This is a genomic window from Insolitispirillum peregrinum, from assembly GCF_900156605.1.
In the GTDB taxonomy this organism is placed as follows: domain Bacteria; phylum Pseudomonadota; class Alphaproteobacteria; order Rhodospirillales; family Rhodospirillaceae; genus Insolitispirillum; species Insolitispirillum peregrinum.
In genome coordinates, this window is the sequence record NZ_FTOA01000001.1 from 173,015 (window position 1) to 288,357 (window position 115,343).

Sequence of the window (115,343 nt, forward strand, 5' to 3'; positions counted from 1 at the left end):
ACTGCGCAGCCCCAGCACATAGACCCGCCGGACCCGTGACAGGGTTTCGGCGGCGGCCAGAATGGTCGTGCGCTGTTTGTCGTTTTCACAACAGGCCATTTCCAGCGCGTTGAGATCGGCGTCGGCCATGTCCTTCAGCAGCGCCTCGAGTCCTTCACCGTTCTGGCGGGCGTGCAGGGCACGGGCGCGGGCTTCATAGGTGCCTTCGCCGCCGCGCAGCCAGTTGCGGTATGGTTCGCGTAGTTCCTCAAAGCCTTCAAAGCCAAGGGCGCGCGCCAGCCGGACCATCGTTGACGGCTTGACCCCGGCATGGGCCGCAAGACGGCGCATCGAGGTCAGGGCGACTTCTTCGGGGTGGGCGAGGAGGTAGCGGGCGCCCTGGCGCAGTTGTGGGCTGAGGCTGTCATAGGCTTGTTGCAACTGGGTAGTGATGACGTCAACGGTCACGATAGCCCTCGGAACGGACAGAACGGCCCTTGATGCTGCTCCGGGTCTTTTCCGCGCGGACAGACGGCATCAAGGAGATCCAGAGCCGGTCAGAATCCGCCAGCCTCTGGAAGCGAAACACACTATTGCTGCAGGTAAGCGTTTGCAACGACTGTTTCAATATGAAACATAGAGGCGTTGCTTATGCCGCAGGCCGTTTTTAGTCTTAACATCTGTGGTCAGAACGCCTAAGAGGTAGGAAACCGGCCTGCCCGATGAAAGCGGGCTGCTTCCTTTGGCTCTTGCGACGATCAGGGTTGCCTTTCATGGACATCAAAGACCATATCCGCAGCATTCCGGACTTTCCCAAGCCGGGCATCAACTTTTACGACATCTCCACCTTGCTGCGGCACCCTGATGCCTGGCAGGTGACCATGGGGCGGATGGCCAAGGCGATCAGCGTCTGGCAGCCCGACGTGCTGGCCGGGATCGAATCGCGCGGCTTCCTGACCGCGGCACCGCTGGCGCTGAAGCTGGGCTGTGGCTTTGTGATGGTGCGCAAGCGCGGCAAGCTGCCGGGCGAGACCATCAGTTACAGCTATGATCTGGAATATGGCAGCGACACCATCGAAATTCAGGCCGACGCGGTGAAGCCCGGCCAGCGGGTGGTGATCATGGACGATCTGCTGGCCACCGGTGGCACCGCTCAGGCAGCGGTCGAGCTGTTCCGCAAGGTCGGGGCCGAAGTGGTCGGCGTGTCGGCGATCATCGAACTGACCTTTCTGAACGGTCGCAGCCGTCTGGATGTGCCGGTCGAGGCGCTGGTGCAGTACGACGAATAACCTGTTGTTTTCCCATCCCCTGCCGCATCGCCACAGGGGATGGGTGACTCACGCATCCTGCGGACAGACCACCACCGCCGTCGGCAGGGGGCGTTGCAGGGCATGACAGACCGGCAGAATGGCATCATCCTGCGGGTTGTGCAGGGCGCGCTGCCACGGGCCAATCTTGTTGGCCCCAAACACCAGCACCACCAGATGGCCGACCTTGTGCAGGGCGTCGGCGCTCAGGCTGATCCGCCGCGCTGGCGGGCGGGGGGCGTCGGCAACGATGATCCAGTCCTGATCCTGCCGACGGTGCAGCCGCTGCGGGAACAGCGAGGCAATATGGCCATCATCGGCCATGCTGACCACTGCCACCGATGACGCCCAGTCAATCTGTCGGCTTTCGGCGGTCGCGGCCTGCTGCGCTTCATCCCACAGCGGCGTGATGGTCAGGCTGGCGGATACCATCTGGCGCAGGGCGGTATCATTGCGTTCCGGGTGATGGTCCGGCAGACAGCGTTCATCGCATGGCATGATCAGCGGGGCCTGCGCCAGTGCGGCAAGCGGTGTGATCAGTCGGGTCAGTACCCCGGCAATCGAGGCTCCGCCACAGACCAGCAACGCCTGTTGCTTGCCCGCCGCCACCGGATGACGGCCCAGAGCGTTCAGGACGGTGCGGGCAGCCCGGCTGTTGGCGGCACTGCGGACGGGATAGGGGCTGAGCGTCACGGGGGGCATGGATCACCCTGTACAAAAAGACAAAAGCGGCCCACGAAGTGTAGGCCGCTCTGTCGCGAGTGCAATATGTCTTCCGCGTTGTCTGTTTTATTGCGCGGCGTCTGCCAGCATCGGGGCCTGCCGGTAGGAGGCTCCGGCTTTCAGCGCGCCGCTGGCATCCTGCGGCGCATAGACCTTGCCAAAACGGTTGGACAGGAACAGGTCGAGCGGGATGTCTTCCTGTCGCACCAGCCCCTGATCGGGCAACGCTCCGGTGGCCAGCAGGTCAACCACCGCACAGATCGCCGAAGCGGTGGTCAACTGGATGGCGGTCAGGAAGCGGCCATGGACTTCGGCACCGTGGATGGTGGTGGTATAGGTCTGCTGCTGCAACTGACCATCGCGTTCACCGATGGCATTGCAGAACAGGATCACCATGTCCTGCTGGGTGCTGGGAATGGCATGGCGGAAGATTTCAGCCAGCAGGTCCGGTCGTTCGGACAGGCGCAGGTCCTGCAACAGCAGGCGAACGGCGTCGCGGTGGCCGGGGTAGCGGATCGAGCGATAGTTCAGGCTCTGCACCCGCCCGCTGAGGGTATCGGCCAGCGTCCCCAGCCCGCCCGAAGTGTTGAAGGCTTCGTAGTGAATGCCATCGACCGAGAACTCTTCCCGCTCGGCCAGCGCCGGAACCGAAGTCTTGTGGCCGTTGACCACCGCTTCGCACGGCTGGATGTACTCGTTGATCAGGCCTTCCGGGCTCCAGGTCAGGGCATAGTTCAGGCCGTTGGTCGGATAGCGCGGCAGGGCACCAACGCGCAGGTGCAGGCTCTTCAGGTGGTCAAAGCGGCGGGCCAGATCGCCCCCGATCACCGACACCGCCCCTGGAGCCAGACCACACTGCGGGATCAGGGCGCCGGGCTGGTTTTTGGTCGCCAGCGCCGAGACGATTTTGGTGCTGGCGACATCTTCGGTCAGGTCGAAATAATGCGCCCCCACCGCATGGGCCGCCTGCGCCACCAGCGCCGTCAGGCTGTACGGCAGGGCGTTGATCACCCCCCAATGCCCCTGACAGGCGGCACGCACCGCCGCCGGGTCGTGGGCATCAACCACCTCGCCGTCAATCGGCTGGCGGCTGGCAGCCGACAGCCCGGCCAGCGTTTCCAGTGACTCTGCCTTGCTGTCAACCAGCCGCACCCGATAGTCACCGGTTCCGGCCAGCAACAGCGCAATGGTCTGACCGATCCGGCCTGCTCCGAAAATCACCACCGACAGCTTTGACATGGGAATGCCTCCAAGGGGTTATGAGGTGTTGCTCTCCCTATGATATGACCGGAACGGGCTGTCGAAGTGAACCCTGCAGACCGTTGAAAAGCGGTGTTTGTTGCGACAGAATGACGATAGTTCCGACGAAATGACGGATGGCTTGGGGGGAAGACAGGATGAGCACATCGCCAACGGCCATCGGCTGGTCGAGCCTGGATGCGGTGGACCGCCGCCTGCTGGAATTGCTGGCCGTCGACAGTCGTCGCCCGACCGCCGAGCTGGCCCGTGATCTGGGGCTGGCGCGCAGTACGGTGCAAAGCCGACTGGACCGGCTGCGCGATATCGGGGTGATCCGGGCCTTTACCATCCGCCTGTCCGAACGGCTGGAGGCCGACACCATCAAGGCGCACATCATGCTGGCGGTCGGGCCGAAACAGTCGGCGGACGTGGTGCAGGCCCTGAAGCGCCTGCCCGAGGTCAAGGCCCTGCACGCCATCAGCGGTATCTTTGACCTGATCGCGGTGGTTCATGCACCGTCGGTGGTCGAGATGGATGCGCTGGTGGACCGGATCGGCCTGTTGCCGGGGGTGGAGCGGACGCAGACGGCGATTGTGCTGTCAACCCGCTTTGAGAGGTAGATAATAAATTTACATCTTATAAGTGTCATGTATCATCTTCCCGTCACGGTTGTTGTGGGGGATGGTGATGGGTGAAAAAATTGCGATTCTGAAAGTTTTGATCGTTGGGTTGATTGTGATGGGGGGATTGTTCTATCGCAAGAAGACGTGGCGGACGCGGGGCTTTTACGCCTCGGTGACGATGAATTCCGTGCTGTTCACCGCATTGGCGGTGGGGATCATTGTTGGCTATCTTTCTGATCTTGATGTTCTGTCGTCTTTGGGGACCAAGGAAATCCACCTGTCCGATTATATGGTGCTTGCGTCGCTGCCGGTCGGATTCGTGTTGTATGAACTGGTTTACAAGCACCAGTTCGGCTGGGGGCGAACGATTGCCGTCACGCTGGCCTGGACCTTCCTGTTTTCCGTGCTGGTTGGCAGTGGTGATCCGTCCTTGCAAAAGGCGGCCCTTGCGCTGGTGGTGGTCAGTGGCTGTTTTGCCTTGGGGATGATCAACGGTATTCTGGGGCCTGTCCTGCCTGCTCTGGCACTGGCGAAGGTTGCTGCCGCCCTGTTCTGGGGACCAGACCCGCAAGTCTGGTCAATGGCTGGTATCGTTGATACGGTGCAGAATGCCGCTGATCTGGGGCTGGATGCTCTCAAAATCCTGCCTGCCGGGGTGAAGTTTGCCGGGGCGGTGCTGTTGGTGGTGCTGGGGATGGGCGAGGCATTCCAGTTTTACGGGCTGAAGCCTGTGTTTGACCGTCTGTTTGACCACAGTTGATCAGCGGGAGTCTTCGCGCACGTCCTGACGGCAGGCGAAAAACTCCCGCAACGCCTGATCCGCCGTTGCCAGATGGCGGATCAGCACTGCTTCGGCAGTGGTGATGTCCCGTGCGGCACAGGCATCCAGCAGGGCATGGTGATCGTCCTGTTTCAGATGATCCCACCCCAGCGCCGATAACTCAAAACGCAGATAACGATCAAAGACCGCCATGTGCTGTTCGACCAGCGCCAGCAGGCGCGGGCTGTTGGCCTGCGCGTACAGGGTCATGTGAAAGCGGCGGTTGAGGTCGCCCATGCGGGCGAGATCGCGTTCCTGATCCATGTCGTGGATGGCGTCGGTGGCCCGCAGCAGGTCGGCTTGCGTCAGGTGGGGCAGGGACAGGCGCAGGGCGGCTGGTTCCAGTGCCATGCGGACGGCGAACAGGTCGCTGGCGTCGGCGGCAGAAATCGAGGTCACCACCGCCCCCTTGTGCGGGGTGAAGTCGATCAGCGCCTGCGATTCCAGTTGGCGCAGGGCTTCGCGCACCGGCATCCGGCTGACTCCGAACTGCTGGGCCAGTTCTTCCTGCCGCAACGGGGTGCCGCCGGGGATGGCTCCGCTCAGGATGCCGTCCCGCAAGGTGAATTCAACAAATTCGGTGGCGGTCCGAAAGCGCGGCTTGCTGCGAGCAATCAGCGCATCGAGGGACGGGACGGCGGGGTTTTCCGGTGAAGGGCTTGTCATGCTGGCTCGGATGTGGTGAATTGGATCCAATCTTACAAAGGCTAGTCTGGAGCAGTGAGCGCAAAAGTGGGAACCGGTTTTGCGCATCGTCACTGCGGCACATCAAAAGGCTAGACCAGTGTGCGTCAGGGTTAACGCACACTGGTCTAGCGTATCTGCGCCCGGCTGTCCTGCCTCATTCTCCTGCTGTGGATGTCGTCCCATGTCGTCTTCTACTTCTGTGCCGTTCGGGCAGGCGTTGTCTGTCCAGACCCTCACCACCGGCCTGATCGCCGGTATGGTCGGCTTTGGCAGCTCGTTTGCGGTGGTGGTGCAAGGGTTGCTGGCTGTCGGAGCCTCGCCGGAGCAGGCAGCCTCTGGCCTGACCGCCACCTGTTTGCTGATGGGGCTGGCCGGGATCGTGTTCAGCCTGAAGCTGCGCCAGCCGATCAGCGTCGCCTGGACCACGCCGGGGGCGGCGCTGCTGGCGGCCACCGGGGCGGTGGATGGTGGCTTTGCCGCTGCCGTCGGGGCGTTCATGCTGGTGGGGGTGTTGATCGTCATCTGCGGGCTGTGGCGTCCGCTGGGAACGTTGATCCAGAAAATACCGACCTCGATTGCCAGCGCGATGCTGGCCGGGGTGCTGTTGCCGCTGTGTCTGGCCCCGTTTGCCGCCTTGAAGGCCATTCCGCATCTGGCGGTGCCGGTGCTGGCGGTGTGGGTGGTGACCAGCGTCTTTTCCCGCCTGTATGCCGTGCCGCTGGCGGTGGTGGTGGCGGTGCTGCTGATGGCCTTTCCCGAACTGGTCGGCGGGACGGCTCCGGCGGCGGTGTCGCTGGCTCCGGCCTTGGCGCCGGTGCTGCCGACCCTGACCAGCGGGGCGGTGATCGGCATTGCCATTCCGCTGTTTCTGGTCACCATGGCCTCGCAGAACGTGCCGGGGCTGGCGATTCTGGCCGCCAACGGCTATCGCCCCAACGCCGGGCCGCTGTTTGTCGGCACCGGAGCCGGGTCGGTGCTGTCGGCAATCGGTGGCGGGGTGTCGATCAATCTGGCCGCCATCACCGCTGCCCTCTGTGCCGGGCCGGAGGCATCGCCGGAGCCGCGCCATCGCTATGTGGCGGCAGTGGTGACCGGGGCGGCCTATGTGGTGCTGGCAGTGGTGTCGGCGGCAGCGGCGGCGCTGGTGTCGCAATCACCGCCGCTGCTGATTCAGGCGGTGGCCGGGCTGGCGTTGATGAATGCCTTTGCCGGGGCGGCGGTGGCCGGGTTTCAGGAGGCCAACGACCGCTTGCCCGCCGCCGTTACCTTTTTGATCACCGCGTCCGGGCTGTCGTTCGCCGGCATTGGTCCGGCGTTCTGGGGCTTGCTGGCCGGGCTGGTGTTCCGCGCCCTGCTGATGATCCGAACGGCTCCGGCGGGGAAATAGAGCATTGTGCGAAAAGTGGGTACCGGTTTTCGCAAAAACAATGCGACACAACAAACGAGCATTGTGCGAAAAGTGGGTACCGGTTTTCGCATCAACAATGCGGCATGAAAGACCTGGCATTGTGCGAAAAGTGGGTACCGGTTTTCGCAACAGCAATGCGGCATGAAAGACCTGGCATTGTGCGAAAAGTGGGAACCGGTTTTCGCATCAACAATGCGACAGAACAAAAGGTTAGACCAGCGTGCATCAGGCTTGACCACAGTACATGACAATAAGGAAACAAGGACGTGGAGCGCTGCTCCACACCTCGCTGGGGCCTTGAGGCCCCAGACCCCATTAGTTTGATATTGAAAGAAAAAATGGGGGTCCGGGGGCATCGTCCCCCGGGCAGGTGCGGGCGGCAGTCCGCTATTCTCCACCAACGGTCGTGTACTGTGAGCCTTGACGCACGCTGGTCTAGCCGGGGCTTGATTGCGGCGCGGGGGGTCGGTATGGTGCGGCTCAAATTCAGTGGGCGGCGGTGGTGCTGCCCGGTTTGCGCCGCCCCGGCTGGCGGGCCAACCTTCAAGCCAAGGTAGGATAACATGGAAGCTATGGATACAGCGGCGGCCGAGCAGCTCCGCTCGTTCGTTGAACGCATTGAACGTCTGGAAGAAGAAAAGGCGAACCTCGCCAGCGATATCAAGGACGTTTACTCCGAAGCCAAGTCGATGGGCTATGATGTCAAGAGCATCCGCAAGCTGGTCTCCTTGCGCAAAAAGAAGCCCCACGAGCTGGAAGAAGAAGAGCAGATCCTGACCCTGTACCGCATGGCGGTCGGCGTCTGATCCAATAAAAAACCCTCCGAATCGCTTCGGAGGGTTTTTTTAGAGCAGCGTGCGTTAAACCGGATGCCACAGTACACGACAGTAAGGAAACAAGAGCGGGCTACCGTCCGAGCCCGTTTGGGGCCTAAGGCCCCAAACCCCCACTTTTTCTTTTATGATCAAAGGAATGGGGCCCGGGGCCTAAAGGCCCCGGCGAGGTTTGGAGCAGCGCTCCATGATCTTTTTGTTTTGTGTCGTGTACTGTGACCGGATGCAGGCCCGCTGCTCTAACCTTTTATTTCGCCGCATTGTTTTTGCAAAAACCGGTTTCCACTTTTCGCACAATGCTCTATTCCGCCGCTTCCCGCCACGGCGTCGGCAAGGGTGTCGGAGCCGGGTGGTCGAACTGTTCCAGCAGGCCGTGCTTGCGCTGGTCGGCCTTGGCTTTGGCCTGTTCCAGCACCGGACCATAGCCCCGGATTGACAGCGGCAGTTCGGCCAGGTCGACGGCGGCGGCGTGGTTGTCGCGCCCCAGCCCTGCCAGCAGATGCTCGACCAGCGCCAGATACTCGGTGCGCAGGCTCCGCTGCAACACCCGCTCGGCGGAATGGCCGAAGGGGTCGAACCAGTGGCCGCGCAGGCCCTTGCCCTTGGCCAGCAAGCGGAACAGCGGGCCGATCCACGGGCCGAAGGTGCGCTTGCGGGCCCGTCCGCTTACCGGGTCGATGCGGCTGACCAGCGGCGGGGCCAGATGATAGGACAGCGTGACCGGCCCGTCGAACTGGGCGGCCAGTGCCTTGGCAAAGCTGCCATCGCTGTACAGGCGGGCGACCTCGTATTCATCCTTGTAGGCCATCACCTTGAATGCCGCCCGGGCTACTGCATGGGTCAGGGTGGTGCTGCCGGGGATGACCATGTTTTCCCGCTGTTGCACGCGGGCAACCAGCGCCCGGTACTGTTCGGCATAGCGGGCATCCTGATAGGCGGTCAGGATATCGACCCGGCGGGCAATGGCTTCGTCCAGCGAGGCGGACAGCCGCCGGTGGGGCAGGGTCTCATCGCTGCGCGGAGCACAGAGGGCGGTGACCGCCGCCAGATCCTGCGCTGCCCGCCGTCCCCACCAGAAGGCGCTTTTGTTGAAATCAACAGCCGCGCCGTTCAGCTCGATGGCCCGCAGCAGGGCGTCTTCGCCCAGCGGCAACAATCCTTGCTGCCAGACATAGCCGACCAGAAACAGGTTGGTGGCCAGACTGTCGCCCAGCAGGGTGGTGGCCAGCGTGCTGGCATCGACATAGCTGACCGCCTGCGCGCCGATGGCGTCGGCAATCACCCGGCGCACATCGTCGGCGGGGAATGGCATGTCCGGGTTGCGGGTGAAGTCGGCGGTCATCACCTGATGGCTGTTGATCACCGCCCGCGTATAGCCCTGGCGCATCTTGCGCACGGCGTCATAGCCGCCAGCGGTCAGCATGTCGGCCCCCAGAATCAGGCGGGCATTGCCAGCGGCAATCCGCACCGCATGCAGGCGGTCGGGGTGAGCGGCAATGCGGACGTGGCTGACCACTGCGCCGTTCTTTTGCGCCAGCCCGATCTGGTCGAGCACCGACACGCCTTTGCCTTCCAGATGGGCCGCCATCCCCAGCAGGGCCGAGATGGTCACCACTCCGGTTCCGCCGATGCCGGTGATGACAATGCCATAGGGCTCATCATCGCACGACGGCAAGGTGGGGGTGGGCAGGCTGACTTGGGCCTGTGCCTTGCCGTCGGCGGCGGTGCGGGTACGGATGGTGCCGCCGGTGACGGTAACAAACGACGGGCAAAAGCCTTTCAGGCAGCTATAGTCCTTGTTGCAGGCCGACTGGTCGATGGTCCGCTTGCGGCCCAGTTCGGTTTCCATCGGGGCGACGGCGACGCAATTGGACTCGGTGCCGCAATCGCCACAGCCTTCACAGACCTGTTCGTTGATGAACACCCGCTGCGGCGGGTCGGGCATCTTGCCGCGTTTCCGCCGCCGCCGTTTTTCCGCTGCGCAGGTCTGGTCATAGACCATGATGGTGACGCCGGGGGTGGTGCGCAGTTCCTTTTGTACCGCGTCCAGGTCGTCGCGGTGGCGGATGGTGGTGCCACTGGCGAATCCGGCGTTGGCCGGGTACTTGTCCGGCTCGTCGGTGACCACCACGATTTTGCTGCATCCTTCGGCGGCCACCTGTTGGGTGATCAGCGGCACCGACAGCGGGCCGTCGAACGGCTGGCCGCCGGTCATCGCCACCGCGTCATTGAACAGGATTTTATAGGTGATGTTGACCTTTGCCGCCACCGCCTGCCGGATTGCCATCAGCCCGGAATGGTAATAGGTGCCGTCGCCCAGATTGGCAAAGATATGGGTTTCATCGGTGAACGGAGCCTGCCCGACCCACGGCACGCCTTCGCCGCCCATGTGGGTGTAGGTGGCGGTGCTGCGGTCCATCCAGGTGACCATGTAATGGCAACCGATGCCGCCGACCGCGCGCGAGCCTTCGGGGACTTTGGTCGAGGTATTGTGCGGGCATCCGGCGCAGAAATAGGGAATGCGGCGGGTGGTGACGATCGGGTTGGATTGCGACTGCTCTTTTTCCTCAAGGAACTGCAGGCGCTGGCGGATCGACGGCGCGGTAACGAACTGCTCGATGCGGCTGGCCAGCACCCGCGCCACATGGGCCGGGCCGAGTTCCCCGGCAGAGGGCTGAATCCACTCGCCTTTTTCATCGAATTTGCCAACGACGCGCGGGCGAACGTCTTCGCGCCAGTTGTAAAGCTGTTCCTTCAACTGGTTTTCGATCATCGCCCGCTTTTCTTCGACGACAATGATTTCTTCCAGACCTTCGGCAAAGGCGCGCACGTCGTCGCGGTTCAGCGGCCACGGCATGCCGACCTTCAGCACGCGCAGGCCGATCTGCGCCGCCAGCTGTGGCGTCACCCCCAGATCATCCAGCGCCTGCCGCACATCGAGATAGCTTTTGCCGGTGGTGACGATGCCAAGCCGGGGATTGGGGCTGTCGATCACCACCCGGTTCAGGCCGTTGGCGCGGGCAAAGGCCAGTGCGGCATACAGCTTGTAGCGCATCAGGCGGTATTCCTGCGCCAGCGCGGTATCCGGCCAGCGGATATGCAGGCCATCGGCAGGCATGTCGAATGGCGGTATGACCAGCTTCAGGCGGTCGGGATCGACATCGACCGAGGCCGAGCTGTCCATCACCTGTGTCAGACATTTCAGCGCCACCCAGCAGCCGGAATAGCGGCTCATCGCCAGCCCGATCAGGCCGTAATCAATCACTTCCTGCACGTTGGCCGGATGCAGCACCGGGATTTGCAGGTCGGCAAAGGCATATTCGGTCTGAAAGGCGACGGTGGAGGATTTGGCGGCGTGGTCGTCCCCGGCCAGCAGCAGAACGCCGCCATGGGGCGAGGTTCCGGCCATGTTGGCATGGCGGAACACGTCGCACGAGCGATCCACGCCGGGGCCTTTGCCGTACCACATGCCAAACACGCCATCGTAGCGGGCCCCCTGGAACAGGTTGACCTGCTGGCTGCCCCAGACGGCGGTGGCGGCGAGGTCTTCGTTGACGCCCGGCTGGAAGTGGATGTTGCGCTCTTTCAGGTGTTGGCTGGCCTTGACCAGCGTGCTGTCAATCCCGCTGAGCGGCGAGCCGCGATAGCCGGAAATGAAGCCTGCGGTATTCAGTCCCTGCGCCTGATCACGGTCTCGCTGCATCATCGGGATTCGGGCCAGCGCCTGAATGCCGCTGAGGTACACCCGGCCTTTGCCGACGGTGTATTTGTCATCGAGGGTAATGTTGACATTGATCGTCATGGGCCGATGCTCCCTGTTCACGGGCCGGTGGTGACGAAAGTCAGGACGGGATGGCTGGGCCATTCTGTTTTTTATGCCGTCCTGTCTGGTAATTTATGCTGTGTTTTCAGACTGTTCAATCGGGCTTGGCGGAACTGTGAAATAACGCAATAATCTGCTGAGGTATTCCGGATGGCGGATATATTGTTTCTTTGGAAACCATCTGTCGGGTGAGAAAGTTTCGTTTGAAATTTATTGTGCGGCACGGAAACTGCTGAGTGCGGTGCGCAAGATCGGATAGGATTCCGCAGGCCAACTTTATTGCAGGGGGATGCAATGGCGTTTCTGCCAACCGATGTGCTGCTGATCATTGATGTGCAAAACGACTTTTGTCCGGGGGGCGCTTTGGCGGTGCCGGAGGGTGATGCAGTGGTGCCGGTGATCAACGGCCTGATTGCCGAGGCGATGCAGGCCGGGGCGGCTGTTGTGCTGACGCAGGACTGGCACCCGGTCGGGCATGGCTCGTTTGCCTCGTCACATGCGGGCCGTCAGCCGTTCGAAACCATCACCATGCCCTATGGTGAGCAAGTGTTGTGGCCGAATCATTGTGTGCAGGACAGTCTGGGAGCGGCGTTCCATCCCGATCTGCGCAGCGGGGCGGCGCAGGCGATCATCCGCAAAGGCGGAACGCCGACGGTCGATTCCTACTCGGCCTTCTTTGAAAACGACCATCAGACCGCCACCGGCCTGCAAGGGTATTTGCAGGCGCGGGGCGTGACGCGGGTGATCGGCTGTGGCCTCGCCACCGACTATTGCGTCAGTTACTCGCTGCTGGATGCTCGCGCCATCGGGTTGCAGGCGGTGCTGATCGAAGATGCCAGCCGGGGGATCAACCTTGACGGCTCGGTCGGGCGGGCGCTGGCGGCGTTGGCGCAGGCGGGGGTGACGATCACCACCGCGCAGCGTTTTTGCCCGTAAGTCAGTACGTGGCTTGGGCGCTAGAGCAAATCCCGAGCAGATGGCTCCATCTGCGACGACGTATTTGCTGAAAATACAAGATATTAGAGCATTTGAAGTGATCCAGAGAGAACGGAAAATGCTCTAAGGGACAGGCGGGTCTGTGACTGGCGAGACCGTTGTTCTTCGCGCCGCAGCCAGCGCGGTGGGCGTTGGCGCAGGCGGCTGACCAGATCTTCCAGCGCCTCGGAAATCGGGCGGTTGGCGTAGGACCGCACCGCCTGAATGTGCAGACTGTTCAGGCGGGCCGAGGCTTCGAGGCCGATATCCTGCACAAACACCAGCGAACAGCCGCGCAGGGTGCGGATTTTGGCCGCCAGCTTGGCCGGGTCGCCGTCGGCCTGCAACGGCCCGCGAAAGCGGTGGGTGCGGACCAGATGATAGCCCTCGGCGCTGATGTCAAAGAACATCATGTGCTTGGCCCAGCCGAAATGGGCATCAATCCGCGTCAGATCCTGAGTGGCAACCGCAACCCGCATGGCTCGCCTCCTTTTTATATCCCAATGAATATAACGAATGGCAAAAACAAAGCCAGAGGAAAAGTGCGGTTGTCCTCTGGCTCAGGCGAGAGTCAGTTCCAGATTGTCGCGGGCCACCAGCGCGCCAGACCACAGGGTGCGGGCTTCTTCTTCCAGACGTTCCATGAACTGGTCGTCGTGGTCGGGGTCATGGTGGAAAATGGCCAGCCGCTTGGCATCGGCCTGACGGCACAGGCGGACGCCTTCCTGCCATGTCGAATGGCCCCAGCCGACTTTGGCCGGGAATTCGCTGTCGGTATAGGTGCTGTCATAGATCACCAGATCGGCACCGGCGATCAGGTCCAGAATGGTCTGGTCCGGCTGGCCGGGGATGTGCTCGGTGTCGGTGACATAGCAGACCGAGGCCCCTTTGTAATCAATCCGGTAGCCGGTGGCGCCATTGGGGTGGCGCAGGGGGGCGGTGCGGACCAGCACCCCCGGTTCGGGTTCAAGGGTTTCGCCCTGCGTGAAGTCGATGAATTCCAGAGTGGCCTGCAACGCATCGAGCGGAACCGGGAAGGTCGGGTTGGCCATCTGGTTGGCCAGCACATGATAAATGCCGCCCATCTCTTGCAGGTGACCGGCATAGATGCGGAAGTGGCGGTTGGCCTGAAACGCCGGAGCAAAGAACGGAAAGCCGTTGATGTGGTCCCAATGGGTGTGGGTCAGCATCAGGCTGCTGCGGCGGATGTCGCGGCGCAGGATTTCATGGCCCAGCCCGCGAATGCCGGTGCCTGCATCAAAAATGATGGTGTGGTCGTCAAGGGTGACCTGCACGCAACTGGTGTTGCCACCATAGACGACATGGTTCGGGCTTGGGCAGGCGATGCTGCCCCGGACTCCCCAGAACTTTACGTGCAAGCTCATTGTTGGACCACCGTTGCTGCGCCCGTCAGGCCGTTCATACCAATGACTGTGATGATGTCCCCAGAATGGGGCAGAATCCGTTTAAATTTACCTAAAGTTTTAGGAAAGGTCGCTTTGTGTCTCAAGGGAAAGGATTTTTTGGTTATCAGAGGCAGGGAGTCAGAACGAGACATGATCGCCAATCCCCCCGTGCCAGTGAGTCGCCACGCTGCCGCCATTGAGGGCAATCTCAATCAGGCCGTTACTGTTGACGTACCAGAAACCGCTCTGCGGTGGGACCGCGCCAAAGGTTGTCGCCGCACGGACGCGGTGATCCCGGCAGGACAGAACGGCATCAGCAGCAAGAACCGACGGGCGCAGGCCGGTGATGGCGTTGCCGTAATGGTCGAGATAGACGATTTCGGCCAGATCGTCGGGCCAGTGTGGGCGGTCAAGCTCGGTCGGGGGAAGGGGGGCTGCGTACAGGCACCCCGCCGTCGGCTCTGCTGCCGGGCGTTCGCCACGCGCAAGGGCCGCCGCCACCGGGGCAAACAGGTCGCGGCCATGAAAGCTGGCGCTGAGGGTTTCCGGACGCCAGAGGATTTCCCACGCCTCGACGGTTTTTGCCCGGCGGACGATCTGCGCAAACAGGCCGTTATCGGGGCCGACGAACCAGCCCTGCGCTGTGCGAACGATAACCGCTTTGCGGTCGGTGCCGACGCCGGGGTCCACCACGCACAGAAACACGCTGTCAGCAGGAAAGGGCGTCCGGCAATAGGCCGGAAGCAGGTATGATGCCCGATAGGGATCAAACACCGGAAGATCGGCGAACAGGTCAATCCGTGGCACAGAGGGGGCATTGAGGGCGAGGACCGCATGCATCTGGCCCATGTACGGGCCTGCAAGGCCGAAGTCTGTCGCCAAAATCAGCATGGTTGCCCGGTCACTCCCCTGCGCGAATGGTGATAACGTATTGTCCTGATTGAAGTTTTTTGAAAGGCTTCCGCCCGAAAGAACGGCGATTGTGGCCGATGGATCAGGGCCAACCTGTGACGGTCGTCACGCAACCAGAAATTTATTTCACTTGGGTATTAAGGACCATGGGTTTGTTTTTATTGTTTTTTTGCCCGATGGTGAAGAAATGTCTTGCCAGATGTCTGGCCGATGCGTATAAACCGCCCACGCCTCGACGTCCCCATCGTCTAGAGGCCTAGGACACCGCCCTTTCACGGCGGCGACCGGGGTTCGAATCCCCGTGGGGACGCCAACTTTCGAGGACATCAACGCTTCTTGCAGCCCTGAGGGGACAGCAAGAGGCGATTTTTGTTTTTGGGCCTGAAGGCACCTGACCTCCATTCTTTTCACGATTTGCGCATCACGAGATAGATGCCTGCAATGGCCAGCAGCATCCCCGGAATGGCGGTCAGGGCGAAGGGTTCGCCCAGCACCACAAAGGCGATGATAGCCGTTAATGGTGGGACGAGGAAGAACAGCGCTGAAACCCGCGATGCTTCGCCATGACGGACCATCGCGAGCAGGAGCGAAATGGCGAGCAAGGAATTTCCGAAGACTAGATAGCTCAGGGAACCGATGAGCGGCCATGACCATGTGACGGTCATTGGTTCAAGGCAATAGGCCAGCGGGGCGGCAATAGCCAGGCCTATTGAATACTGCACAAGGTTTGCGGCAAGCGGATGCGTTGGAACGGAGAACCGCTTTTCCGTCAGGGTACTGGCCGCCATGGAAAACAGCGCCAAAACACCGAACAGGATGCCGACAGGGGATGTTGCCGTCGTGGTTGCATTGGCGAGAATGACGATTGCCGCGCCGCTCACCCCGAGGATCAGGCCAAGCCAGCGTGTCCGTGACACCCGTTCCCCGGCGAGGGTGGGGGCCAGCAGGCCCATCAGGATGGGCTGTTGGCTGGTGATCAGGGCGACCGCCCCAGCCGTGAGGCCGTAGCGCAGGCTGAGGTAGGTAAAGGCAAAATACCCGGCTTGCAGAAACAGGCCGACGCCGATCAGGGCTCCCCATCCTCGTTTTGTTGATGGAAACACGGGCCTGATCAGAAGTATCGGAATGAGCAGCGCGCCGACAACAAGGACATATCTCAGTGCCAGAAATGTCAGGGGATCAGCATAGGCAAGCCCCATTTTGAGAAAAACAAAGCCGCTTGCCCAGAGAATCAGGAAAACAGCGGGGAAAAATGCCCTGTATTTCTGAATTTGAGGTGCCTCATGTATCAAGAGCGCAAGCTATGATCATGCGGAAGGCAATCGCTAAATTCTATCTGAAAAAGTACCGGGGCCTGGGGCCTCAAGGCCCCAGCGGGGTGTGGGGCGGAGCCACACGACTTTTTCCTCTTCCCCTTCCCCGCAGGCATAAAAAAACAGGGTGCTTTCCATGTCCAACGGACGACGAAAAGCACCCTGCTTTTGTTTCAGGCTGGAAGAGCCTTACCGGCTCCACCACCCACGGCGCGGCTTGGCGTCGGCAGCCGGGGCGGCTGCGGCGACTTCGACCGGCTTGCTGGTGGCGACTTCGGCCACGGCTTCAGCGACCGGCTCGACCGCTGCCACCGGGGCAGGGGCCTCAATCACCGGAGCTTCCACCACCGGAGCGACAACCGGAGCCTCAACAACCATCGGCGCCGGGGCGCTTTCGGGCTGGGCGTCGATGGTCACCGCCGGAGTGCTGGTGTCGCGGGTGCCAGCGGCACGGCGAACACGGCGGCGGCGCGGGCGCTCGCTGCTTTGCGAGGCGTCGTCGTCTTCGGCCTGCTCCACCACAGCGTCAACAACGACAGCGACCGGAGCCTCAGCCGGGGCGTCTTCGAGCGGGGCGGCAACCTTGGTGGCACCGTCGGCACCGATGTCTTCGGCATCAATGGCGCGGTCTTCTTCGCCGTTGGCCTGTTCATCGTTGCCATCGCCACGACGACGGCGGCGACCACCACGACGGGAACGGCGGCGGCGGCGGTTTTCACGCTCTTCCTCGGTGGTCGCTTCGCTGGCGTCGTCTTCGGCGCCATCGTCCTGACCATCTTCGTCCTGCCCGTCTTCGTCCTGGGCGTCGCTGTCGCTGCCCGTAGCCTGAGCGTCATCGCCGTCTTCGTAGCGCCGACGACGCTTGCGACGCTTGCGGCGCTTGCGGTCCCCGTTGCCGGTGTCACCGGTTTCGCTGGTGTCTTCGTCGCTGTCAGCGCCGAGGGTGATGGCGTCTTCGGCATCTTCCGGCTCGATGGCTGCCGAGGCCGACACCACCGCCTGCGCGGGCAGATCTTCGACCGGGCGGTCGTCGCCAGCGCGCAGCGGCAGGGCTTCGGCCTTGACTTTTTCCATCCGGTAATCGGGGCTGATCAGGGTATCGTCGCCCCGCAGATAGACATTGAAGTCATAGCGGGATTCGATTTCAGCCAGTGCCGAACGCTTGTTGTTGAGGATGTAGAGGGCGACCGGGGTCGCCACCGAGACGACGATTTCGGCCGAGCGGCGGCGGACGCCTTCTTCCTCGATCACGCGCAGGATGTGGACAGCGGCACTTTCGACCGACCGCACCACGCCCGAGCCCTTGCAGTGCGGGCAGACTTCGAAGCTGGTTTCCTGCAACGACGGGCGCAGGCGCTGACGCGACAGTTCCAGCAGGCCGAAGTGGCTGATGCGGCCCATCTGGATGCGGGCGCGATCCTGCTTCAAGGCTTCCTTCAGCTTGCGTTCGACGGCGGCGTTGTTGCGGCTCTCCTCCATGTCGATGAAGTCGATCACAATCAGGCCGGCCAGATCGCGCAGACGCAACTGACGGGAAATTTCCTCGGCGGCTTCGAGGTTGGTCTTCAGCGCCGTTTCCTCGATGTGCCGTTCCTTGGTGGCGCGGCCCGAGTTGACGTCGATGGCAACCAGCGCTTCGGTCTGGTTGATGACGATATAGCCGCCCGACTTCAGATGGACGGTCGGGCTGTGCATGGCGTCAAGCTGGCTGTCCACCTGATAGCGGTGATACAGCGGCATGGTGTCGTCGCGATAGGGCTGGACTTTTTTGGCGTGGCTGGGGGTCAGCAGCTTCATGAAGTCCTTGGCCAGACGATAGCCTTCTTCGCCATCGACCAGCACCTCTTCGATGTCCGACGAGTAAACGTCACGGATGGCGCGCTTGATCAGGCTGCCTTCTTCGTGGATCAGGGCCGGGGCGCGCGATTGCATGGTGGTTTCGCGGATCTGGTTCCAGGTCCGCATCAGGTATTCATAGTCGCGCTTGATTTCGGCCTTGGAGCGTTCCTGTCCGGCGGTGCGCAGGATGACGGCCATCGAGGTCGGGCTGTGCAGCTCGCCCATGATCTGTTTCAGGCGCTTGCGGTCGGCCAGACTGGTGATCTTGCGCGACACGCCACCCCCGCGCGAGGTGTTGGGCATCAGCACGCAATAACGACCGGCGAGGCTGAGGTAGGTGGTCAGCGCTGCGCCCTTGTTGCCGCGTTCTTCCTTGACCACCTGCACCAGCATGATCTGGCGGCGCTTGATGACTTCCTGGATTTTGTAGTCACGCAGCGAACGGGAACGCGAGCGCGGGGCTTCGTCGTCCTGATCGTCGCCGCCGAGGTTGTCAACGTCGTCGTCTTCGTCGTCATCGCGTGCGGCTTCGGCGGCCTGGGCTTCCATCAGGGCCTGACGGTCGGCCTGCGGGATCTGATAATAGTCGGGGTGGATTTCGCTGAAGGCGAGGAAACCGTGGCGGTTTCCGCCATAGTCCACAAAGGCCGCCTGAAGTGACGGCTCCACGCGGATCACCTTGGCGAGATAGATGTTGCCCTTCAGCTGCTTTTTGGTTGACGTCTCGACGTCAAGCTGTTCCAGCCGGGTTCCATTGACGACAACAACGCGCGTTTCTTCGGCGTGCGTTGCATCGATAAGCATACGCTTGACCATTAACCGTGTAACTCCGTGTCACCGCGTCATCCCCCTGCAGGAGGGCATGGATGCGCGGGAAATCGTGCCAAGGGGGCTTTCAGCGCCCGACAGGCCACCGTCAACGACCATGCAGCGGCGACCCAGCATCAGGCTGGTGCCGTTGTCAGTTTTGTCGTTACGGGGAAGGGGCAGCACAAAAGACCTCGAAAATAGGATGGTGAGGTGAACTGATCACTGGTGTTTCCTCCCTGACAGCCTGCGGTCCCTGTTGACGGGATCACCAGACCGGAGCGGCAGGACAGACTGCGCTGTGGGGCGCCCGGGGCATGGTCCCCGGATTGCGGGGCTTTCTACCCGGATGCACCCCCTGTATGGCAGGGAACGTTCCTGCCGCATCACCCCTTTTGCGAGTGGTCAGAGCGCCTTTGTTTCGGCGGCTACAGCTCCAGAGCGCGGGAGGGATGCGGAGTGAAAATGGACCAGCGACGGCCATTCACTGGTTCACAATACCTGTTGGCAGAAACTTCTACAACGCTTCTTTCGCGTCTGTTGCACCTTCTTTGTCCAGTGGGTGGAAAATGGTCAGGGAAAACGGGTGCTTGCAGGCTTTTTACGCAAATTCAACCGTCTGGGGCTGGCTCCGTCGGACCATGGGGCGGTTTGCGGGGTGGTTTGGGGTTGCATGAACGGGGGCTTTCGGACAAACTCGCCGCGACAGTCCCAGAGAATGCCTCTTGAACGCAGGGATGGTGGTTTGTGATCCGTCCTCCCCCTGCATCACTGTGTCAGTACGGCGGCACCCGGCAGGAGCGTGCCAGAGCAACGGTTAGGTTTAAAAGGGCCCGCACAAAGGCATGAGATACCGCAAAGGAACCTCCTCCGCAGACGATCAGGCCGTGACAGCGCAGGCTTTGACACGACGATCGGCGCGAATGGCCAGAGATGGTCTGGAAGGCCCGGTTCTGCCCCGGCGTGCTGTGTTGGCGGGCTTTTGCGGGCTGGCCGGTGTGCTGGTCTGCCCCGATGCCGTTCTGGCTGCCGTGCGGGCGACCAGTGTCCGGCTGGGGTCGCATGACGGCTTTACCCGCGTGGTGATCGACTTTGCCAGTCAGGTGAATTTCAGCCTGTTCACCCTGCCGGACCCGGCGCGGGTGGTGGTTGATATGCCCGAAGTGGCCTGGCAGTTTCAGGGGAACGGGGTGTTTGGCGGTGGCGGGCTGGTCAGTTCGTTGCGCTATGGCCTGTTCCAGCCGGGAAATTCGCGGCTGGTGTTTGACCTCTCCCGCCCGGCGACGGTAAAGCAGGCGTTCGTCATTCCTCCCACCGATGGTGGTCCGTGGCGCTTTGTGATGGACCTCGAGGTGACTTCCATCGAGGCGTTCCTCAAGGCGTCGGGGCCGAACAACCGCATGGGGACGTTCCAGCCGGCGGCCCCGCCGCCTGAACAGCCGGAAGTGGCGGTCAAGCCGCCGGAAACGCCCAAACAGGTGGCATCGTCCGGGCGCAAGCCGGTGATCGTGCTCGATCCCGGTCACGGCGGGGTTGATCCCGGTGCCATCGGTGTGACCGGCATCTATGAAAAAAATATCACCCTGGCTGCGGGCAAGGAATTCAAGGCGATGCTCGATCGCAGTGGGCGCTATACCGTCCACATGACCCGCAGCACCGACATGTTCATCCCCTTGCGTGAGCGGATTGCCATTGCCCGTCGCCATGGTGCCGACCTGTTTATCAGCCTGCATGCTGACTCCAATCCCAGCACGGCGGTCAAGGGGCTGTCGGTCTATACCCTGTCTGAAAAGGCTTCTGACTCCGAAGCCGCCGCGCTGGCGGATTCTGAAAACAAGGTCGATATCATCGCCGGGATGGACCTCAGCCACCAAAGTCAGGATGTGACCAACATCCTGATCGATCTGGCCCAGCGGGAAACGATGAACCTGTCGTCGCAGATGGCCGAAGGGATGGTGGTGCAGTTGCGGCGTGAAGTGACGCTGTTGCGGCAAACGCACCGCTTTGCCGGTTTCGCGGTGCTGAAGGCCCCGGATGTGCCGTCGGTGCTGATCGAAATGGGCTATCTGTCGAATCCGGACGAAGCACGACAACTGCAAACCAGAGAGTATCGTGCCAAGCTGGGAGACTCGCTGACACGATCGGTTGATGCCTACTTCAACAAGGTTCGCAAGAGCGGGCGGTAATTACCGAATGGTGACTGTGGTGGGAGCTGCCTTCTCCGGGGTCGCGCTGCGGCTTGGGGGATGCCTTTTTTCTGTCTGCAAGGCCGTATTGTTCCAGATCGTTGATGACACCGTGGCACGGAAACCCCATAACAAGGCCATCGTGCAGACCGTCGGTTTGCCCGTGAGTATCAGGCCGTCCCACGCATAAAGGCGCCGGGATGGTTGACCCGTGTCGGGTTAGGGCATCGTACGCAACAGTGGATCCGGTTTTGCGCACACACGATGCGACACTTCAAAAGGCGGGATCGTCGTGCCTGATCCAGATGTAACGCGCGACGGTTTAGAGGATTGGTGACTGTCCATGGTCCGGTTTATCGTTTTCACTCTCAGCACCATTCTGCTGCTCGTCTTTTTGGCGGTCCTGGCTGTTGGTGGTGTGTTCTGGCACTATGGGCAACAGCTGCCGGACTATACCCAGCTGGCCAATTATCAGCCGCCCGTCACCACTCGCCTGTATGCCGGTGACGGGCACCTGATGAACGAATACGCAGTGGAAAAGCGCGTCTTTGTGCCGGTCAATGCCATTCCCCAGCAGATCGTGAACGCCTTTTTGTCCGCCGAAGACAAAACGTTCTATACCCATCAGGGGATTGACCCGATGGGCCTGCTGCGTGCGGTGGTGGTGAACGCACGGAACATGGGTTCGGACCGCCGCCCGGTGGGGGCATCGACCATCACCCAGCAGGTGGCCAAGAACTTTCTGCTGACCAACGAAGTCTCCATTGCCCGCAAGGTCAAGGAAGCGATCCTCGCCACCCGGCTGGAACAGATGTACAGCAAGGAAAAAATCCTCGAGCTGTACCTGAATGAAATCTACCTCGGCATGGGGTCCTATGGGGTGGCGGCGGCGGCGTTGAATTACTTCAACAAGTCGCTGGATCAGCTGGATGTGGCCGAAGTCGCCTATCTGGCCGCTTTGCCCAAGGCTCCCAACAATTACCATCCTTTCCGTCACCATGATGCCGCTGTCGAGCGCCGCAACTGGGTGATTGGCCGCATGCAGGAAGACGGCCACATCACCGCCGAGGAAGCCCGGCAGGCGATGCAGGAACCGTTGACCATCCGGTCGCGTGACGAAACCGACTATGTGCGCGGTGGCGAGTACTTTGCCGAAGAAGTCCGCCGCCAACTGGTGCAGCAGTACGGCGAAGACCAGCTGTACAAGGGCGGGCTGGCTGTCCGCACCACCCTTGATCCGGCCTATCAGGAGCTGGCCACCCGTTCGCTGCGCAAGGGATTGCAGGAATACGATCGTCGCCATGGCTGGCGCGGGGTGGCCGATCATGTTGACCTGCCCAACGCCGCCAGCGATGCCGTGTGGCAAAAGCTGTTGTCGGCGGCCCAGCCGCCGAAGGGGATGCTTGATGAATGGCGTCTGGCGATGGTGCTGGATGCCGGGGCCAAAGAGGCAAAAATCGGCCTGCCGGACGGAACGACCGGGATCATCCCGCTGGAAGACATGCGCTGGGCCCGGCGGGTTCTGCCCGGCAAACAGGGCATGGGCCCGGCGGTTGGCAAGACCGGTGATGTCATGCGGCGCGGCGACCTGATCATGGTCGAACTGGCTCCGAAAAAGGACAGCAAGCCCGCCAAAGCGGGCAAGGATGACGCAAAGAAAGACGATACAAGGAAAGATGAGGCCAAAGGTCCGGCGATCTATTCGTTGCGCCAGATCCCCGATGTGAACGGGGCGATGGTGGCGCTGGACCCGCATACCGGGCGCGTGCTGGCGATGTCCGGCGGCTGGTCCAGCAAGGCATCGGAATTCAACCGCGCCACCCAGGCCCTGCGCCAGCCCGGCTCGTCGTTCAAGCCGTTCGTCTATCTGGCGGCGCTGGAGGCTGGCTATACCCCGTCAACGCTGGTGCTGGATGCTCCGTTCATTTATGATCAGGGACCGGGGTTGCCGAAATGGCAGCCCAAAAATTATTCCGGCGAATATTATGGTCCCTCGACCTTGCGTGTCGGGATTGAAAAGTCCCGTAACCTGATGACCGTGCGTCTGGCGCAGGCTGTCGGGATGGACAAGGTTGCCCATGAAGCTGAAGTCTTTGGAGTTGACGAAAAATTCCCGCGTTTGCTGGCAGCGTCGCTGGGGGCGGGGGAAACCACTGTCCTGCGTCTGGCAACGGCCTATGGTATGCTGGCCAATGGTGGAAAACGGTTGCAGCCTACCCTGATCGACCGCATTCAGGACCGCAACGGCAAGACCATTTACAAGCATGACAGTCGCCCCTGTGATGGCTGTGAGGCGATGAACTGGGTCGGGCAGGATGTCCCATCGGTCCCCGATACCCGCGAGCAGATCGCTGATCCCCGGTCGGTCTATCAGATCGTTCACATCATGGAAGGCGTGATCCAGTACGGCACGGCGCGCCGTCTGGCCGAACTGGGGGTGCCAATGGCGGGCAAGACCGGCACCACCAACGACAGCATCGATACCTGGTTCATGGGCTTTACCCCTGATCTGGTGGTTGGGGTCTTTGTCGGCTTTGACGAGCCACGGACGCTGGGGCGGCAGGAAACCGGGACCTCGACGGCGCTGCCGATCTTCAAGAGCTTTATGGAAGAGGCCCTGAAGGGCAAATCCGTCCGCCCGTTCCCGGTGCCGCCGGGGATCGCCTTTGTGCGTGTGAACCATGCGACCGGTCGTCTGGCCGAATATGGTGACAGCGACATCATCCGCGAAGCCTTCAAGGATGGCACGCCGTCGCTGCTGGGGACCGATCAGGTGCTGGACGGCTCGGCACCGTTTGATCCGATGGCGGCCCCGGCGCAGGGCGACATGCTGGGGGATGAACTGGGCGGTGCGCCTGTGGATGAAAATGGTCCGTCGGCGCTGCCGGGTGGGAACAGCCCCTATGGTGCGGCGGTGCCCGGCGTGACCGCTCCGGCACTGCTGGGGGGGGCGCCTCCGGTGCAGGTCAACCCGGATGGGCTGCCCGAACAGGCGGTTCCGTCTCAGCCTGTTCCGCAGGCAACACCGGCTTCGCCTGTGTATCAGTCACCAGTGTATCAGCCACAGGTGCCGTCCGCCCAGTCACAGCAACAGCCAGTGGCGCCGGCCCCCAATGCGCAGCAACCAACGCTGGCTCCGCCGCCGATGACCACCACCGGTCCGGCGACTGCAACGCCGGTGGCGCAGCCGCAGGCCGGTGGGCTGTATTGATCCCGCTTGCATCGCACGAAAACCTGTTCTCCCTTTTCGTGCGATGCGGGGATGATGATCTGCCGCATCGCTGGTACGAAAACCGGTTCCCACTTTTCGTGCGATGCGGGGATGATGATCTGTCGCATCGCTGATACGAAAACCGGTTCCCACTTTTCGTGCGATGCTCTAAATAAAAATACCACCCGTTCCCGATACGATTAGCAAACGGATACCCAAACAATGCGCGCAGAAGCCCAGTCTCTGGTCGATGAAATCAAGCAGTCGATGTCCTTGCTCCGGAGGCATCTTTGACTGGGATGTGTCTGTTCTCCGTCTGGAGGAGTTGAACGCCCATGCCGAAGACCCCAACCTGTGGAACAATGCCGAGGCCGCGCAAAAGCTGATGCGTGAGCGGACCCAGCTCGATAACGCCATCAACGGCTTCCGTCGTCTGGAGCGTGAGCTGGATGATGCGATCACTCTGGTCGAGCTGGGGGAAGTCGAAGGCGACGAGGACACCATCAACGAGGGCCTTGCATCCCTGCGTGCCCTGCGCGAAGAGGTGGCCAAGCGCGAGCTGGAAAGTCTGCTGTCCGGCGAAGCCGATGGCAACGATTGCTATGTGGAAATCAATGCCGGGGCCGGTGGGACCGAGGCGCAGGATTGGGCCAACATCCTGCGCCGCATGTACCTGCGCTGGTGCGATGCCCACGACTACAAGACGGAAATTCTCGAAGAGTCCGATGGTGAAGAAGCCGGCATCAAGTCGGTCACCATCAAGGTGACCGGCCACAATGCCTATGGCTGGCTGAAGACGGAAAGCGGCGTCCATCGTCTGGTGCGTATTTCACCCTATGACAGCTCGGCGCGTCGCCATACCTCGTTCTCGTCGGTGTGGGTCTACCCGGTGGTCGATGACAACATCGAAATCGAAGTCAATGAAGGCGATTGCCGTATTGATACCTATCGTGCGTCGGGCGCGGGTGGTCAGCACGTTAACCGGACGGAATCGGCGGTGCGTATCACCCATATGCCGACCGGTATCGTCGTGCAGTGCCAGAGCGAACGGTCACAGCACCAGAACCGCGCACACTGCTGGAACATGCTGCGGGCGCGCCTGTACGAGCGTGAATTGCAGATCCGCGAGGCCGCATCGCAGGCCGAGCAGGATGCCAAGACTGAAAACGGTTGGGGCCATCAGATCCGCTCCTATGTCCTGCAGCCCTACCAGATGGTGAAGGACCTGCGGACCAACGTGGAAACCTCGGATACAGGCGGGGTTCTGGACGGCGATCTGGACCAGTTCATGGCAGCATCGCTGGCCTCCAAGATTCAGGGCTACGCCGACACCTTGAATTCCTGATCATCCTTAAGGTGAAAAAAAGCGGAGATGCCCTTCAGTATCTTCGCTTTTTTTTATTCTGAAATTGACGGCTTTTTTACGGACTGATCGTAAAACTAAAGTCCTCGGTCAAAGAGGGTGATTCTGTATCACTGGTGATGCGGGTGTATAGGAAACCATCGCGATCCGCGTGGGGGCATGGTACAACAAAGCATGGCGTCGGAAGCATTGAAGGATGCGGTGTCAGTGACACCCTTGGAAGGACACGATCTGCGTCTGGTGACAGAGCGCCTGGATGCGCTGGCTGATCCGATTGCCATTGTGTCCGAGGATGGGGCTGTCCTGGCCCGTAACGCTGCTTTTGCTGCTGCTGCCGGAACCATGATCCAGCATCATCTGAGTCCGGCGATGAAGGCGATGGTGCTGAGCCTGATCCTGCGAGGGGGTGGGTCCCAGCGTCTGGTGCTGGAAAGCCCGGAGGGCGAGCGGGTCTATGATGTGACCCTGCTGCCTGCCGCCCTGACCGGTACTGTTGGCCTGATCGGTGGTGGGCGCGAGTTTGGCGGCATGATCCTGCTGCGCGATCAAACGCTGGATGCCGGTTTGCGCAATGCCCTGACGATCTCGCGGGCGCGCTACAAGGAGATGGTTGAAATCTCCAGCGACTTTGCGTGGGAAGTCGACCGGAACGGCTGTTTTGCCTTTGTGGCACCGCAAGGATTGATTGGTTACAAGGCACGCGATTTGATTGGTCGCTCTGCCGGTGAATTGATGGACCCTGATCATCAGGTCGGCCCGATTATCCCGTTTTTGTCTCCGACCCCGCTGCATCGTGCCGAGGCCTGGTTGATTGACGCCAATGGCAGCCCGGCCTGTCTGGAGTTTTCCCAGGTCCCCCTGATGAACCGCGAGGGCGAGTTTGTCGGAGCACGCGGTGTTTGCCGCGATATCACCAATCTGCGTTTCCATGAGGCCGAGGCGTCGGAATCCCGTGCCCGCGAGCGGACGCTGAGCCGGATTGTCCGCCTGTTCCGCCGCGAAGCGGCCCCCGAGGCAATGATTCAGGCGGCGGCCAGCGCCGTCACGCATGGATTGTCTGGAACCGGGTGTCAGATTTTTTCCAGTACGACCCCCCAGTTGCGTGGGGTCTCCCGCCCCAATTTCGTGCAGGAAGCCGTTTTTGGCCGGGCGGGGACCGATCAGGAAATTGCCCGCGTGACCCTGTTGTTGCAGGAAGCCGAAGACGACGACGGCGTTGTCTGTGACGAGATCAACGGACGGCGTTTCATGGCTGCCTTTGCCGAGTACGGGGATCGCCTGAACGGAGTCATTCTGGTCTGGCGGGATTACGGCCGCCCGGATTTTACGCTGGCCGAACAGCGTTTGCTGGTCAGCATCGGCGGCCAGATTGGTGTCGCCCTGGAGCAGTTGCACAATCACCGGATTCTGGTGGCGGTGTCCCGCACGGACAGCCTGAGCGGGTTGCTGAACCGGCGGGCTTTTTATGAAGACATGCAACGACGGATTCGTCGCCTGGCGCGCAGCCGGGAAACCGGAGCCCTGATGTATGTTGACCTCGACAATTTCAAGATGGTCAATGATACCCGTGGGCATGAGGTGGGGGACGAGGTGTTGCGTCGGGTGGCTGAAATCCTGAAAGGCAATACCCGGGGCACGGATATCGTGGCCCGTCTGGGCGGTGACGAATTTGCCGTCTGGCTGGATGCCGCTGACGATACCGTGGCCATCAAGCGGGCCGATGTCTTTCTGGCGGCCTCTGCTGTCTTGCGAAAATATTCCGGGTCGCCTCAGGCACCGCTGATGTTCTCGATCGGCATTGCGGTCTATGATCCGGTCTATGGCGAAGACATGAACCAGTTTATCAGTCGGGCCGACGCGGCCATGTACAGCGTCAAACAGCGCGGCAAGGGAAGCTATAGCGTTGCGCCAGCTCCCCAGGGAGGGCGTTCATCATGACGATCGGCTCCATTCTGGTTGCGCTGCGCTGGCAGTTGATGCGTGCCCCGGTCGACGACCGTGGGGTGATGGCCGAGGTTGATCCGTTGCTGATTCCCAGCCAGGATGGCGAACTGAGCTATGAACAGGCGCGGGTGCTGGCGGCGGCTGATGTCACCATCCGGCGGCAACTGGCCGCCCGCCTCGATGTTCCGGCTGAAATTCTTTACTATCTGGCCGGTGATCAGGACCGGGATGTGCGGTTGGCTGTCGCTGGCAATCCGTCTGCGCCGGTGCGGGCCAACCTGCTGCTGACCGATGACAGTGATGCCGACGTGCGTGCCCAACTGGCCGACAAGGTGGCGTTGGGGGAAACCAGCCCCGAGCACCACAACCAGCAGAGCAAGCGGGCCCGTTCGATCACGCTTGAAGTCCTTGACCGCTTGTCGCGTGACCGGGTGGCGCTGGTCCGGGCGGCGATTGCCGAGGGCCTGAAGGAATTGCCGAACATTGATCCAGCGTTGATCAATCGTCTGGCGCGTGATCTGGAAATTATCGTTGCCGCCCCGATTCTGGAGTTTTCTCCGATCCTTGGGGAACAGGATTTGTTGGACATCATCCGTTCCAGTCCTATCGAGGGGGCCTTGTCGGCCATTTCCCGCCGTGCCTATGTCGATGCCTCGGTGACCGATGCCATCGTGGCCAGCGGAGACACCAAGGCCATCACCCATCTGTTGTATAACTCCAATGCCCAATTGCAGGAACATACTCTGGATGCGCTGATTGCGCGCTCCGAAGAGCGGCCTGAATGGCAGCAACCGCTGGTGCACCGTCCCGAACTGGTGGATTATGGCGTCAAGCGGCTGGCTGAAATTCTGGCCGACCACCTGTTGCAGAGGCTGCTGGAACGGGCAGATTTGCCAGCACAGGCGATGAAGGAAATCGGTTCGGTGGTCAATGCCCGCCTGCATGCGAAATTGCAGGAAGGTGGCGGGGCGTTGCCGAATGTTTATAGTCAGCAGGCGGAAAACCGCTTCAAGCCGTTTATTGCGCAGGCACGGGCGCTGTACGAGATTGGTCGGCTGAATGAAACAACCCTGATGGTGTCATTGCTGACCGACCATGTGGATGAACTGGTGGCCGGGCTGGCAGTGTGTTCGGGGCAGTCGGTGCGGGTGGTGCTGGAAATCATCGCCTCGCAGTCGGCGCGGGCCATTACTGCACTGGTCTGGGCTGCTGGACTGTCAGCCCGCTTTGCCCACGAAGTTCAGATCAAGCTGGGGCGCGTTCCGGCCAATTCCTCATTGCCTCCGCGTCCAGATGGCAGCTATGCGATGCCCGAGGTTGAACTGCGCTGGCAACTGGAAATGTTTGCCGAGCATTAGAGCAAATCCCGAGCATATGGGTCCATCTGCGATGACGTATTTGCTGAAAATACAAGACATTAGAGCATTTAAAGTGATCCAGAGAGAACGGAAAATGCTCTAGAGCAGCGTGCGTTAAACCTGACGCCACAGTATACGACAGTCGGGAAGCAAGAGCGGGCCACCGCCTGGACCCGTTTGGGGCCTGAGGCCCCAATCCCCCATTTTTTCTTTGAATTCAAAGGAATGGGGTCTGGGGCCGATTGGCCCCAGCGAGGTTTGGAGCAGCGCTCCATGATCTTGTTTTCTGTTTGTCGTGTACTGTGATGTGACGCAGGTACAATGCCCTAGAGCAAATCCCGAGCAGATGGACACATCTGCGACGACGTATTTGCTTAGATAACAAGTCATTAGAGCATTTATCGTGATCCTTGGAGACCGAGAAATGCTCTAATGACCGGGTTCACGGCTTGGCGCCCAGCGCCTTTAGCCGGTCCAGCACGTCCTGTGCCGTTTTGCCTTCAACGCGCTGTTGGCGACCATCAGGGGTGGTCCACAGGCCGCGGAATTTTCCGCACCGCTGAAAGGCTTCGTCTTTCCACGCATTCAGAAACCGCCGCCCCAATTCGGTCAGGCTCTGGGCTTCGGCCTGATATTGCACGGTGTGCGGGACCGAACTGGGTTTCATGCTGAGGCTGACGCTGCCACTGGGATCGGTTGATACGGCCTGACAGGACAAGGCGACGGCGGGATGGGACGGCAGCAGGCCGGGTGTGGAGGAGGGGGGAGTCTCGGTGGGGGGGGCAGTGGCATGGCAAGGGTCTGCCAGGGTCAGGCCAGCAAGGATGGCTCCGGTAAATGTTGCACGGCAAAAAGAACGGGACATGTGGCTCATGATTGCACCCACCAAGGAACAGATCTCATTGACTGATCTGTCTTTAGAGAGTTTGTCTTCTTTGAATGCGTTGCAAGAAGTCTTTTGGATAAACCTTCGGGACACAGCAAAAAAAGGGATGGGACAACCCTCTCTTTGGGGAGAGGGGGGCCTGTGAGCATCTTGAGCGTTGAGGGAAATGGGAAAAGCAGGCGGTCGTTTACCACTCCGTAATTTTTGCTCCGTATTATGCAGGTCAATGATGTGTTGCTGATCTGCCTGTGTATCAGCGTGCTGCCTCTGCCGATTGGGGGGATGCCTGTCTCACGAGCATCTTTCCGAACGCGGGGATTTGCCTCATACTGTTGGCATACCCGTCGGGTTTGCCAGGCACATGAAAGTGCATGTATGGGGCCGCGCCGAAAACGTGCGGTGAAACGATGGGTGAAGGTCGGCCTGTTTTATGGGCCGGTATCTAGTGGGAAAAGGGCCGCTGCAGCGGCCGGACAGGATATGCAATGCCCCTCAAACTAACGCTTCGCCCCAATGAAAAAGTGCTGGTTGGAACAGCCGTGATTGCCAACGGCCCCGCAAAGGCCGAGATTGTCGTGCTGAACCGGGTTCCGGTGTTGCGGCAAAAGGATATCATTGCTGAGGATGAGGCTGATACGCCCGCAAAGCAGCTGTATGTCGCGATCTTGCACATGTACGTTGAACCGGCAGAAGAGCGGCGGTACCACAAGCTCTACTTCCATCTTCTCCGCCAGTTGATTGAAATGACGGTGGACGTCAAGATTATCGACCTGATGGTCGATGTCTCGCGTCGGATTGTCGAAGGCGACCACTACCGCGCCTTGAAACTTTGTCGGAAGCTCATCCAGTACGAATCGGAGGTTAGTTCCAATGGCGAAAGAGCAGATCAGCGCCTACCAGCAGATGCAGAAATCGAGTCTGACCCCGCGTGAGGTCGAAGCGATGGCCTTTACCAAGGCCGCTGTGATGCTGGAAGATGCCAAGCAGAAGGTGAAAAATATCGAAGGGTACGCCCAGGCCCTGCGTTTTAACCACCTGCTGTGGACCATCGTTCAGGCTGACATCACCGAACCGGAAAACCAGTTGCCGGCGGACATCAAGGCCAACATCCTCAGCCTGTCGATCTTTGTCGACAAGCAGACGATGAAGGCGATGCGCAGCAGCGAGCCGACAGACCTGGACGTGTTGATCAACATCAACCGCAATCTGGCTGCTGGCCTGCGCAACAGCGAATCCGCCGAAGCTCCTGCTCAGGCTGCGTCGGCGTAGGGCATTTTCCGTGCCAGAGTATTGTGCGAAAAGCGGGAACCGGTTTTCGCAACAACAATGCGGCACCATAAAGGGTTGGACCAGCCTGCGTCAGGTTCAACGCACACGGGTCTGGAACGGTCACGGCAAATGCCTTGTGCTGTTGTGTGTTAAGCAAATCAGCCGGTCGCACTGCTGAAATAATGGGTGAGCATAAAGGCGTGGCGCAATCTTGTGTCACGCCTTTATGCGTTCCGAGAGATACTGCCTCCTGCTCCGGCATCAAGAAATGATGCTTCCATCCCTCCTGAGAACCAGTTGGTCGAGGACACCATGCCCCCTAAAACTTCGCGTGCTGCCGTGACGGACAAAAACGGATTGCCTTCTTTGAGGCTTCCACTGTTCCTGCAGGGGTATGACTATGCCCTGCGCGGAGACCGGAATGGGGCGCGGATGTATCTGGGGATGCTGGAAACGTCCAGCCCGGGAAGTGCGGCTGTTGCGTTGCTGCAAGGGATTCTGGCGCGGGCGGAGGGTGACGAGACGGCGGCTTTGCCGCTGTTACAGGTTGCCAATGCGCTGGCCCCCCGGCAGCCGGTGATCCTGTTGCCGCTGGCGCTGTGCCTGCAGGGGCTGGGGGATCTGGCCGGGTCGGAGCAAATCCTGTTTCAGGCGACTGCCGCCGCTCCCGCCGAAGCCGAACTCTATGAACAGCTCGCTCGTCTGGCGTTGCGGCAGGGCAAGGATGGATTGGCGGTCGAGGCCGCAACTCAGGCGGTAACGTTGTCTCCCCGCACCAGCGGATACTTGAATACCTTTGGGGTTGCCCTGCGACGGGGAAACCGCCTGGATGATGCGATCATTGCGTGGCGTCAGGCTTTGGCCTTTGCGCCGGACAGTGTGGCGGTGTTGAACAATCTGGCTGAAAGCGTCAGGTCACGGGGGGAACTGGCCGAGGCCGAAACGTACTATTGCCATGCCTTGTCATTGCTCAAGGCTGCCGGAAAACCGATCTGGGTACCGTGCGAAGGATTGGCGCTGATTTACCTCGAACACTCCCGCTGGGATGACGCGCGGGCGGTGCTGGAGGACGGGTTGGCAGCCACCCCGATTGACAACATCGCCGGGCGGCGGATGCTGCTGGTGGCTCAGGCGTCGCTGCTGCGTCAGACGCTGCAACTGGATGCGGCGCTGGAGGCTCTGCGTGAACTGGACGGGAACGAGGACGCGCAGGTGTGGAACGCCCGCGCCCTGACCTACATCCAGCAAGGCGAAAAGGGCAAGGCCATCGAAGCCTTGCAGCAGGCGTTGATCCTGGAGGAGGGGAACCCGGACGTTCTGGCCAACATGTGCCTGATGTGCCTGAACCTTGGGGACATCGCCGGTGCCGAGCAGATTCTCGGCCGCCTGACCGACGAAGAGAAAACGCTGCCTGCCGTGAAAAGGGCGCAGGCCCTGTTGCTGTTGCGGCAGAAAGAGTATCTGGCATCCCTGTTGCTGTACGAAGAGATCCTGCAGCGGGAGCCTGACAACACTCAGGCGTTGGGCAATGCCGCCTACATTCATTTCCATAGCCAGAATTATGATCTGGCCTTGCGGCTGTGCGAGCGGGCCTTGCAGTGTGGTAGCCGGGAGCCCGAACTCCTGAATATCCATGCCAGTATCCTGCTCGATCTGCGGCGCTTTGACGAAGCCTATCAGGTGTGGATCACCGGTATCCGCAACGCCATGCAGCACACCAGCTGGAATGAGTCGTGGTCGATGCTGTTTTCCAATCTGTGCATGGCGTTGCACTATGATGATCAGGTCACTCTGGAAGATCATCAGGATATCCTGCAACGTTTTGCGGCGTTCATGCATGATTTGCCGGATGACCTGCAGGCACCACATCTACAGTCGCGCGACCCTGACCGGCGCTTGCGCGTCGGCTATCTGTCGGCGGATTTCCGCTATCACTCGGTGGCCTGTTTTTTCAAGCCGCTGCTGGAGTCCTTTGACCGCTCGGCGGTTGAAATCACCCTCTATTCGTCGGTCGAAGATCCTGATGCGATGACCGACACCTTGCGCGGGCTGGCCGATCATTACGTTGATATCACCTATCTGTCCGAAGAAAAGGCCGCCGGTCGCATCCGGCAGGATCAGATCGACGTGCTGATTGACCTGTCGGGGCATACCGGGCGGAACCGTCTGGTGGCGATGGAATACCGCCCGGCGCCGGTGCAGTTGACCTGGCTGGGCTATCCGGGGTCAACTGGCTTGCGCATGCTGGACGGGCGTATTGTTGATCACCAGACTGATCCCGACGGGATGCAGGAATGGTACAGCGAGCCCCGGATCCGGCTGCCGCGTTGTTTTCTGGCCTATCAGGCCCCCGGGAACGACCCGCTGCCGGTTGCCGAACCGCCGTGCGTGCAGGCCGGGTATGTGACGTTCGGCTCGTTCAACAACAGTTTCAAGATTAGTACAGCAGTGGTCCGGGCATGGTCGGCAATTCTGCGGGCGGTGCCGTCGTCGCGGCTGTTCCTCAAGGCGCGGCAGTATCAGGATGCCCATAACGCCGCCGCCCTGCTGGCCGAGTTCGCCGCCGAAGGCATTGCCGCCGGACGGATCGAGCTGTCAGGGCGCAAGGATGACTTTCTCGAGCATCTGGCGACCTATCACCGCATTGATCTGGCGCTGGATACCTTCCCCTATCACGGGACCACCACCACCTGCGAGGCGATGTGGATGGGGGTCCCCACCCTGACGCTGGCCGGGGACCGGCATGCAACGCGGGTCGGGGTCAGCCTGCTTTCGGCGGTGGGACTGGAAAAACAGCTTGTCGCTAAGGATATTGACGATTACATAACACGGGCAGTGTCTTTTGCCTCGTCGCTGGAAGACTTGCGCGAGGTTCGGCACAATTTACGGGACAGGATGTCCGCTTCGCCGTTGTGTGATGCCGAGGGATTGGCGCGTGCAATGGAGCAGGCAATCCGTACAGAATGGCGCCGCTGGTGTGCAAGCCCCGGCCCATCCTATGGAAAGCGATGGAATTATAACGGCCAGACCTCGTTTGCGGCCGAGGATTGAGTAAAGGCGTTACAGCATGGATTTGAACCTTGCCCGGGCCTTTCAGGTCTATCAGCAGGGCCGCTATGCCGAAGCGCGCGACTGGTGCGCCAAGGCAATCAAGCAGGCTCGGGCTGGAGCCAAGACGGGGCAGGGGCAACCGTCGCCATTGCTGTGGTCGATTGATGGCATGGCCGCGCTGGCGCTGGGCGATGCCGGGGCTGCCGTTGCCAGTTTGCAGCGGGCGGTGGCGCTGGCACCGCATGACGGAACAATCCTGAACGACTGTGGGCTGGCCCTGCTGAGCAGCGGCCAGCCGGAAGAGGCGGTGGTGATGCTGAAGCAGGCAGTTGCCCGCCTGCCTAACGTCGCTCACCCGCTGTGTAATCTGGGCAATGCCCTGCGGCAGTGTGGCCAGTCTGCGGCGGCTATCGAACCGTTGCGGCAGGCCACCCGGCTGGCTCCCGAGCACATGGCCGCCTGGCATAACCTGGGGCTGGCCCTGCTGGAGCAGGGGCAATGGGGCGAAGCCGAACAGGCTCTGGGGCAGGCGGTGGAGCTGTCGGACGGGGATAACCAGATTCTGGTCCGCCAGCATTGGGTCGAAGCACTCCGCCAGTTGGGAGAATGGGAACGGGCCTTTGAGCAGGCTCGTTTTGCTTATCATCTGTCCCCTGACAACCCGCAACTGATCAATGAACTGGGGCTGGTCCTGAAGGGCCTGAGCCGCCCCGATCAAGCCGAGGCTGCCTTTGCCGAGGCCTGCCGTCTACAGCCGGAAAATGTCCAGTATCTGGCCAACCGCGCCACCGCCCTGTTTGATTGCGGGCAGTACGATGATGCTGCGGACGTATGTCGCCAGGCGCTGGAGCTTGATCCCTGCAATTTGACTGCCCTTAGCTGTCATGGCGAACTGCTGCTGATCAACGGCAATTACCAGCAAGGATTGCCCTATTGGGAAATCCGCTGGGCGGCACTGGAAAGTGCCGGGCGGTTCAGACAGGCGCTGGCACCGACATGGGATGGCAGCAGCAGTCCGGGAGCCACCCTGTTGATCCGCAACGAACAGGGCTTTGGGGATACCTTGATGATGGCCCGCCTGCTGACGCCTGCGGTACGCCGTCTGGGGCCAAAAGGCCGGTTGGTTCTCGAATGCCCGGAACCGTTGATGTCGCTGATGGAAAATGTCGCCGGGGTTCATACGACCCTCCGGCGCGGACGCGACTGGCCTGCGCATGATTTGCAGATCAATCTGATGAGCTTGCCGCGGGTGCTGGGGTTGATTCCGGAAACGGTTCCGCATGCGCCCTATTTGCCGGTTCCGTCGTCGCAACAGGCCTGGAGTATTCCGGCAGGCGATGGCCCGCTGATCGGGATTTGCTGGGCCGGGGCTGCGGTGCCACGTGATCGGTCGGTTCCGCTCTCCGAACTGTGGACTGCCCTGCAACAGGGGGCCGCCGGGCGGTCGGTGCGCTGGGTGTGCCTGCAGGCCGATGACCGCCGGGACAATGCTGCCAATTTGGCGGGGCTGCACATGCCCCCTGCGCCACGAACGTTTGTCGATACGGCGGCGATTATTGGTCAGCTGGATGCGGTGGTGTCGATTGATACCGCCGTGTTGCATCTGGCCGGGGCGCTGGGCATTCCTCTGGCTGCCTTGCTGGTCAAAGGATGTGACTGGCGCTATGGCCGACCGGGGACCCGCTCGCCATGGTACCCGGATGCATCGTTGTTCCGGCAGGCGGCGCTGTATGACTGGTCACAACCGCTCTCGGCCCTCAGCCAGTGGGTGGGGCAGCAACTCGATGGCTGGTTCATTGAACGTCGCCGTCGTTGGTGGTGATTCGGGGTGGTGATCCGGTTCCCACTTTTGTGCTCACTGCTCCAGAAGATCGCGCAAGGCTTTCTCCAGTGTGCGCAGGGCCAGCGGTTTGGGGAGCAGAACATCGCAATTCCCCTCCAGCGCGGCAAAGGCTTCGCGGTCCCGGCGGGCTTGTCCGGTGATCACCACCGTAAAGACGTGCGGATAGTCTTCGGCCATCCGTTCCAGCAATTCAAAGCCGTTGCCATCGGGCATGCGCAGATCGGTGATCACCACATCAAAGGCCGCTCCTTGCTCCAGTTGCGCCAGAGCGGCATGGCCGCCGCTGGCCTCGCTCACCTGATAGCCCAGCGTGCCGAGGGCCTGCGCCAGGCTGAGGCGGGTTGGCTGGTCATCATCAACGATCAGCACACGGCCCTTGGTCGACGCCTGCGCAAGCCCTGCCTGCGTCATGCCTGATGGTGTGGCCGGGGGCGGGGCAGAGGGCAGCGAGGCTCCGTGCGCCTGCGGCAAGGTGATGCTGAAACAAGCTCCGCCGGTCGGTGATGGCGCATAGTCCAGACTGCCGCCGGCGTCACGGATGATTTCCAGACTTATCGCCAGCCCCAGACCGCTGCCTTGGCCCGTCGGCTTGGTGGTGAAAAAGGGCTCGAAAATACGCGAGGCGATCGCCGGGGCAATGCCCGGACCATTGTCGCAAATGCGAAGCTGCCAGCGGTCATCCTGTAAACACAGGCTGGCCTGCACTTCACCGTGCTGGCCCTGATGATGTGAGACCGCATAGAGGGCATTGTTCAGCAGGTTGATCAGAACCTGTTCGATATGGCGGGCGTGCCCGTGGGCAAGGCACGGCGGGTCGGGGATGGTCAGCGTCAGGGTGACGCCCGCCCGCTGAAATCCCAGATACAGCACACTGGCTGCTTCGCGCAGGCTGCGGGCCAGATCGAAGCTGCGGTCAACCGGGGCTGCGGGCAGGGGGATTTGCCCTTCGCTCTGACGGCTGAAGGTCTGCATGAATTCCACCGTTTCAAACAGGCGGGCCGCTTGATCGGCGATGGTCTGAAAGCTGCGGGCAAAGTCATCAATCAGGGTTTCCGGCTGATCGGTCTTGCCCAGTTTCAGCAGGTTGCCCTCTGCTGTCAGGCGGATCACGTTCATCGGCTGGCTGATTTCATGCACCAGACTGGCCGACATGCGGCCCAGAACGGCCAGATTGGCCCCGTGCTGCAAGGCGGCCTGCATTGCTTTCAGATCGCTGAGGTCATGGATGACATGGGCCTCGCTATAGCCCATGCCATAGGGGGCCGGGCTGACCGAGGTGGTGCACAGGGCCGGAAAGGTGCTGCCATCGGCGCGGCGGGCGGTGACTTCCCGTTCAAAGCGTTCCCGGCCATCCTGACGGGGGGGCAGGGCGCACAGGTCATCCGGCCACAGGCCCAACTCTTCGAGATAGCGTCCTTCGGCCATTGCCCACGGCAATTGGAACAGCGTCTCGGCATAGCTGTTCATGTAAACGATGCGGCCATGGGTGTCCGTGGCAAGAATGGCGTTGCGCACCCGGTTGAGCAGCGATGCCTGAAAGGCGATGTGGTCCTGTTCCTGTCGGGCGAGGGTGGCATCATGGACCATGCACAGGAACGACAAGCCGGTGGCCGAGGGGGTGCCGGGTGGGGTGGCGGTGATGTCAATGATGGCCCAGAACGGCTTTTTGCCTTTGGCATGCAGCAGCCCCTCATAATGGGACGAGCCGTTCTGGCGGGCCTGTGTCAGCAGGCGAAAGGTCAGGGCGGTGGCCGGGCCGGTGTACAGGCGGCTGTGGTGGCACCCGATGATGTCGGCAGGGGCGAAGCCAAACAGCGTTTCGGCTGCCTTGTTCCAGCTCTGGACCCGACCACGGGAGTCCAGAGCGTAGAGGGCATGGTCGGGCACTCCGTCGAGCAGCAACGACAGGGAGTGGTCGTCGCGAGAGCGGGGCGTCCGGCGACGTTTACCGAACCGGAACGGCATCGCGGGCCAGGGTCAGTTCATCGACACGGGGGGTCATCTTGACTGCCTCCTTGCTGGCCCACAGGTTCATCTGGAAATACAGCGGGATTTGTCCCAGATCGTTGATGCCGTCGGCCATCGCTTTCTGGATCAGCCCCCGGCGCTTTTCGGCATCCAGCTCATGGTCGGCGGCAATGACCAGATCATCAAGACTTTTGTTGGAATAGCGGTTGTGGTTGGCCGTCCCCAGTCCCTTGTCGACATCACGGGTGGCGAGCAGGGCCTTGATCGAGTAACCGGCTTCGCCGGTATCGCTGCTCCAGCCGCGCAGGGTAAAGCTGAAATCGCGGTTTTTGTTACGGGGGAAAAATTCGCTGGCCGGCATGGTTTCGGCGGTGGTGGCAAGCCCCGCGCCGGTCAGCATCAGGGCGACCGAGCTGGCGACTTCGGCATCACGGACATAGCGGTTGTTCGGGCCGTGCAGGACGGTGGTAAAGCCCTTGGGGTAGCCTGCTTCGGCCAGCAGCGTGCGGGCGGCGGGCAGGTTGAACGGTTCGGGTTTCAGGGACGGGTTGGCGCCGTCCATGTCGTCGGGGATCAACTGCCCCGCCGGAACCGCCTGCCCATAGAGTAGTTCGTCAATGATGGCTTGCCGGTTGATCGCCTTGCTGATCGCCTGACGGACTTTTAACGACTGGAACGGGTTGGTCGGCAGCGGAGTGTTCTGGCGGTCGCGGGCGAACGGGGTTTGCGGGCGGTCAAAGTCAACCGACAGGTAAATCACCCGGTTGGAAACGGCCTTGGCGAGTTTCAGTTGCGGATTGCTTTCCAGCCGGTGGACATCGGCTGGCGGCACTGCATTGATCAGGTCAACCGTGCCGCTGATCAGGGCCGTCACGCGGTCGGCATCGTTGGGGATGAAGCGGATTTCCACCGTATCCCATGCCGGTTTTCCACCCCAGTAGTGCGGGTTGGCGGTCAGGGTCAGGGTGTGGCCGGGGCTCCCCTCGCTGTAGCGGTAGGGGCCGGTCCCGATCAGGGCCTTGCCGTTGTCAAAATCGGCGGTGGCGGTGTTCTGGACCTCGGCGGGGATGATCATCACCTGCGTCAGATAGACCGGCAGCAGGGGAAAGGGGCCGTTGGTGGTCAACTGGATGGTATAGGGATCGAGAACCTTGATCTCCTTGACCACTTCGGTATAGACGGTGAACGACGACGGGCCGTGGACCGTCGGCACCCGTGCCCAGGATGCCAGCACGTCATTGGCATCAAAGGTGCTGCCGTCGTGAAAGGTGACTCCCTTGCGCAGCTTGAATTCCCAGGTATCCGGGCCGGTCGCTTTCCATGATTCGGCAAGGCCGGGAACCGGATGCTGCCGTTCGTCCAGATCAACCAGCGTGTCGTAAATGTGATGGCTGATGGTCAGGTTCGGTGCCAGATTGTGGTGGTAAGGGTCCAGGCTGTCCGGGGTGGTGCTGAGCGCCATCACCAGTTGATGCGGTGCAGCATCTGCGGCGTGGGCAAGAGAATCTGCCCCGGCCAACAATGAAACCAGCAGAACCAGTTGATGCGGTGCAGCATCTGCGGCGTGGGCAAGAGAATCTGCCCCGGCCAACAATGAAACCAGCAGAGACGTTGCGCCGAACAGGTTTTTCACCTTGGTTTGGCCCATGAAAAATGATGGAGTCACAGCCTGATATCCCCTTTTCCTTGTCAGAGCAGGCGCCATGTCCCCGCACCTCTCTGTTCAACCGCGCACAAGTATAGCGATTTTTTCGCCGTTTCCTAGAGCATGCGGTGGAAAATCGGTAGTGTGCAAAGCAAAAAGAGGAATAGAGCATTGTGCGAAAAGTGGGCACCGGTTTTCGCAAAAACAATGCGGCACAACAAAAGGTTAGAGCAGCGTGCTTGCGTCCGATTTAACGCACGCGGCTCTAGCTTTTACGGTTTCCGTGACGTTTGTTGTGCTGGCAGCCGAAATGCCTGCGGAGGGCGGCCAAAGAGGCGAAGAAAGGACCGACGCATACGTTCCGTATCACCAAATCCGCTTTGTCGGGCGACCTGCTCGACGGACAGGCCGGTCGATCTTTCCAGCAGGGCGCGTGCGTGGTCAATCCTCAGGCGCTCGATGGCCTTTGCCGGGGTCATCCCGGTATCAAGACGGAAGGAACGGGCGAAGTTGCGTGGGCTCATGGCAACGTATCGCGCGAGGTCTTCGACGCTCAGGCGCTGGTCGAGGTGTTCACTCGCCCAACGGAGCAAATCCTGAAATTTTCCGCCGTTGCCTTCCAGTTCCATCAGAGGGGAAAACTGTGACTGTCCCCCCATCCGCCGATGAGGGACGACCAGATAGCGCGCGACAGTCCGCGATATGTCATCACCGCAATCTTCGGCAATCAGGGCCAGCGCCATGTCAATGCCGGCGGTGATCCCGGCAGATGTCCAGACCGAGCCGTCACGGACGAAAATCTGGTCGTATTCCAGTTTTACGGCCGGATAGCGGCGCTGAAAATCACCGTTACAGACCCAGTGTGTGGTGGCGCGACGCCCATCCAGCAGGCCGGCGGCTGCCAGAATATAGGCCCCCGAGCAAACACTGGCGATTCGCCGGGCATGTCTGGACGTTTCGCGGATCAGGTCCAGGGTCTGGTGATCGTTCAGGGCATTTTCGGTTCCTATGCCCCCGACAATGATCAGGGTGTCACAGATCAGCCCTGTCTCAAACCGTTCTACGGTCATCGTCGGTCCGGCAGACAGGCGGATCTGGTCAGAGCCGACCCCAATCATGCGGACCTTATAGGTATCTGCCACCAGTTGCCCGGCGATCTCGAAAGCGGCCGCAGGGCCTGCAATGTCCAGAATCTGGGCATCGTCGAAAACCAGCAGGGCGATATCACGGCGGATCATCGGGCGCTTGTCCGAAAAGCAGGGATTTTTGTCATTTCAGATACAGCGTAGTCAGGGCAGGGTGGCAGAGTCAATCGGGGGGAGGTCAATGTGCGCAAAACCTGTGCTGCAGGGATGATCTGCATCAGGTCTGTCCCCCAATGGTGGGGATGAGGGGTTTCATCTCCAGTTCTGTCCCATCCCGTGGAGTGCTGTGCCGGATCAGGCGCCAGCATCGGGGGATGGCTTGCCTGCTGCTGGCGATACTCCTTCAGGTCTTGATGCCGCTCGCCGGGGTGCCTGCGTCAGCCGGTGCCGCGATGACCGCGCCTGCGCTGGCTGGTACACTCGATCCCTCTTCCGTGTGTCTGACATCGGTCACGACTGTTCCGGGGCAACAGGCCCTGCCTGACGGGACAGGACATCGGGACGGCATGGTCTGTGGCTATAGCCACCTTTGCTGTCAGCCGCCATTATCCTTTGGCCAGATCAAGGTGCCGCCCCCGTGCAGTACGGGATGGCGTCTTGCGGCATCAGTCCCGCCGGTACCGCCCTGCACCTCTGCCCGTACACGGGCCTGTGCCCGCGCTCCTCCTGTCATTTCCTGACGTGATCTCCGGAGTTCTTCCGGCCTTGGACCAGTGTGCGTTACCCGTGGCGCATCCTGATCCGACTGTTTGATGTGTCGCAGTGATGTTGCGCAAAACCGGAACCGCTTTTGCGCTCGCTGCTTCAGGTCTTCACTCGACGTCATGACGCATCCGCCGTTGCTACGGCGGATGGGCGTCGTTGTCAGGAATTTCTCATGTCCCGCTTTGTTTCAGGCCTTGTGCTTGCCCTTGTGCTTGCCCCCTTGTGTCGTTCTGCCGGTGCCCAGACAGCCACCGGGGCATCGGAGGGGACATCCTCTCTGCCTTCCCCGGAAACCGTGGTAACGCTCCCCACGGTGGTGGTAACCGGACGTGTCGATGTAACCACCACCACGGCCGGAGACGTTGATGGCTACCGGGCTCTGACCGCCAAAAGTGCGACCCTGACGGATACTCCGTTACGGCAGATTCCGCAATCAATCGAGGTCATTCCCCGCAGTGTTCTGGATGATCAGGCCGTCACCTCCATCGGGGAGGCTCTTAAGAACGTCAGTGCCACGGTCGGACAGCCTGCCTTGCAGACGCCAGTCTATAATTCGAATTATATTAGGGGGTTTGCCGCCGAGCAGTATCTGGATGGCATGACCACCTATCTGGGCAGCGGCGATACCAATGCGATGGCCGATGTCGAGCGGATCGAAGTGTTGAAGGGGCCAAACGGCATCCTTTATGGCGGCGGCAGCGGTACGCCGTTGGGTGGGGTTGTCAATGTTGTGTCCCGCATGCCGACTGCCGACCGTTTTCTGGAGATTGGGGGGACCGTGGGCAGCAACGCCTATTATGCTCCCTACTTCGACATCAACCAGCCGCTGAGCAAGGATGGCACAATCCTGTTCCGCAGCACCGGAAGTTATGTGAAGTCCGGTTCGGATGTCGATGTCATTGACACCGATCGCTATTCATTCAATCCGACGCTCCTGCTGACCAACAAGGAGGGCACGACCCTGACAGTACAGGGGCGGACGTCCCGCTGGGAACAACAGGAATATCAAGGTTTGCCAGCAGTTGGCACTGTCACCGGATCGTTCAGGGTGAACCCGGACCTGTTTATCGGGACGCCCGATGTCCCGGACAGTTTCTCTGAAACCAATAGCCTGACGGCAACCCTGGATCATGCTCTGAACGATGTCTGGTCGAACAGTACCAAAGTCCGTTATGGCAAGAGTTCTTATAACCAGATATCGCAAATCATCATCAGCAATACGCCTGATGCGGGTGGGTCGTCGTGGAGCCTCTATAACCAGAATGTGGAAGAAGAGCGTGACGAGATTGCGGTGTCATCGCATTTTCTCGGGCAGTACACTTCTGGCCTTTTTGAATTCAAGCCCCTGTTCGGTGTTGATTACAGCCGATTGGCTGAAACCGCTGTCATGCATATGAGCGGCGCAGTGGGTACGGTTGATTTGCTGTCTCCCGCCTCGTGGCCAGCCTATACCGCGCCGTCGGGTGTCGCCATGACTGACGGCGATAATGTTTACAGCACATACGGGGCTTATGCCCAGCTTCAGTCAACGGTAGCTAACCGCGTGCATCTGCTTGCTGGTTTACGGTTGGCGCATCTGGAAATCGACCAGTATTCGCCAACCTATCTGCGTGGTGACAATACCAAAAAAACAAAACTGCTGCCGCGTGTGGGGGCGGTTTATGACCTGACGGATCAGTTTTCGCTGTTTGCCGATTACAGCGAAGGAATGAAGGGAAATCCTTTCTTCTTTTATTCTGGTGCCGCAGTACCCGAAATCTCCAGACAGTATGAGGGTGGGGTCAAGTTTGACGCCCGGAATGGGGTATCCGGGAGTGCGGCGCTGTTTCAGGTCAGCCGGTCACATGTCCCGGTCACTGATCCCGCCGATCCTTTCGGTTTGACCAGCCTCGCCATTGGTGAACAGCAGTCGCGCGGGTTTGATACCGAGCTGACATGGCAACCGGATGAGCACTGGAAACTGATGGCCAATTACGCCTATGTGGATGCGGAATTGACCAGGGATATTCCGGGGGGAGCCACGGCAGGCAGTAAGCTTGTCGGCATTCCGCGCCATTCCGGTGGTGTCTGGGGAGACTATGCCTTTGGGAGCGGGGCGCTGAAGGGCTGGAGCGCCGGGGCAGGTCTGCATGCCGCATCCGGGGCACCTTTGGACCTGAAGAATACCTATAAAACAGAGGGCTATGTGACGGCTGACGCGGCCATCCGTTATCAGGACGATGGTTTTTCCGCCAGTCTGAATGTCAAAAACATGACTGATGAACAGTACTATACCCCGTATCAGTATCTCGTCGGTGGCGTTGCTTCGGCACCCGGCCGTTCTGTTTTCCTGACGGTTTCCCAACGGTTTTAAAGTACTGGTCCGAGCATCAATGATGAAGCAGGGCTGGCGGTCAGATACCGTGTATCCGGCTTCCGACTGCCAGCCCGACAAGAGATCTTCAGGAGCCAAGGCCATGACCGACATGGACCGTCGTACCATAACCCTGCTGGCACTGCTGGCACCGTTTACCCCCCTCGCTTCAGGGCCAGTCATGGGGCAGGTGCCCGAGCATAAGTTACCTGACAATGGTGAAGAGATGAGCTCCGTACCCTGGATGGGGGACGAGCAGATTGCCATGCTGATCTATCCGGGAATGACCGTGATGGACCTGATCGGGCCACACTGCATGTTCTCTGCCTTGATGGGGGCCAAAATTGATCTGGTTGCTTCTTCGCTTGATCCTGTGACCAGCGATGCCGGGGTAACCCTCATCCCGACGGCCACCTTCCAGAGCTGTCCGCGTGATCTGACCATTTTATTCACCCCGGGAGGAACCGATGGCACGCTGGCAGCGGCCTCTGATTCCGAAACACTGGCCTTTCTGGCCGATCGAGGGGCGTGGGCGAAATACATCACCAGTGTTTGCTCTGGCTCTCTGCTTCTGGGGGCTGCGGGATTGCTCAAGGGATACAGGGCAACCTCTCACTGGTCCTGTCGGGATGCGTTGGCCGGGTTCGGAGCCATCCCGACCGATGCACGCGTGGTGCGCGATCGTAACCGGATTACCGGTGCAGGGGTCACCGCAGGGCTTGATTTCGGCCTGTCGATGGTCGCGGAACTTCGGGGACGGATTTATGCCGAATGCACCCAGTTGATGGGGGAGTATGATCCCCAGCCGCCATTCAATGCAGGCTCTTTGCGCACGGCCAGTGCTGATGTGCGAACTGCAATGGTTGAAATGGCGGCAGACTTTACCAGAAAAGCCGAGGCGCTGGCCGGCCTGCAGCAGAACTGAGCACGCTGTCCTGCTCAACGCACAACGCCCGCCCGGTTTCCCGGACGGGCGTTGCTCTGATCAGGCTTGTTGAAGGCCTTGTGGTACAGGCACCACTCCTTAGCAGGAGTAGTACATTTTGTACTCGATCGGGTGCGGGGTGTGTTCGTAGGCGTACACTTCTTCCCACTTCAGTTCGCAGTAGGCGTCGATGAACTCTTCGGTGAACACGTCGCCCTTCTTCAGGAAGTCGCTGTCGGCCTTGACGGCTTCCAGGGCTTCACGCAGCGAGGCGCAAACGGTCGGGACCTGAGCCAGTTCTTCGGCCGGCAGGTCGTACAGGTTCTTGTCCATCGGGTCGCCCGGGTGGATCTTGTTCTGGATACCGTCGAGGCCGGCCATCAGCATGGCGGTGAAGGCCAGGTAGGGGTTGGCGGTCGGGTCCGGGAAGCGGACTTCAACGCGCTTGCCCTTCGGCGAGGCAACGTACGGAATACGGCAGGACGCCGAACGGTTACGCGCCGAGTAAGCGAGCAGCACCGGGGCTTCGAAGCCCGGGATCAGACGCTTGTAGGAGTTGGTCGACGGGTTGGTGAAGGCGTTCAGGGCCTTGGCATGCTTGATGATACCGCCGATGTAGTACAGGGCGGTTTCAGACAGGTCAGCATAGCCCGAACCGGCGAACAGCGGCTTGCCGTCTTTCCAGATCGACTGGTGAACGTGCATGCCCGAACCGTTATCGCCAGCCAGCGGCTTCGGCATGAAGGTCGCGGTCTTGCCATAGGAGTGGGCAACCATGTGGACGCAGTACTTGTAGATCTGCATCCAGTCGGCGGCCTGGATCAGGGTGCCGAACTTGGACCCCAGTTCGTGCTGCGACGAGGCCACTTCGTGGTGATGCTTTTCCATGGGCAGGCCCATTTCCAGCATCACGGAGACCATTTCGGCGCGCAGGTCGGTGCCCGAGTCCACCGGCGGAACGGGGAAGTAGCCGCCCTTGATGCCCGGACGGTGAGCGAAGTTGCCTTCTTCAAAGGCCTTGTCGGTCACCCACGGAGCGTCTTCGGAGTCCAGCTCGAACGACACCTTGTTCATCGAGACGTTGTAGCGCACGTCGTCGAACACAAAGAATTCGGCTTCCGGGCCGAAGTAGGCGACGTCACCGATCCCGGCGCCGTCCATGTAGGTCAGGGCCTTCTTGGCGATCGAGCGCGGGTCGCGGTCATACGGCAGGCCGGTCGACGGTTCCACGATGTCGCAGAACAGGATCAGCTGCGGCTGGGCAGTGAACGGATCCATGACGGCGGTGGACAGATCCGGCATCAGGATCATGTCGGACTCGTTGATGGCCTTCCAGCCGGCGATCGACGAACCGTCGAACATGATGCCTTCGGTCAGCAGGTCTTCATCGACCGTGGACACGTGCTGGGCGGTGTGTTGCCACTTACCGCGCGGGTCGGTGAAACGGAAATCGACGTATTTCACGTCGTTTTCCTTGATCATCTCGAGAACTTTTTTGACGTCGGACATGATCCCTAATCCCGTCTGTGAGACTGAAAAATGTTATGCAACAACGCTGTGCCGGGGTAAGGGGCGCGCAGGCGGCGCACCCGGTGGCAAGCGTGACCGTGATCGAGGCGGTTGCACCGGAACAGCCCGGTGCCTCCATGGCCTACCCGAAACCGCGCTTTAGGGGAAGTCCCCTAATTTCAAACGGCGTCGATGCCGCGTTCGCCGGTACGGATGCGGACGGCTTCCTCGATGTGGGAGACAAAGATTTTGCCATCCCCGATCCGGCCCGTGTGGGCGGCCTGGGCAATGGCTTCGATGGCGCGTTCAACCAGGCCGTCGTCAACGACCAGCTCGATTTTCACTTTCGGCAGGAAATCGACGACATATTCGGCACCCCGGTACAGCTCGGTGTGGCCCTTCTGTCGCCCAAAGCCCTTGGCCTCGGTGACGGTGATGCCCTGAAGGCCGATTTCATGCAGGCCTTCTTTGACTTCATCAAGTTTGAACGGCTTGATGATCGCCTCGATCTTCTTCATGAGCCGAGTGTCTCTTCCCTTGTCTGACGTGGTCCGAGGGGGAGGGTAATCCTACCCGTTCGGTGTCCGCATCTGTCGTTGCCGTCATTTCCCTTATCACGCCGCGTGCCAACTGCGCAATATGGCGAAAATACCATAAAAAGAGCCGCTTTTCAGGCGGGTAGAAGTCGCAAAAAGGCAAGGGGCATGCCTATTTATAAAGCACCTTGCCTGTTTGTGAGGCACTAGAACGGACGTTTGTGCGGCAACACTTCCGGGGATGGCGGCCGCGTGCTAGTCATGCGACAAAATCTGTCTTTGCTCTGATTCGCGGAGGGCTACGGTGAAACCGGCCAACAGTGTTCTGTCGTCCTACGGGACCACCATTTTCGAAGTGATGAGCGGCCTTGCCCAGCAGTATGGCGCGGTCAATCTGGGGCAGGGCACCCCGGAAGGACTGGAGCCGCAGGACATCATCGACTGCGCCGCCCGTCACATGACCAGCGGCCCGCACCAGTACCCCAGCATGTTCGGGGTGCCCGAGCTGCGGCAGGCGATTGCGGCCCATGATCAGGCCTATTACGGGCTGGATCTCGACTGGCGCAGCGAAGTGATGATCACCTCGGGGGCGACCGAGGCGCTGGCCGACTGCCTGTTCGGGCTGATCGAGCCGGGTGACGAGGTGGTGCTGTTTGAACCGCTTTATGACAGCTATCTGCCGATCATCCGCCGGGCGGGGGGCATCCCGAAGCTGGTGCGCCTGGCGCCGCCGGAATGGGCGATCCCCGATCAGGAGCTGGCCGCCGCCTTTTCCGATCGGACCAAACTGGTGGTGATCAACACGCCAGCCAATCCATGCGCCAAGGTGTTCACCCGCGCCGAGCTGACCCGCATCGCCGAGCTGGCAACCGCCCATGATGCGATCGTGCTGTGCGATGAAGTCTATGAGCATCTGGTGTTTGACGGTCTGGAGCATGTGCCGGTGATGACCCTGCCGGGGATGCGCGAGCGGTGCGTGCGCATCGGATCGTTCGGCAAGGTGTTTTCGATCACCAACTGGAAGGTTGGCTATATCGTGGCGTCACCGCTGTTGATGCAGGCGATTGCCAAGACCCACCAGTTCATCACCTTCACCACCCCGGCAGCGACCCAGCAGGCGGTGGCGTGGGGGCTGCAAAACCGCGATGATTATGTGCGCGGGCTGGCGGCCCAGTTGAGCGTGCGCCGCGACCAGTTGTCGGCTGGGTTGGCCGGGCTGGGCTTCCGGCCTTTGGTGGCGCAGGGGACCTATTTCCTGTCGGCGGATTTTTCGGCCCTGTCGACTCTGCCCGACAGCGAGTTCTGCCAGTATCTGGTGCGCGAGGTCGGGGTGGCGACGGTGCCCATTTCGGCGTTCTACGTTGACCGCCCGGGTCTGGAGGTGCCGCGATCGACCATCCGTTTCTGCTTTGCCAAAACGCCGCAGGCGATTGATACCGCCTTGGAACGATTGGCAAAGCTGCGGGTGTGACCGTAACGGCGCCTGTTTTCTGGGGGTGCTGAAAATTTTTTACAGATTTGTTTTTTTCTGCTTGACGCACCCCCTCCAAAACTATAAAAACCGCTCCACGCCCTGCGGCGGGTATAGCTCAGTCGGTTAGAGCACCTGGTTGTGGTCCAGGGGGTCGTCGGTTCGAATCCGTCTACTCGCCCCATCTTCCCGCGAAAGCGGAGCCGCTCTTAGGTTACGGGAAATCACTTCGGTGATCTTCGTAAGACCAGAGACGGCAACAGACAAAACGCACTCCGGGAAATCGGGGTGCGTTTTTCTTTTTCCCTTTGGCGCAATTGCCGGAAGACCTGCACCCCAACTGCATGCCGGGGCACAGACGCTCTTCCGTCCCTCAGCTTCCCCGTGGCTTGGCCCGGCTGGTCGGCGGTGCCGTCAGCGGGTCATCCGGCCATGGGTGCTTGGGATAACGGCCTTTCAGGTCAGCCTTTACGGCCGGATAGCTGGAGCTCCAGAAGCCCGGCACATCGCGGGTGATCTGCACCGGGCGATGGGCCGGGGACAGCAGATGCACCACCAACGGCACCTTGCCTGCCGCCAGTGATGGATGCCGGGTGGTGCCGAACATCTGTTGCAGGCGCACAGCCAGCACCGGAACCTCGCCGGTGCTGTAATCCAGCGGGATGGCGTCACCGGTCGGCACCACGAAATGGGTCGGAGCCTCGCTGTTCAGCCGCTGTTGCTGGTCCCAGGTGACGGTGCTGTGCAACGCCTCCAGCAGCGGCAGCTTTCTCAGATGCTCCAGACGGCTCATGCCACTGAGATAAGGGGCCAGCCAGTGCTCCAGACTGTCCAGCAGGCCAGCGGGTGACAGGTCGGGCCAGCGGCTGTCGGGGCCTTCGGCGGTGCGCAGGAACTGGACACGGGCGCAGAATTGCTCACAGGCCTTGTTCCACGGCAGGACATGCAGGCCGGTCTGCCGGATGCCCTGCACCAGCCCTTCAGCCAGCCGCGACGGGTCGGGGGCGGGCAGGGGATCGTCTTTCAGAACCAGCGCCCCGAACCGCCGCTGACGGCGGGCCTGCACGGTCTGGTCGCGGTTGTTCCAGCCGATCACCTCGTCTTCGCTGATGCGGTTGCCGTACAGGGCTTCCACATCGGCCAGAGCGAGCGGGGCCGCAAGATAAATGCGGCCATTGGCCCCGCCGCCATCCAGATCGGCCACCGTCAACACCTCTTCCCGCAGCAACGGGTCATCATCGGCCAGCACTGCCCCGCGCCCACCGGACAAAACATAGGTGCCGCTGGCCCGCCGTCGGCCAATCCGGTCAGGATAGGCCAGCGCCAGCAGGCGGCCACAGTCTTCAACGCTGGCTGACCGGTCAGGGGGGCTCTGGCCGGTCATTCGCCGCCAGTCTTTGGCCAGACGGCGCACCCGCTCAAGGGCTCCCCGATCAACGTCACCGGCATGGTCGCGCGGCTCGTGGTGCAGCAGGCGCAGCCGGTGGCGCAGGTCGGTATCGCGGCGGCTGCGCAGAATGTCGCGTTCGGTCAACAGGGCCGCCAGTTCACAGACAAGGCTGCCTGCGCCAACCGCTGACCCGGCGGCCAGCATCATGTGGGCCAGACGCGGATGGACCGGCAGGCGGGCCATCTCTTTGCCGTGATCGCTGATCCGTCCGTGACCATCCAGTGCCCCCAGCGCGGTCAGCAGGTCACGCCCCTGCGCCATTGCCCCGGCGGGCGGTGCATCCAGCCACGGCAGGCTGTCAGCCTCGGCCCCCCACGCTGCCAGATCCAGCGCCAGCGGGGCAAGGTCGGCTTCGAGGATTTCCGGCGGCGGGAACGGCAGCAGGGCGCGGTCTTCGGCGTCGCTCCACAGACGGTAACAGACCCCCGGCTCGCGCCGCCCCGCCCGGCCCCGCCGCTGGTCGGCTTCGGCGCGGGTGACGCGGGTGGTCACCAATCGGCTCATGCCGCTGTTGGGGTCAAAGCGCAGCCGTCGCGCCTGTCCGGCGTCGATCACCACCCGCACGCCGTCAATGGTCAGCGATGTTTCAGCGATGGCAGTGGCCAGGACCACTTTCCGCGTGCCGGCGCTGGCTGGACGAATGGCCGCGTCCTGGGCGGCGGGCGGCAGGGCACCATAAAGGGGCAGAACCGCCACATCCGGCGGCAGGCCGTTCAGCGCCGCCTGCACCCGGCGGATTTCGCGTTCTCCCGGCAAAAACACCAGCACCGAGCCACTATCCTGCACCAACGCCTGTTGCACTACCTCGGCCACCCTGCTTTCAAGGCGGGGCGGTCCGCTGCGCTGGATAGCGGGGGCGGCAACAAAGCGGGTTTCAACCGGGAACATCCGGCCTTCGCTGGTGATCAGCGGAGCATCCCCCAGCAGGGCCGCCACCGGCGCGCCGTCGAGGGTGGCCGACATCACCAGCAGGCGCAGATCATCGCGCAGGGCCGTCTGCACCTCAAGGCACAGGGCCAGCCCCAGATCGGCATTCAACGAGCGTTCGTGAAATTCGTCAAAGATCACCAGCCCGACCCCGGCCAGTTCGGGATCGTGTTGCAGGCGGCGGGTGAGGATGCCTTCGGTGACCACCTCGATACGGGTGGCGGCGGAAACTTTTGCCTCTTGCCGGACGCGATAGCCGACCGTCTGGCCGACCGTCTCGCCCAGCAGGGCAGCCATGCGTTCGGCGCTGGCGCGGGCGGCGAGGCGGCGCGGCTCCAGCATGATGATTTTCTGCCCGGCCAGCCACGGCGCATCCAGCAGGGCCAGCGGGACGGTGGTGGTCTTCCCGGCCCCCGGAGGTGCCTGCAAAACTGCGGAAAATCCCGAGCCAAGGGCATCGCGCACGGTCGGCAGGACTTCGGCAATCGGCAGGTCGGTGGTAAAGGGCAGAGTGCGCTCGCTCATGGGACTCCGGGGGGCAAATAATCAGGATGCGGGGCTTGGGGGATGGCGCAGCATCGGCTATGGTGCGCCCCATCGTCTGCCAGCTTTCCCCGTCCGGCGCAACTGTCGCTGCGGCCCGGCTGTCGGCTCTTTCAAACGCTCGCGCTTTGGGATACCGTCCGCACCATGACTGACACATCCATTCCGTCCCTTTTGTACCGGCTGGTTCACGCTGCCGACTGGCAGGCGGCTGCCGGTGCTGGCGCCTATCGTGGCGCGGCCCATGATCTGGCCGATGGCTTTGTCCATATGTCGACGGCTGAACAAGTGCCCGGAACTGCCGCGCGCTATTATCAGGGGCTGCCGGATATCCTGCTGCTGACCCTCGACAGTGCCCGGCTGCACGGCGAGGTGAAAATGGAACCGTCCACCGGCGGCAAGCTGTACCCGCATCTGTACGGTGACATCCCGCTGGAAGCGGTGCTGGCTGTCGAACCGTTGAAGCTTGATTCCGAGGGGCAGTTGGTCGTCCCCTATCTGCGCGGAGTGTGAAACCGTGGTTTTTGATCCCTACCGCGTCGCCGGTCCCCTGTTGCGCAGGATGGATGCGGAGACCGCCCACCGGCTGGCCATCAAGGCGCTGAAGGCCGGTCTGGCCGGTCGGCAGTCCACCGCCGATGATCCGCGTCTGGCGGTGTCCCTGTGGGACCGCCGCTTTACCAACCCGGTCGGTCTGGCTGCCGGTTTTGACAAGAATGCCGAAGCCCCCGATGCCCTGCTGGGGCTGGGGTTCGGCTTTGTCGAAATTGGCGGGGTGACGCCGCGTCCACAGCCGGGCAACCCGCGTCCGCGCGTGTTCCGTCTGCCGGACAACGGGGCGGTGATCAACCGGATGGGCTTTAACAATGACGGTCTGGAGGTGGTGCGCGAGCGTCTGCGCCGCCGTCGCCGTCATCCGACCGGCCTGCTGGCGGTCAATCTGGGCAAGAACAAGGACACCGAAGATGCCGCCAGCGACTATGAAAAGGGCGCGGCGGCCTTTGGTGAGCTGGCCGATTTTCTGGTGATCAACGTCTCCAGCCCCAACACGCCGGGCCTGCGTGCCTTGCAGGGCCGCGAGCCGCTGATCGAAATCATCCGCCGCACCCAGGCGCCGCTGAAGACCCTGAGCCGCCGACCGCCGCTGTTGCTGAAAATCGCCCCCGACCTGACCGAAGCCGACGAGGCCGACATTGCCGAGGTGGCGGTCAGCGAACAGCTTGACGGGCTGATTGTCTCCAACACCACCCTGGCCCGGCCCGACAGCTTGCGCGGCGATGCCAAAGGCGAAACCGGCGGCCTGTCCGGCAAGCCGCTGTTCGGCCCGTCCACCGCCCTGCTGGGGCGGATGTATCAGCGGACGGACGGCAAGATTCCGTTGGTCGGGGTCGGTGGTATTGCCTCCGGGGCCGATGCCTATGCCAAAATCCGCGCCGGGGCTTCGCTGGTGCAGTTGTACACCGCGCTGATCTATCAGGGTCCGTCGCTGGTGCAGACCCTGAAACGTGACCTGCTGGCCTGTCTGGAACGGGACGGCTTTTCTTCTGTATCCGAGGCCGTGGGGGCCGATTTCCGATGATTACCAAACTTCGCCCGCATCGTTTGGGGGCCGATGGCCTGCCGGTTGACGAATGGGGGATGCCGCATGTGTCGGTGCCGCGCCTGCTGCCCGGTGTGCGGGCGGCGGCGTTTCAGTACGATACCTTTATCCTCGACCTGTGGGGGGTGATCCACGACGGTGCGCAAGCCTTCCCGCATTCACGGGAAACGCTGCGTCGGCTGAAGGATGCCGGCTGCAAGACCATGCTGTTGTCCAATGCGCCGCGCCGGGCGCATGTGCTGATTGCCCAGATGGATGGCTTCGGGATCGAGCGTGATCTCTATGGCGAGGTGATGTCGTCGGGCGAAGCGGTGCGGCAGGCGATGCTCGACCGCACCGATCCGTTCTTTGCCGCGCTGGGCAGCGTCTGTTATCACCTCGGCCCCGAACGCGACCGGTCGATCTTTGAAGACGTGCCGGTGACCATTACCGACCGTCTGGACGAGGCCGAGTTCATCGTCAACACCGGGCCGGTGGATTTTGCCGATGACGTTGGCACCTATGAGTCGGTGCTGGCCGCCGGGGTGGCCCGTGACCTGCCGATGGTGTGCGCCAACCCCGACCGGGTGGTGATCCGGCTGGGCCAGCGCATCATCTGCGCCGGGGCTCTAGCGGACCGCTATGCCGAGCTGGGCGGGCGGGTTGCCATGCGCGGCAAGCCGGATGCGGCTGTTTACGAGCTGTGCCTGAAGGTGCTGGGCAGTCACCCCTATCGCACGGCGGTGGTGGGTGATGCGCTGGAAACCGACATGCGCGGTGCGGCCAACGCCGGTCTGTCGGGCATCTGGGTTACTGGTGGCATCCATGCAAAGGAAGTGGATGGCGCCTATGGCAAGCCAGGCGACCCGGCGATGATGGCCGAGCTGTGCCGCCGCCATGATCTGGCCCCGACGGCGGCGCTGTCGGGCTTTATCTGGTAACCAGCGGTCCCATCAGGCTTTTCTGATCTACCCCCCCTGCTGCAATTGGATGTTTTCCAGTCGCTCGCAGGGGGGTATCTTTTTGGATATGGTACCCGAAGAGACAAGAAGGACGCAGAGATGCTGGAGTGGATGGGATTCAGTGATGCGGTGGCGGTCGGCTGGTTCCTGTTTCTGTGGGTTGGCTATACGTGGTATGCCGATCTCAGTTCGGCCCATGCCCGCAGCATCGGTGCGGCGATGAACCTGCGGCGTCATGCCTGGATGATGCAATCCTTGCGACGCGATGGCCGTATCGTGGACAGCAATATTCTGGGAAACCTGCTGACCGGGGTCGGTTTCTTCGCTTCGACGACCATTTTTGTTCTGGGTGGCCTGATTGCCATGCTGGGGGTGGCCGAACAGGGGGCCGAAGCCTTGTCCCACCTGCCGCTGACCCAACCGACGCAGGCAACCGCGTGGGAGGTCAAGGTCGTTTGCCTGCTGGTGATTTTCATCTATGCGTTCTTTAAATTTGCCTGGGCGTTCCGGCTGGCCAATTATTGTTCAATTACAGTTGGAACCATGCCGCCTGCGGCTGAGCACGACACCCCGGCCGCAATCAAGGCTGCCAATGCCGCTGCCCGGTTGACCAGTTTGTCCGGTCATCACTTTAACCGGGGTCTTAGAGCTTACTTTTTTGCCTTGGCAGCGTTAGGATGGCTGGTCAACCCGTGGCTGTTTGCCGTGATGACGCTGGGCGTGGTCATCGTACTTTATCGCCGGGAATTTCGTTCGCATGCCCTTCGTGCCTTGCACGAGAACGCCTGATCGTGCCCTGCACGAGAACGCCTTACCCTGAGCTGACCCCTGACCCGGGTGGCTTTGTACGTCGGATACCAAAAAAACTGCACCTGTTGTCCTTTAGAACCAGTGAGTTTCTTGGAATATACAGGCAAAATACCCAACTATTCAGCAAAGCCTGCTTTCACGCAGGGTCGCAATGTGGTTTTCAGGATGTCTTGGACGGAAAAAGCATGAGCAAATCCGCGCCTCCCGTATCCGCGTCTCTGGACGCTCACCAGTTGGCAGGTATCCTGCTGACCATGATTGACGAGGTGCGGAGCACCATTACCGGGGCCGTCTCGCAGTCATTGGGTGAAACCATTGGTCAGCAGGTGCAAACTCTGGTCAATGATCAACTGCGCACGATCATTGCAGAGGAAGTTCGCTCTGCCGTTCGTGAAGCGCTGAGCGAAGCTCCTCTGCAACAGGCTGCGCCGATGGCCGCAATGTCAGAGGTGGTGCGCGACGCCAACACCGGTGCGCCGCCCGAAGCCCTGCAGGCGATGGCTCAGGAAGCTGCCTATCAGATGGCGCAGGAAATGGCCGAGCAGCTTGGGCCCTACATGGTGAAAAACGTTGCCCATGAAGTCACCGCGCAACTGGCTCCCCTGCTGAGTGGCGGTGATGGCGCGGTGAAGGAGGCGGTAACAGAGGCGGCAAAGGAGGGCTCGGGCGATTACATGGACCTGATCCATCTCGAGCTGATCGAGCTGCTGGACCGCATCCATGCCACCAAGTCCGAAGTGGCGTCGTTGCGTCCGTCAATGGGGGCCACCGACCAGATCACCGCCGCCACCATGGAGCTGGAGGCCGTCATTCAGGCCACCGAACAGGCAACCTCCGATATTCTGGAAGCGGCCGAAGACCTGCAAACCACCGTCGAACGCCTGCGCTCGCCCGAGTTGAAGATGTCCGAAATTCTCGGGATTGCCGAGCATCTGGAAGACTCGGCCACCAACATCCTGATGACCTGTTCGTTCCAGGATCTGACCGGCCAGCGGATCACCGCCGCCGTCAATACCCTGCTGTACGTCGAAGAAAGCCTGACCCGTATCGTCGAACTGTGGGGCATTACCCAGGGAACGGCGGACTCGAACCTGATGCGCAATGCGCCGGACGATGACCGCCCGGACAAGGACCTGCTGAACGGCCCGCAGATGGATGGTGCCGGCGTGTCGCAGGACGATATCGACAAGCTGTTCGGCTAACAAGACATCCCCGGCCCGCACAGGCGGGAACCGGTTTTGCGCATCATCACTGGGGCAGATCAAAAGGTTAGACCAGTGTGCCTGCGCCAGACCATGGTACACGACAGTTGAAGAAGAATGGCGGACTGCCGTCCGCACCTGCCCGGGGGGCGATGCCCCCGGACCCCCGTTTTTTCTTTTATGATCAAAGAAATGGGGGGCGGAGCCTCAAGGCCCTGGCGAGGTTTGGAGCAGCGCTCCATGATCTTTTTGTTTTTTGTCGTGTACCGTGACGTCACATTTAACGCACACTGGTCCAGGGCGTGCGGGGACACAGCAGGGGCGCAAGGGATGGATGCCTATGGCATATCGGTGATTGTGCGGGGAACTGGCGAATACGGCTCGGCCATTGCGCGCGAGTTGTTTCTGGCCGGGAATGCGGTGGTATTGCAACAAAGCACACCGCCTGCTGAAATCCGTCGTCTCCGTTGCTTTAGTGATGCCTGGTTCTGTTCTCCCGGACCTTTTGCGATGGCCAGCCTGAGCGGTGCCCAGCTGGAGGGCGTCTTTGCCCGTCGGGTGGACAGCCCGGCGACCCTGACCGCCTGTCTGGGACGGCGCGAGGCCATTCCGCTGGCCGCCATGCCGCTGGAGCATGTGATCAGTGCCTGGCCATGGGCTGTTCTGGTTGATGCCCGGATGCTGAGGGCACCGGCAAAGCCTCAACGCCATCTTGCGGGGCTGACCATCGGGTTGGGGGGCGGCTTTCTGGGGGGCGAAACGGTTGATCTGGTGATTGGCTGTGACGATCAGAACCCCGGCGCGTTCGTTCCCACCGGTCACTGTCTGCCATTCCCGCAAGAAGAAAGTGGTCCCCTGCGCACGGTGTGCCGGGCGCCGCATGATGGCATCTTTCACACGGCGGCGCGGATTGGTGATCGGGTGTCACCGGGCGAAACGATCGGTTGGGTGGGGGCCAGCGAAATCCGTATCCCCGACCATGCGCCGCAGAACAGCCTGATCCGTGGCTTGCCCCGTGACGGGGCAACGGTGCGGGATAGTGACGAAATTCTGGATCTGGCTCCACCGGGGAGTCGGGTCAGTGGGGTCAGCGTCAAGGCGCGGACCATCACCCGGGCGGTGATGCTGGCGATTGCCTCGGATGGCGAGCCGATCCACGATTTCCTGTTGCGTCATTGGCGCTGAGCGGGTTGGGGGCGCTGAGCGGGCTGGGGGCGCTGAACGGGTTGGGCGTACTTTCTGGCTCCGGCGACGCAGGCCACGGCGGCGAGCGTCGCCAGCAGCATGGTGCTGCTGACCGTTTCGTGCAGCAGCAGCGCGGCCAGCGCCAGCGCCATGAAGGGTTGGGTCAATTGTAATTGCCCGACAGCGGCGATACCACCCTGTGCCAGCCCGCGATACCAGAACATGAACCCGATCAACATGCTGAACAGCGAGACATAGGCCAGCCCGAGCCATGCCGTGGGGCTGATATGGCTGAACGAGGCTGGCTGGGTCAGCAGCGCCAGTGGTAACATGACCGGCAAGGCCACCAGCAGCGACCAGCAGATGACCTGCCAGCCTCCCAGGGTCCGCGACAGGCGCGCGCCTTCAGCATAGCCGAGGCCGCACACAAGGATTGCCGCCAGCATCAGCGCATCGCCGGCCAGCGATGCCTCGGCGTTTCCACTCAGCGCATAGCCTGCGACACAGGTCGCGCCCAGAACCGAAAACAGCCAGAACAGGGGCTGGGGCCGTTCCCCGCCACGCAGAACGGCGAAAATCGCCGTACACAGGGGCAACAGACCGATAAACACAATCGAATGGGCGGAGCTGATCTGCTGCAAGGCCAGTGCGGTCAACAGCGGGAAACCGACCACCACCCCCAACGCTCCCAGTGCCAGAGACGGCACATCGGCAGCCCGTGGGCGAGGCTGACGCCGCAGCAGCAACAGGGCGCACCCCAGCAGCGCCGCAATCGAGGCACGGGCGCAGGTCAGAAATGTGGGATCAAAATCGATCACTGCCACCCGCGTTGCAGGCAGTGACCCGGCAAAAATCGCCACCCCCAAAAATCCGTTGATCCAGCCGCTAGACCAGCGTGCGTTAAACCTGACGCAGGCACGCTGGTCTAACCTTTTGTTCTGTCGCATTGTTTTTGCGAAAACCGGTTCCCGTTTTTCGCACAATGCTCTGGTCGTTTTGTCCATGGTCGGGGCCTTTTGCCTTCTGTGGTCTTCTTGTGAGGGAGACTGTCGGGGACAGACAGAGCAATAAAGCATTGTGGAACTGGTCATGCCAGATACGGTCCAGTACAATTGGAAAGAACTGTTATGGATGTAAGGCCAGTACGATTGGAGACCCATGGAACGGAGTGGAACACGGATCGAGGCGGTGATGACCGAAATCCGCTCGCGGATTGCCGCGCGCCTGTATTTGCCCGGCACGCGATTGCCGTCGGTGCGGGCGCAGGCGCAGGCGATGAAGGTTTCGGTTTCGACGGTGGTCGAAGCCTATGACCGCCTGAGCGCCGAGGGCGCCATTGCTGCCCGTCCGGGATCGGGTTTCTATGTGGTGGGGCCGGTGGCTCCGTTGGCGCTGGCCCACCTTGGCCCCAGCCTTGATCGGGCGATTGATCCGTTGTGGGTGTCGCGCCAGTCACTGGAAAGCGATGCGTCGGTTCTGAAGCCCGGATGTGGCTGGATGCCGCCGGACTGGCTGTATGAAACCGGGGTGCGCCGGGCGTTGCGGGCGCTGGCACGGGGGCCGGTGGCCGAGTTGACCGATTACGCCACATCGCTGGGGCATCCGGGATTGCGCCAGTTCCTGCAACGACGGTTGGCGGGGGCAGGGATCGAGGCCGGGGCGGAGCAGATCATGCTGACGGAATCGGGTACGCAGGCGATCGACCTGATTTGCCGGTTCCTGCTGGAGCCGGGCGATACGGTGCTGGTCGATGACCCGTGCTATTTCAACTTTCATGCCTTGCTGAAGGCCCACCGGGTGCGGACTCTCGGGGTGCCTTATACGCCGACCGGCCCGGATGTCGAGCGGTTCGAGGCTGCCGTGCAGGAGCATTCTCCCCGGTTGTACATCACCAACTCGGGTATCCACAATCCGACCGGCGCAACCCTGTCGCCGGTGACCGCGCACCGGCTGTTGACGCTGGCCGACCGTGCCGGTCTGGTGATTGTCGAGGATGATATCTGGGCTGATTTCGAGACCACCCCGGCCCCCCGGCTGGCGGCCTTTGATGGCCTGTCGCGGGTGATCCAGATTGGCAGCTTTTCCAAAACCATCTCGGCGTCGTTGCGCTGTGGCTATATTGCCGCGCAACCAGGCTGGATTGACAATCTTGCCGATCTGAAGATTGCCACCACCTTTGGCGGCGGCCGCTTTGCCGCCGAAGTGGTGCTGCTGGCCCTGACCGACAGCGGCTATCGCAAGCATATGGAGATGGTGCGCCAGCGGTTGGCCGAGCAGATGCGGAAAACCATCACCCGCCTTGAGCCGTTGGGAATTACGCCGTGGCTGGTTCCCCGCGCTGGTTTGTACCTGTGGTGCCAGCTGCCCGAAGGCCGGGATGCGGCAGCCATCGCGCAATCCTGCCTGAAGGGCGGGGTGGTGTTGGCACCCGGCAATGCCTTCAGCCCGTCGCTGAGTGCCGGGGGCTTTTTGCGCTTTAACGTCACCCAGTCCTCGGACGAGCGGGTGTTTACGGCGCTGGCGCGGGCGTTGGCCTGAGGGAATACGGCACCAGACCAGCGTGCGTTAACTGTGACGCCACAGTGCACGACAGTTGGTGGAAAAGAATGGGCTATCGCCCAAACCCATTCGGGGCCTGAGGCCCCGACCATTCACTTGGGGGCGATGCCCTCGAACCCCCATTTTCTCTTTTATGATCAAAGAAATGGGGTCTGGGGCCGACTGGCCCCAGCGAGGTGTGGAGCAGCGCTCCACGTCCTTGTTTCCCAACTGTCGTGTACTGTGGCATCAGGTTTTCAGCACGCTCGTCTAATAATCAAACTTGTAGTTCAGCCCGACATCGGCCCCGGCAGCGCCGCTGGCTTTGGTTTCGACCGATACGCGCGGGGTCAATTGCACCTCGACCTTAACGCCGCTGCTGCCAGCACTGGCCCCTTGCTCGACACCGACATAGACGCCATCGGCGACATATTTTCCCACTTCGACCGAGGCCGCAGAGGTGCTGTCACTGCTGGAACTGTCCGAGGAGCCGCCACCGCCGAACGACACTACATCCAGCCCCAGCGAGGAGCGCAGCATACCGGTAATGTCCAGCCCGCCGGACAGCAGGCCGCCCTTGCTGCCGCCTCCGCCGCTGTTGAAGCTGGCCATCGAGGCGGCGGCCTGAGCAAGACTGATGGCCTGCCCGGCGGAAAGCTGGCCGGGTTTGCGGCCAAACAGTACCCGTGACAGCACTTCGTCCTGCGGCAAGGCCGGGGAGGAGGTCAGGCTGAGGGTGGGCTTGCTGGCAAAGCCGCCGATTTCGACCAGCGCGGTCAGGTCACTGCCGGTGTTCGAAGTGACGATGGTCAGCGCCGGGTCAATGCGTTCACCGCCCTGAAAGGCCACAATCCCCTTGGTGAAGGTAAAGGTCTTGCCGATCAGGTCGATGGTGCCGCGCACCACTGACAGGTCGCCGACCACCACCGGCGCGGCGGCGGTGCCGTTGATGGCGAGGTTGCCTTTCCACTCGGACTCCAGACCGTTGCCACGGACAAAAATCTGGCCGGGGATATCGACGGTTACCGCCAGCGCAATATGGGTGTCACCGCTTTTTTCCTCGACGACCTGCACCGGCGGCAGACCGGCCGAGGCCCGGTGAAGCTCGCGCACCGGCAGGGTGCGCACGCCGCCGCCCAGACGGTTGTTCAGACGGACTTCGGCGCCACGGGTGGTCACTTTGCCCGACACACTGCCTTCGCTCAGGCTGCCGCGATACTGGATGGCGGCGTCAATGCTGGCTTGCAGGTCATCGCGCCGAACCACCGCCGCCTGTTGGGCGGTGAAATCGGCCTCGACCAGTGGGCTGGCTCCCTTTTGCGGGACAAAGCGCAGGCTGCCTTTCAGTTGCCCCTTGCCGCCGTCAGTGCCATTCAGCGCGGCGGTGATCTGGCCGTCTTCCTGCAAGGTGGCGTCAAGGGTGAGGGCGGACAGCACGGTGCCCCATTCGCCATTTTCGTAGCGCCCCTTGCGGGCGTGGGCCGAGCCGCTGAACACCGGCTTGGCGAGGGTGCCACTGACCGAGGCCTGCACCTCCATCTCGCCGGACAGCCGGTGCCCGTCCAGTGGGACCAACGCCCACAGACGACCGAGGTCACCACTCCACGCGAGGTCGGCTTTCAGGGGCCGGCTGGATGGAATGGCAGGAACACCGTTGCCGTCAAAGGTCAGCGGCAGGCTGGCTGACAGGGTGGCGGGTGTCGTGCCAAAGCCGCGAATTTGCCCGTCAGCGGTCATCTGTTGCCCGGCGATGGTGCCGGACAGGGCCAGTTGAATGCCCTTCAGGCCGGTTTCGGGGGCGGCAATGTCGCTGCTGTTCAGGCTCCATGTGCCGCGAATGCCCTGACCATTGCGGGCCAGCGGGCCTTGCAGGGACAGGCGGGTGCTGAGGGTGCCCTGTAACGGGAACGCCGGGACGGCGATCTCTGCCAGCGACAGCGGCAGAGCATCGGCGGCAATGGTCAGGCGGATGGCCCCGGCCTTGACGCCGCCGTCAATGGTCAGGCTGCCGCTGTCCACCGCCAGCCGGGCGTTGTTCAGGCTCCAGCCGTCGCTGGTCCCCATGCCGGGCAGGGATACCGACCATGGGGCGGTGCTGTGCAGGCGGTGACGGTCAAAGCGGGCATCCAGCGTTTGCACGGTCAGCGGGGCCTGTGGCTGTCCCGGCCATGCCAGTGCCAGAGTCAGCGCCAGCGGGTGGGGTTGCTGGCCCGCAACGGCGACGGTTGCCTGAATGGCCCCCTTGGCGGCGCGGCTGGCTTGCAGGGTGACGTTCTGAATGCTTTGCCCGGCAACGGTCAGCCCCTGCGCGTCGAGGCTGACCTTTGCCGCCGGAGCGGTCAGCAGGTCGTCAACGGCGGCATTGACCGCCAGCGACTGGAGCGTGACCGGCTCACCACCGGCAGGGGTTATCCGGATGGTTTTGCCGTTCAGGGCCAGTTTGGCCTGTCCGTTGCTGGAGGGGGTAACAGTGAGGTCGGCAGTGAGCGTATTGGCCGCCACCGTGACGCCGGTCGCCTGTCGCAAGGCGTCGGGCTGTTGCAGACTGGCCCGCATCTGGGCCTGAATTTTTGGCTGTGGCGTGGACAGGTCAACCTGTGCCGCAAGCTCGGCGGCAATTCCGGCCACCATCAGGCGGGCTTGTTGCAGGCTGACGGCGGTGGGCGAGGCCTCGAACGGCAGCGACAATTCGCTGACCGGAATGCCTTCGGCCTCGATGGCGCTGCCGGTCAGGGTGCCTTTGACCTGAGGCGCGCTGGCGGTGCCGCTGATCTGTAACGGGATGTCGAGGCTGCCACGGCCCGTCACGCCAACGCTGGCGAGGACCGGGGTCAGGGTCGGCAGTCGCACGGCCAGATCGGCGGCCAGTGCTTGCGTGGCGAGGGTCAGAGTGCTTTGTCCGTTGATCTGGATGCCCTGATCATTGCCGCCATTAAACCGTAGCTCCGACAGGCTCAGGGTCGATGCGCCAAGGTGATAGCGGGTGCTGAACGTTGCCTGCGGCCCCAGCAGGGCATCGGCGGCGGCAACCCCACTGTTGGGGCCGGTCAGCGTCAGGCTGGTTTGTCCCTGCACACTGCCATCGGCGCGGATCGAGGCTTCGGCATTCAGGTCGAGCCGTTCGGCCAGCGCTGGATGCAGGCCGCTGGCGGTGGTGTTGAGGGTGGCGGTGATGCCATCCTTCAGGTCGAGGTGGGCCTTGGCCGTCAGCGAGTCAACGGCGGTCTGCTGCCCTTCGCTGAGCAGCGTCAGGTCCACCGCCTCGGGTGAGCCGGAAACGGTCAGGGTCAGACTGCGGGCCAACAGCTGTTGCAGCGCCGGGTCAAGGTTGCTGCCCGGCGTCAGGGTGCTGTCAAGGCGTAGGCTGCGCGGGTTTTGATGGCCGACAATCCCGACCGTGCCGGTCAGGGCCATCAGGCCGTTGGCTTCGATGTACAGTCGTCCGTCCCAGTCTTTCAACGGGCCGTCACCGTTGAGGGTGACCGACAGCGCGGGCAGGCCGGGAACCCCGGCCAACTGGCTGATCAGCCCGCCTTGCGGTTCATGGAAGATCAACTCGGCTTGCAGGCGGGTGTCGGCCAGCATGGCCGGGTGCAGGGTGGCCTTCAGACCGAGCGACGTGCCGCCCTCCAGCCGCTGGCCGTTCAGCGACAGGGTCCAGGCGCCAAAGGCTTCGGAGAGGATGCCACCGTTGAGGGTCAGGTGGGCGGGTTGGCCGATCCACACCTCGGCCAGATCAAGATCGGCCAGCGAGATGGCGCGCACACTGACCCGGCGCAACAATCCAATCAGCTCCGGCGACAGCGGCGGCGCATCCGTGGCCTCGGTGGTGGTCTCGGGTACTGCCGGAGCCGCTACCGGCGGTCGCTCGAGGCGCAGATGCCCCAGTGCCAGACTGTCGATATCCAGCTTGCCCGCCAGCAGGGCCGATGGTTGCCAGGCCAGTGTCACCTGATCAAGGCTCAACCACACCCCGGCGCTGTCGCGCAGGTGAATGTCTTCGAGGTGCAGTTCACTGACCAGCGAGCCATCAATCTGGCCGACGCTGACATCAGGGGCAAAAGCCAGCCCCTGCCGCAAGGCCCAGCGTGTCCCCATCGGGGTTGCCACCACCGTGGCGACAGCGGCAAGGGCAAACAGGAGGATCGCCAGCAGCAGCAGCGGGATCGCCCACAGGGGATGCAGGCGACGGCGGGGAGAGATCGGGGCCTGTGCGCTGCTCATGTTAAAAAGCCTGTCCCAAAGATACGTAAAGCTGCCATGCGTTATCAACGCCGGGGCGGCGGTCCAGCGGCATGGCGACGTCCAGCCGGACCGGGCCGACCGGGCTGTAATAGCGCACGCCAAGACCGGCTCCCCACAGCAGCCCCTGCCCAAAGTCCGGCTGGTTGCCGTCAAAGGCCCGACCGCCTTCGACAAAGGGCACCAGTCCGATGCTGTCGGTGAATTTCATGCGCAGTTCAAAGCCGGTTTCGATCACCGATTTGCCGCCAACCGGATCCCCGGCGCTATCGACGTCTCCGGCCAATTGATAGCCATAGCCACGCACCGAGCCGCCGCCGCCAGCATAGAATCGTTTGTCCGCCGGGACGCTGGTGCGCGAGCCACCCAAAATCGAGCCAACGCCTCCCCGAACGGCAAAGACATAGTCCTGGGCCTCGTCAATGGGCAGATAGGCACTGCCGTCAAGGCGGGACGAGACAAAGGTGACCGGGCCTTCGTGGAAACCGGTATAGGGGGTTACCGATGCCGACAGCTTGAAACCCGATCGTGGATCAAGGGGATCGCTGGTGCCGTCATAGCGCAGCCCCAGCGGTGCCCCGATCAGCGAGGAGTCATGTTGTCCGTCGGTGTCGGTGATGCTGGCCTGATCGAACGTGGCCCCGACACTGGCCCGCCATTGCCGGTTCAGCGGGCGGGTCAGGCTGGCGGCCAGCGCAAGAGCGGTCTTGTCATAGGCATCAAGGCTTTCCTCTGACAGCACCGCCGAGGCAGTGCCGCTTTGGCCCCGCCGCCAGAAATTCGGCTTGGTGATGGTCGAGGACAGCGATGAAATGCTCTGGCCCCACTCGGCTTCGGTTTTGAAGGTTTCAGCCTCGCCCAGCAGGTTGCGGTGTTCCCAATAGGCATTCACGGATGGCCCCAGCGAGGTGGAATACGACGTGCCTGCCCCCAGCGACCGCTGGTCTGCTTCGCGCACCCGCACGGTGATCGGGACATTTTCTCCGGCGACTGTCGGCGGCGGGGCGCTGATGGTGATGCTGTCGAACAGGCCGCTGGACAGCAGGGTGCGGCGATAGTCTTCCAGTTTGGAGGCGTCCCAGCGGGTGCCGGGCGGCCACGGAATCAGGCTGCGCAGATAGGACTCCTTGACCCGCTCCAGCCCTTCGTACTGCATCTCGCCAAAACGGGCTTCGGGGCCAGGATCGACCACCAGTTGAGCGGACAGGGTTTGCGCCTGATGGTCAACGGTAAAGGTCTGCTCGCTGATCTGCGATGCCGGATAGCCGCGTTGACGCAACAGCTCGCGCAGGTGCTCGACTGCCGCCAGCATGGTGTCCGCCTGTGCCGGACTGTCGGGTTTCAGGCCGACCTGTTCGGCAGTTTGCGGGCTGTCATAATCGGCCTGCGGGCGATAGTCGACATCGAACGCCTGAATTTTATAGACCGGCCCGGCCTTGATGCGCAGGGCCACTTTGGCCGGGCTGTCGCGGCTGTCGACCATCGGCTGGATGGTGGCGCCGTAATATCCGGCGCTGTGCAGCACATCCAGCAGGTGGCTGGCATCATCTTCGGCGCGGCGGTGAAGGGCAAACAGCGTCGCAGGCGGATCATCCTGCAAGCGTAACAGGCGTGACTGCGGCTCCAGCAAGGCGCGAACGTCGGCGGACAACGGCTCGCTCTGGCCTTCGGGGGCGGCCAGCTCTGCCTGATAGGTTGCCTTGGGCAGCTCGTCTTCGGCGTGCGCGGGCTGGCGGCGGCCTGTGACCAACAGGATGCAGCATACAACGACGATGGCGGAAAGGCGGAGCGACCGCAGGGTCATGCAAAGACCTTCGTTCTGATCATGGTAGGGTGACTGGAGGAGGAACAGGCTGTTCTGCCTTGATATAAGTGCACTCTTTGCAGGCCCCGAAGCAAGGGCTTCTCCCTGGGGACAGGGTAATGGCCCCCGGAACAGGGGACCAGAAGAAATATTCTGTTTTTCTGAAGAGTCAGATACAGTCGCTCAACAGTTTCTTTTGAAACGACACCGATGCTGTCATAGAGCCGATCCCGGAGACGTCCTGAGCATGCCTTTCCTTCATCACCCCGACCTGCTGCCCGAAGACCCGACGGCTCCGATCCCCTATCCCGATGGCTATCTGCGCGCCATTTTGTCATCGGTGCGGACCATTGCTCTGGTGGGGGCGTCGGCCAACAGCAATCGCCCCAGCCATTTTGTGATGAAGTATTTGCAGGAAAGGGGCTATCGGGTGATACCGGTCAATCCGGGGCAGGCGGGCAAGGAGATTTTGGGCGAGCCGTGTTACAGCAGTCTGGCCGACATTCCCGAACGGTTCGAGATGGTGGACATCTTTCGCGCCTCCGAGGCCGCCGCCGGGGTGACCGATGAAGCAATTGCACTGGCGGCGCACAAGGGTATCCATGTCGTCTGGATGCAATTGTCCGTTCGCCATGACGAAGCCGCCCACCGGGCCGAACAGGCCGGGCTGCAGGTGGTGATGAATCGCTGCCCGAAGATCGAGTTCGGGCGTCTGTGTGGCGAGCTGTCATGGTCGGGGGTCAACACCGGCATCATCTCGTCGCGGGTGCGTACCGCGCCGAAGGATGGCAGCGCTCCCCATGGGCGCAGTGCTGCCGATGGTCTGGAAGATTGCGGCTTTGAAACCCGCGCTGTCCATGCCGGGGCCTCGCCCGATCCGGTGACCGGGGCGCGCATCACGCCGATCTATCAGACCTCTTCGTATGTGTTCGAGGATTCTGACCATGCGGCGAACCTGTTCAACCTGCATACCTTTGGCCATGTCTATTCGCGGATGAGCAATCCGACCGTCAGCGTGCTGGAAGAACGGGTGGCCAATCTGGAAGGGGGCCGGGCAGCGGTGGCCTGTGCCTCGGGGCATGCGGCGCAGTTTCTGACCTTCTTTACCTTGCTGGAGCCAGGCGACGAGTTTCTGGCCTCGCGCAATCTTTATGGTGGTTCGGTCACCCAGTTCAGCCAGAGCTTTAAAAAGCTGGGCTGGCACTGCACCTTTATTGATCCGACCGCCCCGGAAACGTTCCGCGCCGCCATTACGCCGCGCACCAAGGCCATTTTCCTCGAAGTCCTCGCCAATCCGGGCGGGGCGATTGTCGATGTCGAAACCATCGCCTCGATTGCCCACGAGGCTGGCATTCCGCTGATTGTCGATAATACGCTGGCCACGCCGTACCTGTGCCGCCCGATTGAATGGGGGGCGGATATCGTGATCCATTCGACCACCAAATTCCTGTCTGGTCATGGCAATGCGCTGGGCGGAGTGGTGGTGGAGTCCGGGCGGTTCAACTGGAGCGCCAGCGACAAGTTCCCCAGCCTGTCCCGGCCCGAGCCTGCCTATCACGGGCTGGTATTCCACGAGACGTTCGGGGATTTTGCCTTTACCACCAAGGCCCGTGCAGTGGCGTTGCGTGATTTTGGCCCGGCTCTGGCACCGATGAATGCCTTTCTGACCCTGACCGGGATCGAGACCCTGCACCTGCGGATGGATCGCCATGTCGCCAATGCGCGGGCGGTGGCGACCTTCCTCAGCCAGCATCCGGCGGTGGCGCATGTGTCGTGGGCCGGATTGCCGAACAGCCCGCATGCACCGCTGGCGGCCAAATATTTTCCGCTGGGGGCCGGGTCGGTGTTCACCGTGTCGCTGAAGGGCGGCTATCAGGCGGGCAAGCGTCTGGTTGAACGGGTCAAAATCTTTTCGCATCTGGCCAATATCGGCGATACCCGTTCGCTGGTGTTGCATCCGGCCTCCACCACCCATCGCCAGCTCAGCCCGGAACAGCGGGCCTCGGCGGGCGCGGGGGATGCGGTGGTGCGGTTGTCGATCGGGATCGAACGCGCCGAAGACCTGATCCGCGATCTGGAGCAGGCGCTGGCAGACGAATAACGCCTGTCCTGCATCCCCAAAAAAAGCGGCCATCCTCTTGTGGTTCAAAGGCGATAAGGGGATGGCCCGCAGGTGAGGGAGGTGCAGGCAGACTGTGCTTTTTATTGATAGACGGTATCGGGTGCCTGATCGGCGGGCAGGGTAGCCAGCATTTGCAGGCGCAGTTTTTCAAAGGCGCGGGCTTCGATCTGGCGGACCCGTTCGCGCGAAATGCCAAACCGCTGGCTGAGGTCTTCGAGCGTGGTCGGAGTGTCGCGCAGGCGCCGTTCGGTCAGAATGGCCTGTTCGCGCGGATTCAGGGTGCTGATGCCCTTTTGCAGCAGGTTGCGCAAGGCTCCGGCGTGCTGCTGTTCGGCCAGAACGCTTTCCTGATCGGACCCTTCGTCGGCCAGCATGTCCTGCCACTCGCCCTGTCCCATCACGCTGATCGGCACGTTCAGCGAGCGGTCAGGGGATGACAGCCGACGGTCCATGTTGACCACCTCGTAATCGGGTACGTCCAGCTTGGTGGCGATGCGGTCGATGATCTCCGCCGACAGGTCGCCGCTGTCGAGATGTGACATCTGTTGCTTCACCTTGCGCAGGTTGAAGAACAGTTTCTTCTGGGCCGCGGTGGTGCCGATTTTGACCAGAGACCACGAATGCAGGATGTATTCCTGAATCGCCGCCCGGATCCACCACATCGAATAGGTGGCAAGGCGATAGCCCTTGTCCGGGTCAAAGCGGCGGATGGCCCGCAAAAGCCCAATGTTTCCCTCGGAAATAACTTCGCCCAGCGGCAGGCCGTAGCCGCGATAGCCAACAGCAATCCGCGCAACAAGACGCAGGTGGCTGGTCACCAGACGATGCATGGCAGCCGGATCATCCGCGCCAAGGAAACGCCGCGCCAGATCCAGTTCTTCGTCTGGCTCAAGGAGCGGAAATTGCTGAATTTCTCGCATGTACCGACCCAGATTGCTGTTCGGGTCGGATTTGGTCATCGCAACTCTTGTCATGGTGCACCTACCTGTCGCTTTTGCTTTTTTGGGCTTCTCCCGGCGAGGGTTGTCCAGACCGCCGCAAGGAGAAGTAAGGTAGTGGGTGCCTCGTGTTATTCTTGAGGAAAAGAATAAGCTAATTAGACCGCTTGGCAAGCTGTAAAGTCACTTTTATGCACATAAAAATATACCGCATCGCAGTAATTGCGGTGCGGTATATTGTCTATACTTTGAAAATAAAGGGGAAAAGTGTTTTCTGAAATGCAACTCAGGGGATCGGCGGCGGCTCGCCCCCCAGGCTGCGGACCAGATCGGCCATGTCATTGGGCAACGCAGAGGTGAAACGGACCGCTTCACCGGTTGCCGGGTGGATGAAGCCCAGCAGCCAGGCATGCAGGGCCTGACGGGAGAAACCGCTGACACAGGCAGCGGCTTCGTCTGTTAACCCTTTGCGACGCTTGTTTTGTTGCCCGTAAACCGGATCGCCGATCAGCGGATGACCCAGATGGGTCATGTGGACGCGAATCTGGTGGGTGCGCCCGGTTGCCAGTCGGCATTCGACCAGACTGGCCGCCCCATCCAGATAACTGGCGATGGTCCGGTAGCGGGTCAGGGCATGTTTGCCGCCGCGCTGGACAATCGCCATTTTTTGCCGGTTGTGCGGGCTGCGCCCAATGGCACCGGTGATTTCCCCCTGCACGGGGGACGGGCGGCCCCAGACCACCGCCCAATAGGCCCGTTCCAGCGTATGGGCGGCGAACTGTTCGGCCAGACCATGGTGGGCCTGATCGGTTTTCGCCACCACCAGCAGGCCAGAGGTATCCTTGTCGATGCGATGGACGATCCCTGGCCGCCGCACGCCGCCGATGCCGGACAGGCTGCTGCCGCAGTGATGGAGCAGGGCATTGACCACCGTCCCGTCCGGGCTGCCTGCCGCCGGATGGACCACCATGCCAGCGGGCTTGTCGATCACGATCAGGTGCTGGTCTTCATAAACCACCGTTAACGGGATGTCCTGCGGCTCCGGGTCAGCCGGGGCCGCCGCTGGCAGGCAGACGGTGATCCTCTGCCCCGGTTTGACGGCATGGCGGGCGTCCTGTATCAATGCCCCATCAATGGTAACGTGCCCTTGCTCGATCAGGTTCTTGAGACGGGAGCGCGACACGTCGGGAGCCGCCATCGCCAGCCATTTATCCAGCCGCTGCTGCCCGTCATCGGCCTCAACGGGGCCAAAGACCATCGGCTCTCCGCTCAGCAGGGCGGCTTCGTCCTCATCCTCTTCGTCACTGGCTTCGGCCTGTTGCGGCTGGGGAGGCGGGGCGTCAAACAGGGCATCCCACACCGCGGGTGTCTCGGACCACGCTGCCGGCATGTCGGCTGGGTCTATCTGGGAACTGATGGGACGGCGGGGTTTGCGGGACACGGGATGCTGGCCTTTGTCTGGGACTGGATCAGATGGACATGGTACCGGGCGGCACCGGGGTGTAACAGGAAAAGGATGGAACGGATGAAGGCGGTCAAGACGCTCGTCGTCTTTATGGGGGTCCTGCTGGTGTTGGGACTGGCATTGCTCGGGTACGGGATGTACTCCAAGGCCGGGCGGGTGGTAAAGCCCTCTGCGCCTGCGGTGGCGACGGCCAGTGCGGTTTCTCCGGTGGCGGCTCCGGCTGTGGTGCCGGTCGTGGTGGGCAGCTTTGGGTCCGTCGGGCTGGGGCAGCCTGAGGGCAGCCGGATTGCCGCCAGCCACCTCAATGGCCCGGTGCTGGTGCTGACGGTGGTCGAGGGGGGCTTGCCCGACCGGGTGATCCTGCTCGATACCGCCGCTGGCGGGGCGATTTTGGGGCAGGTCAGTGTGCAGGGAAGCCCGGCTGCTGCGGCTTCTGCCCCGGTTCCGGTGGTGCCGGTTGCCAAATAGCGTTGTTCTGGATGCTGCCGTACTGGCGGTGATGGAACAGCATGCCCGTTCTGCATGGCCGGACGAGTGTTGCGGCCTGTTGATCGGGCACCGTTCACAAGACGCCGAGCACATCACCCGTGCGGTGCCGATGCCCAATCAGATGGCCCGGACCGGGCAGGCCGGTCGCCTGTTCGAAATTCCGCCGCAAGCCCTGTTCGATGTTCAGCGGGCCTTGCGCGGAAGCGGGGACGGGATGCTGGGCCATTATCATTCGCATCCGAACGGTCGTCGCGGTCCCAGTCCGCGCGACCGGGCGGCAATCCATGACCCACAAGCGCTATGGGGTATTCTGGCCCTGTCCTCGGCAGAGGGCGGGCTGGACTTTGGCTTGTGGCGTCCTGATCCTGCCTGCCTCTGGCAGGATTTCTGTTTGGTGGGCTGGCAGGGATCCCTGTGATCAGAACATGGGCAGGCCGCATACCCCCGAACAGTGGGGAGGCAAATCAATGCGGGAAAGGATGGAAAGCGGTACAGCAAAGGACTATGGTAAGGACGACTGCGTTTTCTGACGGCTGTCCCTCTTTGTGCCCATTCGTCGTTTTACTGGACATCTGATGACCGCTTCTGCTTCCTCTGTGCCTGCTCGCGCTATTGTTGATCACATTGCCGCCTTTGGGGCGGACATGAAAGCATGGCGCCATGACATCCACCGCCACCCCGAGTTGGCCTATCAAGAGCATCGGACGGCCAGCAAAGTGGCCGAGCTGTTACGATCCTTTGGCGTCGATGAGGTGATCGAGGGCGTCGGGCGGACTGGCGTGGTCGGGATTATCCGCACCGGTGAGGGGCCGTCAATCGGCTTGCGGGCTGACATGGATGCCCTGCCGATCCACGAACTGGCCGACCGGGAATACCGGTCGCAGCATGAAGGAAAAATGCACGCCTGCGGTCATGATGGCCACACCACCATGCTGCTGGGGGCTGCCCGCTATCTGGCGGAAACCCGTGCCTTCAAGGGTACCGTGGTGCTGATTTTCCAGCCTGCCGAGGAAGGCCAGGCCGGGGCGCGCACCATGATCGAAGACGGGCTGTTCACCCGCTTTCCCGTCGATGCCATCTATGGCGTTCACAACATTCCAGGCATTCCGGCCGGGACCATCGCCGTGTCCGCCGGGCCGGTGATGGCCGCCGCAGACCGGTTCCGCATCACCATTACCGGGCAGGGTGGTCATGCCGCTGCCCCGCACCTGTGCCGCGACCCGTTGCTGGCCGGGGCTGCGGTGGTGACGGCGGCGCAGTCGCTGGTCGCCCGCAATTGCCCGCCGTCGGAAACGCTGGTACTGTCGATCACCGAATTCCATGGCGGGCATGCGTTCAACGTCATTCCGGACAGTGTGCAACTGGCGGGAACCGTGCGCTATTTCCGCCCTGACATCGGCGAGCTTGCCAAGCAACGCCTGCCGCAGTTGATCGAGGGGATTTGTGCCGCGCATGGTGTTCGTGCCGAGTTCACCTATCTGCCGGGGTATCCGCCGACCATCAACTGGGAAGAACCGGCAGCCTTCGCCCGCAAGGCCGCCGAAGCGGTGTTCGGGGCTGACTGTGTGCAAACACAGCAACCGTTGATGTTTGCCGAGGATTTCAGTTTTTACCTTTTAGAAAAGCCTGGCTGCTATGGTTTCATCGGGAATGGTGAAAGTGGCGCTCTGGGCTGCACCGGGCTGCACAATCCCCATTATGATTTTAATGACGGAATCCTCGTGCACGGTGCCAGTTTCTTTGCCCGCATGGCCGAGGATGCGCTGAACGGGTAAAGGATTGCGCCATGGCAGATGATCGGAAAAAAGGCAAGAACGCTGCACCTCTGCCCGATCTTTACGATCCTGTGGAAGACGAAGACGACGGTCTGGATGAGTCAGAAGACAAAAAGGCCGGTCGGAAAAAAGGATTGTTTGCAACGATGCGCTCGCTGTTGAAGCGGGCGCCTGCGCCTGCCGTACCAACCGGCAAGCAGGCCATCGAGCCAATGGACGGCGAAGAAGACCACTGGGTCAGCCTGAGTCTGGAACAGCTGTTGACTCAGGACCCGTCGGCGCTGGTGCACATCATCTCTTTGCGGGCGTTCCGGCAGGCGTTGGGGCCGGTGTGGGAGCGGATTGCCACCAAGGTGTTGATGATCGCCGAAGGCACCTTGCGTCAGCACGCCGGACCGCTGGCCAAAATTCAGCAGAACGGGCCCGATGTCTTTTTGATCATGTTCAACAGCCTGTCCCCCGAGGCCGGACGCCGCCGGGCATTCGATATCTCGGTGGTACTGGGGAAAAAGCTGGTTGGAGCCAAGTTCCAGATCGTTGGAAGTGGTGGCGCGCTGGGCATTGGTTTGGTGTCACTGCCCGCTTCGGCGTTGCTGGGGGAAGATGGCCAGTTGGCTACCGACGCGCTGGATCAGGCGGCGGAGGCTGCACCGCAGGTTTCCGATACCGCCGAAGCTGGCGTCTGGATGGAGACGGTGGGAAAGGTCGAAATCGATCCCAATTTCGAACCACTGTCGCGCGGCGATAAGGCCTATAAGGACAATACCTGGCTGAAATTCAAGGTCAGCCAACCCAAGCCGGAAATTCGTTTGGTGCCGATCGAGCCGCCAAAGAAAAAAGTCGGCGAGCCGGAATGGGTTCCAATCCGCAAGGATCGCTGACGCAAGACAGCTTTGTGTTTTGCTCGATGGTTGAGCACAAAGTACGGATCGCTGCCTGCACCTGTTCGGGCGTCAATGTCCCTGGACCCCTTTACTATCAAAGGAATGGGGTCTGGGGCCTGGAGCGTTTTCACACCGAGCGAAAACGCTCTCTGTTTTTAGTGCCGCATTTTCCGAGCCGTTGACCGGAGACGGTCAACTTGAAAATGCTCTAAAGGCCCCAGCGAGGTGTGGAGCAGCGCTCCACATCCTTGTTTCCTGACTGTCGTGTACCGTGCATCTGCGCAAAACCGGTTCCCGCTTTTGCGCTTACTGCTCTAAAACCAGCTCATTTCTCCGCCGAGTTTTTTGACCTTTTGATCCTCAACCGACGAAACACCACTGTGGTCTGCTTCGTGGTTCGGGGATTGCAGCTTGGTCATCATCACCCATTGATCAACGGGCATGTAGCGGGGGGCCAGGAAGTGGTAGGTCTCTTCCAATAGCTCTTCGGCATGCTGGCTGCGGCGTACTGGCTGGTTGTGCCACTTTTCCAGAATCGGTTTCCATGCCAGCAGGCGGATATGCAACTGGTCGCGCATGTCCTGGATATAGCTGCGTTCGCGTTCGATATTGCGCAGGGCAGCCATGATTTCACCGGTCTGTCCATCGGCCTGATCAAACAGGATTTTGAAATCTGACAAGGCGCGTTCCATCAGGCGGGCGCAGGGATCGGCTATTTCCAGAACGGTCCTGTGGTTGCCATACAGACGCCGCAGCTCCTGAATTTTGACGTCAATCAGTTGCATCTGTTTGAACTGGTCCCGCATCGATTCGATGTAGGAAAGTTCATGCGCCAGCGCCGCGATGTAATGGGTGACCTGTTCCTTGTTGTCACGGCCCAGCCCCAGAGCCTCGGCAGCCTCGCCGAAGGCATCATTGATTTTTTTGCGAAAGGTTGGATCACCTGCGACCTGTAACAGCTCTTCCGGGTCGGTGATGATGTGCTCGTCGCCAGACAGCCACCCCAGCAACTGCATTGCCAGCCGGTGATAGGCAATCTGCTTGTGGCGGGCGTCGGGTTCCCACGATGCTTCGCGGGTCAGAATTTCCGAGGGAACCGGGTCACCCATGCGCAAGGCAGTGACATATTTCAGGCTTTTGGCCAGCAATTCCAGCATCTCACCATCGGGGGTGTCTTGCAGGTTGAATTCGCGCATGATCCCGCGCAGTGGCAGGACGACAGTCTCGACCCCCAAGGTGACCACCGCAACGGGATCATCGGACTGTTCGTCGATCCTGAAATAGATGTCATCAACTTTATGGAACAGGGTGTGTTCAAAGTGGATGCGGAGGGGCTCTGCTGTCGTCCCGGCATGTTGCGCCGGGGAAGGCTTCTGATCATCAGACGTCATGGCCACACCCATTATACAAACCAGTTGAGAAACAAGGACGTGGAGCGCTGCTCCACACCTCGCTGGGGCCTTGAGGCCCCAGAGCCCATTCTTTTGATATTCAAAGAAAAATGGGGGTTCAGGGCCTAAGGCCCCGAGCGGTTTCAGGCGGCAGCCTGCACGGATTGAACCAACTGTCGTGTACTGTGATGTGACGCAGGCACGCTGGCCTAACCTTTTGACCTGTCGCAGTGATACCGCGCAAAACCGGAACCACTTTTTCGCACAACGCTCTAGTTGATCGCGCTCAGGCCGCCGTCTCTCAAGCGTTCACGGTAGGCGGACATGAACGACTTGAAGTTTTCAGCCTGTTTGATGCGGTCTGCAACGGTACGGTAATCGATCACCCCGGAAACCGGCGGGGTGGTGATCAGCGTAAAGGCATCCTTGTACGGAGTTTGCGCCATCGCCGTGCCATAACGAACCCGCAAATCGGCGACTGCCCGTTCATCCTGCGACAGGGTGAGGGCGGTTCCCAGATCAAGGATCAAACGGGCGTCCTCTTCCGTCATACCTGTGGCTTGCTCGGGTGGCGGAACAACCTTGGCAAGCGCTGCGGCGGCGGCTTTCCAGTTGCCGGATTTCCATTCGATTTCAGCCCGCAGCAGGTCGGCGTTCCGGCTGTCGTCACCTTCCAGCAGGATCACGGCATCTTCCGGGCGGCCAACGTCGGCAAGGGCGCGGGCCAGCAACTGCTGCCGCTGCCGTTCCAATCCGGGAGAGGTTTCGGGTGATTTGCTCTGCAGCAGGGCTTCGACGGCTTTGTCGGGTTGATGATCGAGCAGATAGACCAAGCCAAGACGAGCGCCAACCTTGGCCCGTTCTGCACCCCCGAGGCGATATTTGACCTGACGTTCCAGCAGGGCGGCGGCCTGTTGCAGCAAATCGACGGAAACCAGACGATCGGCCAGGCGACGGATCATTTCGTCGCCCTTTTCCCCGGTCGGGGTCAATTCCCGGAATTCATCGTACAGGGCAATGGCACGCAACGGCGGCATCGAATCGGCCAGGCCACCGTAATACAACTGGTCAAAGGTCTCGCGCATCCGGTTCATTGCCAGTTCGGCACCGGGCTGCTTGTCGAAATAGGTGGCGGCCTGCTGCCAGACGCGCAGGGCCTTGCCATATTCCTTTTCGTCGCTGTAAAGGTCGCCCAGTCGCATCAGCAGGCCGAGTTCAAAAGGCCCCCCACGCCAGGCAAAGCGCAGGCGTTCCAGTCCCTTGATCAGGTTCGGGCGGTCAAGCTGTTCCATGCGGGACAGCAGTTCCAGCCGGTCCCGGGTGGCCAGGGCACGATAATAGCGGTCAGAACTGTCTTCCAGCGTGCCCCACTTTTCGACGGCGCCTTCGTAATTCCCCGACATCTCGGCCTGCTTGCCGTTGATGTAGGTGATGGCAGCCTTTTCATGCGGGGTATTGTCTTCGGCCTCGGCGGCGGCAAGGAAGGTGTTGGTGGCCTGATCGTCACCGGTCTGCATCACGATCTGCGCAGCCTGCAGGGCCAGCGGAACCTTGATGGCGCGCGGATAGCCGTTCAGGACGCCCCCGAAATCGCGCACGGTCTGTGCCTGGAGTTCGGGTTGCCCCAGTTCGGCCTGAGCCAGTGCCCGCCAGAAGGCAGCCTCCTCGACCCCGGCCAGGCTCGGGTGGCTGAAGTCATCCACAGCTTCGGCCCAGCGGCCCATCATGAAGCTGGCAGCACCGTGCAGGGCCTTGAACGCGCCACTGTTGGGCAGGTCCTGGCTGTCAGCGGCAATGGTATCGAGAATGCCAAGGGCTTCGGCTTCATAGCCGTGCGCGAAGTAAAAGCGTGCCAGTTCCAGTCGGGCCGGGTTGCGGCGGTTGGCCGGAGCGATACCGACGGCAGCCTGCAGAACCTGTTTGTTTTTGATGAAATCTTCGCTGGGACCATGCATCCACGAGCCGATATCCAGCACGCGGGTCAGGTCGGTGCTGGCCCCGATCGATGAAGTGGCCTGAATTTGGGCCAGATCGGTCGAGAAGGTCAGGCCACCCTGTGCGGTGACATCAACGCCATTCCGGCTGGTGTTGACCATCACCTTGTCGTTTTGTGGTTCGACGACAATCCCCTGAATGGTCGCGGGTAAGGTTGCGTCAGGATAGGAATGCGGCGGATAGACGCCGCTGCCGAGCGCGAGCAGGGGGACGGTGATGAAACGGTCGCCCACTTCGGGGTCCTGCAGCACCAGCGGTTTGGCGGCGTCGCTGACCGGCATGAACAGGCGCGGCCCCACCGGGCTCTTGGGTTGCGGCGAGATTTCGACCGGATGTGTCGGGCGGTAGGGCTGGCGCATGAAATCGACCACCCACAGCAGGCCTTCGCGACGGACCGAAGCATTATAGCCAGGCTCGATCAGCATGCGGACGACGGTCGCCGAGCGGCTGGGGAGTTGTTCGATGAACTGAACCACCGAACCACCCAGCTTTTTCTGCAGCTTCATGTCGACATTCTGATGGCGGTCAAAGACCACCCAGTAGTATCCCGCCCGTTCAAATACCGCGGCAGCGGTCGGTTCGTTCCACGGGAACGACAGGCTGGCAACAACCGAGCGCACGCCGGGAGCTGCCGCAGTATCGGCCGTGTCATCCTTGCCTGCTGTGGCCGGGGTCGCGCCAGTCGGGGCTGTGGTGGAACCTGTCTGCGCGGTCAGGCCGGCCGGGGGCTGGATGCTGTCCTTCAGGGCCTTGTCGAGGGCGGTCGCAGCCGCACCCTTGTCTGTTTTGGTATCAGCAGGCTTGGTGCTGGCTGCAGCCTTGTCCTTGGCGTTGCTGGCCGAGGCCGGGGAAACGTCATCATCACCCTGGGGCAGGGCGGCCAGTTGCTGTGGCGCCGGAGACTCTTCGGCGGCCTTGGCAGCCTGTTCCGCCGAGACCAGCACGTCCACGACCACTTTCGGGCCGTTGGTAAAATGGCGAACCCGCCCACCTTCGGGGATTGGCAGGACAATCGACAGCCCGGAGGCGGTCGCATCGACAGTAAATGTCTTCAGGGATGGTGGCAGGGAATTGCGCAGGGCATCGGTGTTGATGGAAGCCGGTTTGTCGAACACGATCTGCGCCTGAGAGCCACTGGTATTGACCTTGTAGGCGACGGTTTTCGGCCAGTCAAAGACCAGCCGCTGGAAATCGTTGTGGCTGCCAACACGCACGGGCAACTGCGGCCCGCTCTGGGTGGGCTTCGCCTCGGTTTTGGTGGTGGTATCGGCTTTTGTCGCGGGGTCGGCCTTGGTATCCGGAGTCGCGTCAGGCTTGGCTGGTTTCAGATCGACCACCACCGACTGTCCCGATAGAAAAGCCGTGGCCGCATAGTCGCCCTTCAGGGCGAACGTCAGGCTTTTCCGGTCCTCGGACAGCGTCACGCCGCTGACGTATGTCCCCAACGGTTTGAGGACGGTTTTCGGGTCGCCGTCAAAGGGGCGGTTAAAGCGAACGATCAGCGATCGCCCCTGAACTTCAGCGGTATGGGTGACGTTTTCGTTCCAGTCAAAGACCATTCGGGCGAAATTGTCATGAGTTGCCGCGCGAATGCCCGCCGCGCCTGCACCGTTCGGCAGCAGGACGACAAGCCACAGCGCGCACAGCGCTCCGATAAGGGAAACCAAAGACCGCATTCTCACCCCTTGGCCTCCGGCAATAACAAAAGCCCAATCATCGATGCCGCAGGTGCGGTAGGGGTACCATGACTCGCCCCCTCTTGCCCATAGATGATGCGCACATTGCGCGATATTCCCGCATCATATCCGGCATTTCGCAGGAAGGCTGCCCAGACTTCGGTCTGGACCAGCGCCTGTTCCCAAACCGAGTGCTCGATGATGGCAGAGGGCGATGGCGGGATCAGCATGCTTTCGATCATGATCTGATTCGGCAGACGGTCCAGCACGCGTACCAGCGCCTGAATGGCCGAGCCCTGTGGGTTAAGGCTGAGGGACGGAGGAAAGCCAAGGCGCAGATGGTCATTTTCTTCCTCAACCGTAATACCGGCCAGAGCAGGTTCCTGTTGCTGCGCCGCCGCCAGCAGGTTGCGGACATAGCGGACGTCTTCACCCGGGTCGCTGCTCTGTGATGACAGAAGGGTCGAGGTCGGGGGAAGCGGGGCGCTGTGGGGAAGGATGGTGACCTGACCGGATTGCAGGCCATTCAGCAATGATTTCCAGTTTTTCTCTTCCGGTGCGGTGGTGGCAAAGACCAGCACGAAAAACGTTAACAGCAAGGTCGACAGATCGGCCAGTGTCCACATCCATGATGCGGACAGGCCGGATGAGTGCGTCGTCTGTTCATTCGTCTGGTCAAGGCCCGTGAAGAATGTGGCTTGCCCGATGCGGTCATCACCCTGCGTGATCACTTTGCCTTGCCTCCCTCAGCCGGCGCTGCACCCGTTGTCTTGTCGCCCCCAGCTTCGCTGCCCGTTCCGTGCTGCAAAGGTTTTGCCGTCCCCGACGGTTCCCGATCGATGGCCGTGAAGGTCATTCTGACCGTCTCGGCCTTTCCGCTGACCGCCCCGATGGCAAAGGTTGCCGCGGGGCTGTTCCGTTCCATCATGGCCACCGCCAGCGTTGCGGCTCGCGATCTGGCCATCGGTTCAATCCGTTCCTCTATTTTGCTTGAATCGTAATTGGTTCCAACAACTATTTCTACCTTGAACGTAACTCCGGGTGGAGCGTTGATCAGCAAGGCAGCCAAACCATCAATAAATTTGTTGCGGGCTGGACGCAAATCCGCGGTTGAGGGGAGGAACAGCAACTCGGACGGGATGTTTGCAACCAGAGTGCTGCCATAAGTATTTTGGCGCAATTTCGGCGAGGGGAGTTCTTTGGTGAGCAGCTCGGTAATTTGCTGCTGATAAAGCTCGACCGGGGTTAGCGTCAGCTCCTGCTTCAGACTGGAAAGATCCGGTGGGCTGGCAGGCGCGAGAAGAAACGTCTTGCGCAACGAGTCCAGCACAGCGGCTTTTCGCTGTTGGTCAGCCTTTGAAATCGAGATCAGAACAACAAAAAAAACCAGCAAAACCAAGGCCAATGCCACCATAAGGGTCGCAGAGCCGTGGGTGCTGTAATGGGTGCCCTGCTGTCGTGACAGGCGTTGATAGAGGGGAGAGGGCAAGGCCGACTCCGGTGCCTCTGTCGGCCCCGGCGGCCCTAAGGGGGGGGCAGGAGTAATTTCTGTCGTCGGCGGGGGGGATTCTGACTGGGGAAGAGGCAGGGCCTCCGGGGGCCCGGTTTCTTCGGGACGAGGGGATGGCGCTGCAGGTGATGAGTCTGCTGGTAGCTGGACCGGGGCTGGTACAAAGTCAAAAGGATCTTCATCGACCGGAAGAGGCAGGTCGAGTTCTTCCCGGTCAGAGAGGGGGGAATGATGATCCCGATGCTGCTCATGAGGACCGTTGACCGGGGAGCGCATCTCTTATCCTCTTGGAGTATCGTGCGAAAACAACGGACCGACATCTATCGAGGGGGCAGTACGGCCAACCGCAAGGAGTCAGGGTCAAAGCTCACAGCTCTAGTCGAAACTTTTGAGCAGGGCGTCGATGTCGTCCTGCCCCATGGCATCCCCATTGGCCTGAGGGCCGTTCAGCAGGCTGCTGTCATCGGGACGATCCCCAACGGCCTGAGACTGCGTGCGGCCAAAATTTCCGGCCTGCTGCAGGTTCAGGGCCTCTTGACTGGTGGATTCGTTGGTGATCAGTGCTGCGGCACGCAGACCACCTTTGGGGGCAAAGGCCGCCACAAGGGCATCAACCCGGACCTCGATGCTTTTCAGCATGCGGACCACCTTGGTGATGCGTTGACCGGTGATGTCCTGAAACGAGCAGGCCTCGTAAATCGCCGTCACCGCATTCTGCAGGGTTTCGGCATCTTCGGGGGTGGCTCTCTGGATGACGTCTTCGATCATCTCGGTGACATCCATGATGGCACCGGTCGCCTGCTCGGTCGCCTGCACGATGGCATCAAGCTCATCGGCGGCCGTTGGCAAGAATTCTTCACGGATGTCCGTGGGGTTGATGGCGACGATTTCTGCCCGTGCGGAACGGATGAAATCTGCCAGGCCTTCAACTTCGTTGTAAAGGTGCAGGTCGTCTGCCTGCAGATCTCCCTCCAGGGAGCCAATCAAGGCTTGCACCACATCGGCGACAGCCTCAACGGACATTTCAACGGTTTCCTGCCGAGACACCAAGGCGGTCAAACGCTCGTCAAAACCATCAAGGAGGGGATTTGTATGCAACGGGCGGCGGCCATCTTCAGCACGGGTCATTTGTGATGCCATGGCTCGCCCCCATTTCAAGAACACACCCTGTTGGGCAGGGTGTGACTGCTGGCAATGGGGAGTGATCGGTGTCATCCCCCCTCTGCGCAACAGAGTGTGCGATCAGAAATCGCCCAGCACGCTGACCATCTTGGCCTTCAACGTTTCTGCGTTGAACGGCTTCACGATGTAGTTGGAAACGCCAGCTTCCTTGGCAGCGATCACGTTTTCCGACTTCGATTCAGCGGTAACCATGATGAAGGGCAGAGCCTTCAGCTTGGCATCGGCACGGACTTCACGCAGAAGCTGAAGGCCGGTCATCGGTTCCATGTTCCAGTCAGAGATCACCAAGCCATACTGGGTCCCAGAACGCAGCTGCTGGAGGGCAGAGCTGCCATCCGTCGCTTCGTCGATGTTATTGAAACCGAGTTGCCTCAGCAGGTTGCGGATGATGCGCAGCATCGTCTTGTAATCATCCACAATCAGAACGCGCATGTTCTTATCGACAGCCATCTGTCACTCCGTTCACGACAACCCTTAAAGCAGTCCCGGCTTTTGCGAAAGCGCGAAGCCGCTGTTGTTCTAAAGGACTAGGGGCACCAAGCGCAACCCTTTTAAGAAAAATAGGTATACCTCGAACCGATCGGTCTTTGGAATACCCTATATCCGCTTCAATTCCGTTTCTCACCATATCGGGGGAAGACGCGGAGAAAATCAGCAGATGTTTATAAAGGCATAGCACATACCTTTATATCCACCACCTTCTTTTTACGGCCAGTCTGTTAAAAAGGCCCTAAGGAAGATGACTTCTTTTTGCCACGTGAAAACGATCGTTCTCGCGGGACGGTCCTTGTCAGGGGGGAACTATTGTTCTGGAAACCCTTTAAAGGCGAGATAGTTAGCCACCATTCGTTCCGTCAGGCAAGGGGATTGCGCGACGCCGGCTCATTTCTTCGGTGACCTGGCGAGCCTTTTCGGCAGTCATCGATGCAAGGATCGGCGCCGACTTGGCTTCCTTCATGTTTTCGAGCACGGTGATCAGGATCGGCATGTCCAGCTCGTCAAAAATCCGGGCCGCATCCTTGGGTTTCATGGTGGCGTAAATTTTGACCAGCTGGGCGACCTTTTCCTGTTCCTGCTGATCGTGTTCTTTCAGCAGTCCGGTGATCGTGTTCTGCAACTGTTGCAGTTCGCCAATCTTGCGGTCGATTCGGCCTTCTGCGGCCTTCAGGAGGGCTTCCCGCTGGGAAAGCTCCTGCGATCGGCTTTCGATGACCTCACGGCGCTCCGCCAGCTTTTGCAGCAGTTCGATTTCAGACTGGGTGAAGTTGACCGGATCACGCAACGGATCGGCTGCTGCTGCTGCGGCGGCGCTGCCCAGCGGGGTGTTGCCCCCTTGCGGGGTCGCCGCTAAATTCTGGCCGGATGCTGGTGCCGGTGTTGCCTGCGCCAGTTGCTCGCCGGCCTTTTTGGGGTCCGCTTCGGCGATCTGCGGGTCTTTCGAGCCGTTCAGCGGAACCTGAACCCGGGTAACAGACGGTGCAGGGCGTCCGCCGACCCCGGCGGTCTCGCCTTCGGCCTGCGCTGTTGACGGGGCAATGGTAAGACCGCCGGAGAAGACCTGAGTGTAATCCTGCCACAGCCCGCCAAGGCGGACCGACAGTGTCAGTACGGCGATCAAGATCACCGCAGGCAGAAGGCGCAGCCGGGATGTCCGCAGCGTGACCGTCCCCGCCGACGAGGCGGAGGTCTTCTGCGACGTCGGGGCGGCCTTGGGGGCGGATGCTCTTTTAGCCATTACCGTTTAATCCTTTATCGTCAGCGCGCCGAACGCAGGGCGCGCAGCAATTCCCGTTCGGCTTCGGACCGGTCATCATCATCCTTGGCTGCAATCGGAGCCGGGGCTGCGGTGACCGGAGGAGGCCGGGGTGCCGACCGTGCAGGGGCGGCGGTCGGTGCCGGGGTGGGTACAGGCTTATTCTGCGCCTCTTCTGCTAAAGCATTTCCTAACACCTGGCCCGGACGTGTCACCCGTGACGGGCTGACCGGGGCCGGACGGTCTGATGGGCGCGTCCCGGAGGCGGTGCGGGTCGGGGGACGTTCACGGGGTTCGCTGTCTGCCGGTCGTTCTCCCAGAGGGCGCTCCCCAAGGGGGCGCTCCCCAAGGGGGCGCTCCCCAAGAGTCCGCTCGGGGCTGGTGCCCTGCGGAGCCCTGGCGGGGCGGGGCGGCGGCAGGGCAGCCATCGGATCGCGGGTGCGGCGGGGTTCCAGCGGAGCGCTGAAGTCCTGCCCGGCCTGTTCGGCCAGAATCCGTTCCGCCAGAGCATGCTCCGGCGGCAGGTCATCGGCGGGCAGGGCAGGTCGCGGACGGTCGCTGAGGCGGGGTTCCTGCGGGGGTGAACGGTCAACGGGTGGGCGGCGCGGGCGGTCTTCACCGCCGAGGATGCCACCCCGTTCTTCCACCATCTTTTCCAGAGCGGCACGGTCAATACCCATCCGCTCGGTACCCATTCTGTCGCTGCCGGGACGCTCGCGGTCACCCAGTACCCGTTCGGCCCGCTCGGCGGCTTCGGCAACGCTTTCGATGTCCAGTCCGTGGGGGCTGGGCATGCTGCGCGCCGGGGGCATGCGGGTGTTTTCGGTGCGGACATCCCGGACCATGCCTTCCAGCCGGCCCGCCATGCCTTCCGCCCGTTCGATCATGAAGGCCAGATCATCGCGCAGCAACTGCGCCCGTTCGACTTTTTCCTGCAGGGCGCGGCTGGCGTCCTCGGATGTCTTGCGCAGGCGGGGAATGCCGCTTTCAGCCCGGACGGTTGCTTCGTTGAAAGCCGCAATCAGGCGCGCCAGCTCCTCGCGGTTGCGGCGCAGCACAGACAGGCGGTTGTTCAGGATAACGGCAAAAATGATGGTTGGAACCAGCAGGACGACGACCACCAGATCCAGGATCATTGCAAAGGTCATGATCAGCCCCTTTGCCGTTTGATTTTGCGGTCAACGCGAATGGCGATGTGGTTGCCCTTGCGGCCCATCTGCCCGCCAAACATCGGGACGTCACCGCACCGCAGTTCAATCGGCGAATTCGGAGTCGCGTTCAGCATGATCCGGGAGCCGACCTGCAGGTTGAGGATTTCGCGCAGGGGCATGGTCTGCTCGTCAAGGACCGCTTCCATTTCGACGTGGGTGTACCACATCTCTTCGGCCAGGTGGGTTTCCCAGATGGAGTCACGACCGAACTTTTCCCCCATGAACATCTGCAGCAACAGCTCGCGGACGGGTTCAAGGGTTGCGTAGGGCAGCAGGAGTTCCAGCCGGCCGCCACGGTCTTCCATGTCAATCCGCAGCTTGGCAACGATGGCCGCGTTGCTGGGGCGCGAAATGGTGGCAAAGCGCGGGTTGGTTTCCAGACGGTCGAAGCGGAACGTCACCGGTGACAGTGGATCAAAGGCGGCTGACAGGTCAGCCAGCACCACATGGATCATCCGTTCGACCAGATTGCGTTCGATGGTGGTGTAGGGGCGACCTTCGACGCGCATTGCTGCGGTGCCACGCCGCCCGCCCAGCAACACGTCCACGATGGAATAGATCATCGCAGAGTCGACGGTCATCAGGCCATAGTTGTCCCATTCCTCGGCCTTGAACACCGTCAGCATGGCGGGCAGGGGGATCGAGTTCAGGTAATCGCCAAAGCGCAGGGACAGGATGTTGTCGAGGGAGACTTCGACGTTGTCCGAGGTAAAGTTGCGCAGAGAGGTCGACATCATGCGGACGAGGCGGTCAAAGACCACTTCGAGCATTGGCAGGCGTTCATAAGACACCAGTGCCGAGTTCAGGATCGCCTGAATGCCGGTTTTGTCGGAGCGTTCGTCTTCGGAGTCGTCAAAGCCCAGCAGGCTGTCGATTTCGTCCTGATTCAGGACGCGGGTACTTTCGCGCCCTGAACCGCTGCTGGACGAACCGCTGTCGCCGCCGCCGAGATCGCCGCCGTCAGAACCAAGCATGGCCTCCCATTCAGCGGCCATCGCATCGGCGTCGTCATCGTCTCCGCCGCCATCACCGTTACCGGCCATGGCTTCCCACTCGCGCATAAGGGCTTCTTCGTCCTCAGCTGTGCGGGGCGGTTCATCGGCTGGCGTCATCTCGTTCGTCCTTACTCTGTGCTGTGCTGATCATGGTCCCCGGCGGTTCCGGGTTACTGGATCAGCATGTCCTTGAACAGAACGTCATTCACTTTTGCCGGGCGGACAGCCTGATTGACGCGCACCAGCAATTCTTCACGCAGGCGATAAACGCCCGCAGCCCCTTGCAGGTCTTCGAGCCGCAGCTCGCGCAGGTAGACCTGGAAGTTGTCAATGATGCGCGGCATTACCGATTCCACCGTCGGGGTGTCTGCGGGGGATGCCAGTTCCAGACTGACGCGGATTTTCAGGAACGTGCGCTTGCGGCCCTGGGTGTTCAGGTCCACCAGCATTTCCGGCAGATCGTAAAAGACCGCTGCCTGCACCGTCCCCGGAGCGCCACCGCCTCCGTGGGCTTCCCCGCCAGCCGGAGCTGCGGCTTCATCCTTCTTGCCACCCCCCAGCAGAGGGTCTGCCAGACCTGCGAAATAGGCCCCGGCCAAAGCGCCGATAACCAGCAGGACGGCCAGAATGACGATCAGCAAAAGTTTTTTTCGCTTGCCGCCACCACCGGATTCGCCTTCGCCTTCGCCTTCTTCGTACTCGTCGTCCAGATCATCCGCCATGGATTTGCTCGGCCTCTAATTTAACCAGATACAGTCAGACTGATACCACGGACGGCGCAGAAAACCATCCGGCAGACAGGGTGAGCGGCAAACGCGCAGGCAGAAAATCCCTGTGGTGGTGCGCGCGTTAACCATACCTTAGCCTGATGCCTATAGCATCACTGTAGCCGCCGAACGTTAACAATGGGTTGAAGCCCCGCCACCGACCCGGCAAATTCTGCCGCCCCGGTCGTGAAAAGGGTTCCATCACGTTAGCGTCCCAGCGTCAACCTTTGATGTCAGTCTGTTGTTTTACAGAGTGTTTGCCAGATGGTGTCAAACCGGCGTATCGTTATGCTGGTGCCTTTTGTGGCTCTCTGCTCTGCTGTCTGAAGTGTGTGCCTGGTGGCAGGCCTTGCGGTAAACGGAAACTTCGCCATGGAAAATACAAGCTATGTCGCCCTTTCCCGGCAAACGTCCCTGTGGCGTGAGCTGGAAGTGGTTGCGAACAACTTGGCCAACGTGAATACCCCCGGTTATCGCGGGCGGGATGTCGTATTCACGGACTATATGGTCAAAACGCGCAACGATGATTCGGTTTTTCAGGAACAGGTGAACTTTGTGCAGGATTACGGCACCGCCGAGGACCTGACGCAAGGTGCCCTGAAGCAAACCGGCAACCCGATGGATCTGGCGCTGGAAAACAAGGGCTATTTTGCCGTCGAAGGCCCGGACGGGGAAAAATACACCCGCGCTGGCCGTTTCATGATGGATGCCGATGGCAAGGTGGTTGATTCCAATGGTGACGCCCTGCTGACCGATGCCGGGACGCCACTGTTCATCGCCCCCAACGAAAGCCAGTTCATGGTCGCCCGTGATGGCACGGTTTCGACCGAAAACGGCGTGATCGGCAAGCTGAAGATCGTTGAGTTCAAGGACGAACAGGCTTTGCGGAACGTCGGTGCCAACAAGTACGATGCCCTGCCGGGGCAGGATGCGACCCCGGTGGAAATTCCGCAGGTTGCCCAGGGCTCGATCGAAGAGTCCAATGTGAACGGCGTGGTCGAAATCACCAAATTGATCGATTTGCAGCGATCTTATGGACACGTTAACCAAATGCTGGAAAAAGAGAACGAGCGCACCGGTAAGACCATGGACGTCTGGTCCAGGCAGGTCTGACCTGTGCCAGACAGGTTTTGCCTGTGAAGGTGTTTTTCGGTTCGGCCAAACGTGCTATTGCGATGCGGTCGGTCCACTGAAACCGTTTTTTGACCCTGACCGTCGTGTAGGCGACGTGCCTCGTCGAGACCAGCGATCTGCGCGTTATTCGGCTGGATCGCCCGTACAAGGATAACAACGATGCGTTCGCTTTCTATCGGCGCTACCGGGATGCTTGCCCAGCAGACCAACGTGGAAGTCATCTCGAACAACATCGCCAACATGAACACGACCGCCTATGCCAAACGGCGCGCCGAGTTCAATGACCTGCTGTATCAAAACATCCGTCGTCCGGGCGCGCAGTCTTCGGACACCGGGACCATCGTGCCGGCTGGCATCCAGCTCGGGCTGGGGGTGAAAACCGCTTCGGTCTACCGCATCACCACCCAGGGCAGCCTGAGCAGCACCGACAATACGCTGGATGTGGCCGTGCAGGGCAAGGGTTACTTTCAGGTGACCCTGCCGTCCGGCGAGACGGCCTATACCCGTGACGGGTCGTTCCAGTTGTCGTCCACCGGTGAACTGGTGACCAACGATGGTTACACTGTGCAGCCGGGGATCACCATTCCGACCGATGCAACGACGGTGACCATCAACGCCTCAGGTGAAGTGCTGGTGAAGCTGGACGGACAGACTGCCGAGCAGAATGTCGGCCAGTTGCAGCTGGCGACCTTTGCCAACGAAGCCGGTCTTTCCGCCGTCGGGAACAACCTGCTGATGGAAACGGCGGCGTCTGGCGCTCCGGTGGTGTCTACCCCGTCCCAGCCGGGTTTTGGCAGCCTGCTGCAGGGCTATCTGGAAACCTCGAACGTGGACGTGGTGTCGGAAATCACTGAACTGATTTCTGCCCAGCGTGCTTACGAAATGAACTCCAAGGTTATTCAGACCTCGGATGAAATGATGTCGCAGGTTAACCAGATCAAGTAATTACCCTGATAGAACAGCCGTCGGCTCTTCTGCCGTAGCAGCCGACGGCAGGAGACCTGATGATGCCCCTGTCCGCCTTCCGTCTGGCACAGCGCCGTTACAGCGCCCTGTTCCTGTTCGCCGTGTGCGTTGGGGGTATGGTCGTTGCGGGGGTGCGTGGTGCCGACGCCCAGGGCAGCGGGAATGGTTCGTCCCTGGGAAGCGTGCCGCGCGCCTTGACCACGACGCCGTCGGCGTTGTCAGGCATCGGGCCGATGGTTGCCTTGCGCCATCACATTACCATCGAAGGCGAGGTTGTCTATTTGCATGACCTGTTCGATGGCGTTCCGCCCGAGCGGGACAGGCAAATTTTGCGGGCCCCTGAACTGGGAAAGACGGTGACGCTGGACATGGCGTTTCTGACCCGGCTGGCACAGAACGAAAACCTGAACTGGACGCCGTTGTCGCAGTCCGAACAGGCGACTCTGACGCGGGCTTCGGGGCAGATCCACAGCGACGAGATCATGGCGGCGATCAGTCAGTCGTTGATCCAGCGTGGTATGCCGACGACCGCCGAGATCGATGTGTCACCGCCGTTGACCACCATTCCGATTCCGGCAGGCGTGACGCCTGCCATCGAAGTTTACGAGGTTGCTTATAACCGGGCAGATGGCCGCTTTACGGTGCGGGTCGATGTCCGGGCTGCACAGATGGCACCGACGCATTTGTCCCTGACCGGAATGGCTTATGATACGATTGATGTTCCGGTGCTGCAAAATACCGTGTCGCGTGGGCAGGTGATTGAGGCGAAAGACGTCGGGTTCATGCGGCAACGGATTGGGGCTTTGCAGGGCAGTGACGTGATTACCGATTTCGATCAGGTCATCGGCAAGGCGGCCCGCCGCGTCATGCGCCCCGGAGAGGCCTTTCGGGACCGGGACATCGAGCGTCCATCGCTGGTAACCAAGGGCAGTCTGGTGACGATGGTTTTGCGGACGCCGCTGATGCAGTTGACGGCACAGGGGCGTGCGATGCAGGACGGTGCTGTTGGTGACGTGATCAAGGTGCAAAACCCGCGCTCGGGTAAAACCGTTCTCGGAACCGTTATCGAAGCGCGGACCGTCGAGGTCGATCCGGCCCAGTCGGCCGCGTTGCAATAAATGGCCTGACGGCCGGGACCAGTCTGCATTAATGTGACGCATGCACACTGGTCCAACTTTTTGTTCTGTCGCATTGTTTTTGCGAAAACCGGTTTCCACTTTTCGCACAATGCTGGTTGCTTTTGTTTTGTCGCATTGTTTTTGCGAAAACCGGTTCCCACTTTTCGCACAATGCTCTAGGAATTCAGGCTGTGACTGGCCGAGGAGACTCTGATGACTACCCTGCGCTCTGACCTGTTGCACCGCTTTCTCTCTCTGGCAGGGGTGTTTGCTCTGGGGGCCAGCCTGTCGGCGTGTGGTAGTACCATGGAACGCTTGTCCGAAGTCGGTAGTGGTCCACGCCTGTCCGAGGTCCAGAACCCGACCCAGAAACGTGATTATCAGCCGGTCAGCATGCCGATGCCTGCGCCCGAGGTGGCCTATAACAACGCCAACAGCCTGTGGCGTCCCGGTTCGCGCGCGTTCTTCAAGGACCAGCGGGCGGCAACCGTCGGCGATATTCTGACGGTGGTGGTAGATATCCAGAGTGAAAAGGCCGAGTTGGACAACGCGTCATCGCGCAGCCGTGCCGGGGCCGAAAATCTTGGGATACCCACTTTGGCCGGTCTGGAAAGTTCGGTAAACAACATCCTGCCGAACAGCGTTGATCCGTCCAAGCTGGCTTCGGTGGACAGCAGCTCCAGCTCCAGCGGGACCGGGAAGATCAAACGCGAAGAAAGCATCAACATCCGTCTGGCGGCGGTGGTGCTGCAGGTGCTGCCGAATGGCAATCTGGTGGTGGCCGGACGTCAGGAAGTACGGGTGAACTTTGAACTGCGCGAATTGAGCGTTACCGGGGTGATTCGTCCGCAGGATATCCGTTCTGACAACACCATTGACTGGGACAAGATTGCCGAGGCCCGCATCAGTTATGGTGGGCGTGGGACGATTTCCGATGTGCAGCAGCCCCGCTATGGGCAGCAGATTTTCGACATTATTTTCCCGTTCTGATCCGGTGAAGATGGCTGTAATAAAAAGGCGCTGCGAGACTGCAGCGCCTTTTTATTTGGGGCGGAACCTCGCCGGGACATCGCCCCTGAGCAGTTCAGCGCAGAATGTTTTCGATGCGATTGTAGAGCATCACATCCCCCGTGACGGGGATAGGTATCGGTACACTTTCTCCCGGCCAGCCGACGTATCGCTTCAACTCATACAAAGCCATCTCGCTCCGGGCATTAGAGGGAGGCTCCACCGTACTGCCCAGCAGGCGGTCATGGCTGGCTAGCCACTGCTCGCTCAACTGAACATCATGTTCCAGCGATTGGCGCAGCGTTTCCAGAATAACGCCCTGTTTCTCAAACAGGTCAATCTTCTCATCCAGTTGAATAGCCGTCTTGGCATAGGCCTTGGGCAAGCCCTGTGACGTCCCGTCCACAGCCAAAGCGCAGCGTGTTTGCCCGACCTGTTTTTCCAGTTGCAGCAGAACGGCTTCTATCTGATTCAGGCTTTGCGTCAGGGTCTTGCGATTTTGGCGCAGATGAACCAGCACGTTTTCCTCGCACACGCGCTGAGACAACCGCAGCAAGGCCTTTTGCTCGCCTTTCTGCATGTCGATACGGCCTTGCCGGGCACCTACCAGAATTTCGACAGCTTCGCTGATCAGTTTCTGGCTGCGGACATCGGCTTCCGCCAGCGTCTTTGCCACCTCGCCAGAAACAATCTTTCCACGGGCATGCCCCTTTCGGGCCAAAGCCATAATCGCTTCCAGACCGTCAAGCTGCCCGACCAGCCGTCGATGCCGTTGCCGTGAGCGGGTAATTCCTGAGGCTCTCACCCAAGGGAACAGAGTCATTGGTCGCCCCTGCACCACCAATCACAGCGTTTATGCCGTGATATCCTCCCAATCGTGAGGCGAATAGTCTCAGAAATACCTATCCTTTGCAATTGTTCTTCTAGTTTTGTGGCAGTAATGACATTTATGGTTGTGCAATTGCAGCATCATCAATAATCAATTGGGCTTCGGATCGCCCCTGCCAACTATCCAGTCGTAGAGTACCCGCCAAATGAAGCGTACTCCCCTGCGTGTTCAGCAGCAGCATCCCCAAATCGGAATCAACGCACTTGAAGGCAATCGCCTTCAACCGCCCACCACGCGCACCGGTCACGAAGCAGCGGACGTGCCCCTGACCAACGATATCGGCGCGGGCAATCCGGGCGTGGGGGATCACAAAGCGCGGCTCTTCGTTGCCAGCCCCATAAGGGCCCACCCGCCCCAGCATCTCCAGCAGGTCTGCGCTGGCCCCTTGCACATCCACCACACCATCAACTTCCAGCATCGGGGAAATCCCTCCGCCCGCCAGTTGATCCCGTAACCGCTCGGTCAGAAAGGCGCGCAGATCAGGCAGCCGGTCTGCCGCCAGACTGAATCCTGCCGCCATCGCATGGCCCCCGCCAGCCTGCAAAATGCCAGCCTCGCGGGCGGCGATCACCGCCCGCCCCAGATCCAGCCCCGGTACCGACCGCCCCGAGCCTTTCGCCAGCCCGCCATCCAGCGCCACCACGCAGCACGGCACGTTGTAGCGTTCCTTCAGGCGACCGGCGACGATCCCGATCACCCCCGGATGCCAGCTTTCCCCGGCCACCAGCAACAACGGATCGTCCGCGGTCAGGGCAGCCCCTTCGGCCTGCTCGATGGCCTGGAACAGAACGTCGGCCTCGACCTGCTGGCGTTCCTGATTGTATTCGTGCAGGCGCAAGGCCATTCCGACCGCTTCCTGCGGGTCGTCACAGGTCAGCAGACGAGCCCCCAGACCACATTCCCCCACACGTCCACCGGCATTCACCCGTGGTCCCAGCACATAGCCCAGATGATAAGCATCGACCCGTTCCTTCACCCCGGCCACATCGGCCAGCGCCACCAGTCCGGGGTTCCGCCGCGCCGCCATCACCTTGATGCCCTGCGCCACCAGCGCCCGGTTTACCCCGACCAGTGGCACCACGTCACAGACGGTCCCCAGCGCCACGATGTCGAGCAGGCTCATCAGGTCGGGGGCGGCACAGCGTCCCTGATACCAGCCAGCAGCTTTCAGAGTCCGGTTCAGCGCCACAATCAACAGGAACGTCACCCCGACCGCCGCCATGTGCTTGTGCGGGCTGGGGTCGTCCAGTCGTTTCGGATTGACTACCGCACAGGCCACTGGCAAGGCCGGTTCGGCTTCGTGGTGATCAATGACGATCACGTCCAGCCCGCAATCTGCCGCCACCTGCAACGGAGCAAAAGCGGTGATGCCGCAATCCACGGTCACCACCACCGCCATTCCCTGCGACCGCAAGGTTTGCAGGGCGGGCGCATTCGGGCCATAGCCTTCGGCCAGGCGGTCCGGGATATAGATTACTGGCTCAACCCCGACCGCGGTCAGAAAGCGCGCCAGCAGGGCCGAGGATGTAGCACCATCGACGTCATAGTCGCCAAAAATGGCGATCTTTTCACCGTCACGGATGGCCGAACACAGACGCTCCACCGCCTTGTCCATGTCTTTCAGGTGCGACGGGTCCGGCAACTGGTCGCGCAGGGTCGGGTTCAGAAAGGCCTCGGCCTGATCCAGTCCAACGCCTCGCGCTGACAATACCCGCGCCACCACATCGGGAATCCCCAACCGTTGGCGCATCGCCGCCACCTGCCGATCATCGGTCTGTCGCAAAACCCACCGACGTCCTTGCGCCGAGTGGTCAACACCAAGATAGGAGTCAGGTTGAACGGTCACGATCACGATCCTCATTGAAACACGACCGCGAGACTATAGAGCAGTCAGCGCAAAAATGGGTCCGCTTTTGCGCATCGTCCCTGTCCCAAAGCAAAAGCGCGAGAAGCTTCCTCCTCGCGCTTTGCCCGATCACATTAAAACGCCGGAAAACCCTCAGGCATCCACCGGCTCGAAGCCGGTCTTGCGGTCAAAGTTGTGGCTGGCGGTCACCCACCGCACCGTACCGGACTTGGATCGCATCACCAGCGTTTCAGTCTTCGCCCCGTTGTGCCAGCGGCGGACGCCCTTCAGCATCGCGCCGTCGGTGACGCCGGTCGCAGCGAACATCACGTCGCCCGAGGCCAGTTCCAGCAGGGTATACTTCTTCGACAGGTCGCTGATGCCCCACCGCTTGGCGCGGGCGCGTTCGTCGTCGTTGCGGAACAGCAGACGCCCCTGCATCTGGCCGCCAATGCAGCGCAGGGCGGCGGCGGCAAGCACACCTTCCGGCGCACCGCCAGAACCGATGTACATGTCTACACCGGCACCGTGTTCACCCATGGCGGTGGCGATCACGCCCGACACGTCACCATCAGGGATCAACATGATGCGCGACCCGGCTTCGCGCACGCGGGCAATCAGTTCTTCGTGGCGCGGGCGGTTCAGGATGCACACCAGCAGGTCCTGTACTTCGGCTTTTTTGGCCTTCGCCAGCGACTTCAGGTTCTGCTCGACCGAATTGTCCAGATCAACCACACCCTCGGGCAGACCACCACCGACGGCGATCTTGTCCATGTAAACGTCCGGCGCATTCAGGAAGCCGCCGTGTTCGGCGCAAGCCACCACCGCCAGCGCATTCGGGCCACCGGTGGCGCAAATGGTGGTGCCTTCCAGCGGGTCAAGGGCGATATCGACCTTCGGGCCAACGCCGGTCCCGACCTTTTCGCCGATGTACAGCATCGGGGCTTCGTCGCGCTCGCCTTCGCCGATCACCACCGTGCCGTCGATCGAAATCGAGTTCAAGGCCCGGCGCATGGCATCCACCGCTGCCTGATCCGCCGCCTTTTCATCGCCCTTGCCAAGCCAGCGCGACGCGGCCAGCGCCGCTGCTTCGGTCACGCGGGCCATTTCCAGGGCCAGGTTGCGTTCAAGCTGAGTGCTGATTTCAGCCGCAGCAGTACGGTTCGACATGGTTCTGTTTCCTCTGCCAGATCTGCAGGATGGTCTCCGCATGGAGCCTGTCAGTCCATCGGGCCGACAGAAAAGCATACCCCCGGCCTGCGTGTCCATCGTGAACACCGCAAAAACCGGGGGTCTGTTTTTATCCTGCACTTCCCATTTGTTGGGATCAGTTTTACAGCGATTCTATGCGGATGACACGCGGCGGCTCGACCACCGCCGGCAGGGCGGCGATGTTTTCCAGTGCCTTGCGCAGCGACGATTCTCGCGTTTCGTGCAGGGTCATCACCACCGGCACCACTTCCGCCGGAGCGCGACCGCGTTGCAGGATGGCCTCCATCGACACTTCGGCCTTGCGCAGGGCATCGGCGATATCGGCAAACACCCCCGGCTCGTCACGCACCATCAGGCGGATGTAGTATTCGCCAACGTGCTGCTCCATCGACCAGTCCGACAGCTCGGCCAACTGGCCCGCCGGGACGCCGAAGGTAAAGGCACTGGCGCGGCCCGCCGCAATGTCCAGCACATCCGCCGCCACCGCCGACGCGGTTGGGCCAGCACCGGCCCCACGCCCGACAGCCACCGAACGGCCGACAAAATCGCCCTCGATCACCACCGCATTGAACACGTCGTCAACGGTCGCCACCGGAGCCGTCACCGGCACCATGCACGGATGCACGCGCTGTTCGATACCGTGATCGGTCTGGCGGGCAATGCCCAGCAACTTGATGCGATAGCCCAGTTCTTCGGCGAACTGGATATCGACCGCCGAGATGTGGCGGATGCCTTCGATATGCACCTTGGACAGATCGACTTTGGTCCCGAACGCAAGACTGGCGAGGATCGACAGCTTGTGCGCGGCATCGATGCCTTCAACGTCAAAGGTCGGATCGGCCTCGGCATAGCCCAGAGCCTGGGCATCGGCCAGCACGTCGGCAAAGTCGCGCCCGGTGGCCCGCATCACGGTCAGGATGTAGTTGCAGGTGCCGTTCAGGATCCCGCACACACTCTTGATGTGGTTGCCAGCCAGACCTTCGCGCAGGGTCTTGATCACCGGAATGCCACCGGCAACGGCGGCTTCATAGGCCAGCACCACGCCCTTGGCTTCGGCCGCAGCGGCCAGCGCCGGGCCGTGGTTCGACAGCAGGGCCTTGTTGGCAGTCACCACGTGGCAGCCACGGGCAATCGCCGTTTCCACCACCTCTTTGGCGGCTCCTTCCGAGCCGCCAATCAGTTCACACACCACATCGGCATCGGCGTCGCGCGCCATCACCACCGGGTCGTCGTACCAGGTGAGGGCCGACAAGTCCACGCCGCGATCCTTGTCGCGCGAGCGGGCCGAGACGGCGGTCACCACCACCGGACGGCCACAGCGGAGCGCAATCAGGTCGGCCTGTTCCTGCAACAGACGGACGGTGGCAGCACCGACCGTCCCCAAACCAGCGACGGCTACTTTCAGCGGATCACTCACTTCAACACCACCCGTTGTTTTTCGGCATCTTCGAGAACCTTGTCGTAGTTCTGCAAAAAGCCCTTGATGTTACGCACAGCCTGACGAATGCGATGCTTGTTTTCGACCAGACCGATACGGACGTGATCGTCTCCCTGCTCGCCAAAGCCCAACCCCGGAGCAACCGCCACCTTGGCTTCGCGCATCAGCAGCTTGGAGAATTCGACCGAGCCCAGATGCTGGAAGGCGGGCGGGATCGGCGCCCAGGCAAACATCGACGCCGGTGGCGGCGGAACCATCCAGCCAGCCTGATGCAGACCTTCGATCAGTACATCGCGGCGCTCCTTATAGACCAGCCGGGTCTGTTCGACGCAATCCTGCGGCCCGTTCAGGGCGGCGGTTGCCGCCACCTGCACCGGCGTAAAGGCACCGTAATCGAGGTAGCTCTTCACCCGCGACAGCGCCGAGATCAGCTTGCGGTTCCCGGCAGCAAAGCCGATACGCCAGCCCGCCATGTTATAGGTCTTGGACATCGACGAGAATTCGACCGCCACGTCCTTGGCACCGGGAATTTGCAGGATCGACGGCGGCGGCACGTCGTCAAAATAGATTTCCGAATAGGCGATGTCGGACAGCACAAAGATTTCATGCCGACGGCAGAAGTCGACCACTTCCTTGTAAAAGGCCAGATCAGCCACCATCGCCGTCGGGTTCGACGGGAAGTTGACGATCACCGCCACCGGCTTGGGGACCGAGTGGCGCACGCCACGGTCCATCGCCCGCAGGAAGTCTTCGTTCGGCGTGGCCGGAATCGAGCGCACCGAACCACCGGCAATGATGAAGCCAAAGGCGTGGATCGGATAACTGGGATTCGGGGCCAGCACAATGTCGCCCGGGCTGGTGATGGCCTGCGCCAGATTGGCAAGGCCTTCCTTCGAGCCCAGGGTGACGATGATTTCGCTTTCCGGGTCCAGATTGACGTTAAAGCGACGTTCGTAATAGCCCGACATCGCCTTGCGCAGGCCGGGGATGCCCTTGGACATCGAATAGCCGTGGGCGCGCGGGTTCCGCGCTGCTTCACACAGCTTGTCGACGATGTGCTGCGGGGTCGGTTGATCGGGGTTGCCCATGCCCAGATCAATAATGTCTTCGCCCGCGGCGCGCGCACGCGCCTTCATGGCGTTCACTTCCGCAAAGACGTAAGGGGGCAAGCGCTTAATGCGATGAAATTCCTGTTCCATGATGAACCTGACTGGCAAATGCCATCGTAGAGTGTTGCATGGTTACCCCGCTGGCGGGCGGAGTGCGATATTGGGGATGTGCAGGGTCACTGCCATCAATAATCGAGGAACACCTCGGTCCGGCGGTTGGCGGCTTCGCCGGTGGGCATGACTTCCTGATACATCGGCTCGTTGTCTGCGACTGCGCCGACATACAGGCTCGACCGCGGAGCACCCATCTCGATCAGGGCGTTCATGACCGCACGGGCGCGTTGCTGCGACACCCGCAGGTTGGCCATGTCATGGTGATCCCACGACATGTCACCGGTGCGCGAAGATGCATGACCGACAACCCGCAGCATGCCGTTATGCTGCTTTTGCAGCGCGACCACCTGTCGCAGGATGGCCCGGTCGCGGGCCGACAGACTGGCGGCACCGTTGCCGAACTGGATGGTGGCCACCTGCGTCGATACGGCGGTTCCGGCGCTGTTGTAGGCTTCCAGCGGATAGGGGCCGGAGCCGGTCATGCTGAGACCCATCGCCAGACCACCGACATTGGCCGCCGACCCGGAGGCCCCAGCCGGAGCATGGCCGTTGGACTGCACCGTCACCTTGCCGTTGCCATTCACCACCGTGGTGGTGTCATCGGCTTCGCCGGTCGGCGGCACGTATTCCGGCACCGGGCTGGCAACGGGTTCGGGCGCGGCAACCGGTGCGGCCATCGCCTGCGGCGCGGGAGCAGGCTCTGGCTCGGGCTCGGGCTGCGGCACGGGCGGAGCCACCGGAGCCGGAGCTTCGGCCACCTGCGGCGCAGCCTCGACCACCGGTTCGGGGGCCGGAGCAGCAGTCTGACTGACCACCGGAGCAGGCGTTTCCTGCACCACCGGTTCGGCGGCCACCTGCGGCGTGGCAACCGATGTTACCGTCGGGGCTGACTGGTTGGGCAGTTCGTTCAATGCGTACTGCTGGCTGGGCATCCGGCGGGTGCTGGTACCGTTGCTGTAGGCCGGGGGCTGGGCAACGCCGTTCAGGCCATCCGGGCTGGGGGTACCGGTTTCGCTTTCACTGCTGCCATCACTGCCAAACACGGAATCCCAGCTGTCCTGCATCGTCGAGCAGGCGCTGAGCGACAACAAGGCCACCGCAACCAGACTGCCCATCCGCAGAGCACGGGTGCGCCCGCCCGTCAGGGCGGCGGTCCTAGCTCGCATCGCCTCCGGGGTGCTGGCTGCTGCCGCAACGGTCTCCGGAATGTGCCGGGACGCGTGCTCAGACACCTTTTGGGGCAGGCGAATAGGAAACATGGTGTTTGGCCTCGTTTGCCGATAAGAGAAAAGCGCAACAGGGTCGCTGCATGTGCGACCTTGCCATAAGTCAGGCCCCATAAAATACATGAGGCGTGTTACCATTCCATGATTTATTTCCACAGGAATGCGTAAACTCGTTCCCTGTGCCAGATAATCAGGGTATCACCCAAGACAGGTGTGGACTTTGGCACCCAAGCCCCTCACCATACCACCGGAGCACGAAGGGTACCGCGGCATGGCGTTACCCTTATCGCGGGAGGAAGAGAGAGTCTCGATGGCTGATCAGCAGAATTCCAAGCAAGCGACCCCCAATGCCGACCATCACCCGGACATGAAAATCCCCGATCCGGCCGAAGTCTCCAAGGCGATGGCCAATATCGCCGAGCGCAGCCAGCGTCTGGTCAGCGATTTTCTGGCCCGTCAGGCCGAACATCCCGAACCGGCCCCGACCGATCTGGACCCGATGCACGTCGGCAAAGCCTTTATGGAAATGACGGCCCGCCTGATGGCGAACCCCGCCCGTCTGGTCGAGGCGCAGGTGTCGCTGTGGCAGGATTACATGAACCTGTGGCAGAACACCGCCCGCCGCATGTTCGGTGAAGAAACCTCGCCGGTGATTGTCCCCGACAAGACCGACCGCCGGTTCAAGGATGACGCCTGGCACGAAAACGAAGTCTTTGACTTCATCAAGCAGTCCTATCTGCTGACCAGCCGCTGGCTGACCAACGTCGCCAACGACGTCGAAGGTCTCGACACCAAGGACGCAAAGAAGGTCGAGTTCTATACCCGCCAGTTCATCGACGCCATGGCACCGTCGAACTTCCTGTTCACCAACCCGGAAGTTCTGCGGGTTACCGTCGAAAGCGGCGGCGAAAACCTGCTAAAGGGTCTGGAACACCTGTTGTCCGATCTGGAGCGCGGCCATGGCCGCCTGCGGATTTCGATGACCAACGAAAGCGCGTTCGAAGTCGGCCGCAACATCGCCTCCACGCCGGGGTCGGTGGTCTACCAGAACGACATGATGCAGTTGATCCAGTACACCCCGACCACCGAAAAGGTGAAGTCGGTGCCGGTGATGATCGTGCCGCCGTGGATCAACAAGTTCTACATCCTTGACCTGCGGGAAAAGAACTCGCTGATCAAGTGGCTGGTCGATCAGGGCTATACCACCTTTGTCATCTCGTGGGTCAACCCGGATGAAACCCTGAAAGACAAGTCGTTCGACGACTACATGCTGGAAGGCACTCTGGCTGGCATCAATGCCATTCAGGACGCCACCGGTGCCAGCAAGGTCAACGCCATCGGCTATTGTCTGGGCGGCACCTTGCTCGCCTCCACCGCAGCCTACCTCAAGGCGACGGGTCAGGATCGCCTGAACTCGGCCACCTTCCTCACCACCCTGACCGACTTCAGCGAGCCGGGCGAACTGGGGGTGTTCATCGACGAAGAGCAGCTCGATGCCCTCGACGAGCGGATGCAAAAGGCCGGGTATCTGGATGGCGGCGACATGGCCACCACCTTTAACATGCTGCGCGCCAACGACCTGATCTGGTCGTTCGTCGTCAACAACTACCTGCTGGGCAAGGAGCCGTTCCCGTTCGACCTGCTGTACTGGAATGGTGACTCGACCCGCATGCCCGCCGCCATGCACAGCTTCTACCTGCACAAGATGTATCAGGAAAACAAGCTGATCCAACCCGGTGGCGTGGTGTTGCAGGGCGTGCCGCTTGATCTCGGCAAGGTCGATATTCCGGTCTACATGCTGTCGTGCCGCGAAGACCATATTGCCCCGTGGACCTCGACCTTTGCCGCCACCAACATCTACAGCGGCAAGGTGAAGTTTGTGCTGTCGGCTTCGGGCCACATTGCCGGGGTGGTCAATCCGCCGGTCGCCAACAAGTATTGCTACTGGACCAACAACCGCAAGGTCAAATCCCCCGATGCCTGGCTGAAGGGGGCCCAACAGCACGAAGGTAGCTGGTGGACCGACTGGAATGAATGGTGCGCCCCGCTGTCCGGCCCGGACGTTCCGGCCCTGCAGCCCGGTTCCGGCAAGCTGCCGGTTCTGGAGGCAGCTCCTGGTTCCTACGTCAAAATCCGGGCCGTCTGACACATCCCGGCATTGCGATCAAAAGAAACACCGGCAGGGCGTCCTTGCCGGTGCTTCTTTTTAGAGCAGCGTGCGTTACACGACAGTAGAAAAACAGGATCATGGAGCGCTGCTCCACACCTCGCTGGGGCCAGTCGGCCCCAGACCCCATTCCTTTGAATTCAAAGAAAAAGTGGGGGTTCGGGGGCATCACCTCCGAATGGGTATGGGCGGTAGCCCATTCTCCTGCGTGGACTGGCACGTACTGTGGCGTCAGTTTAGGCGCAGATCACATTGCGGCAATCAGGTGATCCGGCCCTTCGCGCAGCGCACGGGCAATGATCCGCAGCCCTTCCTCGGTCCGGCGCAGTGTGGTCATCGCCCCGACACAGACGCGGATGGCCGGGGTCGGTCGCTGCTTGCCGACAGCAAAGGTTTCAGCAGGCATCACGATCACCCCCATCCGCTGAAGCTGGTCGGCAAAGGCATCAGCCCGCCAGTGTTCCGGCAAGCGGATCCACAGGTGATAACTGGAACGATCATTATCAGCCACATGATCCCCCAGTATCGCTTCCACCATTTTCCAGCGCACCCGCACATCCTGTTGCAGTTTGCCGACAATCTCGTCAGCAAAGCCACTGTCGATCCAGCGCCGCGCCACTTCGCCCATCAACGGCGGAGCCATCCAGCAACTGGCCCGCAGCGCCACCTGAAAGCGGTCAATGATCGCCAGCGGGGCGCAGACCCAGCCCAGCCGCAGCCCCGGAGCCATGCTCTTTGAAGAGCTGGTCAGGTAAATGCCGTGCCGGGGCAGCCAGCTCACCAGCGGCGGGGGACGATCCTGCGGCATCAAGCCATACACATCGTCCTCGATGACGAACATCTCGGCGCGCTCCGCAATCGCTGCCAATGCCCGCCGCCGTCCTTCGGACATGGTGGCGCTGGTGGGGTTTTGCAGCGTTGGCATGGTGTACAGGGCGCGGGGCGCATGCTGGCGAATGGCGTCCTCCAGCGCATCGGGCAAAATCCCCTCGCCATCACAGGCTACCGGTGCCAGCTTGATGTCCCACTGCCCCGCCAGAGCCTTCATGCCGGGGTAGGTCAACGGCTCGGTCAACACCGTATCGCCGGGGCGACACAGCGCACTGATGGATGTCTCCATCGCGTGCTGCCCGCCACAGGTTACCGCGATTTGTTCAGGGCGAGCCGTCAGGCCCACCCGCTTCAACCAGCGGGCTCCCGCTGCCCGGTGTTCGGGAACACCCAGACTGTGCTGGTAGGTCAGCATCTGCCCCAGACCATTCGACCGGCTGATTTCGGCCAGCGTTTCGGCAAAGGCCTGCTCCTGCCCCAGCAATGGCGGAAAATTGAGGCTGAGATTGATCGGCCCGCTTTCGGAAAATTCTTCCAGCGGCGGCAAGTGGAACCGGCGAACCGCGCTGGGGTTCTCGTCGGTATCCGGCGGACGGACAAACGTCCCGCGACCGACTTCACCGTCGATCAGGTCGCGGCGGCGCGCTTCCTGATAGGCGCGCGTGACAGTGGCCACGGTCACCCCCAGCGCCCAGGCCAGATCGCGGTGGGTCGGCAGGCGGTCGCCGGGTTTCAGCGAGCCGTCAGCAATGGCATCGGCCACCGCGTCAGCGATGGCTCGATAGGTGGGGCCAGAGCGGCCTTCGAGGGAGGGGGTCCATATTGTCATGGTGACAATGTTACTGTTGACCAGGACAATCGGTCAAGACACTCTGCGATTAGGACAACAATTTTCCCCGAGGGGGCCATCATGCAGAATTGTACTAGGACAATCCAGTCGTCATCCTTCCTCACACCCAGCGAAATGATCGTCGCCGGCCTGCGGCTGTTGATGTCGGGTCTGTCCCTGTGGCTGGTGGCAACCTGCGACCGTCTGCTCGACCGGTTGGACCGCCATCGCCAGATTCGTCAGCTTCACAGTTGGGACGACCGGATGCTAAGGGATATCGGCATCAGCCGGTGTGATCTTGATCGCCTTTCCGTTATCCCCACATCCCCCTCACAGGAGAACCGCCATGAGCCCCGTTCCTGACAGCGCCCAGCCTTTGACTGTCCCCCTCTATCAGGTGGATGCCTTTACCAACGTGGCCCTGAAGGGCAATCAAGCGGCGGTGATGCCCCTGAATGCCTGGCTGCCTGACGACAAACTGGCCGCCATTGCCGCTGAAAACAATCTGGCTGAAACGGCCTTTCTGGTTGCAGAACCGGCGGGTGGTGAGGCTGATTATGAGATCCGCTGGTTCACTCCGTCGTGCGAAGTGCCCCTGTGTGGTCACGCCACACTGGCCAGCGCCCATGTGATCTTTCAGCACCTCACCCCTCAGCGGGATACGGTGGTGTTTCGTACCCGCCAGCGCGGTCTGTTGACTGTCCGGCAAGGGGATGACGACCTGTTGGTGATGGACTTTCCCACCAGCAAACTGCGCCCGATGATCATCCCCGAGGCTCTCGACGCGGTGCTTCGATCGCCAGTGCTGGAGGTCATGCGGTACGACGGTGATGACCTGTTTGTTGTGCTCGACAGTCCGGCCCGGGTCAAGGCTCTGGCCCCGCAGCTGACCGCCTTTGCCGAGGTGAAGGCGCGTGGGATTATTGTCACCGCCGAAGCCAACCGTGATCAGGATGGTTGTGACTTTGTGTGCCGGTATTTTGCCCCGGGCTGGGGAATTGATGAAGACCCCGTGACCGGCTCAATCCACACCGCGCTGGTGCCGTTCTGGGCCAGGCGGTTGGGGCGCGACAGCCTGATATCCCGTCAGGTCTCGCGCCGGGGCGGCACCCTGTATTGCCGTGCACTGGGGGATCGTACAGAAATCGCCGGTCACAGTGTTCTGTATCTCAGTGGGCAGGTTTATCTGTAAGCCGAATGCCTCACTGGATACGGCAGTTGAAAGAAAAGTGCAGGCTGCCGCCTGACCCGCTCGGGGCCTGAGGCCCCGAACCCCCATTTTTCTTTCAATATCAAGTTAATGGGGTCTGGGGCCTTAAGGCCCCAGCGGGGTTTGGAGCAGCGCTCCATGATCCTGTTTTCTGTTTGTCGTGTGCTGAGGATCCACTTTTCGCACAATGCTCTGGAAAATAGGGGTTCTGGGGAGTTTTTCCCAGAAAATGCTTCAGGACAGGGCTTTGTTCGCCCTCAGGCTGGCCTGAATGAGCCGTTCGAGGCTATCGAGGAAGCGGACCCGATCCTGACGGTTATAACTGGCCGGTCCGCCGGTGATTTCTCCGGTTTCGCGCAAGTGCGCCATCAGGTCGCGCATTGCCAGGGCATTGCCGACAGATTGCTGGGTGATCAGGCTGCCATCGGGGCGGATCACATGGGCCTCACGTTCCAGACAGTGGGCGGCCAGCGGAATGTCGTTGGTGATGCAGATATCCTCGCGCTGGATGGCTTCGGCGATCCATTTGTCGGCGGCATCCGGTTCGGGCGGCACGACTACGCGGTGGATGAGGGGGTTTTGTTCACCCCGTTGCCAGCGGTTGCTGACAATATAGACTGCTATGCGGTGTCGCAGCGCAGCCTTCACCGTTTCCTCTTTGACGGGGCAGGCGTCTGCGTCGATATAGATCGTCGTCATTAGTCTGCCCCGTCGCGGAGCTGTATTACAGCGTCTTCAGGTCGCAGGCAGAGGTCTTGCCGTTACGACCGCGTTCCAGGTCGTAGGACACCTTCTGACCTTCGTTCAGACCGGCCAGACCGGCCTTCTGCACGGCGGTGATGTGCACGAACACGTCGGCCGAGCCGTCATCCGGCTGAATGAAGCCATAACCCTTGGTGGTGTTGAACCATTTCACGGTGCCAGTGGTCATGTGGACTCCTCATAACTGGCGTTGCCTGTCGTCGGAATGCTCGACAGGCATCGAAACGAATTGGGGGGAGACCAGTCAATTCCGGCGTCCTGTATGAAACAACAGACATTCCATAAAGGGAAAGGCCACCGTATCGGGACATGGGGGGTGAGCGTGGACGTACCCAAAGCTTATTCGACGATCCGAAGATGAAGAGGTTTGCGTACAATTGCAAGCCCAAAGCGGCAGGAAAGAAATGATGGAGACGGTTTTTTGCAGCACTGTGGCGGATGCGAAAAGTCAAAATGCGACGCGCCCGCACCGGGGGCGGCCTGGAATTGAATTACCCTTGTGTACCCTGACTGTCGAGCAATCAAGGATGGCTGCTGGTCGATGAAAACACGCCATCAGGCCATCAGCTAGACTGTTCCGGGTGCGATGGGCACATGCCCGGGTGTGGTCGAGGCCGGGGCTAACAGGATGTCGCAGACGCTTTTGCCTGTGGGAGTGCTGTGGCGCTGCGGTAACAGCGGCGGCCGGCATTCTTGGCGGCGTACATCGCATGGTCGGCTGCCATCAACAGGGCTTCGCCGCCGTTGGCATGGATGGGGTAGAGGGCGATGCCGATGCTGGCGCCGACCTGTGCGCTGATACCGTTCAGAACGAACGGCCGGGCGAGGGTATCCAGCACCTTTTGCGCGATGATGGCGGCATCCTGCTGCGACGCGGTGTTCAGGCTGAGGATGACGAATTCGTCCCCGCCCAGACGGGCGACAGTATCGCTTTCGCGCACGCAGTCACGCAGGCGTTCGGCCACTCCTTGCAGCAGCAGGTCACCGATCAGGTGGCCGTGGGTATCATTGATCGGTTTAAAGCCGTCGAGGTCGATAAACAGCAGGGCCAGTCCGCTGTCATCACGGCTGGCCTTGGAGATGGCCTGTTCCAGTCGGTCGTGCAGCAAAGCCCGGTTCGGCAGGCCGGTCAGCGCGTCGTGGCTGGCGGTGTGGCGCAGCTTTTCACTGGCTTCCTTCTCACGGGTGATGTCGCTGAACACCCCGACGTAATTGGTGATCTGCCCCTGACGGTTGCGAATGCACGAAATGGTCACGCGCTGTACATAGGCAGCCCCGTCGGCGCGACGGTTCCAGACTTCACCGCGCCAGTGGCCGTTGACCGCCAGCGTTGACCACATTTCCGTATAAAAGGCCTGATCGTGTCGCCCGGATGACAGGATGTGCGGGTCTTGCCCCATCGCCTGATCGCGGCCATAGCCGGTGATCTCGGTGAAGGCCGGATTGACGGCAACGATTTTCTTGTTGGCATCGGTGATCATCATTGCTTCGGCGGTGGTCTCGAACACCGTTTGTGCCAGCTGCAATTCCTGTTCACGCAATTTGCGCAGTGAAATGTCGCGCAGAATGACCTGTGCCCGGCGTTCTCCGCCGACTGTGATCGGGGCGACGCGCATTTCAACCGATAGAGGGCTGCTGCTGTGGCTGAGCAGGGTCAGCTCGATATCCTGATGTGACCGGCCTTCGGACAGGCAACTGATGATGGTGCTGACGGCCTGCGCACCATCGGGGCCAAGGAACAGCTCGGTGGGGGGCAAGCCTTCCAGGTTCTGTCGCCGGGGACTGTCGAACAGGGCCTGTGCTGCCGGATTGACAAAGGTGATGCTTTGCCCGGTGGCGATGATGATCGCATCCGGTGACATCTGGACCAGCGTGCGGAACCGTTCTTCGCTTTCCTTGATCTGCCGCTCGGTTTCATGGCGCTGAATGGCATAGCGCAACATGCGAACCAGCAGAAAGGGGTCGGTAAAGCCCTTGAGAACAAAGTCCTGGCAGCCCCGCTGCACGGCGGTGATGCCCATGGCGGAATCGTTCAGGCCGGTCATGACGACCACCGGACGGTTTGGAAACAGGTCGAGAACAGCGCCGATGGTCTCGAGGCCCTGGGTGTCGGGCAGGCCGAGATCGGTGACAATCAGGGAAAAGGGGGTCTGAACGCCATCGCGCTTGCTGCGGGCTTCCTGCATTGATCGCGCCCAGACGATCGTCAGGTTGTCGCCAGCCTCATGCACCATCTCTTCGAAGATACGGGCGTCGGCACCATTATCTTCGATGAGCAGAACGGAGAGGGGCTCGCCAGCAGAAACCACGGCCAAAATCCTTTCCTGTGTATCATGGAGCATAATGCAGTTTATTTTTGTCTTGGAGTACCATATTTTCTTTTGCATTGGCAATGTCCATGGCGTTGTTTCCCTGAGCAGAACGATCAGGCTAAAAGAGTGTTCAGAAAAGAATAGGGCGCTCTGTTCTTTTGAATTTGATCTGGCAAGACAGAACATGTTTGCGCCTGCTGTCTGAAACGAAGGGGACTCTGCACTGTGGGCGATGTTACAAAAAATACGTCTTTCACCGGGCAGGGGCACATGCTGCACTCCCTTGGGCGTGGTGCCGCGATTGTCGTGCTGTACATTTTGGTTGCACAGCTGGGTCTGCTGTTTTCCTTTATTGATGGCAATGTATCCCCGATCTGGTTACCGTCGGGAGTGTCGGTTCTTGCCCTGCTGGTTTTTGGGCGCCGCGTTTTATGGGCCTGTTGGCTGGCGAATGTGGTGGTGTCGGTTGGTGGTGGCATGTCGTTGCCTGTGGCATTGGTGTTTGCCTGCGGGAACTGTGTCGAATATCTGCTGGCGGCATTCCTGTTGCAGCGCTTTGCACCGCGTTTGGAACACTTCGGCTCCCTGCGGGATGTCGGCGTATTGCTGCTGGCCGGGGGTGTTGCCCCGATCCCGGCCGCCCTGTGTGCGACCACGACGTTGGTCCTTGTCAATATCGCCCCTGTGCAGGTTTCTCCCTTTGTGGCGCTGACCTGGTGGGCGGGGGATGCTGTTGGGATTTTGATCCTGGTGCCGTCGGTGCTGGTCTGGTACCGCCTGCGTGAAAAACGGGCCTTGCAGAGTAGGGTGTCCGTCGCGGCCCTGAGCTGGTATGGCGGGGGAAGCCTTGCCTTGGCGATGCTGGTGTTTTCTGACCCGTTGTCGCTGGCAGAGCACGGAATGGTTCTGGTCTATGCCCTGTTTCTGCTCGTCATGTGGGGGGCGCTGCGGCTGGGGATTTTAGGGGCAACCCTGGGGGTTCTGGCGGTGGTGATGCCGGCAGTGGTTCTCACCGCCGCCGGGCACGGCCCGTTTGTTCGGCACGAGCTGAATGATACCATCCTGCTGTTGATGGGATTCATGGTGGTCTCGCTGATCATGGCTTTGGCGTTGTCGGCGGTGCTGATCGAACGGGATACCGCTGCAGAACAAGCCCGCGTGCTGTCAAAGGCGGTCGAGCAGTCAGCATCAGCGGTGATCATCACCAATCCGGCTGGCCAGATCACCTATGTCAATCCGGCCTTCAGTGCGCTGACGGGGTATGAGAGTGCCGAGGCAATTGGTCAGAATCCCCGTTTTCTGAAAAGTGGTCATACGTCTGGCAATGAGTATGCCTCGCTCTGGAAGGCGATCATTGATGGCCGGAGCTGGCGGGGAGAATTCCTGAACATCTGTAAGGATCGTTCACTGGTGTGGGAGCAAATGACGATCTCGCCCCTGCGGGACGAAAATGGGCGGATCAGTCATTTTGTGTCCACCGCAGAGGATATCACGCAACGCAAAGTCAATGAGCGACACTTGCGGGATGCACTGGAGCGGGCCGAGCGGGCGCGGGCCGAACTGGAGCGGATCACCTTTGCCATCACGCACACCTTGCAGGAACCATTACGCTCCATTTCCGGCTTTGCGCAATTGCTGGAACGTCGCTACACTCCGGTCCTTGATGCGACTGCCCAGGGCTATCTGGGGCGGGTGGTCAATGCCACAGAGCGCATGTACCACCTGTTTCATGACCTGATGCATTACGTCATGGTCGATGATGGCAGTCCCCACCAGCCGGTCGGGCTGGAAACGGTGATCGGGAACGTGTGTGGTGCCTTGGGGGCCGATGCCGTTTCCGTGCGTGTTGCTGGTCCTTTGCCGGTGGTAATGGCTGCCGAGCGACAAATTCATCATGTTTTCGAACATATTCTCGGAAATAGTGTAAAATACAGGGATAGTGAACGGCCGTTGGAAATCATTGTCTCGGCCTGGCCGGTGGAAACAGAGGAAAGCCGAATACGGAAAGCCAATGGCTTGCCTGCCAGTGCTGCGGAGTATTGGGAGCTGTCGATTCAGGATAACGGCATCGGTATCGACCCTGTGTTTCAGCCGAAGTTGTTCATGCTGTTTTCCCGTCTGCATACGATTGATGACTATGACGGGACAGGTGTTGGACTGGCTTATTGTCGCCGGGTGATCGAACGGCATGGTGGTCGGGTCTGGATTGAGTCTCGGTTGGGGGTTGGGACGACGGTGCACCTGACCTTGCCCCTGACCCTGCCAGCGCAAAAATCAGAGGTGGAGGAACGGTGATGCAGCGGGTACAGCCTTTGATCCTGATGATTGACGACAACATCGCCGATATCGAACTGACCCGCGAGGCGTTGCGCGAGGTTGATTTCCGGATCGAGCTGGAAAGCGTGCGGGATGGCTTTGACGCTTTGGCATACCTGCGACGGCAGGGGCATTATGCCAACAGCCGTCGGCCAAACCTGATTTTCATGGACCTGAACATGCCACGCATGGATGGGCGTGAAACACTGCTGATGCTCAAGGCGCAGGATGATATCTGTGATATCCCGGTGATTGTTTTCAGCACCTCGGAATCTCCGTTCGATGTGCGGGAAAGTTACCGGAACCACGCGGCCGCCTTTGTTACCAAGCCGGTCACCATCGAGGAATTGATTGAAAAGTTGCGAGCCATTCATACCTTGTGGCTAACCGGTTCGGCAGTGCAGTCCTTGCAACACCTGACAGGTGTGATGGGCTATTAGAGCATTTTCAAGTTGACCGTCTCCGGTCAACAGCTCGGAAAATGCGGCACTAAAAGGGAAGAGCGTTTTCGCTCGGTGTGAAAACGCTCTAAAAGTCAGGCTTGGTTGCGGACCGGATTTGCGCATCATCACTGCGGCAAATCAAAAGATCAGACTCCAGGGTGCCGTCAGGAAAGGACGCCATGCAGCGTGAGACAGAAGCGGGCGGTGGGCCGCCTGACAGGCAGACCCGGAACGTGACGACCCGGACATGGGCAGTGTACGGGGTCATTTGTGTGATCGGGCTGGCCTTGATCGGGGGCGTTGCCTTTTGGTGGCAGCATAATGAAGCCGAGATGCCTCTGGAGCAGGGGCATCGCCAGTTGCTGGAGGGGCGGGATGTTCTGGTCGCCTTGAACCAGCTCGGCTATGAAGTTCGGGGTTTGGGTCTGGCGTTGGCTCTGGCTGATGCAACGGCCGGGGCAGACGGGCTGGAACCTGCGGCGCGGGGGATCACGCAGAGCCTGCTGCTGATCGATCAGACCCTGCCGTTATTGAAAAGAAACTTCCCGGAGATTGTTCCCGGTATCGGTGACATTCAGGCGTCGCTGATGGCCTACCGCGAGCTGGTGGCCGGGGTGTCACCCGGTCATGTCGTGACCGATGCCCAAAAGGACCGCCTGAAAAAAGCACGCCTCAGCCTCGCCGGATGGGAGCCTTTGCTGGCTGGCTTTCACCAGTCTGCCGAGCAGGTCTTGCAGGGGTTTGTTGAGGATCACCAACAGCAGGAAAATCGTGTCTGGAGCGGATTCCTGCTGGCTTTGGCCGGTGTGGTTGCAGGCTTTCTGCTGGTCCTGTTCATGTGGCAGCGTCGTTTGAACAAAAACCAGCTGTACCCCTTTTATGAGCAACTGTTTCAGGGAAGCTATGCCATCGAGCTGCTGCTTGATCCGCAGGATGGCTCCATTCTGGATGCGAACCCGGCCGCCGTTGCCTTTTATGGCTGGGACTTGCAAGCTTTGCGGACGATGAACATTCAGGATGTTAACTGTCTGTCGAAAGATGAAATTGCCCGTGAAATGGCTTTGGCACGGCAAGAGCAGCGCAATCATTTCCATTTCCGCCATCGTCTGGCCAACGGCGAAATCCGCGATGTCGAAGTGTGGTCTACACCGTTTACGGTCGAAGGACGGGCGATTCTCAGCTCGATCATTCACGATGTCACCCAGCACCGGGTGGCCGAGCGTGATCTGGAACGGTCGCGCCAGCGATACCGCGATGTGGTCGAGGCTTCGGTGCAGGGGTTCTGGTTTGTCGCGCCAAGGAGCGGTCTGGTGCTGGACGTCAATCAGGCTCTGTGCGAGCTGTTGGGGTGCCCGCGTGAAGACATTCTGGGCAAATCCTTCATCAGTTTTGTTCACCCCGAAGACCAGTCGGGGGTGCGCGAGCGTTTTTCGCTGGCCGATAAAACAAAGCATCGTGTTTATGATGTCCGACTGAAGACAGCGGCGGGAGATATTCGCCATACCCGTTTCCATGCGACGTCGCTGTGGTCAGAGGAGCACGAACTGACCGGTTCCTATGCCTTTGTTGACGATATTACCGAACGCAAGAAGGCGCGTGAGGCGTTGCAGGACAGTCAGCAACATTTGGCGATTGTTATCGAGGCCGGGCAGATCGGGGTGTGGGAGTATTACCCGGCCAGCAATGAAATGTGGTTTTCGCCGGAATGGAAAGCGCAGCTGGGCTATCTGGACCACGAATTCCCCAATACCCGGCAGGCGTGGGACGGCGCTGTTCTTCCCGAAGATGGTGCTCTGGCGTTGCAAAGCCTGACGTCGCTGGCAGACCGGGGCAATCAGGACAAGACGATCGAGCTGTCGTTGCGCTATCGTCATCGCGATGGGCATCTGGTCTATGCCCGCTGTTGTGCGCGGGCTGTTTATGATGCTCAAGGGGCCGTCGAACGCTTTATTGCGGCCCATCTGGACCTGACATCGCAATTTGAAAACCAGGAAATGCTGGCCCGGATCAATGCCCAGACGGCGTTGATTCTTGACAGTGCCAGCAACGGGGTGCTGGGCGTTGATGACAGCGGACGGGTGACGCTGGTCAACGGGGTTGGTCAGCAGATGCTGGGGATGATGGCGCAGGACGTCATCGGGCGCCCGGTGGATCAGGTCCTGCGTTTGACGGATCGCATGGGGCGGGCTCTGGCGATGCGGGGCAACGAAGGGGATGCTGCCTGCCCGGTGTCTTTCGTTTTACGGACCGGCGAGGCACTGTCCGCTGTCGAAGCGCTGCTGTGGGATGCGCAGACCACCCAGTTGCGGGCGGTTGAGCTGGGTGTAGCGCCGCTGCGCTGGCAGGGGCAAATCTCGGGCGCGGTGGTCAGTCTGTATGACGTCAGCAGCCTGCAGCAACAGCGGCAGGATCTGGAGCGGTCAAACAACGATCTGGAGCAGTTTGCTTACGTTGCTTCGCATGACCTGCAAGAGCCGTTGCGAACCATCACCAGCTATCTGACGCTGTTGCGGCGGCGGTATTCTCCGTTGCTGGACGAAGACGGTCAGACTTTTATTGCAACGGCCGTTGACGGGGCGTACCGCATGAGCACCATGATCCGTGACCTGCTGGAATATTCCCGCGTTGGGCGGAAAGGGGTGGAAATGGTCCCGTTGGACCTGACGCACATTACCCGCGAAGCGGTGGACAATTTACGGATCGCCATCGAAGACGTCGGAGCCGACGTGGCGATTCAGTCAGACATGCCGCTGGTCATGGCCGACCGGGGCCAGTTGGTCAGTTTGCTGCAAAACCTGGTGGGAAATGCCATCAAGTATCGTGATCCTGCGCGACCGGTTCAGGTCTGGGTGCGTGCGATCACCGATGGATCGCAGGGGTGCAGGGTCGAGGTGGAAGACCGTGGCATCGGGATCGAAGACAGCTATTTTGAACGGATCTTCCAGCCTTTCCAGCGTCTGCACACCCGGGAAAAATACGAAGGAAACGGTATTGGGCTGGCCATTTGCCGTAAAATTGCCCGGCTGCATGGCGGTGACTTGACGGTTTCTTCCGAGCCGGGTAAGGGGAGCATCTTTACGTTTACCCTGGCGCTGGCCTCTGCCCCATCGCCGCAGATGCCTCCCCCGGCGAAAGAGAGCGAGCTGTGACCCCTGACTGGTCAGACAAGGCACTTCAGGACCGCGTGCTGTACCGTGACCGGCTGATCATGGTGATCAACAAGCCTGCCGGGTTACCTGTGCATCCCGGTCCCGGAGGTGGTCCAACGGTTGAGGACTGGTTTCCGCGCCTCTGCTTTGAGCACCCGCGGCCTCCGGCTTTGGCCCACCGGCTTGACCGTGATACGGCGGGCTGCCTTGCTCTGGGGCGCAGCCAAAAGGGTCTGAGCCGTCTGGGCAAACTGTTTGAGCAACGCAAAATCCAGAAAGTGTATTGGGCGGTTGTGCAGGGCGTTCCGGCTGAAGACAGCGGTATCGTTGACCTGCCGTTGGCCAAGGTCAACGGCCAGCGGGGCTGGAAAATGAAGGCTGATCGTCAGACAGGCCAACCGGCGGTGACCGAATGGCGCCTGTTGGGGCACAACGAACGGCGAACCCTGAGCTGGCTGGAATGTCGTCCGCAAACGGGACGGACGCACCAGATTCGTGTGCATTGCCAGATCATGGGGCTGCCGCTGGTGGGGGACCCGGTCTATGGCCCGGCCAGCGGAGACGAGGCTCCCCCGATGATGCATCTGCTGGCGCGATCCCTGACCATCCCGCTGTACAGCGACAAGCCTCCGGTCATGGCCGAGGCTCCGGTACCGTCCCACATGCAGCAGGCACTGGCGGCCTGTGGCTGGCAAAAATAACCCTGTCCGTTCAGGACGCGGACACCGGCGAGGAAACCCGTTTGGCGCAGGGATCGTCTACGACAGGGGCATCGTGCGGTTCGTGGGTGACGACCAGCGGCGGCGCCCCTTGCAGCAGGCGCCGATCAACCCAGATGGTCAGCACCACGGCCACGGGCAGCAGCACGACCGCCTGAATCAGCATTTCGTACAAAGCGAAAGAGGGAAAAAACGCCCTGACGGTCGCGGCGACGCTGACCGTAACTGATTCCCATATCAGAATGAACAGGCCCGTATTCATCAACATCACCGGCTCCTGCAGGCTTTGCCCGTGCGATACAAAGGGGGGAGCTGTCATGCGATGCCCGCAGACGGCATGATGGCATCGCGGGGGCTTGGGCCATCATGCTGGATACATTGTAGGCATGAACAACCAGCCCCCACAATCAGACAAATAGGAGGGGGAAATGGACTTTTTATAAACAATGGGGGAACGGGCTTATGACAGAAGGCGTAAATCCATATTTTTCTTAGGATTGTGAAAAAGTATAGATGGATATATGCCATTGTAATTTTATCAGCGCTTGCTATCTCTCTTTTCATCATGAGTGCGTCATATTGTATTGCATTGCATTATTTTTTTGTTTTATAAAAATTACATCAATTTGATACTATTGCTAACATCTTCAGATTGCAGTGGAAATGATCGACCTGCTTTGGTTTGCAGGCGGGTGCACGCAACGCGCCTGCAACAGGCCGTGCGATACGCTTGAAACCACCATATGCCTGAAACAATGACAAAAGGGGATGCTGATGTTTATTGCGATGAATCGGTTCCGTATTCGCAAAGGCTGCGGACTGGATTTTGAGGCGATCTGGGACAAGCGCGAAAGCAACCTGCCCGAAGTGCCTGGGTTTATCGAATTCCATCTGGTCCGTGGCCCGGAATACGAAGACCATATCCTGTATGCGACTCATGTCCTTTGGGACAGCCGGGCCTCGTTCGAGGCCTGGACACAGTCCGAAGCCTTCCGCCGCTCGCATGCTGGTGCGCGCAGCTCCCGCGATATCTATGTCGGCCCGCCGCAGTTCGAGGGCTTTGAAGTGCTCAGGGTTGAGAAGAAATAGAGTTTGTCAGGGAAAAGTGGGAACCGGTTTTCCCGCCCGGCAAACGGCAGGGAACACCAGTTTGTCAGGGAAAAGTGGGAACCGGTTCCGGGCGCTTTATACCGGCTGGTCCGCGCGTACTGCCTGTGCCAGTGCCAATTCCAGTCGAGCGGCATTCATCGGGACACAATACGCTGGCCTGCCACGTTCGAAGCGCCATCCTTCAGACAGAGGGCCCGCATCGACAGCATCAAAGCCAAAGGCGTCATAGAGGCTGAGGACGATGGCTTTGGCGTCGGTATCATCACCGGCAATCGGCAGGGCGCGGCGGTCAGATAAACCGCCGGGATGGCCGTCACTTTCGAGGTCGTTCATGGTGATGGCGTTGAAGGCCTTGATGATCCGGGAGTGAGGGAGATGCTGTGCCAGCAGTTCGCTGGTCGTGGTCGAACCCGTGTCGAGGGCGGGAATACTGCCATCCCGTTCCGGATAATAGTTATTCGTATCGATCACCACTTTACCTGCGAGGGGGGCGACAGGAACCGCCTGATAGGCGGCGAGGGGAATGGCCACTACAGTAATGTCCCCAAAGGCTGCTGCCTCCTCGACCGTCCCTGCCTCGCAGCCAATGCCATATTTGAGACTGAACAGCGTCTGGGGACCGCGCGAATTGCTCAGCATGACCTGATGCCCTGACCGAACAGCCAGTTTGCCGATGGCGCGACCAACACATCCTGCGCCGATAATGCCAATTTTCATCGTGTTTCTCCGTGGATGAGAGCCGTGAGCGCAAAAACGGAAACCGGTTTTTTGCAAAATCACTGCGATCAAACAAAAGGTTAGGCTGGCGTGTATGCGTCAGATCACAGGACACGACAGTTGGTGGGAAAGAATGGGTTACCGCCCAGACCCGTTTGGGGCCTGAAGGCCCCGGCTAGGTGTGGAGCAGCGCTTCACGTCCTTGTTTTTTAAGATGCAGCGGCAGTTTAATTGGCACTGTTTTCCGGATAAATTGGCTATATGGCACGACATTCCCAACTGTCAGGAGGCAATCATCGACAGACTCACCAGTATGGCCGTTTTCATCAAGGCTGCTGATCTGGGGTCGTTCGCGGCTGCCGCCGAGGCGATGGGCATGTCACCGCAAATGGTCGCCAAGCATGTGGTCTTTCTGGAAGACCGGCTGGGGACGACCTTGCTCCACCGGACCACGCGGCGGCAGAGCTTAACCGACGTCGGCAGGGCATATTATGAGCGCTGCAAGCACTTGCTTCTGGATGCCGAGGCCGCTGAATCCATTGCTCAGGACATGCGGTCGCAGCCCAGGGGCGTACTGCGGGTCAATGCGCCGGTGACATTCGGCACCTTTAGCCTCGCCCCGTTTGTGACACGCTACCTTGACCGATATCCCGACATGCGGATTGATTTGACCCTCAACGACCGCTTCGTTGATCCGCTGGAGGAGGGGTATGAGGTGCTGGTGAGGATCGGTGAGGTCGAGGATGCCGGGCTGGTCGCGCGCCCGCTGGCACCATACCGACTGATCACCTGTGCCTCTCCGGACTATCTGGCACGACGGGGTATACCGCAGACGCCAGCCGATCTGGAGCAGCACGAGTGCCTGGCCTATGCCTATGGGGGGACCTCGCTTCCCTGCCGCTGGGTGTTCACCCGTGGCGGGAAGAGTGAAGAAGTGCGCGCCAACGGGCGCATCCGCAGCAACGACTGGAAGGCGTTGCTGTACGCGGCACTGGCTGGCTATGGCATTACGTTGGGACCAAAGAGCGTGCTGGACAGTGAACTTGCCGCAGGGCGGCTGGTCCGGGTTCTGGCCGACTACGAAGGGCCCGCTCGCCCGATGCACGTCCTCTATCCGACCGGTCGACGTCCGACAGTCAAGATAAAGAGCTTTGTGGATGCTGTCGTTACGGAATTCGGGGGGCCTGAGCCGGAGCATTGCACGAAGACCGGTTTATGATCTTCGCGCAATGGCTCAGGGATCAGGCTATGGTCAGCGTGG

Annotated in this window: 88 protein-coding genes and 2 tRNA genes (2 of these 90 running past the window's edge); 45 read left to right on the forward strand and 45 right to left on the reverse strand. The window is 61.0% G+C overall.

The window, feature by feature from the left end:
• On the reverse strand, window positions 1–447 hold the beginning of the coding sequence (locus BW995_RS00735) for a MurR/RpiR family transcriptional regulator (RefSeq protein WP_084194467.1). 450 nt of this gene lie to the left of the window's left edge; 447 of the gene's 897 nt are visible here — the first part of the coding sequence; it begins with the start codon at window positions 445–447; its stop codon lies off the left edge, out of view.
• A gap of 305 nt (window positions 448–752) precedes the next feature.
• Between BW995_RS00735 and BW995_RS00740 the strand changes: the two genes are divergently transcribed.
• On the forward strand, window positions 753–1,268 hold the full coding sequence (locus BW995_RS00740) for an adenine phosphoribosyltransferase (protein ID WP_076398064.1): 516 nt from the start codon (window positions 753–755) through the stop codon (window positions 1,266–1,268).
• 48 nt (window positions 1,269–1,316) lie between these two features.
• On the opposite strand, the gene BW995_RS00745 is transcribed toward BW995_RS00740, so the two are convergent.
• Both BW995_RS00745 and BW995_RS00750 read right to left on the reverse strand, forming a co-directional pair.
• Window positions 1,317–1,988, reverse strand: coding sequence for a 6-phosphogluconolactonase (locus BW995_RS00745; RefSeq protein WP_076398066.1), 672 nt, complete (start codon window positions 1,986–1,988; stop codon window positions 1,317–1,319).
• A gap of 87 nt (window positions 1,989–2,075) precedes the next feature.
• Complete coding sequence (locus BW995_RS00750; protein ID WP_076398067.1) at window positions 2,076–3,248, reverse strand: saccharopine dehydrogenase family protein; 1,173 nt, start codon at window positions 3,246–3,248, stop codon at window positions 2,076–2,078.
• A 158-nt stretch (window positions 3,249–3,406) separates the two neighbouring features.
• Between BW995_RS00750 and BW995_RS00755 the strand changes: the two genes are divergently transcribed.
• Entirely contained in the window at window positions 3,407–3,868 is a 462-nt protein-coding gene (locus BW995_RS00755) for an Lrp/AsnC family transcriptional regulator (RefSeq protein ID WP_076398069.1), read from the forward strand.
• A gap of 67 nt (window positions 3,869–3,935) precedes the next feature.
• On the forward strand, window positions 3,936–4,631 hold the full coding sequence (locus BW995_RS00760) for a hypothetical protein (RefSeq protein WP_139332704.1): 696 nt from the start codon (window positions 3,936–3,938) through the stop codon (window positions 4,629–4,631).
• Here BW995_RS00760 and BW995_RS00765 read toward each other — a convergent pair whose 3' ends face one another.
• Window positions 4,632–5,357, reverse strand: coding sequence for a GntR family transcriptional regulator (locus tag BW995_RS00765; protein ID WP_076398073.1), 726 nt, complete (start codon window positions 5,355–5,357; stop codon window positions 4,632–4,634).
• Window positions 5,358–5,559: 202 nt separating this feature from the next.
• Here BW995_RS00765 and BW995_RS00770 point away from each other — a divergent pair, with 202 nt between their 5' ends.
• The gene (locus BW995_RS00770; protein ID WP_076398074.1) at window positions 5,560–6,765 is read left to right on the forward strand and encodes a benzoate/H(+) symporter BenE family transporter; all 1,206 of its coding nucleotides are present in this window, start codon (window positions 5,560–5,562) and stop codon (window positions 6,763–6,765) included.
• Window positions 6,766–7,349: 584 nt separating this feature from the next.
• On the forward strand, window positions 7,350–7,592 hold the full coding sequence (locus BW995_RS00775; protein WP_076398076.1) for a DUF2312 domain-containing protein: 243 nt from the start codon (window positions 7,350–7,352) through the stop codon (window positions 7,590–7,592).
• 328 nt (window positions 7,593–7,920) lie between these two features.
• Here the strand turns inward: BW995_RS00775 and BW995_RS00780 are convergent, their stop codons facing one another.
• Window positions 7,921–11,421: an indolepyruvate ferredoxin oxidoreductase family protein gene (locus BW995_RS00780; protein WP_076398078.1), complete on the reverse strand. Its 3,501-nt coding sequence runs from the start codon at window positions 11,419–11,421 to the stop codon at window positions 7,921–7,923.
• Between the two features lie 315 nt (window positions 11,422–11,736).
• Here BW995_RS00780 and pncA point away from each other — a divergent pair, with 315 nt between their 5' ends.
• Window positions 11,737–12,378, forward strand: coding sequence for a bifunctional nicotinamidase/pyrazinamidase (pncA, locus tag BW995_RS00785; protein WP_076398079.1), 642 nt, complete (start codon window positions 11,737–11,739; stop codon window positions 12,376–12,378).
• An 83-nt stretch (window positions 12,379–12,461) separates the two neighbouring features.
• Here pncA and BW995_RS00790 read toward each other — a convergent pair whose 3' ends face one another.
• The 3 genes from BW995_RS00790 to BW995_RS00800 all read right to left on the reverse strand — a co-directional run bounded on the left by BW995_RS00790 (window position 12,462) and on the right by BW995_RS00800 (window position 14,714).
• Entirely contained in the window at window positions 12,462–12,896 is a 435-nt protein-coding gene (locus BW995_RS00790; protein ID WP_076398081.1) for a NifB/NifX family molybdenum-iron cluster-binding protein, read from the reverse strand.
• A gap of 81 nt (window positions 12,897–12,977) precedes the next feature.
• Window positions 12,978–13,802, reverse strand: coding sequence for an MBL fold metallo-hydrolase (locus BW995_RS00795; RefSeq protein ID WP_076398082.1), 825 nt, complete (start codon window positions 13,800–13,802; stop codon window positions 12,978–12,980).
• A gap of 159 nt (window positions 13,803–13,961) precedes the next feature.
• On the reverse strand, window positions 13,962–14,714 hold the full coding sequence (locus BW995_RS00800; protein ID WP_076398087.1) for an SAM hydrolase/SAM-dependent halogenase family protein: 753 nt from the start codon (window positions 14,712–14,714) through the stop codon (window positions 13,962–13,964).
• Between the two features lie 258 nt (window positions 14,715–14,972).
• On the opposite strand from BW995_RS00800, the gene BW995_RS00805 reads away from it, so the two are divergent.
• Window positions 14,973–15,048: transfer RNA gene (locus tag BW995_RS00805), tRNA-Glu, on the forward strand.
• A 94-nt stretch (window positions 15,049–15,142) separates the two neighbouring features.
• Here BW995_RS00805 and BW995_RS00810 read toward each other — a convergent pair.
• Together BW995_RS00810 and BW995_RS00815 are read right to left on the reverse strand one after the other, a co-directional pair.
• Window positions 15,143–16,027 carry a DMT family transporter gene (locus tag BW995_RS00810; protein ID WP_076398088.1) on the reverse strand — a complete coding sequence of 295 codons (885 nt, stop codon included), beginning with the start codon at window positions 16,025–16,027 and terminating at the stop codon, window positions 15,143–15,145.
• A gap of 210 nt (window positions 16,028–16,237) precedes the next feature.
• Window positions 16,238–18,703 carry an Rne/Rng family ribonuclease gene (locus BW995_RS00815; protein ID WP_076398090.1) on the reverse strand — a complete coding sequence of 822 codons (2,466 nt, stop codon included), beginning with the start codon at window positions 18,701–18,703 and terminating at the stop codon, window positions 16,238–16,240.
• A gap of 914 nt (window positions 18,704–19,617) precedes the next feature.
• Here BW995_RS00815 and BW995_RS00820 point away from each other — a divergent pair.
• The 5 genes from BW995_RS00820 (at window position 19,618) to BW995_RS00845 (ending at window position 28,756) form a co-directional block, all read left to right on the forward strand.
• Complete coding sequence (locus tag BW995_RS00820) at window positions 19,618–20,880, forward strand: N-acetylmuramoyl-L-alanine amidase (protein WP_076398091.1); 1,263 nt, start codon at window positions 19,618–19,620, stop codon at window positions 20,878–20,880.
• Between the two features lie 343 nt (window positions 20,881–21,223).
• Complete coding sequence (locus BW995_RS00830) at window positions 21,224–24,091, forward strand: penicillin-binding protein 1A (RefSeq protein WP_076398095.1); 2,868 nt, start codon at window positions 21,224–21,226, stop codon at window positions 24,089–24,091.
• A gap of 222 nt (window positions 24,092–24,313) precedes the next feature.
• Window positions 24,314–25,436, forward strand: a protein-coding gene (gene prfB, locus BW995_RS00835) for a peptide chain release factor 2 (RefSeq protein WP_139332705.1) whose coding sequence is annotated in 2 segments (ribosomal slippage) — window positions 24,314–24,382 and window positions 24,384–25,436 — 1,122 coding nt in all. Because the reading frame shifts where the segments join, the coding sequence is not laid out codon by codon here.
• A 225-nt stretch (window positions 25,437–25,661) separates the two neighbouring features.
• Window positions 25,662–27,392: a sensor domain-containing diguanylate cyclase gene (locus tag BW995_RS00840; protein WP_175616944.1), complete on the forward strand. Its 1,731-nt coding sequence runs from the start codon at window positions 25,662–25,664 to the stop codon at window positions 27,390–27,392.
• The gene (locus BW995_RS00845; protein ID WP_084194471.1) at window positions 27,389–28,756 is read left to right on the forward strand and encodes a DUF2336 domain-containing protein; all 1,368 of its coding nucleotides are present in this window, start codon (window positions 27,389–27,391) and stop codon (window positions 28,754–28,756) included. The genes BW995_RS00840 and BW995_RS00845 overlap by 4 nt, the downstream gene beginning before the upstream one ends.
• A gap of 442 nt (window positions 28,757–29,198) precedes the next feature.
• On the opposite strand, the gene BW995_RS00850 is transcribed toward BW995_RS00845, so the two are convergent.
• Entirely contained in the window at window positions 29,199–29,621 is a 423-nt protein-coding gene (locus BW995_RS00850) for a hypothetical protein (protein WP_076398100.1), read from the reverse strand.
• 506 nt (window positions 29,622–30,127) lie between these two features.
• Between BW995_RS00850 and BW995_RS00855 the strand changes: the two genes are divergently transcribed.
• From BW995_RS00855 to BW995_RS00870, 4 genes are all read left to right on the forward strand, one after another.
• Window positions 30,128–30,574: a flagellar biosynthesis repressor FlbT gene (locus BW995_RS00855; protein WP_076398101.1), complete on the forward strand. Its 447-nt coding sequence runs from the start codon at window positions 30,128–30,130 to the stop codon at window positions 30,572–30,574.
• The gene (gene flaF, locus BW995_RS00860; protein ID WP_076398103.1) at window positions 30,513–30,911 is read left to right on the forward strand and encodes a flagellar biosynthesis regulator FlaF; all 399 of its coding nucleotides are present in this window, start codon (window positions 30,513–30,515) and stop codon (window positions 30,909–30,911) included. The genes BW995_RS00855 and flaF overlap by 62 nt, the downstream gene beginning before the upstream one ends.
• A gap of 366 nt (window positions 30,912–31,277) precedes the next feature.
• Window positions 31,278–33,962 (forward strand): tetratricopeptide repeat protein, encoded by a 2,685-nt coding sequence (locus tag BW995_RS00865; RefSeq protein ID WP_175616945.1) that lies wholly within the window; start codon window positions 31,278–31,280, stop codon window positions 33,960–33,962.
• Window positions 33,963–33,978: 16 nt separating this feature from the next.
• Entirely contained in the window at window positions 33,979–35,784 is a 1,806-nt protein-coding gene (locus BW995_RS00870; protein ID WP_076398107.1) for a tetratricopeptide repeat protein, read from the forward strand.
• A gap of 33 nt (window positions 35,785–35,817) precedes the next feature.
• Here BW995_RS00870 and BW995_RS00875 read toward each other — a convergent pair whose 3' ends face one another.
• The 3 genes from BW995_RS00875 to BW995_RS00885 all read right to left on the reverse strand — a co-directional run bounded on the left by BW995_RS00875 (window position 35,818) and on the right by BW995_RS00885 (window position 40,656).
• Window positions 35,818–37,770, reverse strand: a complete 1,953-nt coding sequence (locus tag BW995_RS00875) for an ATP-binding protein (protein WP_076398108.1) — start codon at window positions 37,768–37,770, stop codon at window positions 35,818–35,820.
• On the reverse strand, window positions 37,751–39,439 hold the full coding sequence (locus BW995_RS00880; protein WP_175616946.1) for an ABC transporter substrate-binding protein: 1,689 nt from the start codon (window positions 39,437–39,439) through the stop codon (window positions 37,751–37,753). Before BW995_RS00880 ends, BW995_RS00875 begins: the two co-directional genes overlap by 20 nt.
• Before the next feature lie 251 nt (window positions 39,440–39,690).
• A complete protein-coding gene (locus BW995_RS00885) occupies window positions 39,691–40,656 on the reverse strand; it encodes a GlxA family transcriptional regulator (RefSeq protein ID WP_175616947.1) in 966 nt (321 codons plus the stop codon).
• A gap of 784 nt (window positions 40,657–41,440) precedes the next feature.
• On the opposite strand from BW995_RS00885, the gene BW995_RS00890 reads away from it, so the two are divergent.
• Complete coding sequence (locus tag BW995_RS00890) at window positions 41,441–43,621, forward strand: TonB-dependent siderophore receptor (RefSeq protein ID WP_076398110.1); 2,181 nt, start codon at window positions 41,441–41,443, stop codon at window positions 43,619–43,621.
• Between the two features lie 19 nt (window positions 43,622–43,640).
• The gene (locus BW995_RS00895) at window positions 43,641–44,546 is read left to right on the forward strand and encodes a DJ-1/PfpI family protein (RefSeq protein ID WP_217696032.1); all 906 of its coding nucleotides are present in this window, start codon (window positions 43,641–43,643) and stop codon (window positions 44,544–44,546) included.
• A 99-nt stretch (window positions 44,547–44,645) separates the two neighbouring features.
• Here the strand turns inward: BW995_RS00895 and glnA are convergent, their stop codons facing one another.
• A complete protein-coding gene (gene glnA, locus BW995_RS00900) occupies window positions 44,646–46,055 on the reverse strand; it encodes a type I glutamate--ammonia ligase (protein WP_076398114.1) in 1,410 nt (469 codons plus the stop codon).
• Window positions 46,056–46,234: 179 nt separating this feature from the next.
• Window positions 46,235–46,573, reverse strand: a complete 339-nt coding sequence (locus BW995_RS00905; RefSeq protein WP_076398115.1) for a P-II family nitrogen regulator — start codon at window positions 46,571–46,573, stop codon at window positions 46,235–46,237.
• 322 nt (window positions 46,574–46,895) lie between these two features.
• On the opposite strand from BW995_RS00905, the gene BW995_RS00910 reads away from it, so the two are divergent.
• Both BW995_RS00910 and BW995_RS00915 read left to right on the forward strand, forming a co-directional pair.
• Window positions 46,896–48,062 carry an aminotransferase gene (locus tag BW995_RS00910; RefSeq protein ID WP_076398117.1) on the forward strand — a complete coding sequence of 389 codons (1,167 nt, stop codon included), beginning with the start codon at window positions 46,896–46,898 and terminating at the stop codon, window positions 48,060–48,062.
• Between the two features lie 107 nt (window positions 48,063–48,169).
• Window positions 48,170–48,246 (forward strand) — tRNA-His (locus BW995_RS00915).
• 189 nt (window positions 48,247–48,435) lie between these two features.
• Here the strand turns inward: BW995_RS00915 and hrpB are convergent.
• Window positions 48,436–50,964 carry an ATP-dependent helicase HrpB gene (gene hrpB / locus BW995_RS00920; protein ID WP_076398118.1) on the reverse strand — a complete coding sequence of 843 codons (2,529 nt, stop codon included), beginning with the start codon at window positions 50,962–50,964 and terminating at the stop codon, window positions 48,436–48,438.
• A 165-nt stretch (window positions 50,965–51,129) separates the two neighbouring features.
• Here hrpB and BW995_RS00925 point away from each other — a divergent pair, with 165 nt between their 5' ends.
• From BW995_RS00925 to BW995_RS00950, 6 genes are all read left to right on the forward strand, one after another.
• Window positions 51,130–51,495: a DUF952 domain-containing protein gene (locus BW995_RS00925; RefSeq protein ID WP_076398869.1), complete on the forward strand. Its 366-nt coding sequence runs from the start codon at window positions 51,130–51,132 to the stop codon at window positions 51,493–51,495.
• Window positions 51,496–51,499: 4 nt separating this feature from the next.
• Window positions 51,500–52,561, forward strand: a complete 1,062-nt coding sequence (locus tag BW995_RS00930; RefSeq protein WP_281251111.1) for a quinone-dependent dihydroorotate dehydrogenase — start codon at window positions 51,500–51,502, stop codon at window positions 52,559–52,561.
• Window positions 52,558–53,502 (forward strand): TIGR01459 family HAD-type hydrolase, encoded by a 945-nt coding sequence (locus BW995_RS00935; protein ID WP_245821194.1) that lies wholly within the window; start codon window positions 52,558–52,560, stop codon window positions 53,500–53,502. The genes BW995_RS00930 and BW995_RS00935 overlap by 4 nt, the downstream gene beginning before the upstream one ends.
• A 120-nt stretch (window positions 53,503–53,622) precedes the next feature.
• Entirely contained in the window at window positions 53,623–54,312 is a 690-nt protein-coding gene (locus BW995_RS00940; RefSeq protein ID WP_084194475.1) for a DUF599 domain-containing protein, read from the forward strand.
• Window positions 54,313–54,518: 206 nt separating this feature from the next.
• Entirely contained in the window at window positions 54,519–55,535 is a 1,017-nt protein-coding gene (locus BW995_RS20200) for a protein phosphatase CheZ (RefSeq protein WP_175616948.1), read from the forward strand.
• 330 nt (window positions 55,536–55,865) lie between these two features.
• On the forward strand, window positions 55,866–56,720 hold the full coding sequence (locus tag BW995_RS00950) for a hypothetical protein (protein ID WP_076398119.1): 855 nt from the start codon (window positions 55,866–55,868) through the stop codon (window positions 56,718–56,720).
• Here the strand turns inward: BW995_RS00950 and BW995_RS00955 are convergent.
• A complete protein-coding gene (locus BW995_RS00955) occupies window positions 56,708–57,667 on the reverse strand; it encodes a DMT family transporter (protein WP_076398874.1) in 960 nt (319 codons plus the stop codon). The two genes, BW995_RS00950 and BW995_RS00955, sit on opposite strands and share 13 nt — an antisense overlap.
• 211 nt (window positions 57,668–57,878) lie before the next feature.
• Here BW995_RS00955 and BW995_RS00960 point away from each other — a divergent pair, with 211 nt between their 5' ends.
• Window positions 57,879–59,258, forward strand: a complete 1,380-nt coding sequence (locus BW995_RS00960; protein ID WP_076398120.1) for an aminotransferase-like domain-containing protein — start codon at window positions 57,879–57,881, stop codon at window positions 59,256–59,258.
• Between the two features lie 270 nt (window positions 59,259–59,528).
• Here the strand turns inward: BW995_RS00960 and BW995_RS00965 are convergent, their stop codons facing one another.
• Complete coding sequence (locus tag BW995_RS00965) at window positions 59,529–63,482, reverse strand: translocation/assembly module TamB domain-containing protein (protein WP_076398122.1); 3,954 nt, start codon at window positions 63,480–63,482, stop codon at window positions 59,529–59,531.
• Between the two features lies 1 nt (window position 63,483).
• The gene (locus tag BW995_RS00970) at window positions 63,484–65,304 is read right to left on the reverse strand and encodes an autotransporter assembly complex protein TamA (protein WP_076398123.1); all 1,821 of its coding nucleotides are present in this window, start codon (window positions 65,302–65,304) and stop codon (window positions 63,484–63,486) included.
• Window positions 65,305–65,551: 247 nt separating this feature from the next.
• Here BW995_RS00970 and BW995_RS00975 point away from each other — a divergent pair, with 247 nt between their 5' ends.
• Entirely contained in the window at window positions 65,552–67,405 is a 1,854-nt protein-coding gene (locus tag BW995_RS00975) for an O-acetylhomoserine aminocarboxypropyltransferase (RefSeq protein ID WP_076398125.1), read from the forward strand.
• A gap of 101 nt (window positions 67,406–67,506) precedes the next feature.
• On the opposite strand, the gene rpoH is transcribed toward BW995_RS00975, so the two are convergent.
• Together rpoH and BW995_RS00985 are read right to left on the reverse strand one after the other, a co-directional pair.
• Window positions 67,507–68,385 (reverse strand): RNA polymerase sigma factor RpoH, encoded by an 879-nt coding sequence (gene rpoH / locus BW995_RS00980; protein ID WP_407656279.1) that lies wholly within the window; start codon window positions 68,383–68,385, stop codon window positions 67,507–67,509.
• A gap of 265 nt (window positions 68,386–68,650) precedes the next feature.
• Entirely contained in the window at window positions 68,651–69,754 is a 1,104-nt protein-coding gene (locus tag BW995_RS00985) for an RluA family pseudouridine synthase (RefSeq protein WP_084194477.1), read from the reverse strand.
• A gap of 135 nt (window positions 69,755–69,889) precedes the next feature.
• Between BW995_RS00985 and BW995_RS00990 the strand changes: the two genes are divergently transcribed.
• From BW995_RS00990 to BW995_RS01005, 4 genes are all read left to right on the forward strand, one after another.
• Window positions 69,890–70,297, forward strand: coding sequence for a hypothetical protein (locus BW995_RS00990; RefSeq protein ID WP_076398128.1), 408 nt, complete (start codon window positions 69,890–69,892; stop codon window positions 70,295–70,297).
• A complete protein-coding gene (locus BW995_RS00995) occupies window positions 70,287–70,736 on the forward strand; it encodes a Mov34/MPN/PAD-1 family protein (RefSeq protein ID WP_076398130.1) in 450 nt (149 codons plus the stop codon). Before BW995_RS00990 ends, BW995_RS00995 begins: the two co-directional genes overlap by 11 nt.
• 157 nt (window positions 70,737–70,893) lie before the next feature.
• Window positions 70,894–72,093 (forward strand): M20 aminoacylase family protein, encoded by a 1,200-nt coding sequence (locus tag BW995_RS01000; protein ID WP_076398132.1) that lies wholly within the window; start codon window positions 70,894–70,896, stop codon window positions 72,091–72,093.
• A gap of 11 nt (window positions 72,094–72,104) precedes the next feature.
• The gene (locus BW995_RS01005) at window positions 72,105–72,974 is read left to right on the forward strand and encodes a hypothetical protein (RefSeq protein WP_076398134.1); all 870 of its coding nucleotides are present in this window, start codon (window positions 72,105–72,107) and stop codon (window positions 72,972–72,974) included.
• A gap of 317 nt (window positions 72,975–73,291) precedes the next feature.
• On the opposite strand, the gene BW995_RS01010 is transcribed toward BW995_RS01005, so the two are convergent.
• The 10 genes from BW995_RS01010 to BW995_RS01055 all read right to left on the reverse strand — a co-directional run bounded on the left by BW995_RS01010 (window position 73,292) and on the right by BW995_RS01055 (window position 85,412).
• On the reverse strand, window positions 73,292–74,368 hold the full coding sequence (locus tag BW995_RS01010) for a hypothetical protein (RefSeq protein WP_084194479.1): 1,077 nt from the start codon (window positions 74,366–74,368) through the stop codon (window positions 73,292–73,294).
• 272 nt (window positions 74,369–74,640) lie between these two features.
• Window positions 74,641–78,039, reverse strand: a complete 3,399-nt coding sequence (locus tag BW995_RS01015) for a tetratricopeptide repeat protein (protein WP_076398135.1) — start codon at window positions 78,037–78,039, stop codon at window positions 74,641–74,643.
• 2 nt (window positions 78,040–78,041) lie between these two features.
• A complete protein-coding gene (locus BW995_RS01020; protein ID WP_076398137.1) occupies window positions 78,042–78,770 on the reverse strand; it encodes a flagellar motor protein MotB in 729 nt (242 codons plus the stop codon).
• Window positions 78,767–79,528 carry a flagellar motor protein MotB gene (locus tag BW995_RS20355; protein ID WP_175616949.1) on the reverse strand — a complete coding sequence of 254 codons (762 nt, stop codon included), beginning with the start codon at window positions 79,526–79,528 and terminating at the stop codon, window positions 78,767–78,769. Before BW995_RS20355 ends, BW995_RS01020 begins: the two co-directional genes overlap by 4 nt.
• A 396-nt stretch (window positions 79,529–79,924) precedes the next feature.
• Window positions 79,925–80,689 carry a protein phosphatase CheZ gene (locus BW995_RS01030; protein ID WP_245821198.1) on the reverse strand — a complete coding sequence of 255 codons (765 nt, stop codon included), beginning with the start codon at window positions 80,687–80,689 and terminating at the stop codon, window positions 79,925–79,927.
• 102 nt (window positions 80,690–80,791) lie between these two features.
• Window positions 80,792–81,181, reverse strand: a complete 390-nt coding sequence (locus BW995_RS01035; protein ID WP_076398140.1) for a response regulator — start codon at window positions 81,179–81,181, stop codon at window positions 80,792–80,794.
• Between the two features lie 385 nt (window positions 81,182–81,566).
• On the reverse strand, window positions 81,567–82,466 hold the full coding sequence (locus BW995_RS01040; RefSeq protein WP_084194480.1) for a MotE family protein: 900 nt from the start codon (window positions 82,464–82,466) through the stop codon (window positions 81,567–81,569).
• A 20-nt stretch (window positions 82,467–82,486) separates the two neighbouring features.
• Window positions 82,487–83,632 (reverse strand): DUF6468 domain-containing protein, encoded by a 1,146-nt coding sequence (locus tag BW995_RS20695; RefSeq protein WP_076398142.1) that lies wholly within the window; start codon window positions 83,630–83,632, stop codon window positions 82,487–82,489.
• 2 nt (window positions 83,633–83,634) lie between these two features.
• The gene (gene fliM / locus BW995_RS01050) at window positions 83,635–84,807 is read right to left on the reverse strand and encodes a flagellar motor switch protein FliM (protein WP_076398143.1); all 1,173 of its coding nucleotides are present in this window, start codon (window positions 84,805–84,807) and stop codon (window positions 83,635–83,637) included.
• Window positions 84,808–84,860: 53 nt separating this feature from the next.
• A complete protein-coding gene (locus BW995_RS01055; protein ID WP_076398145.1) occupies window positions 84,861–85,412 on the reverse strand; it encodes a flagellar basal body-associated FliL family protein in 552 nt (183 codons plus the stop codon).
• A 417-nt stretch (window positions 85,413–85,829) separates the two neighbouring features.
• On the opposite strand from BW995_RS01055, the gene flgF reads away from it, so the two are divergent.
• From flgF to flgH, 4 genes are all read left to right on the forward strand, one after another.
• Entirely contained in the window at window positions 85,830–86,570 is a 741-nt protein-coding gene (flgF, locus tag BW995_RS01060; RefSeq protein ID WP_076398146.1) for a flagellar basal-body rod protein FlgF, read from the forward strand.
• A 180-nt stretch (window positions 86,571–86,750) separates the two neighbouring features.
• Entirely contained in the window at window positions 86,751–87,536 is a 786-nt protein-coding gene (gene flgG, locus BW995_RS01065; RefSeq protein ID WP_076398148.1) for a flagellar basal-body rod protein FlgG, read from the forward strand.
• A 59-nt stretch (window positions 87,537–87,595) separates the two neighbouring features.
• Window positions 87,596–88,675, forward strand: a complete 1,080-nt coding sequence (gene flgA, locus BW995_RS01070; protein WP_076398149.1) for a flagellar basal body P-ring formation chaperone FlgA — start codon at window positions 87,596–87,598, stop codon at window positions 88,673–88,675.
• 222 nt (window positions 88,676–88,897) lie between these two features.
• Window positions 88,898–89,665 carry a flagellar basal body L-ring protein FlgH gene (gene flgH / locus BW995_RS01075; protein ID WP_380220434.1) on the forward strand — a complete coding sequence of 256 codons (768 nt, stop codon included), beginning with the start codon at window positions 88,898–88,900 and terminating at the stop codon, window positions 89,663–89,665.
• Between the two features lie 94 nt (window positions 89,666–89,759).
• On the opposite strand, the gene BW995_RS01080 is transcribed toward flgH, so the two are convergent.
• From BW995_RS01080 to BW995_RS01105, 6 genes are all read right to left on the reverse strand, one after another.
• Window positions 89,760–90,506: a hypothetical protein gene (locus BW995_RS01080; RefSeq protein ID WP_139332708.1), complete on the reverse strand. Its 747-nt coding sequence runs from the start codon at window positions 90,504–90,506 to the stop codon at window positions 89,760–89,762.
• Between the two features lie 124 nt (window positions 90,507–90,630).
• Complete coding sequence (gene recJ, locus BW995_RS01085; protein ID WP_076398155.1) at window positions 90,631–92,433, reverse strand: single-stranded-DNA-specific exonuclease RecJ; 1,803 nt, start codon at window positions 92,431–92,433, stop codon at window positions 90,631–90,633.
• A gap of 138 nt (window positions 92,434–92,571) precedes the next feature.
• Window positions 92,572–93,588, reverse strand: a complete 1,017-nt coding sequence (gene glpX, locus BW995_RS01090; protein ID WP_076398156.1) for a class II fructose-bisphosphatase — start codon at window positions 93,586–93,588, stop codon at window positions 92,572–92,574.
• A gap of 163 nt (window positions 93,589–93,751) precedes the next feature.
• Window positions 93,752–95,047, reverse strand: a complete 1,296-nt coding sequence (locus BW995_RS01095) for a homoserine dehydrogenase (RefSeq protein WP_076398158.1) — start codon at window positions 95,045–95,047, stop codon at window positions 93,752–93,754.
• A complete protein-coding gene (locus BW995_RS01100; protein WP_076398159.1) occupies window positions 95,044–96,267 on the reverse strand; it encodes an LL-diaminopimelate aminotransferase in 1,224 nt (407 codons plus the stop codon). Before BW995_RS01100 ends, BW995_RS01095 begins: the two co-directional genes overlap by 4 nt.
• A gap of 95 nt (window positions 96,268–96,362) precedes the next feature.
• The gene (locus tag BW995_RS01105; RefSeq protein WP_139332709.1) at window positions 96,363–97,457 is read right to left on the reverse strand and encodes an OmpA family protein; all 1,095 of its coding nucleotides are present in this window, start codon (window positions 97,455–97,457) and stop codon (window positions 96,363–96,365) included.
• 370 nt (window positions 97,458–97,827) lie between these two features.
• Between BW995_RS01105 and BW995_RS01110 the strand changes: the two genes are divergently transcribed.
• Entirely contained in the window at window positions 97,828–99,663 is a 1,836-nt protein-coding gene (locus BW995_RS01110) for a PHA/PHB synthase family protein (protein ID WP_076398162.1), read from the forward strand.
• A gap of 268 nt (window positions 99,664–99,931) precedes the next feature.
• Here the strand turns inward: BW995_RS01110 and BW995_RS01115 are convergent, their stop codons facing one another.
• Window positions 99,932–101,344 carry an aminotransferase-like domain-containing protein gene (locus BW995_RS01115; protein WP_076398164.1) on the reverse strand — a complete coding sequence of 471 codons (1,413 nt, stop codon included), beginning with the start codon at window positions 101,342–101,344 and terminating at the stop codon, window positions 99,932–99,934.
• Window positions 101,345–101,425: 81 nt separating this feature from the next.
• Here BW995_RS01115 and BW995_RS01120 point away from each other — a divergent pair, with 81 nt between their 5' ends.
• Together BW995_RS01120 and BW995_RS01125 are read left to right on the forward strand one after the other, a co-directional pair.
• Window positions 101,426–101,707, forward strand: coding sequence for a DUF1127 domain-containing protein (locus BW995_RS01120; protein ID WP_076398166.1), 282 nt, complete (start codon window positions 101,426–101,428; stop codon window positions 101,705–101,707).
• Complete coding sequence (locus BW995_RS01125; protein WP_076398167.1) at window positions 101,691–102,536, forward strand: PhzF family phenazine biosynthesis protein; 846 nt, start codon at window positions 101,691–101,693, stop codon at window positions 102,534–102,536. Before BW995_RS01120 ends, BW995_RS01125 begins: the two co-directional genes overlap by 17 nt.
• Window positions 102,537–102,788: 252 nt before the next feature.
• Here the strand turns inward: BW995_RS01125 and BW995_RS01130 are convergent, their stop codons facing one another.
• The 3 genes from BW995_RS01130 to BW995_RS01140 all read right to left on the reverse strand — a co-directional run bounded on the left by BW995_RS01130 (window position 102,789) and on the right by BW995_RS01140 (window position 105,625).
• Window positions 102,789–103,253 carry a YaiI/YqxD family protein gene (locus BW995_RS01130; protein ID WP_076398169.1) on the reverse strand — a complete coding sequence of 155 codons (465 nt, stop codon included), beginning with the start codon at window positions 103,251–103,253 and terminating at the stop codon, window positions 102,789–102,791.
• Between the two features lie 25 nt (window positions 103,254–103,278).
• Entirely contained in the window at window positions 103,279–103,485 is a 207-nt protein-coding gene (locus BW995_RS01135; protein ID WP_076398170.1) for a cold-shock protein, read from the reverse strand.
• A gap of 451 nt (window positions 103,486–103,936) precedes the next feature.
• On the reverse strand, window positions 103,937–105,625 hold the full coding sequence (locus BW995_RS01140; protein ID WP_175616950.1) for a diguanylate cyclase domain-containing protein: 1,689 nt from the start codon (window positions 105,623–105,625) through the stop codon (window positions 103,937–103,939).
• Window positions 105,626–105,898: 273 nt separating this feature from the next.
• On the opposite strand from BW995_RS01140, the gene BW995_RS01145 reads away from it, so the two are divergent.
• From BW995_RS01145 to BW995_RS01160, 4 genes are all read left to right on the forward strand, one after another.
• Window positions 105,899–107,923 (forward strand): MASE1 domain-containing protein, encoded by a 2,025-nt coding sequence (locus BW995_RS01145; RefSeq protein ID WP_076398173.1) that lies wholly within the window; start codon window positions 105,899–105,901, stop codon window positions 107,921–107,923.
• Window positions 107,923–108,384: a response regulator gene (locus BW995_RS01150; RefSeq protein ID WP_076398175.1), complete on the forward strand. Its 462-nt coding sequence runs from the start codon at window positions 107,923–107,925 to the stop codon at window positions 108,382–108,384. The genes BW995_RS01145 and BW995_RS01150 overlap by 1 nt, the downstream gene beginning before the upstream one ends.
• A gap of 182 nt (window positions 108,385–108,566) precedes the next feature.
• Window positions 108,567–111,536: a PAS domain-containing sensor histidine kinase gene (locus BW995_RS01155; protein ID WP_076398177.1), complete on the forward strand. Its 2,970-nt coding sequence runs from the start codon at window positions 108,567–108,569 to the stop codon at window positions 111,534–111,536.
• On the forward strand, window positions 111,533–112,237 hold the full coding sequence (locus BW995_RS01160; RefSeq protein WP_245821200.1) for an RluA family pseudouridine synthase: 705 nt from the start codon (window positions 111,533–111,535) through the stop codon (window positions 112,235–112,237). Before BW995_RS01155 ends, BW995_RS01160 begins: the two co-directional genes overlap by 4 nt.
• Window positions 112,238–112,247: 10 nt before the next feature.
• Here the strand turns inward: BW995_RS01160 and BW995_RS01165 are convergent, their stop codons facing one another.
• On the reverse strand, window positions 112,248–112,523 hold the full coding sequence (locus BW995_RS01165; RefSeq protein ID WP_076398180.1) for a hypothetical protein: 276 nt from the start codon (window positions 112,521–112,523) through the stop codon (window positions 112,248–112,250).
• A 500-nt stretch (window positions 112,524–113,023) separates the two neighbouring features.
• Here BW995_RS01165 and BW995_RS01170 point away from each other — a divergent pair, with 500 nt between their 5' ends.
• Window positions 113,024–113,344 carry an antibiotic biosynthesis monooxygenase family protein gene (locus BW995_RS01170; RefSeq protein ID WP_322099103.1) on the forward strand — a complete coding sequence of 107 codons (321 nt, stop codon included), beginning with the start codon at window positions 113,024–113,026 and terminating at the stop codon, window positions 113,342–113,344.
• Window positions 113,345–113,440: 96 nt separating this feature from the next.
• Here BW995_RS01170 and BW995_RS01175 read toward each other — a convergent pair whose 3' ends face one another.
• Window positions 113,441–114,082 (reverse strand): NADPH-dependent F420 reductase, encoded by a 642-nt coding sequence (locus BW995_RS01175; protein WP_076398182.1) that lies wholly within the window; start codon window positions 114,080–114,082, stop codon window positions 113,441–113,443.
• Window positions 114,083–114,395: 313 nt separating this feature from the next.
• Between BW995_RS01175 and BW995_RS01180 the strand changes: the two genes are divergently transcribed.
• Window positions 114,396–115,301, forward strand: coding sequence for a LysR family transcriptional regulator (locus BW995_RS01180; protein WP_245821202.1), 906 nt, complete (start codon window positions 114,396–114,398; stop codon window positions 115,299–115,301).
• Between the two features lie 22 nt (window positions 115,302–115,323).
• Here BW995_RS01180 and BW995_RS01185 read toward each other — a convergent pair whose 3' ends face one another.
• Window positions 115,324–115,343: the final stretch of a DUF2336 domain-containing protein gene (locus BW995_RS01185; RefSeq protein WP_322099104.1), read on the reverse strand. Its footprint extends 1,048 nt past the window's final position; the window shows 20 of its 1,068 coding nt (coding positions 1,049–1,068); its start codon lies off the right edge, out of view; the stop codon is at window positions 115,324–115,326.

Excerpts from the sequence above, each read along its gene's own strand:
- BW995_RS00970 (WP_076398123.1), bottom strand. The coding sequence starts at position 65,304 with ATGACCCTGCGGTCGCTCCGCCTTTCCGCCATCGTCGTTGTATGCTGC.
- BW995_RS01010 (WP_084194479.1), bottom strand. The coding sequence starts at position 74,368 with ATGACGTCTGATGATCAGAAGCCTTCCCCGGCGCAACATGCCGGGACG.
- rpoH (WP_407656279.1), bottom strand. The coding sequence starts at position 68,385 with ATGACCAAATCCGACCCGAACAGCAATCTGGGTCGGTACATGCGAGAA.
- BW995_RS01145 (WP_076398173.1), top strand. The coding sequence starts at position 105,899 with ATGCTGCACTCCCTTGGGCGTGGTGCCGCGATTGTCGTGCTGTACATT.
- BW995_RS00760 (WP_139332704.1), top strand. The coding sequence starts at position 3,936 with ATGGGTGAAAAAATTGCGATTCTGAAAGTTTTGATCGTTGGGTTGATT.
- recJ (WP_076398155.1), bottom strand. The coding sequence starts at position 92,433 with ATGAGGATCGTGATCGTGACCGTTCAACCTGACTCCTATCTTGGTGTT.
- BW995_RS01130 (WP_076398169.1), bottom strand. The coding sequence starts at position 103,253 with ATGACGACGATCTATATCGACGCAGACGCCTGCCCCGTCAAAGAGGAA.
- BW995_RS01110 (WP_076398162.1), top strand. The coding sequence starts at position 97,828 with ATGGCTGATCAGCAGAATTCCAAGCAAGCGACCCCCAATGCCGACCAT.
- BW995_RS00875 (WP_076398108.1), bottom strand. The coding sequence starts at position 37,770 with ATGCCGTTCCGGTTCGGTAAACGTCGCCGGACGCCCCGCTCTCGCGAC.
- BW995_RS00795 (WP_076398082.1), bottom strand. The coding sequence starts at position 13,802 with ATGAGCTTGCACGTAAAGTTCTGGGGAGTCCGGGGCAGCATCGCCTGC.
- BW995_RS01170 (WP_322099103.1), top strand. The coding sequence starts at position 113,024 with ATGCTGATGTTTATTGCGATGAATCGGTTCCGTATTCGCAAAGGCTGC.
- BW995_RS00855 (WP_076398101.1), top strand. The coding sequence starts at position 30,128 with ATGCCCCTCAAACTAACGCTTCGCCCCAATGAAAAAGTGCTGGTTGGA.
- BW995_RS01055 (WP_076398145.1), bottom strand. The coding sequence starts at position 85,412 with ATGGCGGATGATCTGGACGACGAGTACGAAGAAGGCGAAGGCGAAGGC.
- BW995_RS00950 (WP_076398119.1), top strand. The coding sequence starts at position 55,866 with ATGGATGCCTATGGCATATCGGTGATTGTGCGGGGAACTGGCGAATAC.
- BW995_RS00850 (WP_076398100.1), bottom strand. The coding sequence starts at position 29,621 with ATGTCCCGTTCTTTTTGCCGTGCAACATTTACCGGAGCCATCCTTGCT.
- BW995_RS00770 (WP_076398074.1), top strand. The coding sequence starts at position 5,560 with ATGTCGTCTTCTACTTCTGTGCCGTTCGGGCAGGCGTTGTCTGTCCAG.
- flgA (WP_076398149.1), top strand. The coding sequence starts at position 87,596 with ATGATGCCCCTGTCCGCCTTCCGTCTGGCACAGCGCCGTTACAGCGCC.
- BW995_RS00870 (WP_076398107.1), top strand. The coding sequence starts at position 33,979 with ATGGATTTGAACCTTGCCCGGGCCTTTCAGGTCTATCAGCAGGGCCGC.
- BW995_RS01100 (WP_076398159.1), bottom strand. The coding sequence starts at position 96,267 with ATGGAACAGGAATTTCATCGCATTAAGCGCTTGCCCCCTTACGTCTTT.
- BW995_RS20200 (WP_175616948.1), top strand. The coding sequence starts at position 54,519 with ATGAGCAAATCCGCGCCTCCCGTATCCGCGTCTCTGGACGCTCACCAG.
- BW995_RS01105 (WP_139332709.1), bottom strand. The coding sequence starts at position 97,457 with ATGCGAGCTAGGACCGCCGCCCTGACGGGCGGGCGCACCCGTGCTCTG.
- BW995_RS01030 (WP_245821198.1), bottom strand. The coding sequence starts at position 80,689 with ATGGCATCACAAATGACCCGTGCTGAAGATGGCCGCCGCCCGTTGCAT.
- fliM (WP_076398143.1), bottom strand. The coding sequence starts at position 84,807 with ATGACGCCAGCCGATGAACCGCCCCGCACAGCTGAGGACGAAGAAGCC.
- BW995_RS01135 (WP_076398170.1), bottom strand. The coding sequence starts at position 103,485 with ATGACCACTGGCACCGTGAAATGGTTCAACACCACCAAGGGTTATGGC.
- BW995_RS00765 (WP_076398073.1), bottom strand. The coding sequence starts at position 5,357 with ATGACAAGCCCTTCACCGGAAAACCCCGCCGTCCCGTCCCTCGATGCG.
- BW995_RS00990 (WP_076398128.1), top strand. The coding sequence starts at position 69,890 with ATGAAGGCGGTCAAGACGCTCGTCGTCTTTATGGGGGTCCTGCTGGTG.
- BW995_RS00985 (WP_084194477.1), bottom strand. The coding sequence starts at position 69,754 with ATGCCGGCAGCGTGGTCCGAGACACCCGCGGTGTGGGATGCCCTGTTT.
- BW995_RS00940 (WP_084194475.1), top strand. The coding sequence starts at position 53,623 with ATGCTGGAGTGGATGGGATTCAGTGATGCGGTGGCGGTCGGCTGGTTC.
- BW995_RS00745 (WP_076398066.1), bottom strand. The coding sequence starts at position 1,988 with ATGCCCCCCGTGACGCTCAGCCCCTATCCCGTCCGCAGTGCCGCCAAC.
- BW995_RS00935 (WP_245821194.1), top strand. The coding sequence starts at position 52,558 with ATGATTACCAAACTTCGCCCGCATCGTTTGGGGGCCGATGGCCTGCCG.
- BW995_RS00775 (WP_076398076.1), top strand. The coding sequence starts at position 7,350 with ATGGAAGCTATGGATACAGCGGCGGCCGAGCAGCTCCGCTCGTTCGTT.
- BW995_RS01175 (WP_076398182.1), bottom strand. The coding sequence starts at position 114,082 with ATGAAAATTGGCATTATCGGCGCAGGATGTGTTGGTCGCGCCATCGGC.
- BW995_RS01125 (WP_076398167.1), top strand. The coding sequence starts at position 101,691 with ATGAGCCCCGTTCCTGACAGCGCCCAGCCTTTGACTGTCCCCCTCTAT.
- BW995_RS01080 (WP_139332708.1), bottom strand. The coding sequence starts at position 90,506 with ATGACTCTGTTCCCTTGGGTGAGAGCCTCAGGAATTACCCGCTCACGG.
- BW995_RS00885 (WP_175616947.1), bottom strand. The coding sequence starts at position 40,656 with ATGATCCGCCGTGATATCGCCCTGCTGGTTTTCGACGATGCCCAGATT.
- flgG (WP_076398148.1), top strand. The coding sequence starts at position 86,751 with ATGCGTTCGCTTTCTATCGGCGCTACCGGGATGCTTGCCCAGCAGACC.
- BW995_RS01165 (WP_076398180.1), bottom strand. The coding sequence starts at position 112,523 with ATGTTGATGAATACGGGCCTGTTCATTCTGATATGGGAATCAGTTACG.
- BW995_RS01115 (WP_076398164.1), bottom strand. The coding sequence starts at position 101,344 with ATGACAATATGGACCCCCTCCCTCGAAGGCCGCTCTGGCCCCACCTAT.
- BW995_RS00830 (WP_076398095.1), top strand. The coding sequence starts at position 21,224 with ATGGTCCGGTTTATCGTTTTCACTCTCAGCACCATTCTGCTGCTCGTC.
- BW995_RS01040 (WP_084194480.1), bottom strand. The coding sequence starts at position 82,466 with ATGGCTAAAAGAGCATCCGCCCCCAAGGCCGCCCCGACGTCGCAGAAG.
- BW995_RS00820 (WP_076398091.1), top strand. The coding sequence starts at position 19,618 with ATGGCCAGAGATGGTCTGGAAGGCCCGGTTCTGCCCCGGCGTGCTGTG.
- BW995_RS01155 (WP_076398177.1), top strand. The coding sequence starts at position 108,567 with ATGCAGCGTGAGACAGAAGCGGGCGGTGGGCCGCCTGACAGGCAGACC.
- hrpB (WP_076398118.1), bottom strand. The coding sequence starts at position 50,964 with ATGAGCGAGCGCACTCTGCCCTTTACCACCGACCTGCCGATTGCCGAA.
- BW995_RS00780 (WP_076398078.1), bottom strand. The coding sequence starts at position 11,421 with ATGACGATCAATGTCAACATTACCCTCGATGACAAATACACCGTCGGC.
- BW995_RS00755 (WP_076398069.1), top strand. The coding sequence starts at position 3,407 with ATGAGCACATCGCCAACGGCCATCGGCTGGTCGAGCCTGGATGCGGTG.
- BW995_RS00955 (WP_076398874.1), bottom strand. The coding sequence starts at position 57,667 with ATGCGACAGAACAAAAGGTTAGACCAGCGTGCCTGCGTCAGGTTTAAC.
- BW995_RS01120 (WP_076398166.1), top strand. The coding sequence starts at position 101,426 with ATGCAGAATTGTACTAGGACAATCCAGTCGTCATCCTTCCTCACACCC.
- BW995_RS00965 (WP_076398122.1), bottom strand. The coding sequence starts at position 63,482 with ATGAGCAGCGCACAGGCCCCGATCTCTCCCCGCCGTCGCCTGCATCCC.
- pncA (WP_076398079.1), top strand. The coding sequence starts at position 11,737 with ATGGCGTTTCTGCCAACCGATGTGCTGCTGATCATTGATGTGCAAAAC.
- flgF (WP_076398146.1), top strand. The coding sequence starts at position 85,830 with ATGGAAAATACAAGCTATGTCGCCCTTTCCCGGCAAACGTCCCTGTGG.
- BW995_RS00895 (WP_217696032.1), top strand. The coding sequence starts at position 43,641 with ATGATGAAGCAGGGCTGGCGGTCAGATACCGTGTATCCGGCTTCCGAC.
- BW995_RS00845 (WP_084194471.1), top strand. The coding sequence starts at position 27,389 with ATGACGATCGGCTCCATTCTGGTTGCGCTGCGCTGGCAGTTGATGCGT.
- BW995_RS00960 (WP_076398120.1), top strand. The coding sequence starts at position 57,879 with ATGGAACGGAGTGGAACACGGATCGAGGCGGTGATGACCGAAATCCGC.
- BW995_RS01000 (WP_076398132.1), top strand. The coding sequence starts at position 70,894 with ATGACCGCTTCTGCTTCCTCTGTGCCTGCTCGCGCTATTGTTGATCAC.
- BW995_RS20695 (WP_076398142.1), bottom strand. The coding sequence starts at position 83,632 with ATGACCTTTGCAATGATCCTGGATCTGGTGGTCGTCGTCCTGCTGGTT.
- BW995_RS00740 (WP_076398064.1), top strand. The coding sequence starts at position 753 with ATGGACATCAAAGACCATATCCGCAGCATTCCGGACTTTCCCAAGCCG.
- glnA (WP_076398114.1), bottom strand. The coding sequence starts at position 46,055 with ATGTCCGACGTCAAAAAAGTTCTCGAGATGATCAAGGAAAACGACGTG.
- BW995_RS01180 (WP_245821202.1), top strand. The coding sequence starts at position 114,396 with ATGGCCGTTTTCATCAAGGCTGCTGATCTGGGGTCGTTCGCGGCTGCC.
- glpX (WP_076398156.1), bottom strand. The coding sequence starts at position 93,588 with ATGTCGAACCGTACTGCTGCGGCTGAAATCAGCACTCAGCTTGAACGC.
- BW995_RS01150 (WP_076398175.1), top strand. The coding sequence starts at position 107,923 with ATGCAGCGGGTACAGCCTTTGATCCTGATGATTGACGACAACATCGCC.
- BW995_RS00790 (WP_076398081.1), bottom strand. The coding sequence starts at position 12,896 with ATGCGGGTTGCGGTTGCCACTCAGGATCTGACGCGGATTGATGCCCAT.
- BW995_RS00800 (WP_076398087.1), bottom strand. The coding sequence starts at position 14,714 with ATGCTGATTTTGGCGACAGACTTCGGCCTTGCAGGCCCGTACATGGGC.
- BW995_RS00925 (WP_076398869.1), top strand. The coding sequence starts at position 51,130 with ATGACTGACACATCCATTCCGTCCCTTTTGTACCGGCTGGTTCACGCT.
- BW995_RS00750 (WP_076398067.1), bottom strand. The coding sequence starts at position 3,248 with ATGTCAAAGCTGTCGGTGGTGATTTTCGGAGCAGGCCGGATCGGTCAG.
- BW995_RS00815 (WP_076398090.1), bottom strand. The coding sequence starts at position 18,703 with ATGGTCAAGCGTATGCTTATCGATGCAACGCACGCCGAAGAAACGCGC.
- BW995_RS01035 (WP_076398140.1), bottom strand. The coding sequence starts at position 81,181 with ATGGCTGTCGATAAGAACATGCGCGTTCTGATTGTGGATGATTACAAG.
- flaF (WP_076398103.1), top strand. The coding sequence starts at position 30,513 with ATGGCGAAAGAGCAGATCAGCGCCTACCAGCAGATGCAGAAATCGAGT.
- BW995_RS01005 (WP_076398134.1), top strand. The coding sequence starts at position 72,105 with ATGGCAGATGATCGGAAAAAAGGCAAGAACGCTGCACCTCTGCCCGAT.
- BW995_RS00975 (WP_076398125.1), top strand. The coding sequence starts at position 65,552 with ATGCCTTTCCTTCATCACCCCGACCTGCTGCCCGAAGACCCGACGGCT.
- BW995_RS00905 (WP_076398115.1), bottom strand. The coding sequence starts at position 46,573 with ATGAAGAAGATCGAGGCGATCATCAAGCCGTTCAAACTTGATGAAGTC.
- BW995_RS01015 (WP_076398135.1), bottom strand. The coding sequence starts at position 78,039 with ATGCGGTCTTTGGTTTCCCTTATCGGAGCGCTGTGCGCGCTGTGGCTT.
- BW995_RS00890 (WP_076398110.1), top strand. The coding sequence starts at position 41,441 with ATGTCCCGCTTTGTTTCAGGCCTTGTGCTTGCCCTTGTGCTTGCCCCC.